We start from the raw sequence: 115343 nt of genomic DNA on the forward strand, positions 1-115343 counted from the left end.
TCCCGCAGGCCGCGGCCGAGGCTCTGGAAAAAATCCGGGAGCCGGTGTCGGACTGGCCGGGCCCCGCTCGTCCTTGGGGCATCGAACAGGCATTATGAAAGGATATGATATGCCCGGCACCGTACGTTTGCACCGTGTTCTCACCACCAGCCCGGAAAAAGTCTATCGCGCCTTCGTCGAAGCCGACGCGCTGGCGAAGTGGCTGCCGCCGAACGGCTTCACCTGCACGGTTCATCACTTCGAGGGCAAGGTGGGCGGCACGTTCAAGATGTCGTTCCGCAACTTCACCACCGGCGACAGCCATGCCTTCGGCGGCGAGTATCTCGAACTCGTTCCCGGTGAGCGCCTGCGCTACACCGACAGGTTCGACGACCCCAATCTGCCGGGCGAAATCCAGGTGACCGTAACCCTGAAAAAAGTCTCTGTCGGCACCGAGCTCGACATCACCCAGGCCGGCATTCCCGATGTCATCCCGGTGGAGGCCTGCTATCTCGGCTGGCAGGAATCGCTCAGGAACCTGGCGAAGCTGGTCGAACCCGAGATCAATCAATAGGCCAGACGGTGGCGGTTTCCGCGGTTTGCCGCTAGCAATTGGTCCGACGCGCCCGGTCGACCGGGCGCGTCGCGAGCGATACAGCGGAGGCCAAAATCATGACTCTCACCAACCGGGACATCGTCGAGCTGACCGAGTGGCGGCGCAAGCTGCACCAGCAGCCGGAAATATCCAACGAGGAGGAAAAGACGGCGAAAGCCGTCGTCGACTTCCTCGCCGACACGGGTCCCGACAAGGTGCTGACCGGATTGGGCGGCCATGGCGTGGCGGCAGTCTACGACAGCGGCAAAAACGGACCAACCGTCCTGTTTCGTTCGGAACTCGACGCCTTGCCCATCGAAGAACTGTCCGGCGTGCCGCATGCCTCGCAAGTGCCCGGCAAGTCGCATATGTGCGGCCATGACGGACACACCGCGATCCTGGCGGCGCTGGGCCGCCAGTTGGGGCGCGAGCGGCCCGCCAGCGGCCGCGTCGTGCTGATGTTCCAGCCGGCGGAGGAAACCGGCAATGGCGCCGCCGGCGTCGTCGCCGATCCCCGTTTCGGCGAGATCGCGCCCGATTTCGCCTTCTCGCTGCACAATCTGCCCGGCGTGCCGTTCGGCGAGGTGCGGCTCAAGCCCGGCGTGGTCAACTGCGCCTCGCGCGGCATGCGCATCGTGCTGGAGGGCAAGACCGCGCATTCCTCCATGCCCGAGACCGGAATCTCGCCGATGCCGGCGATCAGCGAGCTGATGCCTGCCCTGCCCGCGCTCGGGCGCGGAACTTTCGCCGACGACGATTTCGCCATGGTCACCGTCACCCACGCCGAGATGGGCGAAGCCGTGTTCGGCATCGCGCCGGCCCACGCCGAGGTCTGGGCGACGCTGCGCACCCGGCGCGACGAGCGCATGGCGGATCTGTGCGCCGCCGCGCAAGCGCTGGTCACGAAGATCGCCGGCCAGCATCGCCTGTCCGCAAGCTGGGATTATCACGAGATCTTCGTCGCCAGCGTCAACGCGCCCGACGCGGTGGGGCATCTCCAGCGAGCCCTCCAGGAAGAGGGCGTCGCGCACTCGGAGGAAGCGCTGCCGATGCGCGCCTCGGAGGATTTCGGCCTGTTCGGCCACAGCGCGACGTCGGCCATGTTCTTCCTCGGCGCCGGCGAACGCCACCCTGCCCTGCACAATCCGGACTATGATTTCCCCGACGATTTGATCCCCATCGGATCGAGGATCTTCATGCGCACGGCGCGCAATTTGCTGGGATGAGAGCTGCCAAATGGCCGATCGGGGCGCGCCAGACGCTGGGCTGTGGCGGAACGGCTTCGCTAGACGTCCAGAACGACCATTATTCCACGGGCCTCGGCCATCTCGAGCAGCAGGTCCTGCACGCTGTCCTCGGTAAGCGCCTCGCCGGTTCGCGCCACCAGTTCGTCAATGCTTTCCCTCATCGAAATGGCGGCAACCCCGGTTTTTTCGGAGAGCAACCGTCCGATGGCAGCGCGGATCCGGGCAGTCTGGTCAGGCATGATCTCCCTTTCATGCTGGGGTGACGACATACGTTTTCTCTAACGCGTTCCTTTGCCACAACTTCTGCGAGCTTTAGCTTAAGGGTGCAAGTCGTTCGAGAGGGACGATATTCACTATTTGGCGGATAGTTGCCCAACGACGACACCAACGACGCAACTCCTCGTTGCCGGAACCAGCCTGGCCGTTCCCGAACGCAACGATCGATCGGAAGTTGCATAGGTCAGCTGCCTTTTGCCGATCACGATATTTAGATCCACGGCACGCCCAGACGTGCCGGACCACGTCCTGATGGGGTATAGGTCGCCCCTGACCGACCTCGCCGACTCGCGCCGCGACCTGGCGCTGATCGCCGAAATCATCGAGCGGATGAAGGAGACGGGCGCAGGCGTCCGACCCCCGCCAGAAGACGACTGCAACAGCAACACTTCCCACGAGGACCACGGACAATCGCGATTGGCCCTTGCCGAAGCGGGCGGCCTCGCTCATCCATGGCGCGTGCCAATGACAGTCCGAGACCAGCCGATGACCGATGCCAGCTTTCATCTCGTCGAAGCGACGATCGAACAATTGCGCTGTGCCCTCGATGAGGGCACTGTCACCAGCGTCGAACTGGTGGGAGCCTATCTCAGGCGCATTGCGCATTTCGACCGGCACGGCATCAGCCTCAATGCGGTGCCGGTTCTCAATCCTGATATGTTCGAGGAGGCCGCAGCATCGGACCGACGCCGCAGCCAGCGCAAGACGCTCGGCCCGCTCGATGGCATCCCCTACACCGCCAAGGACAGCTACAAGGTATCTGGCTTGACTGTCGCCGCCGGCTCGCCCGCCTTCGAGCATCTCATCGCCAACGAGGACGCCTTCACCGTCGGCCGGCTGCGCGCCGGCGGGGCGGTGCTGATCGGCCTCACCAACATGCCTCCGATGGCCAATGGCGGTATGCAGCGCGGCGTCTATGGCCGCGCCGAAAGCCCTTACAATGCCGATTACCTGACTGCCGCCTTCGCGTCCGGCTCCTCGAACGGCTCGGGCACCGCGACGGCGGCGAGCTTCTGCGCCTTCGGGCTTGGCGAGGAGACCTGGTCGTCCGGCCGTGCGCCGGCCACCAACAACGCGCTGGTCGCCTACACGCCCTCGCGCGGCGTCATTTCGGTGCGCGGCAACTGGCCCCTGGTGCCGACCATGGATGTGGTCGTGCCGCACACGCGCAGCGTGCCCGATATGCTCGAATTGCTGGATGTGATCGTCGCCGACGATCCCGAGACACGGGGCGATTTCTGGCGCGCGCAGCCCTGGGTCGCACTGCCGAAGAGTTCCGAAATCCGGCCGCCGCGCTACACCGATCTGACGCTTGCGGGGTCGTTGAAAGGGATGCGGCTTGGCGTGCCCGGAATGTATATCGGCCGCGACAGCGGCGCCGATCGGCCCATCGAAACCCGCGCCTCCGTGCTTCATCTCTGGGAGCAGGCGGCGGCGGACCTCAGACGGCTTGGGGCCGAAGTGGTGGAGATCGATTTTCCCCTCGTCTCCAACTATGAGCGCGATCGCCCCGGCGCGCGCACCATGGTCGAGCGCGGCCTGGTGCCACGGGAGTTCGCCGACCGTGAAATCTGGGACCTCTGCATTTCAGCTTGGGACGATTTTTTGCGCGCGAACGCCGATCCGAACATCCCCGATCTCGCTTCGGTCGACGGTCCGAAGATTTTTCCGCAGCCACCGGGCACGCTGCCCGACCGCTATGAAGGCGGTTTCGACCTGGCGAAGTATGTCGAGCGCGCGAAATCCGGCGTCACGCCGTTCCGGGACATTCCGACGATGGAGGACGGGCTGAAAGGGCTGGAAACGACACGGCGGCTCGATTTCGAGGACTGGCTGGACGCCAACAGGCTCGACGCCGTCGTGCTGCCCGCCGTCGCCGATGTCGGGCCGGCGAATGCCGACATCAACGAGGCCTCCGCCGCGCTCGCCTGGCGCAACGGCACCTGGGTCGCCAACGGCAATCTGGTGTGGCGGCATTTCGGCATCCCGACCGTCACCGTGCCGATGGGCACGATGGCCGATATCGGCATGCCGGTCGGCCTGACCTTCGCCGGCAAGGCCTATGACGATGTAAAGCTGCTGCGCATGGCCGGCGACTTCGAACGCTCCACGCAGCGCCGCACGCGCCCGCCACGCACGCCGGAACTCGCCGATGATGTGTTTTCGAGCCGGTCCGCCCAACCCGGCAATGGCAAGGCGCCTGCGCCCGCAATCAAGCTAGCGGCCGAGGCGCGCGGCACCGGCGATCAGGACGAGATCGTCATCACGCTCGACCTCCCCGTCGACGCAACCGAGACGGAGCGCGCCAGCATCAAGGTGCACGTCAACGGCGAGGCCATCGCGATGCAGCGGGCCGGCGCGCTTTTGACCGGCCGGGCGTTTGTCCCGGCCGCGGAGCATCAACGGATCCACAGCGTCTGGCGCGGCCCCTACGGCTCGATCGTCACGGCGGTGATGCGGCTGCGGGATGGATGCAGCGCGGGCGTCTATGTGGTCACCGGCGGGATTGGATGACGATGAGCCCGCGCGGGCCAATTTCGCGCCGGGCTCGCTATGTGAACCGGGGAATTATGAGGAGCCAGCCATGATCAAAGTCAAACAACTCGCCCATTTCTGCATCTTCGCCAACGATCTGGACGAGACACGGCGCTTCTACGAAAATGTCCTTGGCATGGATATCCAATTCAATTTCCTGCGCGATCGCGAGATTTTCGGTTTCTACTTCAATTGCGGCGGCCGCAGCCATATCGAGGTTTTTCAGAAAGAGGGCGCGCGGTTCGGCGAGACGAACCAGATCAACCATTTCTGCCTGGAAGTGGAGGATATCGACGCCGCGATCGCGCATATTGCATCCAGGGGTGTGGAGGTCACCGCGAAAAAACTCGCCTGCGACGACACATACCAGGCCTGGCTGCGCGATCCCAACGGCGTGAAGATCGAACTGTTCGAATACACCGGCATGAGCGCGCAATTCACCGGCGGCGACCGCGTCGCCGATTGGTAGGCTGTCGCGGTTTCAGTGGGAACTAGCCCCGCGCGGCCCAGAGCAAACCACGCTCGACAATCAGCGCCATTTCCGGCACCGCGAACTCGTCCGCCGTATGCCCAAGCGAACTGTAGAAGACCTTGCCCGCGCCATGCCGGCGCTTCCAGACGACCGGCATGACGACGCCGCCGATCCCCGGGAAATGCGCGTCGGTGAAGATGGTCGTCGCCAGCACGTCGTTGCTCGGATCGACATGCATGTAATACTGCTCCGACCGGTAGGCGAAATCGCCGACGCCGCTCATGATCGGGTCGTCCGGCTGGGTGATGACGACCTTATAGTCGATAATATCGCCGGGATGCGCGACCCATTGGCCGCCCGTCATGAACTGGTAGTCCGGCTCGTTGCGGAAACTGTCGCCCATCGTGCCGTGGAAGCCGCCGAGCCCGCTTCCCTCGCGAACCGCACGCGTCAGGTTCTGCAGTTCGGCCTTCTCGATCGTCGACATGGTGATGACAGGCACGATGAGATCGAAGGAACCGAGTTCCGGATCGGCGAACATCGCCGTGCCCTCGCCCAGCGTGACGGTGAAGCCATTGCGCTCCAGCATGTCGCGCACGACCTTGGCGCTGCGTTCCGGCGTGTGACCTTCCCAGCCGCCCCAGGCAATCAACGCCTTCTTCGCCATGCCGTGAACCTCCTGAATCGCCCGCTGCGGTCGATGGTTACACGGCGCGGCTTTCAGCGCCAGCCCAGCGCCGGCGCGACATGGGTCAGGATCGCCTCGATGACATGGGCGTTGTAGTCGACGCCGAGCTGGTTGGGCACGGTGAGCAGCAGCGTGTCGGCCTCGGCGATCGCCTCGTCCTCGGCCAACTCCTTGATCAGCACGTCAGGCTCGGCGGCATAGCTGCGCCCGAAGATCGCCCGCGTGTTTTCCTCTATGAAGCCGATCTGGTCGCGGCTCTCATTGCCGCGGCCGAAATAGGCGCGGTCGCGGTGGTCGATCAGCGCGAAGATGCTGCGGCTGACCGAGACGCGCGGCTCGCGCGCGTGGCCGGCGGCCCTCCAGGCCTCGCGATAGATCCGGATCTGCTCGGCCTGCTGGATGTGGAAGGGCTTGCCGCTCTCGTCGAATTTGAGGGTCGAGCTCTGCAAATTCATGCCGAGCTTGGCTGCCCACTCCGAAGTGGCGTTGGTGGCGGCACCCCACCAGATGCGCTCGCGCAGGCCCTCCGAATGCGGCTCGAGCCGAAGCAGGCCGGGCGGGTTGGGAAACATCGGCCGCGGATTGGGTTGGGCGAAGCCTTCGCCGCGCAGCGTGTCGAGGAAGACCTCGGCGTGATGCCGCGCCATGTCGGCGTCGCTTTTGCCTTCCTGCGGCGCGTAGCCGAAATAGCGCCAGCCATCGATGACCTGTTCGGGCGAGCCCCGGCTGATGCCGAGTTGCAAGCGTCCGCCGGCGATGATGTCGGCGGCACCCGCGTCCTCCGCCATGTAGAGCGGATTCTCGTAACGCATGTCGATGACCGCCGTGCCGATCTCGATGCGGCTGGTCTTGGCGCCCACCGCCGCCAAAAGCGGGAATGGCGACGCCAGCTGGCGGGCAAAATGGTGGACGCGGAAATACGCGCCGTCGGCGCCGAGTTGCTCGGCCGCGACGGCGAGATCAATGGATTGCAACAGCGCGTCCGATGCCGAGCGCACCTGCGATTGCGACGAGGGCGTCCAGTGCCCGAATGACAGGAAACCGATTTTTTTCATCGGCATGACGTATATGCGACCAGCACGTGCTTCAATGCCAAAAGAGCAGGGTTACACACCGTCGCCCCTGCGTGACACCAAAAGTGCGCCTTACCGAAAATTTGAATGCCGTGGAGGGTAGGATGCTCAGGGGAATCCGCATCGTCGAGATCGAGGCGTTGGGGCCGGTGCCCTTTGCCGGCATGCTGCTCGCCGATCTCGGCGCCGATGTGATCGTCGTCCACCGCAAGCATGCATCCGTGTCGGGCCTTCCCGAGCGTTCGCTGCTCGATCGCGGCAAGCGCTCTATCGCGCTCGACCTCAGGAATGCCGAGGACGTTGCCGTGCTGATGCGCCTGATCGCCGCCGCCGACGGCCTGATCGAGGGCTTCCGGCCGGGCGTGATGGAGCGTCTCGGGCTTGGTCCAGATGTGTGTCTGGCCGCCAACCCTCGCCTGGCTTATGGCCGCATGACCGGCTGGGGGCAGGAAGGCCCGCTCGCCCGCACCGCCGGCCACGACATGAACTATACCGGCGTGTCGGGCGCACTCTGGTATGCCTCCCTGCCGGGCGAGCCGCCAATGGCGCCGCCGACGCTGGTCGGCGACATAGGCGGCGGCGCGCTCTATCTGGTGATCGGCATGCTGGCCGCCGTCATGAACGCCCGCGCCGGTGGTGAAGGCACGGTCGTCGACGCGGCGATCGTCGACGGCTCGGCCCATATGATGAACCTGTTGATGTCGCTCGCACAATCCGGCGCGCTTGCCGCCGAGCGTGGCCGGAGCCTTCTGGACGGACCGCATTGGTGCCGCGTCTACCGTACGTCAGATGGCGGCTTCATCAGCGTCCAGTGCGTCGAGCCGAAATTCTATGCGCTGTTCCTCGACAGGCTTGGCCTGGGCGGCGATCCGCAGTTCGCCGCTCAGTTCGACCGCAGCCTCTGGCCTGAGCTTGGCAGCCGGCTGGAAACGATCTTTGCCGAAAAATCCCGAGACGAGTGGATGAAATTGTTCGAAGGAACGGATGCCTGCGTCGGGCCTGTGCTCAGCCCGCATGAGGCGGCGCTGCATCCGCACATGGCCGCACGCGGCTCCTGGCTGACGGTGGACGGCGCCCTTCAGGCGGCCGCCGCCCCGCGTTTCTCCGGAAGAACGGAGCGGACACCGGCGAAAAGCCCGGCACGCGGCGAACACGATGCGGAGATTCGCGCCGAACTGGCGAATCCTGCCGCAACCCGTTGAAATCGAGCACTTTTCACTGCTGAGTTCGCCATGATCCGGTTGCCGCGAATAGGCGGCGCTCGTTTGCGCCCGCATGGCACGCGTGTATGGCAGACCTGACGCGACGATCGCCAAGGTCCGCCGCCTACTTTCCGCAATGGTGGTCGTTGATCTTGTTCAACGCATTCGCATCCGGCCCCACCCGGTGGTAGGAGCAGGCGCCGGCGGCCGTCGTAACAAGCTGCCGGTCATAGTAGCGCGGGCCGCCGAACAGTATGTCGATAATATCGCCGTCAGCGGGAACATAGCGTTCGGGTTCGCCTTGGTGGTGGCGGTGCCTGGCCCCGGCGGATGCCGAAGAGACGATGCCGCAGCCCATCACAAGGGCGAGAGCGCAGATCGCAAAGCGTTTCGTCGTCATCGACAACACCTTCCTAGCCAACCGGAGTTCATCTTATACCCAAAAATCGCCGGACAAAGAAAAGTTCCTGAGAATGGGCGCCGGTTGATTTGCAGCCGGCGTGCATGAGCGGCAGCCTGAGAACCGGCGGCGCAGGCCGGCTCGGCTGACAACCGACAAAAGCCTCAGTCGGTCTGGATCCACACCGACTTGGTCTCGAGATATTCGTGCAGATGTTCGATGCCGCCCTCGCGGCCGTAGCCCGACATCTTCATGCCGCCGAACGGCACGGCGGGGTCGATGGCGTGGTACATGTTGACCCAGACGGAACCCGCCTTGACCCGGCGGGCGAGCTTGTGCGCCGTGCCGAGATGGGTGGTGAAGATGCCGGCAGCCAGCCCATAGGGCGTCGTATTCGCGCGGGCGACGGCTTCGTCAAGCGTATCGAAGGGCATTGCCGAGATAACGGGCCCGAATATCTCTTCACGCGCTATGGTCATCGTGTCGGACACCGCGCCGAAGACGGTTGGGGCGATGAAATTGCCGCCGTCATAGAGGTCGCCGGTCAGCCGCGATCCCCCGGCGACCAGTTCCGCGCCCTCCTCGCTGCCGGCCTTGATGTAACCCTCGACCTTGCCGGCCTGCCTCGCATTGATGAGCGGCCCTATTTCGGTTTCGGCCTCGATGCCGTGGCCGATGCGCAACCTGCCGGCGAAATCGGCGAGCCGGCGCACGAACTCGTCATGGATTTCGCGTGCCACGAACAGCCGCGAACCGGCGATGCAGACCTGGCCCGAATGCACGAAGACGGCCATCGCCGCGATCGGAACGGCCTTATCGATATCGGCGTCGCGGCATACGATGAGCGGCGACTTGCCGCCGAGTTCCAATGAAACGCGCTTTAGATTGGCAACACCCGCCCGGGCGATCGCCTGGCCGGTGAGCGTCGAGCCGGTGAAGACGATCTTGTTGACGTCGGGATGTTCGGCAAGCCGCGCGCCGGCTTCGGCCCCGGTTCCGGTGACGACGTTGACGACGCCGTCGGGAACGCCGGCTTCCTGCATCAGCCGCGCGATCAAAAGCGGCGTCAGCGATGCATCCTCGGAGGGTTTCAGCACGATGGTACAGCCGGTGGCGAGCGCCGGCGCGATCTTCCAGATCGAGGCGGCGGTCGGCGCGTTCCAGGGAATGATGGCGCCGACCACGCCCACCGGCTCGCGTCTTGTGAAGGTGACGATCTCGCCCGGGATCGAATTGTCGATTGATTCGCCATGCAGGGCGGTCGCCATGCCGGCATAGAAGCGCAGCATGCCGATGACCCGGCGCCGGTTGGCGAGCGTGCGCGTGATCGGCAGCCCCATGTCGAGCGTGTCGGAGACGCAGAGCTCTTCCCAGTTCTTCTCGAAGAGATCTGCGATCCTGAGCAGCACGCACTGCCGTTCGTAAGGGGAAAATCCGGACCACGGACCTTGGAAAGCGATGCGCGCAGCCGCCACCGCCGCTTCGACGTCGGCGGCGCCTCCGCGCGGCACCGTCGCCAGCAATTCGCCCGTCGCCGGGTTGAGCGCCTGCATCTCCTGCCCGGACTGCGCCGCGACCCACTTACCGCCGATGAACATCGGCCGGAATTCGCCATGATAGAGCGTCGCGGCCTTTGCCCTCGGGTCGAAGTTCAGCGTCATATCCTCCTCCTCGCCATTCCGTCGCGACTATTACTCCGGTGCAGGCACACCTCAAGCGAGGAAGCCGACAAGCCGTCGAAATGACCGAACTGCGTCCCCTGGCTATCGGCCGCTCAACCGCTGGAGGCGAAGCGGTAGCCCTCCAGCGCCTGCTGAACCGCGGCCACCAACACCGCCTCCGGATCGAGCGGCTGTCCGGCAAAGCGGTCGAGCGCGGGCAGATGCTGATGGAACAGCGTCGCCGGCACGGCCTTGCCCGACAAAGCGGTCATCAATTGCTGGACAGCGTCCATCGCCTCCTGATGGTTCCAGTAGTAACGTATGCGGTCCGACAGCGAATAGTGCCGCTGCACGCGCTGTTGCGCCGCAGAGCCGTGGTAGTGGCTGTGCCAGTCCTTGGCATCGGCCGTCATCAGCGCTTCCATGGTCTGATAAAGCGGGCGCGCGCCGTAATCAGGCAACAGATCGGAGGCGATCAGGTCCAGCCCGTAGAGCGCTTCGCGCAGGACGAAGGTCAGTTGCGGCCCCACCTTGAGGATGGCAAAGCCGTCCTCGACCAGTTCGCGCAGGGCCGCTTGCGTCTGATAGTCGGTGGAATGTGCCTCGTAGACCAGGCCGGCTTCCTGTTCGAGCAGCGCGCGCAGATGCAGCGCCTTGGCGCGATCGTAGAAGACCACGTTCTCGTTGCCGAACTCCACGCCCGGCTGCACGACCACGGCGATGACCCGCGAGAAGGCGTCAGCGAGGCCGTTCTCGTGGAAGACCTGCCGATGCACCGCCAATGTGTGCCGGACCGCGGACAGGCTTGTGGGGCTGATTTCGCCAATGAGATGATCCGCTCCGCCTGGCGGCGGAACCTCGGTGCCGATCACGTAAAGCGGCCGGTCGGGGCCGCTGGCGACGTCCTCGGCCTTGCGCGCCAGGCGCGCGGCGCGCCTGGCAATCGTAGCGTCATCCAGCGCCGCCGGCTCGCCCGCACATCCCATGGAGGCATCGAGATGGATCTTGCGGAAACCGGCCCGGACATAGGCGGACACCATGTCCTCGGCCTTCGCCATCGCCGCGCCGGCATCTTCCTTTCGCCATGGATTGGGACCGAGATGATCCCCGCCGAAGATGACCCGCTCGGGCGCAAGGCCTTCGGAGCCGGCAATAGCGGTCACCGCCGCGACGAAGTCAGCGGGCTGCATGCCGGTATAGCCGCCGAACTGGTTGACCTGGTTGCAGGTTGCCTCGATCAGCAGCGGCCGGGAGAACAGCACGGCGTCACGCGCCGCGGCCCGGATCACGACCGGATGGGACGAGCAGACGGAGGTGATGCCTTCCGCCACCCCCTGACGCCGGGACGTAGCAAGTTTCAGCAATGGATCGGTCACGGGCGTCGCCTCGGCGTGTTGGCAATGAACAGATCGAGTTCGGCACGCGTGCCGGCCCCTTCCATCGGACCTTGCCGCGTGACGTTGCGCGCCCCTGCCGCATTCGCATAATCGAGCGCGGTCACGGCAGGCATGCCGAGCCTGCGGCAGGCGATGTAGGCGCCGCCGAAACAGTCGCCCGCGCCGGTCGGATCGATCTCCTCGACCAGGAAGCCGGGCGCCTCGACGCGGCTGCCGTCAGCGCCGAACAGGGACGCGCCGAGCGCGCCGCGCTTGACGACGACCTCGCCGGCACCGCGGGCAAACAGCGAGACGAGCGCGTCGGCTTCATTGTCGTTGCCCGAAGCGGTGTGGAGTTCCTCACCCGACGGCAGGATCAGATCCGCAATGTCGAGAAGCCGCGCGAAGCGCTCGCGCGTCTGGCCATGGCCGAGCAGTTCCTTGCGGAGGTTGGGATCGAGCGAGATGCTTCCGCCACGCGCCTTGACGGCATCGATGGCATGGTCGAGCACCTCCCAAATGGCGGGAATGCTGAGCGCGGTGCCCATGACGTGCAGATGGCCCGAACGCGCCAGCAGCGCCCTGGCCTCGGGGGTCAACCCGACCAGCGCCGCCGCCGATTTGCCGATATTGTAGACGAAGTCGCGCGAACCGTCCTCGCGGTAGCGCACGAAGGCGCTGCCCGTCGGATAGTCTGAACTGACGGCGATGGCCGAGACATCCGCACCGTCCCGGCGCAGGCGCTCAACGTTGATCCTGCCGAAATCATCGTTGCCGACGCAGGCGATGATGCCGGCCCGCCCGCCAAGCCTGGCGCATTGGTCGATGAAGATTGCCGGCGCCCCGCTCGGATAGGGTCCGGTCAGCTCCATGGGCTCGAGGAAGCCGTTGCCACGGCTGGTGGCCATGATCTCCACCAGGATCTCACCGACGGTGACGGTCGGCCCGAGTCCATCGGGCGCCAGTGTCTTCAATGGGGATTTGCTTGGCATAGCGAAAGACCCGGTGTGAAAGGCAAGGGAAATGCGAATTCGAAAAACGGATAGAGCGGTTGCGCGATTCTATCAAACGTTGGACGGCCCTGGCTCCGGCCCCCCGAACGCCCCGGGCGTCGGCGTCGTCACGATGACGGCGTCGCCGGGCTGAAGCACCGTCTGGTCGCAGGCTTTCAGCATCTCGACCGTGCCGTCCTTGCGGCGCACCTTGGTCGAGCCGGCCTCGCCATCGCCACCACCGGCCAGCCCTTGCGGCGGACGGTTGCGATGCGAGGAGAGGATGGCGCATTCCATCTTCTCCAGGAAGCGGATGGTGCGCTTCGTGCCGTCGCCGGCATTCCACCTGCCCTTGCCGCCGGAGCCCTCGCGGATGTGGAAATCCTCCAGCATCACAGGAAAGCGCAGCTCCAGTATTTCCGGGTCGGTGAGGCGCGAATTGGTCATATGGGTGTGAACGCCCGAAGTGCCGGCAAAGCCGCGGCCGGAATTCATCTGGCCGGCGGGCGAACCGGAACAGATCGTTTCGTAATACTGGTACTTGCTGTTGCCGAAGGTCAAATTGTTCATGGTGCCTTGCGCATTGGCCATGGCGCCCATGGCGCCGAACAGCGCGTTGGTGACGTGCTGCGAGGTCTCGACATTGCCGGCGACGACGGCGGCGGGATAAGCGGGTTTCAGCATCGAGCCGTCGGGGATGATGATGTTGATCGGCCTCAGGCAACCGGCATTCATCGGGATCATGTCCTCGACCATGACGCGGAAGGCATAAAGCACCGCTGCCCGGGCGACAGGCTCCGGCGCGTTGAAATTGTTCTTCATCACCGGCGACGTGCCGGTGAAGTCGACCGTCGCCTCGCGCTTTTGCCGGTCGACCGATATCTTCACCCTGATCACCTGGCCGGTGTCGGTGGGATATTCATAGGCCGATGTATCCGGCAGCCGCTCGATCACGCGCCGCACGCTCTCGGCCGCATTGTCCTGCACATGGCCCATATAGGCCTCCACGACATCGAGCCCGAAATGCGCTACCATCTTGCGCAGCTCCGCCACGCCCTTTTCGTTGGCGGCGAGCTGCGCCTTGAGATCGGCGATATTCTGGTGCGGATTGCGGGCGGGATAGCGGTGATCGGTGAGCAGCGCCCCCAGCTCATTTTCGCGGAACTTTCCGCGATCGACGATGCGGAAATTGTCGAACAACACGCCTTCCTCGTCCACCGTGGTGGCAAGTGGGGTCATCGAGCCCGGCGCGGTGCCGCCGATATCCGCGTGGTGCCCGCGCGAGGCTACCCAGAAGAGGATTTTCTGCTGGGGGTCATCGAACACCGGCGTCACGACAGTAATATCAGGCAGATGCGTGCCGCCATTATAGGGGGCGTTGAGCGCAAAGACATCGCCGGGATGGATGTCGCCTGAATTGAGCCGGATGATGGTCTCGACCGAGCGATCCATCGAGCCAAGATGCACTGGCATATGCGGCGCGTTGGCGACCAGCGCGCCATTCCGGTCGAAGACGGCGCAGGAGAAATCCAGCCTTTCCTTGATGTTGACGGAATAGGCGGTGTTCTGCAGCGTCACGCCCATCTGCTCGGCGATCGACATGAACAAATTGTTGAACACTTCCAGCATCACCGGATCGGCCTCGGTGCCAAGTGCCGCCTGCCGGCGTTTCTTGCTGGTGCGTCGCATCAGCACATGGTTCCTGGCCGTGATCTCGGCCTGCCAGCCCGGCTCCACGACGATGGTCTGGTTGGGCTCGATGATCAGTGCGGGGCCGGCGACCCGATCGGACGGCCGCAACGCCTCGCGCCGGCAGACGCCGGCTTCGTGCCATTTTCCTTCCGTGTAGATCCGCCGGGCCTCTTCGGCCCTGGCTTTTGATGGCTGCCCCGCCGGAGCATAGGCTTCGGCAGCCTGCTCGCCGCCTGCCTCCATGCCCTCGACGCTCACCGCCTCGACGATCATCGGCTTGTCCTCATAGACGAAACCGAATTGCGCCTTGTGGGCGGCCTCGAAATCGGCCCTCGCGCGCAGCATCGAGCCATGCTCGAAATGCACCGGAAGTGCGGTGTCGGTGCCGTCATAGCGGATCTGCAGCGCCGGCCTGGCCGCAACCGCGTCCTCGGCGATGCCTTGCGCGGCGAGTTCCGCGACAACGGCGGTTCGCAAGGCCGCGATCAGGCCTTCGATTGCCGGCCTGGATTCTTCTGCCAGCGGTGCAAGCAAGGCCTGCTGGCGTGAGGCAAAGACCGAGGACAGGCCGATGCCGTAGGCCGACAGCAAGCCGGAAAACGGATGGATCAGCACCGCCTCCATGCCGAGAGCGTCGGCGACCAGGCAGGCGTGCTGGCCGCCTGCGCCGCCAAAACAGTTCAGCAGATATTCGGTGACGTCGTAGCCGCGCTGCACCGAGATCTTCTTGATCGCGTTGGCCATGTTTTCGACAGCGATGGTGACGAAACCTTCGGCGACCGCTTCAGCCGAGCGGCCGTCGCCGATCTCGGCGGCGAGCGCGGTGAATTTCTGGCGAACGGTGTCCACATCGAGCGGCTCGTTCTGGCCGGGGCCGAAGATGGCGGGAAAAAAATCCGGCTGCAGCTTGCCGAGCATGACGTTGGCGTCGGTGACGGCGAGCGGGCCGCCGCGCCTGTAGGCGGCGGGGCCTGGATTGGCGCCGGCGGAGTCCGGGCCGGCGCGAAAGCGGCCTGCCTCGTAATGCAGGACCGAGCCGCCGCCGGCCGCCACGGTGTGGATGCGCATCATCGGCGCGCGCACGCGCACGCCTGCGACCTCTGTATCGAAGGCGCGCTCATACTCGCCGTCATAATGGGCCACATCGGTGGAGGTGCCGCCCATGTCGAAACCGATGACCTTTTCGAAGCCGGCGAGCCTGGCCGTCTCGACCATGCCGACGACCCCACCGGCCGGGCCAGACAGCAGCGCATCCTTGCCCTGGAACAGATCGGCGGCGGTCAGCCCGCCGGAAGACATCATGAACATGAGGCGGGGCGATTGGCCGATCTCGTCGCCGGTGGGGGAGATTGGCGCCGTGCCCAACTCCTCCGCTACCCTTTGCACATATCTCGACAGGATCGGCGACAGATAGGCGTCGACCACGGTGGTGTCGCCGCGGCCGACCAGCTTGATCAACGGCGATACCTCGTGGCTGACCGAAACCTGCCCGAAACCGAGCTTGCGGCAAACCTTTGCGACGGCCTTTTCGTGCTCGGGATATTTCCACGCATGCATGAAGACAATAGCGACCGCGTCGATGCCGTCCGCCTTTGCCTGTTCGATCGCCCGGCGACAGGCCGCGATGTCGAGCAGCCGTTCGACGCAGCCGTCGGCAAGCACGCGCTCGTTGACCTCGATGACGCGCTCGTAGAGCTGTTCGGGGAGGATGATCTCCTTGGCGAAGATGTCGGGGCGCGCCTGATAGGCGATCCTCAACGCATCGCGAAATCCCTTGGTGATGAGCAAAAGCACGCGGTCGCCCTTGCGCTCCAGCAGCGCATTGGTGGCGACCGTTGTGCCCATCTTTACGTCGCCTATCAGCCCGGCGGGGATAGGCTCGCCGAGGCGCAGGCCGAGAAGGTCGCGAATGCCCTGGATGGCGGCGTCGGCATAGGCCTCGGGATTTTCGGACAGAAGCTTGCGCGGATGCAGGCCGCCCTCGGGATCACGGCCGATGACATCGGTGAACGTGCCGCCGCGGTCGATCCAGAAATCCCATTTTTGTTGCATTCCGACACCCTCTTTATCGCGAGTATGGCAGCAAAGTCATACTCTTTGATACCCGAGTTCGCGCCGGAACAAGTCGTCGCGCCATTGCCTCTTCGACGAGGATGGCTTTGGAGGTCTGAGGCAATGGCAAGGCACGCGCCGTCGCGGCGCGCCGGCCGGAGCCGTGAGCGCAGCCGGGCTGGCTTGCCGGCCGCTATCTGGATCCAGGGTGGAAGAATGCACGGCAGGCCCGAACCTGCCTGCCGTGCAGGCCGGGCCCTTCCGTCAATCGACCAATGCGGCAACCACCGAGACGCAGTCGCCGGCCTTGACCAGGCCGGGGAAATGTCGCGCCGCCAACATGCCCGACATTTTTGCGCGGATCTCCTGGGGGGCGATGCCGGTTCGGCCAGTGGAATGGATGCGCGCCAGCACCGCGCCCTTCTCGACGGGCTCGCCGAGATCGACCATCGTCTCGACCATGCCGTCGTCCTCGGCGAAGGCAAAGCAATCGCCTGACGGCATGTCGAGCCATCGGGTTGGCGTCTTCTCGACCGCACCGGCGACGATGCCGGCATGCCGCAGCACGTTGAGCATGCCGCGCCGGGCGATCCGCACCGTCTCGGCTCTGGACGTGCCCCCACCGCCGAGCTCGGTGGTGACGAACACCTTGCCCATGTCCTCGGCGGCGGTATCGTACATGCCGACGGCATCGATCTCGATCATGCGCATCGAGAATGGCGCCGCGAAGGCTTCGACCGCCGCGAAGGCCCTTTGTTCCAGGGCCTTGTCGGGCAGCGTATGGGCGGCGCAGAACGGTACGAAGTCCAGCGTCCTGCCGCCGGAATGGAAGTCGAACACGATATCCGCGCGGGGAAGCAGCTCCCGCTGGAAATAATCGGCGATCTTTTCCGTCACCGTACCGTCCGGCCTGCCTGGAAAGCTGCGGTTCATGTTGCCCTTGTCGATCGGCGAGGTGCGTGTGCCGGCGCGGAAGGCGGGATAGTTCATCGCCGGCACGATGATGACCGTGCCGCTGACCTGGGCGGGATCAAGCGTGCGCGCCAGATCATAGAGCGCCAGCGGCCCTTCATATTCGTCGCCATGATTGCCGCCGGTCAGCAAGGCCGTCGGCCCCTTGCCGTTGCGCAGGACGCAGATCGGGATCATCACCGAGCCCCACGCTGAATCGTCGCGGCTGTAGGGCAGGCGCAGGAAACCGTGCTGGGCGCCGTCGCGATCGAAATCGACCGAGGGCGAGACCGGCGACGGTCGAAGATCGGACATCGGTTTCAATTCTTCACCACCAGCTTGCGCGGCACATTGGCCAGGCACTCGACGCCCGTCTCGGTGATCAGGATGGATTCGGTGATTTCCAGCCCCATCGTCTCCAGCCACAGGCCGGTCATGAAATGGAAGGTCATGCCGGGCTTCAGCTCGGTGCGGTCGCCGGGGCGCAGGCTCATCGTGCGTTCGCCCCAGTCCGGCGGATAGGAAAGGCCGATCGGGTAGCCGGTGCGGTTGTCCTTGACGATGCCATATTTCTTCAACACCGCGAAGAAGGCGTTGGCGATGTCTTCGCACGTGTTGCCGGGCTTGGCTGCCGCGAGCCCCGCGTCCATGCCTTCGAGCGTCGCCTTCTCCGCATCGAGGAATTCCTGTGTCGGCTTGCCGAGGAACACTGTTCGCGACAGCGGGCAATGATACCTGTTGTAGCACCCGGCGATTTCGAAGAACGTGCCCTCGCCCGACTTCATCGGCTTGTCGTCCCAGGTCAGGTGCGGCGCCGAGGCGTCGGCGCCCGACGGCAGCAGCGGCACGATCGCTGGATAGTCGCCGCCAATGCCGTCGACGCCGCGCGTGCCGGCATCATAGATCTCGGCGACGAGATCGCATTTGCGCATGCCGACCTCTATCTTGTCGACGATGCGCTGGTGCATCGCCTCGACGATGCGGGCGGCCTTGCGCATATAGTCGATCTCGATAGGACTCTTCACCGCACGCTGCCAGTTGACCAGCGCGGTGGCGTCGACGAAACGGGCATTGGGCAGGTGCTTCTGCAAAGAGGCGAAGGCGGCGGCCGAGAACCAGTAATTGTCCATCTCGACGCCGACGGTCAGCTTGCCCCAGCCGCGATCGGCAAGCACGCTCGACAGGAAATCCATCGGATGGCGCTCGGTCGACTGCACATAGTGATCGGCATAGCCGACGATGTTGTCGTGCGCGAGATAGGCGGTGCGCTTGGCGCCGTTGGCATCCTGGCCGCGGCCATACCAGACCGGCTCGCCCGATGGAGGCACGATGACCGCCTGATGCACATAAAAGGACCAGCCGTCATAACCGGTGAGCCAGGCCATGTTGGAGGGGTCGCTGACAATAAGCAGATCGACGCCTTTCACGGCCATGGCTTTCCGCGTCTTGGCGAGGCGATCCGCATATTCGCTTCGCGAGAATTTCAAGTTCGGTTGCATTTTGTTGGTCCTCGTTTGTTGGGCCCTGGAACCCGCTTCGACTTCCGTTGAATCTGGCTCCAGGTGATTTTTTGTTTGAGCATGATCTCCTCGAAAAACCGGTTCCCACTTTTCCGGATCATGCTCTTGCGGCCAGCATCAACTTTCAAAAATGGTTCCGGCTTTCGCAGTCCGGGCCCGGTCACGGGCGAGCGTGGCGATCGCCGTGTCCTGCACGCCGGTGCCGGTCAGGTCGGCGATGGTGATGTCGTCCGCCGCGCGCCGGCCATGCCGTTCGCCGGCGATGATCTGGCCGAGTTCGGTCACCTCCGCCTCCGCCGCCATCACGCCGGCGGAGATGGCATGGTGCAATTCGCCGAGCCGGCGCGCCTGCCTTGCGCTGTCGGCGACATAGAGATCGGCCATGCGCAGGATTGCCGGCGCGATCTCGTTCTTGTGCTCGGCATCCGAGCCCATGGCGGTGATGTGCTGGCCCGCCGAGACGAAGCCGGCCTTGATCAATGGTTCGGTCGAGGGCGTGGTGGTGACGATGATGTCGGCGCCGGCGACCGCCTTGGCCGCATCCGTTTCTGCGTGCACCACGATGCCCAGTCTTTCGCTCAAGGCGCTGGCCGCGGCTTGCGCCTTGGCCGTGTCGCGCGCCCAGATGCGAGCTTCTTCGATCGGTCGCACCAGGCGCAGCGCCTCGAGCTGCAATCCGGCCTGCACGCCGGCGCCGAAGATCGCGGCAACGGACGAATCCGGCCGCGACAGATGTTTTGCCGCGACTGCCCCGGCTGCGGCGGTGCGGACGTCGGTCAGGTAGCCATTGTCGAGCAGCAACGCCTCGACGAGACCGGTTTTTGCCGACAGCAGCACCATCATGCCGTTGACGCTGGGCAGGCCGAGCTTGGGATTGTCGAAGAAGCCGGGGCTGATCTTGATGGCGAAGCCGTCGATGCCGGGCACATAGGCGGTCTTCACGTCGACCTCGCCGCGATGCTCAGGGATGTCGAGCCGCAGGATCGGCGGCATCGCCACCGGCAGGGTAGCGAGCGCCCGGAAGGCGTTCTCGACACAGGCGACGGCGTCGAGATCGAGAGCTACGATTTCGCGCAGTTGTTTCTCGGTAAGGATGGTCATCCGGCTCATCAGGCGCGCTCCGCAACGACTTCGCCGCAAACGATCTTTCTGTGCAGGCTCATATCGATATTGCGACCCGAAAGCAGAACGACCACCGGTCCGTTTGGCTTCACCTTGCCGGCGACGAGCGCCGCGATACCGACCGCGCCGGCGCCCTCGACAACCTCGCGCTCCTGTTCATAGGCATGGCGGATGCCGGCGGCGATCTCATCCTCGGAAAGCAGCACGACGTCGTCGAGCAGGTCTCGGCACATGGAAAAGGTCAGCCGGTTGTCGAGGCCAATGCCGCCGCCGAGCGAATCCGCCAGCGTCGGCAGTTCCTCCACTTGCACCGGACGCCCCGCATCGAGGCTGGCCTTCATCGCCGCACCGCGCGCCATCGAGATGCCGACGACCTTTGTGCTCGGCCTGACGCCCTTGACCGCCGCGGCAATCCCGGAGGCCAACCCGCCGCCGGAGAGCTGCACCAGCACCAGAGCGGCGTCAGGAACCTGCTCCATGATCTCCAGCCCGAGCGTGCCCTGCCCGGCGATGATGTCGGGATGGTCGAAGGGTGGCAGCATCACCAGACCCTCTTGCGCCGCCAGCCGCTCGACCTCCTGTTGCGCGTCGTCCTGGCTGTCGCCGACAATGCGGATTTCCGCGCCGAGGCGGCGGATGGCATCGAGCTTGTTCCGAGGCACCAGCCGCGACATGCAGATCACCGCGCGCATGCCTTCGAGCCTGGCGGCATGGGCGAGTGCGCGGCCGTGATTGCCGGTCGAAGCCGCGACGACACCGCGTGCCCGCTGCTCGGCATTGAGCGAAGCAATGGCGTTCGAGGCGCCACGCAGCTTAAAGCTGCCCGTGGTCTGGCGGTGTTCCAGCTTGAGGTGAACAGGAAAGCCGTGCCGCTCCGACAGGCTCTCGGACGGCACGACCGGTGTCGGCTCGACCTTGCCGATGATGCGTTGGCGCGCGGCGCGGATGTCTGAAAGGGCGACGGCGTGCGTCATGGGTCGCTCGTGCATGCAGGACATAACCTTACTGTCCAAGCGGCAAGGTCGTCAGCCGCCCGAACTCCGGACGCGGCACATCATCGCCGCACAGTCGCAGGCAATTCCACGCGCTCGCCTGGTTGCTGGTGACGACCGGACGGCCGATAGCCTGTTCCATCGCGGCAACCGCCAGCGCCGAGCGCAGCGCCGTGCAGGACACGAACAACGCCTCGGCCTGCGGGTCAGTCGCCTCGCGCGCCAGCTCGACGAGAGCCGCCGGCGCAATGCGCGCCATCTCGCGGTCGTCCTCGAAGCCGAGACAGGTGAAGCTGGCGATCTCGAAGCCGCGTTCGGCGAAATAGGCCGCCATCGGCCGGCTGGTCTCGACGGTGTAGGGGGTGAGAATGCTGATCCTCTTCGCGCCCAGAGCCCTCAGTCCGCGCACGCCCGCCATCGGCGGCGTGACCACGGGCACGCCAGGCTTGGCCGCCTGGATCGCCGCCTCGATCTCGGCGTCGCCGATCACCACGGAGGCCGACGTGCAGGAGTAGCAGATGGCATCGAGCGGTTCGTCCGGCAGGATCAGCGCCGCGCCTGCCGTCAGTTCGGGCTGCATCTTGCGCAGATTCTGCGGTGTGGTCGGATTCTTATAGGGGATGCGGGCTACATAGATGCCGATCCTCTCACTCGCCACCATGCGGCGGAAGTCCGGCTCGCTGGTGTGGTCGGTGGCCAGGATGATCAGGCCGACGCGCTTTTCCAACGGGCGCGCCTCGAGTGCGGGCCTTGTCGGCATCAGCCTGATTTCGGGAAGCGGCTTCATGGGAACTACCTTTCGATCTTGCCGTAGCGATGTTCCAGCCAGCGCAGCAGCATAACCGAGAAAAGGCTGATGATCAGGAAGAAGGCGCCGACCAGCGTCATCGGCTCGACATAGCGGTAATAGGTGTTGGCGACGCTCTTGGCCTGGTTCATCAGCTCCAGCACAGTGATTGCCGACAGCAGCGGCGTCTCCTTGAACATGGCGATGAAATAATTGGCCAGCGCCGGGATCATCGGCGGGATCGCCTGCGGTATGACGATGTGGGTCCAGGTCTGGCGAGCGCTGAGATTGCAGGCTTTGGCCGCCTCCCACTGGCCGCGCGGCACGTTTTCGATGCCGGCGCGATAGACCTCCGCCGTATAGGTCCCGTAGTGCAGCCCAAGCCCGATGACGCCGGCCACAAGCGGCGGCAGCAGGATGCCGAAATCGGGCAGCACGTAGAAGATGAAGTAGAGCTGCACCAGCAGCGGCGTGCCGCGGATGAATTCGGCCGCCCAGGCGACCGTGCGCGACATCATCTTGTTCGGCGAGCGGCGGGCCAGTGCGATGCCCAGCCCGACGATCGCCGCCAGCACCGAGCCGAGCACCGTCGCCAGGATGGTGATCTTCACCCCCTCGATCAGCGTCGGCAGGATCTGCCGGACGAAATCCCAGTCCCAATCCATTACAGGGCCCCATCCATCAGACGCGCACTCCGTCGAGGCCGCGCGCCATGCGGCGCTCCAGCGACCGCACGCCCCACGAAATGACGAGCGCGAGCACGAAATAGATCACCAGGATGGTGGTGAACGGCATCAGCGTGCTGCCGGTCTGCGAACGCACCACCTGTGCCTGGAAGGTGAGATCGGCGAGTGAAATCAGCGAGACGACGGATGTCGCCTTGAGCAGTTCGATGGCGTTGTTGCCGAAGGTCGGCAGCATCACCAGAAGCGCCTGGGGCAGGATGACATGGCGCATGCCTTGCCAGCGGCCGAGATTGAGCGCCGTGCAGGCTTCATATTGCTCGGCGCCGACCGACTGGATGGCGCCGCGCACCACTTCCGCCGCATAGGCGCCGACATTGAGGCCCAGCGCCAGCACGCCGGCTTGCAGCGGAGTGAGTTCGACGCCGGCCAGGGGCAACACGAAATAGGCCCAGAACAGCTGAACGAAAATCGATGTGCCGCGGAAGAATTCGATATAGGCGGTGGCGAGCGCCCGCAGCGCGAAGAAGCGCGACAGCCGCCCCATGCCGGCCAGGAAGGCCATGACGAGGGCCAGCACCGACCCCATCAGCGTCAGCTCGATGGTGACAAGCGCTCCCTGCAATATCAGGCCGAGATAGCCGGACCACTGGGTCATTTATCAGAGGCTTCCAACATTTGGTTTTAGCATCTTCTCCCCTCTCACGAGGAGAAGATGCAGGTTCACCCTCCTTAGCCGCAGCACAGCTGCCGCGAAGGACGGGCAGGCGGATGAGGCGCGGCTCCAGCTCGCAAAAACGCGCGCTGCTCTCATCCGGCCCTTCGGGCTCCCTTCCCCCGCGGACGGGGGGAAGGGAAAAGGCCTTATTTCGCGGCGCAGAGCTTATCGCGCGTCGTCGACATCGCCGCCGCAGCCGAGAAGCCGTAGGGCTCGATGATCTTGGCGAACTCGCCCGACTTCTTCATCTTGGCGAGCTCGACATCGAAGGCGTCGCGCAGTGCTTCGTCGCCCTTCTTGAAGGCGGCGCCGTCGCAATAGACAGGCGCGCCCTGCACGGGTGCTATGACTTCGAGGCTCGGGTCATTGGCCTTCTTCATCAGATCGTTGATCGACAGGACGGGGAGCGAATAGGCGTCGATGCGGCCGTCCTGCACCATCTTCAGCCCGCTCTGGCCGTCGGGCACGACGATGACGCGGTCACGCGGCACGCCGGCGTTGAGCGCGAGCTTCTCCTCGGTGCCGCCGCCGGGCGCGCCGATGGTGGCGGAGGTGTCCTTGGCGACATCCTCATAGCTCTTGAAGCCCTTCGGATTGCCCTTCTTCACCAGCATCGCCTCGGCGTCGCACAGCACCGGCTCGGAATAGGCTACCGCCGCACAACGCTCCGGCTTCATGAACAGGCCGGCAGTGACGACGTCGAAGCGGCCGGCCTGCAGGCCGGGGATCATGGCGCCATATTCCGAGATCGAGGCGGCGACATCGGCGACGCCCAGCCGCTTGAAGATTTCCCGCGCCACGTCGGGCGCGGCGCCCGAAACCTTGCCGTCGGCAGCGACCGCCGTGTAGGGTGGCTCGTTGGCGATGGCGAGGCGGGCGAAGCCTTGCGCCTTCAACTGCTCGAGCTTGCTGTCGTCGGCCGATCCGATGTTCGAGGCGGCGAGCACCGCGGTCAGCGCAAGACCGGCGACGCCGGCCAGAATGCCAAGTTTTTTCATTGTTCCCAACTCCATGTTTGTGTTCTTGGTTGCAGTGATCTCAGGACGGCAATGCCGCCCTTGCGGACGGTATCGCCGCCTCGGGCATGGCGGTCAGACGCGATGTCCGGCCGCGATGATCTTCTTCAGGAAACCTTGCGTGCGCTCCTGTTTGGGATGGCGGAAAATCTCGTCGGGTTTGCCCTCCTCGACGATGCGGCCGCGGTCGAAGAACAGCACCCGGTCGGCGAAGTCGTGGGCAAAGCCCATTTCATGGGTGACGAGCAGCATCGTCATGTCGGTTTCGGCAGCGAGCTTGCGCATCACATTAAGCACCTCCTCGACCAGTTCGGGATCGAGCGCCGAGGTGACCTCGTCGAACAGCATGATCCGGGGCGACAGTGCCAGCGCGCGGGCAATCGCGACACGCTGCTTCTGGCCGCCCGAAAGCTGCGCCGGCATGGCCTTGGCCTTGTCGGCCATGCCGACCATGTCGAGCAATTCCATCGCCCGCTTCTCGGCGGCGGCGCGCGGCGTGCCCTTGGTCAGCATCGGCGCCAGGGTAACGTTATCGATGACGCATTTGTGCGGGAACAGATTGAACAGCTGGAAGACCATGCCGATCTTCTGGCGCATCCTGGCCAGATGCCGCTCGTCGGCGGCCAGCAGCTGGCCGTTTCGCTCCATGTGATAGAGATGCTCGCCATCGATCTGGATGTGGCCGCCATCGATCCGCTCCAGCGTCATCAGGATGCGCAGGATCGTCGTCTTGCCCGAGCCGGACGGGCCGATCAGCGCCAGCTTCTCGCCGGGCATGACCTGCATGGACAGGCCATCCAGCACCTTGAAGGTGCCGAAGCTTTTCGAAATGCCATCGACCTTGATGATAGGCGCGGATGCGGACAAACGAATTTCCCGTGCTGGAGAAGCCTATGCCCTTAACGATGCGGAACCCGCCAAATCATGTCAATCGGGAAAATAATATCATGACAATTATTCTGATCCCGCACAATTCTTGGGCATTCAGCGCCTAGCAATGTGCCGGGATCGAGATCAAGTCGAGCCGAAATGACGGCACGGGGACGCCTTTGGCGGGTCGGCCAATCGTCTGGATAGCGGCACATCTCGCTAGATTGCGAGCAGCAGATGCTCGGGGTCGCCAAGCAGCAGCTTGGTGACAACGCCGAGGCCGGCGCGCAGTTCCCCTTCGGTGGTTGAGCCCAGCGAGATGCGCACCGCCGGTTGCCAAGGCGCTTGCGAGATACGGAAGGAGGCGCCGGGCGCGATCGCCACGCCTTGCAGGCGCGCCTGGGCGACGAAGCTCTCCTCGGCACGGTCGGCCGGCAACTGCAACCAGACATGCAGTCCGTCGCGCCGGGTGCGATAGTCGACGCCGGCCAGCACCTCGGCGACGATGTCCTGGCGTCGCCGCAATGCTGTGCGCTGCCAGCGCACGAGTTCCATCGCGGTGCCGTCGGTCACCCATTTGGTGGCGATCTCCGCCACCAGCGGCGTCGCCATCCAGTTGGAAACCAGATGGCGGTTGGCAACCGCGGCGACATAGCGGTCGGGCGCGGCGAGATAACCGATGCGCAGGCCCGGCACCACGATCTTGGTGAAAGACGTGACGTAGAGCGTGCGCTCAGGCGCGAAGGCGGCGACCGGCGGCGGCCGGTCCTCGACCAGCGGCCCCAGCACATCGTTCTCGATGATGGCTATGTCGTGCCTGCGGGCAACCGCCGCAATCTGCTCGCGCCGCGCCGCATCCATCAGCGTCGCCGTCGGGTTGATCACCGAAGGCTGCACGAACACGGCCCGGATGTCGGAGATCCGGCAGGCCTCGTCCAGCGCTTCCGGGATCAGGCCATTGCCGTCTATCGGCAGGCCTTCGAGGTTGAAGCCGAGATAGCGGGCGAGCGGCACCAGCGTATGGTGGCCGATCGCCTCGGTAGCGACGGTCGAGCCGGGCGGGGCCACGCTCATCAGCGCCACCGTCATGCCGGCGGTGGCGCCATTGGTCAGGCTGATATTCTGGGGCGAGGCATCGAGGCCGCACAGTTTCAGCCACTCGACCGCCACGGCGCGGTGGCGGGGAAACACCATGTTGGGCCGGAACGACAGCGCCGAGCTCGACGGCAGGTTCTCGGCCAGCCAGCCCAACGCCTGCTTCAGCCGCTCCAGATGCATCGGCTCGCAGACCGGCTTCAGGATCGAGAGATCGATCACCTCGCCCAGTCGCTCCGGCAGATAGGGCGGTTCCGGCTCGCGCCGCTGCGTCTGGACGAAGCTGCCGCGGCCGATCTCGCCCGAGATCAGGCCCCGGCGAATCAGTTCCTCATAGGCGCGACTGACCGTCTGCACCGATAGTTTCAACTCGTCGGCCAGCCGGCGATGCGTCGGCAGCCGCGCGCCGTTGGCGAGCCGCCCGTCATGAATGGCGCGCGCGAACTGGTCGGCCAGCGACTGGTAGGCCGGCCGCCGGATGAGCGCGGGATCGGGTTGCCACAATGTCATGACTTATTAGAGATCGAAATCAGTGCAATTGACAATCGAAATAATGCGCCGTCATGGTACAGCGGACCAAAAAGTGGACACAGATGGCCGCCGCGAAACTCGACCCGATCGACCTCAGAATCCTCGACGCCATCCAGCGTGACGGGCGCATCACCAAGCTGGCGCTGGCCGACAAGGTCGGCCTGTCGCCGACACCGTGCTGGATGCGGCTGCGCAAGCTCGAAAAGGCCGGTATCGTCTCCGGCTATCATGCCTCGATTGCCATGCGCGTTGTCGCACCCGTCGCCACCGTGCTGATGGAGGTGACTTTGGCCAGCCACCGCCAGGCCGATTTCGACCGCTTTGAGCGCGTCATCCGCGACATACCCGAGATTGTGGCCTGCTGGTCGGTGGGCGGCGGCGTCGACTATGTTCTGAAGGTGATGGCGCGCGATATCGATACCTATCAGCGGCTGGTCGATGCCTTGCTCGACCGCGAAATCGGCATCGACCGCTACTTCACCTATATCGTGATCAAGACGGTGAAGGACGAGACCGTACTGCCGCTTGCCGATCTTTTGCCGGTGCAGGCCTGAGAACGAAACGCTCGGAGAATGCGCGAAAGCACCCGCCCCACCCCTGTGGCTAGACAGATCGTCCTGCTCTCCAGCCGAATAGAGAGAATCTCTCTATATAGCTGCACCTAAACAGCCTCATCCTTCGCGCCGACGCCCCTAGTCTTGCGGCATCACCCCAATCGGGAGCAATCGATGATGTCAGCGCATTTTGCCCGTTCGCACCGCCATGAAGCGCTCGACCGCCTCGCCGACCGCCGGCTGCTGCGCGAGCTTGCCTATGTCGACGGGCACTGGACGGCAAGCGAGGCGGCGGAGAGCTTCGAGGTCACCGATCCCGCGACCGGCGCCACGGTGGCCTTCGTCGCCGCGCTCGATGGCCGCCAGACGACAGGAGCGGTCGACGCGGCGGCGCGCGCTTTCCCCGCCTGGCGGGCGCTGTTGCCGCAGGAGCGCTCGAAAATCCTGCGCAAATGGTTCGACCTCATCATCGCCGCGAAAGACGATCTCGCTCTGCTGATGACGCTGGAACAGGGTAAGCCCTTGAAGGAATCGCTCGGCGAGATCGATTATGCCGCTTCCTTCGTCGAATGGTATGCCGAGGAAGCAAAGCGCCTCAATGCCGGAAGCGTAACCAGCCATCTGGCGAACGCGGAAATGACGGTGCGGCGCGAGCCGCTCGGCGTCGTCGGCGTCGTGACGCCGTGGAACTTCCCGTCCGCCATGCTGACCCGCAAGGCGGCCGCGGCCCTTGCCGCCGGTTGCACCATCGTCGCTCACCCCTCTTCGGAAACGCCGCTCTCGGCGCTGGCGCTGGCCGAACTCGGCGAGCGCGCCGGCCTGCCCGCCGGCGTCTTCAACGTCGTCACAGGCAAGGCGTCGATCATTGTCGGGCGAATGTGCGAGGACCCTCGCGTGCGCGCGATGAGCTTCACCGGTTCGACCGAGATCGGCAGGCTGATCGCGGCCCAGAGCGCGCCGACGATGAAGCGGCTGGTTATGGAGCTTGGCGGCCACGCGCCGTTGGTCGTCTTTGCCGACGCCGACCTCGACAAAGCTGTGCGCATCGCCGTCGACGCCAAATTCGCCACGTCCGGCCAGGACTGCCTCGCGGCCAACCGCATCTATGTCCAGCGGCCCATCTACGACCGTTTCTGTGCCGCCTTCGCCAAGCGCATCGAGGCGATGCGGACCGGCAATGGCCTTGCCGGCGAAAGCGACATCGGCCCGCTAATGCATGAGCGCGCCGTCAAGAAGGTCGAGGAGCAGGTCGCCGACGCGCTCGCCCATGGCGCCCGCTGCCTCGTCGGCGGCAGAAGGCACCAGGCCGGCCCGTTGTTCTACCAGCCGACGCTGCTGGCCGACGTATCTGACGAGGCACTGATCATGCGCGAAGAAACGTTTGGTCCGGTCGCAGCCGTGACACCGTTCGACAGCGAGGACGAGGTGACCGCGCGCGCCAACGCCTCCGAATATGGCCTGGTCGCCTATGTCGTGACCGAGAACGGCGCGCGCCAGCAGCGCATGGGCCGAGCGCTGGACTACGGCATGGTCGCCATCAACCGCGTCAAGATCACCGGCGCGCCGATCCCGTTCGGCGGCGTCAAGCAGTCCGGCATCGGCCGCGAGGGTTCGCGTCACGGGCTCGAAGCTTTCACCGATCTGAAGTATCTCTGCCTGGATGTCGCATAGCTTCGTCCGGCCATCCCTCAAGGAGTCAAAAAATGCTCGACCAGTCCAACGAACTCGCCGCTTGGGACCGCGACCACTTCTTCCATCCTTCGACCCATATGGGCACGCATGCGCGCGGTGAATCGCCCACGCGGATCATGGCCGGCGGTGAAGGCGTCACCGTCTGGGACAACAATGGCAAGAAGAGCATCGATGCCTTTGCTGGCCTCTATTGCGTCAATGTCGGCTACGGCCGCCAGAAGATCGCCGATGCCATCGCCGCACAAGCCAAGAACCTCGCCTATTATCACGCCTATGTGGGCCACGGCACCGAAGCCTCGATCACGCTGTCGAAGATGATCATCGACCGTGCGCCGAAGGGCATGTCGAGGGTCTATTTCGGCCTCTCCGGTTCAGATGCCAACGAAACCAACATCAAGCTGATCTGGTATTACAACAACGTCCTTGGTCGCCCGGAGAAGAAGAAGATCATCTCGCGCTGGCGCGGCTATCACGGTTCCGGCATCATGACGGGGTCGCTGACCGGGCTCGATCTTTTCCACAATGCCTTCGACCTGCCGCGCGCGCCGATCCTGCACACCGAAGCGCCCTATTATTTCCGCCGTGCCGACCGCTCGATGAGCGAGGAGCAGTTCTCGCAGCACTGCGCCGACAAGCTGGAAGAAATGATCCTGGCCGAAGGCCCCGAGACCGTCGCCGCCTTTATCGGTGAGCCGATTCTCGGCACCGGCGGCATCGTACCGCCGCCCGCCGGCTATTGGGAGAAAATCCAGGCGGTGCTGAAGAAATACGACGTGCTGCTGGTCGCCGACGAAGTGGTGACGGGCTTTGGCCGGTTGGGCACCATGTTCGGCTCCGACCATTACGGCATCAAGCCGGACCTGATCACCATCGCCAAGGGCCTGACTTCCGCCTACGCGCCGCTGTCGGGCGTCATCGTCGCCGACAAGATGTGGCAGGTGCTGGTGCAGGGCTCCGACAAGCTCGGCTCGCTCGGGCACGGCTGGACCTATTCGGCGCATCCGATCTGCGTCGCCGCGGGTGTGGCCAACCTCGAACTGATCGATGAGATGGATCTGGTGAGGAATGCCGGCGAGACCGGCGCCTATTTCCGCGCCGAATTGGCCAAGGCCGTCAGCGGCCACAAAAACGTCGGCGAGGTGCGCGGTGACGGCATGCTGGCGGCGGTCGAGTTCGTCGCCGACAAGGACGATCGTGTGTTCTTCGATCCGGCGCAGAAGATCGGACCGCAGATCGCCACGGCCCTCGCCGCAAGCGGGATCATCGGCCGCGCCATGCCGCAGGGCGATATTCTGGGCTTCGCGCCGCCGCTCTGCCTGACGCGCGAAGAGGCTGACACCGTGGTGGCCAAGACCGCCGATGCCGTAAGGAGCGTGTTCGCCAGTCTCTAATTGTCGATGATCGGCGCTGCCCCTCATCCGCCTGCACATCCTCGTCGTTCACGGAGAGAGGGTAAAGGTGAGAGGCAGCGCCAACCTACCAAGTATTCGGAAGTGAACGCGATGACCTCTCATCCCACCCTCCCCGCCACCATGGCGGCCGTGCAGCTTACCGGCCACGGCGGCCCGGAAAAGCTTGTCTACCGCACTGATGTGAAAGTGCCTGTGCCCGCCGCCGGCGAAGTGCTGGTCAAGGTCAGCGCCTGCGGCATGAACAACACCGACGTCTGGGTTCGCCAGGGCGCCTATGGCACGGAGGAGGACGCAGGGGCCGTGTCGACATGGCGGCGTCAGGGCAACACGCTGACCTTCCCCCGCATCCAGGGCACCGACACGGTCGGAACCGTCGCTGCCGTTGGCGCAGGGGTCTCGCCTGATCGCATCGGCGAGCGAGTGATGGTCGATTTCTCGATCTACAATCGCGAGGACGATTCGCTCGCCGACATCGACTATATGGGCCACGGCCGCGACGGCGGTTACGCCGAATACCAGGCTGTGCCGGCCGAGAACGCCCATGTCGTCGACACCGACTTGAGCGACGTCGAACTCGCCACCTTCTGCTGCGCCTATCTCACCGGCGAGCAGATGCTGGAACGTGCAGGGCTCAAGGCCGGCGAACGCGTGCTGGTCACCGGCGCCTCGGGCGGCGTCGGCTCCGGCATCGTGCAATTGGCGCGGGCGCGCGGAGCCATTCCCTATGCCGTCGTCGGCAAGGGCAAGGAGCAGGCGGTGCTCGACATCGGCGCCGAGGCCGTCATCACCCGTGGCGTGGCCGACCTGCCGCACGCCGTGGCCAAGGCGACCGGCGGCCAGCCCGTCGACGTCGTGGCCGACCTTGTCGGCGGCGCGATCTTCAATGACTTATTGCGTATCCTGAGGCCCGAGGGCCGCTACACCACCGCCGGCGCGATCGCCGGCCCGGTCGTCCAGCTCGATCTCAGGACCATGTATCTCAAGCAGCTCCAACTCCACGGCTCGAGCCAGGGCACACGTGCGGATTTCCGCCGTATCGTGCGGTATATCGAGGAAGGCAAGATCCGGCCGCTGGTCGGCGGCGTCTACAGGCTTTCCGATTTCCACCACGCCCAAGCCGATTTCATCGCCAAGGACTTCGTCGGCAAGCTGGTGGTGGTGCCTGATGCCGTGGCTGAACGGCGGCACCCCGAATAAAAGGAGGGAGCAGCAGCGCTTCTCGCCGCCGGCATGACAAGCTACGTCACCGTGACAAAGGACGACCGTCAGGTCTTGCCGTCAAATTCATCATATCGGCCGGCATGGCGCATCATGCGCCGAAAGCTCATCGAGATATGGGCTCGCCTGATGTGCCCGATCGATTCCCAATCCCCGATTTCCGCGGCGGCCAGCACTTCCTCCATTTCGCGCCGGAAGGCCGTGAACTCCTCCACCAGGCCGAGCTGCGGCATCATCTTAAGGACTACGCGCGCCACCTGAAAATACAGCCTTTCGCTTATTTCGCGCAGAGGCTGGTTGCCGGTCATGCCGGACAGTTCAGTGAAGAAGTCCATATTCAATTGCAGGAAGGCACGCTGATCCGGGTTGAGCATATCGGAATCGCAGCGCGCGATGAGCGCTCGAATGCGATCGAGGTCGACCGCCGTTCGGGGAATTGGCGAAAGCTTGCCGACCAGCAGCGCGAGTTCCAGTCGCAGATGATAGACCTGTTGCAACTCCTCGATGTCGACGTCCGTGACGAGGGTGCCGACGCCGTGGACCGATTGCACAAGGCCTTCGGCCTCGAGCCGCGCCAGCACGCGTCGGACCGGTGTGCGGCTGATCTCGAATTCCTGGGCGAGTTCTTCCTCGGAGAGCCGGCTTCCCGGCGGGTAGTCGAGCAGGCAGATACGGTCGCGCAGGATCAGGTAGATGCGTTCGAACCGTTCCCGCGCCGAGAGCGGACGCGAAGGCGGCACAGTCTTGGCCGAGGCATCCGTATCAAGCGTCATCCAGCCTCCAGGACAGCGTGCAGGAACTGCCGCGTCCGCTCATTCTTGGGTGCGCCGAAAAGCTCTGCTGGCGGCCCCTGCTCGCAAATTTTGCCCTGGTAGAAGAAGCAGACGCGATCGGAAAATTCCTTGGCGAAGCCCATCTGGTGGGTGACCATGAGCATCGTCAAATCATGCTCGCGGCCGATTTGCCTTATCACTTGCAGCACTTCGCCGACAAGTTCCGGATCGAGCGCGGACGTCACCTCGTCGAACAGCATTATCTTGGGCCGCATCGCCAGCGCCCTGGCAATGGCGACGCGCTGTTGCTGGCCGCCGGAAAGCTGGGAAGGGTAGTGATCCTTCTTTTGCGACAGCCCGACCATGTCGAGAAGCTCGGCCGCCCGTGCCTCGGCATCGGCCCGCTTCATGCCAAGCACGGTCATCGGCGCCTCGATGCAATTGGCCATCGCCGTCATGTGTGGAAACAGGTTGAAGGACTGGAACACCATGCCGATCTTCGCCCGGATGCGGCGGATATGGGCGAGATTGGCGGGCACCAGCTTTCCGCCTTGCTTCATATGCGTCAGTGGCTCGCCTTCCACCCAGATGACGCCGTCATTGATCGTCTCCAGCGTCATCAGCATGCGCAGGACCGTGGTCTTGCCGGAGCCGGACGGCCCGATGACGGAAACCTTCTCGCCGCGCGCGATTTCGAGGTTCAGCCCGTCGAGCACGGTGAGCGCGCCGTAACGCTTCGAGACATTGTCGAAACGGACCATCGGTTGTTCGGTCATCGCGCGGTCCTCCGGTTGAGCAGGCGTTCGAGGGCACGGATGAGCGCGGCCGAAACCAGGCTCATGGCCAGGAAGAACAGGCCGACCAGCGTGATCGGTTCGGTGTAGCGGAAGGTTTCGGAGCCAATGATCTTGGCCGTCTGCATGAGTTCCAGCACGGCGATGGCCGACAGCAGCGGCGTCTCCTTGAACAGCGCGACGAGATAGTTGCCGAGCGCCGGCACGATCGGCGGTATCGCCTGCGGGATGATGATGTCGCGAAAGGTCGTCCAGGAGGAGAGGTTGAGCGCGATCGAGGCTTCCCACTGGCCGCGATGGATGTTGTCGAAGCCCGCGCGGTAGACTTCCGAGCAATAGGCGGCGTAGTGGATGCCGATGGCCAGAACACCGGCCGTGAATGCGTCGAGCACGACGCCGAATTTCGGAAAGACGAAATAGAGAAAGAAGATCTGGATGAGCAGAGGCGTCGAGCGGATCAGTTCGACGAGCACCGAGATCGTCCAGCCGGTCCAGGGCACTGCGATACGGATTACCGCGAGGACCAGGCCGAGCAAAGCCGCGATGACGAAGCCGAGCAGCGTCGCCTCGATCGAGACGACGGCGGCGCGTGCCAGCACCGGGAGGATCTCCGCGGCAAAACTCCAATCCCAGATCATGCCGCCCTCCCCCGCGCCAGGCCGAGCGAGGCCCGCCTTTCGAGAAGCCGCATGCCGATGGAAACAACCAGTGACATGGCGAGATACATCAGCAGCACCAGCGTGAAGATGGGAATGGTCTTGAAGGTGTTCTGGTTCATCTGCTGCGCCTTGAAGGCAAGATCGGAGAGCGTGATCAGCGAAACCAGCGCCGTCGATTTCAAAAGCTCGATGAAAAGATTGCCCCAGGGCGGGATCATGGCGATGAAGGCCTGCGGCAGGATGATCCGGCGCAGCATTTGCGCGCGGCTCATGTTGAGCGCCGTTCCCGCCTCCCATTGGCCGCGCGCGACCGACTGGATGGCGCCGCGCACGCATTCGGATCCGTAGGCGCCAACATTCAGGCCAAGCGCCAGCACCGCGACGGGAAACGCGTCGAGCGTGACGCCGAATTGCGGCAGCACGAAAAACAGCCAGAACAATTGCACGAGCGCCGAGGTGCCGCGAAAGACTTCGACATAGACAGTCGCCAGCCATCTGAGCGGCGCCGGACCATACATGCGCGCCAGCGCGGCGAGCACGCCCATGACGACCGCCAGCAGGCTGCCGAGGACAGCGATCTCGATCGTCAGGACGGCGCCCTGCAATAGTCCCGGTAGGAACAGCCTGTATGTCTCCTGCGTCGCCAGCGCCGCGATCACGGCCAGCGAAACGACCAGCATGGCAACGAGCGTGCGGATACCCATCTGCTTCTCCGAGGAAAAAAGAGGGCGGCGCTTTCACGCCGCCCAGCAGTTGGGAATTTATTCGCCCTTGCAGAGCTCCGCAGTCGTCTTGTTCGGCAGATAGTCCTTGCCGAAGCCGAGCGGCTCGACCAGCGCGATATGCTCCGGCGTACCGAGAAATTTCTTCAGTTCGGCATTGAACGCTTCCTGCAGGTCGGTGTCCTCCTTGCGGAAGCCGAAGCCGCCATGGCCCTTCACCGACTTGCCGGCAACTTCACCGAAGGGCTTGGTCGATTCGACGCCATCGGCCTTCTTGGCCATATCGGCGATCGAGAGCGCGGTTAGCGCGGCAGCATCGGCACGGCCAGACTGGACGGCCGCGACCAGGCTGGATTGGTCGGGCAAGGAAACGACTTGTCCTTGGGCAACGCCGGCGTCCTTCGCATATCCCCCCTCGACGGCGCCCGCCATCACGGCGAGCTTGAGATCGGGATTGTCCTTGATGCTCGAATAGTCCTTCACGCCTTTCGGATTGCCCTTCGCGACCAGCATGGCCTGGCCAATGCCGTAGGACGGTTCGGAAAAATTGATCTCGGCGCAGCGCTTGGGATTGATGAACATGCCGGCGGCGATGATGTCGAAGCGGCCGGCCTTGAGACCCGGAATGAGCGAGCCGAATTCGGTCAGCACGCCGTCGACCTGCGCAATGCCCATCTTGGCGAGCACCGCCTTGGCGACTTCCGGCGCTTCGCCGGTCAATTTGCCGTCAGGCGTGGCGAAACCGAACGGCGCCTCATTGGCGAAGCCGACGCGGATATAGCCGTCCTTCTTGGCGCGTTCGAGCGTCGTTTCGGCATGGGCCGGCAGTGACGTGAATGCGGTCGAGGCGAGCGCAAGACAGGCGGCGGCCTTCACGAGCGCGCGGCGGGATATCTGTGACGTGAACATGCATTCCCCTTTTCTTCTTCGATAATTTCCGGCTCCAACGACGTTTCTCCACCATCGTGTCAAGCACACTAAGAGGTATACAACTCATCTGGACATATCGCAAGACGCACTGTACGAATCTCGAAAAATCGCCGTAGATCTCGATTTGGCGGCTTGGCGATGCGCAAGTTGTGCACAATTAAGGTGTACTTTCTCGATGCAGATACGAACCGTATTTGGATGAGACAGGAAGGAAAACGGCTTTGGACGTGTCGGGCGGGTTCAGCAAGGCGGAATACGTGCAGCGACTGGCCGACGTGAGGCAAACGCATGGCAAAGGCCGGCTTCGATCTCACCATCTGCCAGGATCCCAGCGTCACCGAAGGCGGCGGCGAGCGGCTCTGCGACGTGGCCCGCGATCCCATCGTCATTGACTGACCATCAGCCCAGGACCGGCAACTCAAGGACACCTCAATGGACCGCAATCCCTTTTCCGAAGCCGAGATCGCCGGCCGCTTGTCGAAAGTTCGCACGGCATTGGTAGAGCGCGAGCTCGATGCCGCCGTCTTCGCCTCGCCGGAGACTGCTTTCTACCTCACCGGCCTCGACCATTGGGGTTATTTCGCGCCGCACCTCCTGATCGTCACGCTCGACCGGCGCCCCATCCTGGTCACCCGGTCGATGGAGAAAGTGACGATCGAGAACCAGGTGAAGGCAGCGGAATTCCGTGGCCATTCCGACAGCGAGACCGCGGCCGACCTCGCCGCGCGCATCATTTCCGAACTCGGCTTGGCAGGCAAACGAATAGGCCTCGAACACTGGACCTCCGGCCTCAGCCACGGCCTCGCCCTGAAGCTCGAGGCGCGGGCCGACGCCAAATGGAGCGACGTCTCGGGACTGGTCGACAAGATGCGGCTGGTGAAGAGCGCCGAGGAACAGGTGTTGATGCGCCGCGCCGCCAAGGTCACGGATGCCGCGGCAGGTGCCGCGATCGCTGCCATCTCCGATGGCGCCGCCGAGCAGGAGGTTGCCGCTCAATGCGTGGCGGCGATGGTGCGCGCCGGCGGCCACGCGCCGGGCTTCGGCCCGTTCATCCGGCCCGCCGCCCGGCTCGGCGAGGAGCACACGACCTGGGGCGACGGCATCTATCGCAGCGGCGAGCCGGTCTTCGTCGAACTGTCGGGCTGCGTCTCGCGCTATCACGCACCGCTTGGCCGGCTGATCCGCATCGGCAACATCAAGGACGAAGACGCAGCCATGGCCGAGGTCACTGCCAAGGCATTCGATGCCGTCGTCAAGGCGCTCGAGCCCGGCGCCAGGGCGCGCGATGTCTACGCCGCCTGGCAAGGTGTCGCCGACGAGGCCGGCCTCTCCCATTATCGTCGCCATCATTGCGGCTATCTCGTCGGCATTGGCCAGCCGCCCTCATGGACCGGCGGCAATTCGGTGACGGGCCTCAGGCACGATTCCGATCTCGAAATCGAGACCGGGATGAGCTTCCACATCCTGTCCTGGCTGATGGGAACCGGCCGCGGCGACCATTTCATCTCCAACACCGTGCTGCTGACCGATGTGGGGGCCGAAGTGCTGACCCGCACCCCAGCCGGCCTGATCGTCCGCTAGACCATGAAGATGGCGCGCTATTCGGCGTTTTCGATTTTCCGCAATGCCCTTTCCGGCCAGAAGAATTGGCAACGCGCCTGGCGCGCGGCCGAGCCGAAGCCCGCCTATGACGTGATTGTCGTGGGCGGCGGCGGGCATGGCCTCGCGACGGCTTTCTACCTCGCCGAGAACCACGGCATCCGCAATGTCGCCGTTCTGGAGAAGGGCTATGTCGGCGGCGGCAATGTCGGCCGCAACACCACGGTCATCCGCTCCAACTACCTGCTCGACGGCAACACCCAGTTCTACGAATTCTCGGTCAAGCTGTGGGAAGGCCTGTCGCGGGCGCTGAACTTCAATGTGATGTTTTCGCAGCGCGGCCAGATCGTCACCGCCCATTCGGCCGATCAGCTCGACACATTCAGCCATCGCGCCAATATCATGCGCCTGAACGGCATCGACGCCGACATTCTCGACCGCGACGCGGTGCGCCGGATGGTGCCCTATCTCGATTTCTCCGAAACCGCGCGATTTCCGATCCATGGTGCGATCCTGCAGGGCCGCGCTGGCACCGCCCGACATGATGCCGTCGCCTGGGGCTATGCGCGCGCTGCCGACGGCCACGGCGTCGACATCATCCAGAACTGCGAGGTGACCGGCTTTGTCCGCGACGGCGAAAGGATCGTCGGCGTCGAGACCAGCAAGGGCCGGATCGGCGCCGGCAAGGTCGGCCTCGCGGTTGCCGGCCATACTTCGCTCCTTGCCGCCAAGGCCGGCCTGGAACTGCCAATCGAAAGCCACGTGCTCCAGGCTTTCGTCACCGAGCCGCTCAAGCCGCTGGTCGATCACGTCGTCGCTTATGGCGCAGATCATTTCTATGTCAGCCAGTCCGACAAGGGCGGGCTGGTCTTCGGCGGCAATCTCGACGGCTACAATTCCTACGCCCAGCGCGGCAATCTCGGCGTCGTACGCGAAGTGGCGGAGGCCGCGATAGCCCTGATGCCCTGCATCTCGCGTGTCAGGCTGCTGCGCCACTGGGGCGGCGTCATGGACATGACGCCGGACGCCAGTCCGATCATCTGCCCGACCCCGATAGAAGGGCTCTATCTCAATGGCGGCTGGTGCTATGGCGGCTTCAAGGCGACGCCGGCTTCCGGCTGGTGCTTTGCCCATATGCTTGCCACCGGCAAGCCGCATCCGCTGACCGCCGCCTACGCGCTCGACCGTTTCCGGACCGGCCACACGCTCGACGAGGCCGGCGCCGGCCCCTCGGCCTGGCTGCAATAGAGAGCGAGAGAAATGCTTCGTATCGACTGCCCATGCTGCGGCCCGCGCGACCATGACGAGTTCCGCTATGGCGGCGACGCTTCCGCGGTGCGTCCGGCGCATGACGATCCCGATCCGGAGGCGTGGTACCGCTATGTCTATGTGCGCAAGAACGCGGCGGGGCTGCACCGGGAATTCTGGCAGCATGTGACCGGCTGCCGGCAATGGCTGGTCATCGAGCGCGACACGAGAAACCACGCTATCGCATCGGTCGGCTTCGCCAGGAAAATGCCAGCATGAAAATGATTGGAAATCGTCTGGCCGCCGGCGGCCGCATCGACCTCACGCAGCCGCTCCGCTTCACATTCGACGGCCGCGAGCTGGGCGGCTATCGAGGTGATACGCTTGCTTCCGCGCTGCTTGCCAATCGGGTCATGCTGACAGGCCGCAGCTTCAAATACCATCGCCCGCGCGGCATCTTCTCGGCCGGCCCGGAAGAACCCAACGCGCTAGTCACGCTCGGAAGCGGCGGACGGCGCGAACCGAACTTGCCCGCCACGACACTGGAACTGGCTGAAGGTATGGCTGCCGAAAGCCAGAACCGCTGGCCGTCGCTTGCCTTCGACATGCAGAGCGTCAACGGCCTGTTTGCGCCCCTCCTTTCCGCCGGCTTCTACTACAAGACCTTCATGGGTCCGACCCGCCGCGCCTGGATGTTTTACGAGCATTTCATCCGCAAAGCCGCGGGATTGGGCCGGGCCGGCACCGAACCCGATCCCGACCGTTACGAGACCCGGCATGCATTTGCCGATATTGCAGTCGTCGGCGGCGGCCCTGCCGGCCTGTCGGCGGCGCGCGCCGCGGCAGCCAGCGGCGCCAGGGTCGTCCTCGTCGAGCGGGATTTTCTGCTCGGTGGCCAGCTTCTTGCCGAGCGCCCCGATGGTGAGGCGGCAGCTTGGCTGACAAAGATCGAGACGGAACTTGCAGGCCAGCCCAACGTCACCGTGATGCGCAAGACGACGGCGTTCGGCACCTATGACGGCAACACGCTGGGGCTGATCGAGAGGCATGACGGCCAAGTCGCGCAAGACGCTGCTCGGCAGGTCTTCACCATGCTGCGCGCCCGCTCGATCGTCTTTGCAGCCGGAGCCATCGAGCGGCCGCTGGTGTTCTCCAACAACGATCGGCCGGGCGTCATGCTGGCGTCCGCCACCCGGACCTATCTCAACCGCTTTGCCGTGCTGCCGGGGAAAAACATCCTCGTTGCAACGATGAATGACGGCGCCTATCGCGCTGCTTTCGACCTCGCCGCCGCCGGCGCGCAAGTGACGATCGCGGACCAGCGCGGCGCTCCGCCCGCCGGTCTGGCGGCGGAAGCCGGACGCCTGAACGTAGAGATCCGCTCCGGAACCCGGATCGCCGACCTGCGCGGCAGCCATGCGGTGAAGGCAGCACAGCTTGCCGGGCCGAACGGCAAATCGGAAATCGCCTGCGATTTCGTCTGCGTCTCCGGCGGCTGGTCGCCGACCGTGCATCTCACCTCGCATCTTGGCGTCAGGCCCGTCTATCGCGACGACATCGACGGCTTCGTTCCGGGCGGCTTTCCGGCAGGCCAGTTCGGCGCCGGCGCGATGATGGGGCGCTTCTCGATCGCCGGCGCAATCGAGGACGGCCACCGCGCCGGCGTCGAAGCGGCATGCTTCTGCGGAAAGTCAACGGCGTCGCCGGCGCCGTATGAACTCGATCTCGAAGAGGCCCCGGCCGCTCCCTTTCGTGCGATCTCTTTCGCGGGGCGCGGCAAGGCCTTCGTCGATCTCCAGATGGATGTGACCACGAAGGACATCGAGCTCGCCCATCGCGAGGGCTACGAATCGGTCGAACACCTGAAGCGCTACACCACGCTCGGCATGGGAACCGACCAGGGCAAGACCAGCAATTTCGCCGCGCTTTCGGCCATGGCGGCGTTGCGCCGGGCGACGATCCCGCAAACCGGAACCACGACCTTTCGCCCGCCCTATGCGGCGGTCGCGATCGGCGCGCTGGCCGGCCGTGCCGTCGGTCGTCATTTCAAGCCGGTCCGCCGCACGCCGATGCACGACTGGCACCTGGCAAACGATGCCGAGATGCTCGAGGTCGGCCTCTGGATGCGGCCCTATTTCTACCGCGGCGCCGGATGCGATGTGAATGAAGCCTATGTCGCGGAGATGCGCATGGTGCGAGGCGGCGCCGGGCTGATGGACATTTCCACCCTCGGCAAGATCGACGTGCAGGGACCGGACGCGGCCATCTTCCTCGACCGCGTCTACGCCAACGGTTTCGCCAAGCTTCCCGTTGGCCGCGCGCGCTACGGCGTCATGCTGCGCGACGACGGCATCGTCTTCGACGACGGCACCACCACGCGCTTGTCGCAAAATCGCTTCTTCATGACCACCTCTACCGCAAGGGCCGCCGATGTCCTGTCACGGCTGGAATTCCTGCTCGACACCGCCTGGCCAGATTTGCGTGTCGCGGTCTCATCGGTAAGCGACGAGTGGGCGGCGATGTCGGTCGCCGGGCCAGGAAGCCGCGATGTCCTCGCCGCCGCCTTTCCCGCGCTCGATGTCTCCAACGAGACGCTGCCGCATATGGGCGTCATCGAAGCCGGGTTCGAGGGACGGGCCCTGCGCATCATCCGCCTCAGCTATTCCGGCGAGCGCGCCTACGAAATCTATGTCGGCGCCAGCGCCGGCGAGCAGGCCTGGAGCCGTCTCATCGAAGCAGGCGCGCCGTTCGGCCTCAAGCCCTATGGCGTCGAGGCGCTTGGTGCGCTGCGCATCGAAAAAGGCCACGTTGCCGGGCCCGAGATCGATGGCCGCACCACGCTCGACGATCTCGGCCTCGGCCGCATGGTCGGCAAACGCGGCGGATTCGTCGGCGACGTCCTGCGTCGCCGCCCGGCGTTTCAGGCGCCCGACCGCCAGCGCCTCATCGGGCTGGAATGCATCGAGGACGGCAAGCGCCTGCGCGGAGGCGCCATATTGTTCCTGCCTGGCGATGCGGTCACCGGCCACGGGCGCGGCCGGATCACCTCGGTCACCTTCAGCCCGGAACTCGGCCACTATGTCGGACTGGCGCTGTTCGCGGGCAATGCCGCGGCCGAAGGGGACGAAGTCATCGCGGCCTATCCGATGCGGACAGAGACCGTTCGCGCCCGCATCGTGCCCTCCGTCTTCCTCGATCCCAAGGGAGAGCGCATGCATGGTTGAACCTGTGCTTTCGAAGGACTTCAATCTGTACTCGTCGGATTGTCCGATCGTGCAAATCGAGAGCTGGGAAGGAACGCTGGCGAGATTCGAAGCGAGCGTCTCGCAGGCCTTGGGCGCGACGCTTCCTGCCAGCGTCGGCGAGACGGTTCGGCATGCCGGCGCTCTCATCGTCAGGATCGCCCCCCGCCGTCTTTGGCTGATCGTCGAGAGCGGTGCGGAACCGCCCGCCATTGCAATCGATCCGGAATTGGGCTGCTCGGTTCCGCTCGGCGAAGGCCGGCTGCGGTTCAGGATGGAGGGTGCGCGTCTTCGGGACATTCTCTCTGCCTGCATGCCGGTCGACTGGTCGTCCGCCGCTTCGGCCGCCGGCCGTGCCGTACAGACGTCCGTCCATCATGTGCCGGCGCTCTATCTGCGAACCGGCGAGAGCAGCTGCGACCTGATCGTGCCGCGAAGCTTCGCCCGCAGCCTTGCCGACTGGATTGCCGCCGCGCGTTAAAGCAATTCCAGGAAAGGTGCGTAACGTTTTCCGCTCGCGATTGCGTAAGGAAAAAGCGGGACCTGTTCGGCGATCCTGTCGGCCGCTGAGCCCACACTGTCCGTCGCGTGAATTCGACAATGCCTCCTGGCATGGCGAAAGCCGATCACCCTGCCGCGGGTGATGCGGCTCAACCGTCAATTATTCGCCGCCGGCACGACAGACATGATGATCTCCGTCCTGCCCGCAGCCCCGCCTCTCCTCAATATCAGGACTTCTGATACAGTCCAGATAATGCGTTGACATGACCTATGGTCTAATCGAAGATGCCTGACCTAGCGGCATGCCCTTGAGAGCAGCCGCAACGGGAGGATACGGCATGTTATCGAGGAGAACTTTCATTCTGCTCGCAGGGACGGCCCTCGCCAGCAGGAAAGCCTACGCGCAGGCGCAAATACCGACTTCGGACATTCCACGCGACCAGCTTCTGATACTCGAAAACCCGGAAGGCACGATCAAGAACGCGGGATGGTTCAACATCTGGGCCATCAACGCCGGCGGTCAGTCGACGGGTCTGCACCAGCAGGCGATGGATACGTTCTGGTATATCGATGCCGACCATGGGATCGACGGTGTCTGGGACAACTCCCTTGCTTCGGACAAGCCCCGGTACAATTCGGATTTCACTGAAATGACCGTGAAGCTGCGGTCCGGCATCTTCTGGAGCGACGGCGTCGAATTCACAGCCGACGACGTGATCTACACGGTGGAAACCCACATGAGGACCAGGGGTCTACGGTGGAGCGCGCCCATCCAGATCAATGTCGCCTCAGTCGAGAAGAAAAGTCCGACCGAGATTCTCTTCAAACTGAAAAAGCCGAACTCACGCTTCCATGCGCTGTTTACGGTCCGCTGGAACGCGATGTGGATGATGCCGAAGCACGTCTTCGAAAAGGCCGGCGACGTGCTCAAATTCGACTTCAACCCACCAGTGTCGCTCGGCGCCTACAAGCTGAGGAACTACGACCAGGGCGGCAAATGGTTCATCTGGCAAAAGCGCGATGACTGGAAACGCACCAGCGTCGCCCGTTTCGGCGAACCCGGCCCGACATATCTGGCCTATATCGATCCGGGGCCACCGGAAAAGCGGGTGATCGAGCAGCGCAACCATCAGTTGGATGTCATCCACGACACTTCGCCGGAAGGCATGTTCACGCTGGCCAAGGAATCCCCGTCCTCGACCAGCTGGTTCAAGGGCTTCCCTTACGCTCATCCGGACCCGACACTGCCGGCCGTCATTTTCAATCACCAGATCGAGAAGTTCCAGAACAAGGACGTGCGCTGGGCGTTGGCCTTGCTGATCGACATCAAGGCCCTCGACATGGCCTCGTATCGTGGCGCGGCAACGATCTCGGCGATCGGTGTTCCACCGACGGGACTTTATCCAAAATACTATTTCGAGCCCATGGAAGAATGGCTGACCAGCTTCGAGGTCGATACCGGCAAGCGAAAGATCAAGCCTTACGACCCGACAATGGGCCAGCAGATCGCGGAGATGCTGCGGCCCTCGATGGGAGACAAGGTGCCATCGAAACCTGAAGACATCGCGACCGCCATCGGGCGCGGCTGGTGGAAGCGCGACCAGCAGGCTGCCGCCGAGCTGCTGGAGAAGGCAGGCTTCACCAAAAAAGGCGACGAATGGTACCAACCCGACGGCAAGCGCTTCTCGGTCAAAGTCATGGTCGAGGGCGACCTTCGCCCGGTCATGACGCGGGCGGGCTCGCTGATCGTGCAGTTGTGGCGGCAGTTCGGCATCGACGCCCAGATCGACGTCGCGCAAGGCACTTTGATCGACCGTCGCGGCGTCGGCGACTTCGAAACCTTCATCGGGTGGAGCGTGGAGACCTGGGGCGGCCACCCCGATCTCTCCTTCTTCCTCGACAGCTGGCACTCGCAGTTCGTGGCAGAGCCCGGCAAGGTGCAGCCGCCGCGCAACTGGCAACGGTGGAAGGAGCCGCGTCTCGACAAGATCATCGAGGAGATCAGGACGATCGACTTCGATGCCCCCCGGGGCGTGGAGCTCGGTCTTGAATATCTGAAGCTCGCGACCGAAGAGATGCCCACGATACCTCTGATGTCCTACAATGTGTTCACCGTGATGGACACGACCTACTGGACCGGTTTCCCCAACGCAGAGAACGCGCCCTACACCGACCCGGTGCCGAACTGGGCCAATACCAAGTACATGATGGTGAAGCTCAAATCCACCAAGGCAGGCTAGCAGCAGACCCATCATCCTCAGGGCGGGCGGAGGCGCACGCATGGTGCGCCCCCCACCGCAGGGCAAGCCGCCAAACCGACCAGAGCGACCGATGCAAGCCTACGCCATCCATGTTCTCAAGCGTCTCGGGCAATTCATCCTGGTTGTCTACATCGGCATCACGATCACTTTCTTCATCACGCATCTGACCCCAGTCGACCCGGTCGAGCATGCGGTGGCGCAGGTTAGTTCGTTCGGCTTCTCCAGTCCTGAATCGATCGAACTCCTGCGCACCTCCCTGCGCGAGATGTACGGCGTGGGCGACGATCTCGGGCTGCAATATCTCAACTTCCTGAAACGAGTTGCGGTACTGGATTTCGGACCGTCCCTTTCGGCCTTTCCCACTCCTGTCGGCGTGCTGATCGGGCGCGCGCTTCCGTGGACGATCGGCCTGCTCGCGATCTCGACTCTGTTGAGCTGGTTCCTCGGCAACCTGCTGGGCGGCCTCGCCGGCTATTACCGGAAGAACCGGCTGCTCAAGGCGATCGGGGTGATCGCGATGGGGATGCACCCGGTACCCTATTACATCGTTGCCTTCGTCCTGCTCATTGTCTTCACCTTCCTCTTGCCGATCCTGCCCAGTGGCGGCGGATATGAGATGAATCTCACGCCCGGCTTCACGCCCCGCTTCATCGGCAGCGTCTTCATGCACTCAATTCTCCCAGCACTCTCACTGATCCTCGTCGGCATCGGCGGCTGGTTCATGGGCATGCGCGCACTCGTTTCCAACATCGTCACGGACGACTACGTCGTCTATGCGGAACTGGCGGGCGTGCCGCGAGGCCGCATCCTCGCTTCCTACGTGATGCGCAACGCCTTCATGCCCCAGATCACTGGTTTGGCGATCTCTATCGGATCGATCTTCAACGGCGCCATCATCACTGAGCAGGTGTTCGGCTACCCCGGTATCGGGCGGCTGCTGGTCGATGCCGTTCACGCGGCCGACTACTCACTTGTCCTCGGCATCGCCTCGATTTCGATTATCTCGGTGTCGGCCGCCGTTTTCCTGATCGACATCATTTACCCGCTGATCGATCCGCGCGTGCAGGTGAAGGCATGATCCAGACCGTAAGGGATCTGTTCCGCTACAATGGCGAGTTCGCGATCGGCGCCATCATCATGCTGGCGGTGGTGGCGATGTCTCTCGCGTCTTTTTTCTCGCCCTACTCACCAATCGATTCCTACCTCGTCCCAATGGATGTGCCACCATCGGAACCCTATTGGTTCGGCACAAATTCGCGCGGCCAGGATGTCTTCTGGCAGCTCACTTTCGCCCTCCGCAACACGCTGGCCTTTGGCTTTGTGGTGGCTTTCATCAGCCGCGTGCTTTCTCTCATCGTCGGCCTCCTTTCGGGCTATCTCGGCGGCATGGTCGATCGCGTGCTCATGTCGATCAACGATACCTTTATCGTCATCCCGCTCTTTCCGCTTCTTGTCCTGCTCTACTTCGTCCTGCGTGACGAAATGACATGGATCATGCTGGCGCTGGTGATGTCTTGCCTCGGCTGGGCCTATGACGCCCGGCTGATACGCTCCGTGATGATCAGCCTGAAAACCCGCGAGTTCACCAATGCCGCCGTCTTCTCGGGCATGTCGACGCCGCGCATCGTCGCCGAAGAACATCTGCCCTATGTGCTGCCGATCGTATTCTCGACTTTCATGAACAACATGAACTGGTCCATCGGCCTCGAGGTCACGCTGGCCGTGCTCGGCTTCACCGACGTGGACACCCCTACCATCGGCAGCATGATCTTCTGGGCCAACCAGCATAGCGCCATGGTTTCGGGCACATGGTGGTGGTACCTGTTCCCGACCTTCTTCATCACCCTGACATTCATCGGCCTGTTCCTGCTGTCGATCTCGATGAACGAGTATATCGACCCACGCAGCCGGCTGAGCCGGATGGGGAACGGCTGATGTCGGACCGGGGTCTCGCGGATGGCGACGCCAGGGACGCGGTGCTGCGCACCAAGAACCTGCGGGCCTATTACCAAATGAGCTATTTCGGTATCGACCGCGAAGTCCGCGCCGTCGATTCGATCACCATGCATGTCCGCCGCAACGAGATCTATGGGCTGGCGGGCGAGTCCAGTTGCGGCAAGACGACGTTCATCAAGACCATCGCCGCCGCGATCCAGCCGCCTCTCAACGTGATCGGCGGCTCCATCCGCTACAGCTTTCTCGACCGCGACATCTATGCGCTGGCGCCCGAGCAACGCGACGCCATTCGCTGGCGGCATCTGTCATACATCATGCAGGGCTCGATGAGCGTCCTCAATCCTGTTCGCCGGGTCCGGCGGACCTTCGAGGACTTTGCCTTCCGGCATATGGGCCTGCAAAAAGATGCATTCCTGGAGGCGGTGAAAACCCATCTTGCACGCCTCCGCCTATCCCCCGATATCCTCCAGGCCTATCCGCATGAACTTTCGGGCGGCATGCGCCAGCGCGTCTGCATTGCACTGGCGACGGTCTGTCGGCCCGATTTCATCATCGCCGACGAGCCCACCACCGCACTCGATGTCGTCGTCCAGAAGGACGTCCTGACCATGATCCGGGAAACGCAGCGTCAGTTCGGATCTTCGATGATCTTCGTGACGCACGATTTGACCGTGCATGCCAACATCGCCGATCGGCTTGGCATCATGTATGCCGGGCGCCTCGTCGAGGAGGGCCCGACGGCGGCCGTCTTTGCCAATCCGCTGCACCCCTATACCGCACATCTGGTGGCAAGCCTTCCCAGGATCGGCGACGCCACCGCGCGGCCGGCGCTGCCAGGAGCGCCTCCCAACCTGGCCGAGCCGCCGGCCGGATGCCGGTTTCATCCCCGTTGCCCCTTGGCGATGGACATATGCCGGCGCGAGGTTCCCGCCCTGACCCGGCTCGCGCCGGACCACCGCGTTGCCTGCTTTGCAGCCAGCACCGAGGTTCGCCCGGATACGGCCGACACGGAGACTGCCGAAGAGATCGCAGAGGAAGGCGCATGACCGGGACCAGCCTTCTCGAGGTCAGCCACCTCACCAAGTCCTACGCTCGCGGTGGCATCCTTGGGAGGCAGAGCTTCGACGCCGTAAGCGACGTGAGTTTCACGCTGCCAGCCGGGCGACCAGAGGTGTTCGCCATCATCGGCGAGTCGGGAAGCGGCAAGACGACCCTCGCCCGCATGATCCTGAACATGATTACGCCGACGGCCGGCAGCATACGATTCAAGGACAGGGATCTAACGGCGCTACGAAGGCGTTCGGCGCGACTTGCCTTCATGAAGCAGGTCCAGCCCATCTTCCAGAATCCGTTCGAAGCGTTCAATCCGTTGAAGCGCGTGGATCGATATCTGCTGATATCGGCAAAGAACTTCATGGGGGCCAGGTCACGTGCCCGGCGTGAGGAGTCCGCCAACACCGCCCTAGAAAAAGTTGGGCTCTCCCTGGCGGAAATCCGCGGGCGCTTCCCGCACGAATTGTCCGGGGGACAACTTCAGCGCGTCGCGATCGCCCGCGCGCTCGTTTCCGAGCCCTCGCTGATCGTCGCAGACGAACCCGTGTCGATGGTCGATGCGTCGCTGCGCATGTCGATCGTCAACCTGTTCAGGACACTGCGCGACGATCTCGGCGTGTCGATCATCTACATCACGCACGATCTGGCCACCGCCTATCAAATCAGCGACCGGATCATCATCATGCGCAAGGGCGAGATTGTCGAGAGCGGCCCTGCAAAGGAGATCCTCGACCATCCGCAGCACCCATATTCGCAGCTTCTCAAGGACTCCCTTCTGTCGCCGGATCCCTCGGGAACGGGCGTGCTTACCGGTTCCGGCGTGGCCGCGCAGCAGGTACGCGCCGATGCCGGCAATCCCAAACCGGAGGCAGGCGCTGTCCGGATCGAGTGAATTTCGTACGCATTCATCCACCAGGAAACAGAGCGGTAGGACCATGCAAAAGGCACAAGTGCGCTTCGACAGAGACTTCATCATCGGCGAGACGGACAAACGTCTGTTCGGCGCTTTTGTCGAGCATCTCGGGCGATGCGTCTATGGCGGCATCTTCGAGCCCGGCCATCCCACGGCGGACAAGAACGGCTTCCGCCGCGACGTCCTCGAGCTGGTGAAGGAACTGGCACCCACAATCATGCGCTATCCCGGCGGCAATTTTGTCTCGGGATACGATTGGGAAGATGGCGTCGGCCCTGTCGAAAAGCGCCCTCGCAGAATGGATCTCGCCTGGAAATCGATCGAGACCAACCAGTTCGGGACCAATGAATTCATCGACTGGTGCCGGCTTGCCGACATCGAACCGATGCTGGCCGTGAATCTCGGCACGCGCGGGCCGGACGAGGCAAGGCACTATCTCGAATACTGCAATCACCCCTCCGGCACCACGCTTTCCGACCTTCGCCGGTCGCACGGCTGGGACAAGCCGCATGACGTTAAATTCTGGTGCCTCGGCAACGAAATGGACGGTACCTGGCAAATGGGCGCCAAGACCGCCCAGGAATATGGGCGGATTGCAGCCGAAGCGGCGAAGATGATGAAGCTGACGGACCCGTCGATCGAACTTGCCGCCTGCGGTTCGTCGGGACGTAAGATGTCGACCTACGGGGAATGGGAAAGGGTCGTTCTGGAACACACGCTCGATCATGTCGAGTACATCTCGCTCCACACCTATCTCAACAACTATGCCGACGACACGCCCTCCTTCCTCGCCAGCCCCGACCTGATGGACAGTTTCATCGAGGAGGTCGTCGCTATCGCCGATTCCGTGGCGGCACGGCGCAGGTCATCGAAGCGCATCATGCTGAGCTTTGACGAATGGAACGTCTGGTATCGGACGCGGCGCGGCGACGACAACCGCATTCAGACCGGATGGCCGGTCGCGCCGGCCATCCTCGAGGAGAAATACAACATGCAGGACGCACTGGCCTTCGGAGGCGCCTGCATCTCACTGCTCAATCATGCCGACAGGGTCAAGGCTGGATGTCTGGCCCAACTCGTCAACGCTATCGCCCCTATCATGACCGAAACGGGCGGACCAGCTTGGCGCCAGACGATCTTCTGGCCCTTTGCCGACTTCAGCAATCTGGGCCGCGGACGCGTGCTGCGCACATATGTGGATGTGCCGACCTATTCCGCTCGCTACTACGACCCGACGCGGACCGAAGAGCTTTACGACAAGATCGAAGCCGTGCCGTTTCTCAAGCTTTCCGTGGTTCACTCCGAGGCTGACCGCACGGTGACGCTGTTCATGCTTAACCGCAACCTTTCCGATGGCATCGACGTGAGCATCGAGGCAACCGGCTTCGGCACGTTGACGAAGCGCCTGGCCCATGAACTGCGACACAACGATCTCCTCGCCCTCAACACGAAGGAGAGGTCGGACGAGGTCAAACCGACTGAATTCAGTTCCATCGAAGCGACGAAAGATCGAATTAGCATCAAGCTTGAGCCGGCGTCCTGGACCGTCGTGCGGTTCGACACATCGAAATGACGGAATAGGTCGGGAAGACGAGCCTTACCGGGCAAGGTGAAGGCGCATGACGATGTCCTGGTCGTAATTGCCGAAGCCACGGCCAAAGATGTTCACGCCGCCGGGATGTCGGGCATTGTCGTCGATGCCGATCCTCATCCTTATTGAGTGATGCTCCGCAAGGCCGATATCGGCTACGGTCACGCCGGAGATCGAGATGCCGTCAATGAAGGAGCCGGATTTGTTGATACGCCAGGTCTTGAGCTTGCCGTATTGCGAGCCTTCGAGCTTCCACCAGTTCGGCGTATAGACGCCGCGCTTGTCACCGAAATCGCCGGGCGAAGTCCATGTGCCGATGCGGTGGTCGTTCACCCAGAGCGTGATGTCGGAGGGCCAATCGAGATTGGTCCCCGGCACCTCGGATGAGAGCTCCATCGAGAATTCCAAGGCCTCGACACGTGAGTTCACAAGTTTGGCGTTGTTGGGAAACTTGTATTCGACAAAACCACGCCCAAACCAGACAAGGGCAGCCTGGACGCGTCCTGGATCGAGGAAGAAGTCCGGTACATCGAGCAGACCGATCACTCCTTCGGTCGAACAAAGACCACACGGAGCGTTGACCTCGCAGCCCGTGAACAGTCCGAGGGGCATCGCAACCTCGATCTGATTGTCCTTGCGGCGCTCTTCTCCTGAATCGAAGCGGAGGATGATCTCGTCGTATTTGGGTGCGCAGATCTTCTGGTGACCTTTCTTGGCCTTGATCGGGTAGGTATCGACCAGGCCGGCCTCTTCCAGCATCTGAATATTCGTGGCGACGGTGGATTGAGGGAGTCCGAGCTCCTTGCTGATCTCGTTCACATTCAACTTTCCCGACTTGTGGAGAAGCTGGAGAATGCGCATGCGGACCGGGGATGCCAGTCCTTTGAGGACCGGGACACCGTTATCCGGCGTCACGTTCAGGAAACTGCGTCTCATGCAAACTGCTCATATGCGCTATATATCAGAAAGTCTGATCGCAAGCATACATGAGCGGGCGCTCAAAGCGCTATAGCGTGTTTTGGCCTGTCCGCCGCATCTGGCGCGCCCGGCGACGACGGTCGATATCATCGTCCGCATCGGCGAAGCACGCGGCATGACTGGTGGAGACCGACACGCCAGCGCGCCGGCCTCCGCCTTGGTTCGTGGCTCAGTTGTGGCGGATTTCCGTGCCGAGCACCTTCAGGCACTCACGGATGAAGGCGGCCAGCGCCGTCCATCCCTTGGCCGACACCATCGTACCATCGACATAGGCTTCCGTCGGCGAGAGGTCGATATAGGTTCCGCCCGCGAGAGTGACTTCCGGCTCGCAAGCGCCCAGCGCACCGACCTTCTTGCCGCGCACGACACCGTCGACCGCGATCAGGATCTGCACGCCATGGCAGATCGTGAAGATCGGCTTCTTGGTCTCGTGAAAGTGTCGAACGATCGTCTGCACACGCTTGTCGGTGCGGATGTATTCCGGTCCGCGTCCGCCCGCGCAGTAGACCGCGTGGTACTGGTCGAGTTGCTTTTCCGCATCCGAGAACGTCTTGTTGATCAGCGCGTAGTGCCCGAGCTTTTCGGTGTAGGTCTGGTCGCCCTCGAAATCGTGCAGCGAGGTCTTGATCAGGTCGCCCGCATTCTTGTCGGGGCAGACGACGTGGACCGTGTGACCGACGGCTTCCATCGCTTGCTGGTAAACAAAAATCTCGTATTCCTCGGTGAACTCACCGGTCAGCATCAGTATCTTCTTGCCTGGCATAGCTCTTCCTCTCTGTTGTTGGCAGGCAAGGCGCGTCACGCGCCTTGCCTCGTTCGGATTGCGGCCTCAGAACGGGGAGTCGGGGAAGTAATATTCCTTGGCGTTGGCCTGGGTTATGAGCGGCGCATCAAGTTTGACGGCACCGCGAACCGGAGCCTGGCCGATCAAGTTGGCCACGGTCATGTAGATCGCGGTCTTGATCATCGCCGGCGGATACGGCGTTTCGACCGGTGTCATCGCATCCCCGTCTATCACCTTCTTCACGATGTCCTTCATGCCGTTGCCGCCGAGCGCCAGCTTGATGTCGGTTCGGCCGGACTGCTTGACGGCCTCGAGCACACCGAGAAGCATGTCGTCGTCATTGGCCCAGACCGCATCGATGTGCGGGTGCTTGGCCAGGTAATCCTGCATGAGCTTGAAGGCCTCGTCGCTGTTCCAGTGGGCATACTGCATGTCGAGCACCTTCAGGCCGGTGCCCTTGATGGTGTCCTCGAAGCCCTTGATGCGCTCGTCGTCGATGACAGTGGGAATGCCGCGCAGCACGACGACGTCACCTTTGCCGTCCAGTTTGTCGATCATGAATTTTGCCGTATTGGTGCCAACCGCGATGTTGTCGCCGGCAAGATACAGGTCCTGGACGGAAGGATCGGTCAATCCCCTGTCGACGACGGTGATGAACGTGCCCATGTCCTTGATGGCCTTCACCGGCTGGGTCAATTCCTCCGAGGTGTAGGGCAGGATCACCAGCGCATCCAGCTTGCGGCTGGCCGACAGATCCTCAAGCGCGCTTACCTGGTCGGCCGCCGAGGGCGACGTCTTCACGACCACTTCCACATCCGGGAAGGCCGCGTTGATTTCCTTTGCGGCGGCCTGCGCGTGATAGACGATGCCGGCCGTCCAGCCATGATCCGCCGCCGGGATCGACACCGCGACCACCTTCTTGTCGGCTGCAAGCGCCTGGCCGGCCACCATCAGTGCGCCGGCTGCCGCGACGGCAACCCATTTTCTGCTCAACATAAATACCTCCCAGAGATATGGACCACACAACAGGCGCCCGTCCGGTCCGACGACGGGCTATTTCGAAAACCTTTGCACGAGCATGGCGATGATGATGATGACGCCCTGCACCGCGGCGACGAGGTATTCGGAAACGAAATCCGACAGCACCATCAGGTTGGCGATCAGCTCCAGGATCACCGCACCGGCGATGGTGCCCCAGATGCGGCCCTTGCCGCCGCGCAGCGCCGTTCCGCCAATGACGACGGCCGTTATCACCTGCAGCTCCCACAGCTGTCCGGTGGTCGGGGTGGCGGCTCCGAGACGAGGCACGTAACAGATGGCGGCGACCGCCACGCATGCGCCCTGGATCACATAGGCAATGGTGCGCGTCTTGACGACGGAGATGCCCGAATAGCGGGCGACGTCCTCATTGGCGCCCACCGCCGCGCATTTGCGGCCATATTTGGTCTTGTAAAGGACAAATGCGCCGACCACCGCAACGAGCGCCGACAGCAGGATCGGCACCGGAATGCCCGCGACGGTGCCGAAATAGACCGGCCGGTACGCGTCCCGCAGCGAGCGATCGATCGGGATCGTGCCGCCATCGGTCATGTAGGTGATCAGTGCGCGGAAGATACCCATCGTCCCGAGCGTGGCAATGAACGGCTCGATCCTTCCGACCGTGACGATGAGACCGTTCGCGAGGCCGCATAGAAGCCCCGCGACGACCGCTATCACCATGCCTGCCGGAATGGCCCAAAGACCGAGGCTGGGGGCCATCATGTTCATGAACATGATCGTGACGCCGGCGATGAAGGCGACCATCGAGCCGACCGAAAGGTCGAGCCCGCCCGATGAGATCACGAATGTGGCGCCGACGGCTATGATGGCGACATAAGCGCTGCGCGTGATCACGTTGCCCAGGTTTGTCGCGGAAAGAAAATCCGGATTGATGAGGAATCCCGCCACCAGCAGTGCGAACAGTGCAAGGAAAGGGCCGGCATCCGTCCACGAGAAATGGTGCTGCCTGCCACTTCGGGCAGACATGGAATGGGTAAGCGCCGTCACTGTCTTCCTCCTTGGGCCGCGCCATGGCCTTTGTCGCTGGTCGCCAGCAGCGCGATGTTGCTTTCGATCATCGTATCGCCCGAGACCTCGCCGCTGATCCTGCCTTCGCGCATGACCAGGATGCGGTCGCAGATGCCGACAAGTTCCTGCATCTCCGAGGAGATGACGATGCAGGCTTTGCCTTGGCCCACGAGTTCCTGGATGAAGGCGTAGATCTGCGCCTTGTTGGCGATGTCGATCCCGCGCGTCGGCTCATCGATGATCACGACCGAAGGATTGGTCAGAAGCACCTTGGCCAGCAGAAGTTTCTGCTGGTTTCCGCCCGAAAGCTGTCCCGCCCTGGCGTTCGGGCTCTTCACCCGGATGTCGTAGCTGGAGACGGCCCGGGCGAGCGCCTCGGATTCGCGACCGCGCAGAACCAGCAGTCCCGGATGCAGAAGGCCAAGCGACGAGAGGGTCAGGTTCGGCGCCAGCCGCTCCTGCAAAAGCAGGCCCTTGCCCTTGCGATCTTCCGTCAGATAGCCGATGCCCGCCTCTATGGCCTCGCGCTGCGAGCGTATCTGTATCGGCGACCCGTTGAGCTCGATCGTCGCCGTCGCCGGCCTGAGCCCCACAATGCCTTCGAACAACTCGGTTCGCCCCGCCCCGATCATGCCGGCGAAGCCGAGAATCTCGCCTTTGTGGACGGTAAAGGACACGTCCCGTGCATAACCTGGAACAGTCGCGTTTCGGACGGTCAGCATGGGCCGGCTCGTCCGGACCTCGCGCTTGTGAGGGTAGAGCGCGGCGAGTTCGCGCCCGACCATAAGCCGCGCCATGTCGGCCTGGCTCAATGCATGGCCGGGATAGGTGCCAATCATCTTGCCGTCGCGCAGGACCGTGACCTTGTCCGCCAGCCGCTGCACCTCGTCGAGTCGATGGCTGATGTAGAGAACGGCGATACCGCGCGCCCTGAGCCCGAATATGATGGCGAGCAAACGCTCGACCTCCTCGCCGGTCAGCACCGCCGTCGGCTCGTCGAAGATGACGACCCGGTGGTCGTCGAGCAACGCGCGGGCGATCTGCACCAGCTGGCGATCCGCCAGCGAGATGTCGCGGACGAGCGCGGTCGGCGACACCTCGCACCCGATCTCGGCCAGTTTCGCGGCCGCGATGCGGCGCATGGCGCCATCATCGACGATCCCGCGCCTGGAGAGCTCGCGGCCGAGAAAAAGATTGTCGGTCACCGTAAGCGCTTCGGCCAGGAGGATTTCCTGATGCACCAGCGCGATGCCGGCCGCCTGCGCCTGGTGCGGCGTCTTGAAACTCACGCGGTCACCGGCCATGGACAAGCCGCCGGCTGTCGGTTCGATGTAACCGGAAAGCAAGCGCATGAACGTCGACTTGCCGGCGCCATTCTCGCCGATGACGGCATGGATTTCGCCAGGGAAAATATCCAGCGTGATGTCCGACAACACGGTCACGGGGCCGTATTGTTTGCAAAGGCCTTCCGCGCGCAGCACCGGGGCCACAGCCGGTTGGGGCTCCGGCGGCAAGGTGGTGACGCTTCCGTCGATGCGATTGGCAACGGACATCGCGGCCTACTCGAATGCAGGCAGGAGCCTGTCCCGCGAATTCTCTATGTGCACGCGCATCGCCTTTTCGGCGGCAACGGGATCGCCGGCGGCGAAAGCGGCAAGTATGGCCTCGTGCTCGTCGAGTGCCTCCTCGGTGACCCGCGAGTGATACATCAGCCGGAAGATGTGGAAGTGGGTGTGCTGGTGGTTCAGCGTCTCGCGGATGAGCTCGTTCTGCGCGAACTCCATGACCTTGTCGTGGAAGATGGCATCCTGGCGGGCGAAGTTCGAATAACGCAGGCGTTCGTCCTTGCCCACCCGCCTGGCCATCACGCCAGCCGCCTCCTGCAAAATCATCAGCCGGGCTTCATCCAGCGCAGCGGCTGCCTTGGCGGCGGCTGCGGGTTCAAGCAGCAGGCGCAGTTCATAGAGCTCGTCGAAACGGCGCCGTGTGATCTGGGGGGCGGCCCGGTACCCGATCAGATGGGTTTTCACCACCAGGCCCTCGCCTTCCAGCCGCCCAAGAGCTTCGCGGATGGGCGTATGCGAGACGTTGAACTCCTTGACCAAGTTGTCGACGGTGATCCGCGAGCCCGGAGCTATCTTCAGCGACATCAACTGCTGGAAGATCGCCTCGTAGACATCGCCCGACAGGCTGTTGGCGCGCTGGATGCGGCCCGTCAACCGGGCGTCGTTGTCGGCGGTAAGGTCTGGATTCTGCATGTTTTGCCTCTTGACAGGAGCGACCTCTAACACGATGCTTTGCTCAATTCAATCCTATATCCTATACGATTTTATAGAGGATATTTCGTGAGGCAGGAAAACTCGACGACGGCTCTGGCCCGTGCCTTGCCCGAACCACGCCACGCACGCTGGGCAAGCGATGATCTCCGATCCCCCGCTCGCCAATCCATATTCGAAGGACACAGTTCATGACGCTATTTGCAGCAGCCCGGTTGCCGCGTGAGATTCTTTTCGGCAAAGGCCAGCGCCACGCGCTGCCTGATGTTGCCGCCAAATATGGCCGGCGCGCATTCATCTGCACGGATGAGCGTTTCGCCGGAACGCCAATGTTCGCGCAAATCAGCGCGGCACTGAGAGCAGGCTCGATCGAAACGCTCGTCTACGATCGCATCCTCCCGGATGTCCCCCGTGACAGCGTTGCCGTCTGCGCCGCCCATGCGAAGGACTTCAAGCCGGACATGGTGATCGGGATCGGTGGCGGCAGTTGCCTGGACATGGCCAAAAGCGCCGCGCTGCTGATCAGTCACGGCGGGCGGCTTCAGGACTACTACGGGGAATTCAAGGTGCCCGGCCCTACGCTCCCGGTAATCGCGGTGCCGACCACCGCCGGCACCGGCTCGGAAGTGACGCCGGTGGCGGTGATCTCCGATCCGGAGCGAACCCTGAAGGTCGGCATTTCCAGTCCCCATCTCATTGCCGCGGTCGCGCTCTGCGATCCGGAACTCACCGCGACATGCCCGCCCTCCCTCACGGCGATTGCCGGAGCCGACGCGCTCACCCACGCGATCGAAGCTTTCACGTCCGCCAAACGCGGTACCGATCCGCAATTGCCGCAGCGGCATGTCTTTGTCGGCAAGAGCGCCCTGACCGATCATTTCGCGCTGCTGGCCATTCAGCTCCTGGGCCGCAGTCTCGAAAAAGCCTACCGGGACGGCTCGGACGAAGACGCACGCGCCGATGTCATGATGGGGGCGCTGGCGGCCGGCTGCGCTTTCGGCACGGCCGGAACGGCGGCTGCCCACGCCGTGCAATATCCCGTCGGTGCGCTTACCCACACGCCGCACGGATTGGGCGTGGCGACGATGCTTCCCTACGTGATGAGCTACAACCTGCCCGCCGCGACCAACGAAATCGCGGCGGTCGGCGCCGCTCTGGGGGTGACGGAGACAAAGAGCGCCGAGGCGACCGCGCGCGCCACCATCGATGAAGTGGCCCGGCTGTTCGGGGCGATCGGCATCACCCGCACGCTGGCCGATCTGGGTCTTCCACACGACAAGATCGACTGGACCGCCGAGCAGGCGCTCGGCATCGATCGGCTGATCAAGAACAACCCTCGTCCTTTCGACATCGCCGGGATGCGGCGGCTGGTGAGCGCCGCCTATGACGGCGACATGGCCGCAAGCTCAGTCTGACCAGAGGTGATGAGATGAACGTACCCCAAGGGCAACTCAACGAAGATCCGGACATGTTCGACTACACCACATTCTCGCACGGCCTCTACATCGACGGACACTGGCGACAGGCGTCCGACGGCCGCCTCATTGAGGTGATCGATCCCTCCACGGAAGCTGTGATTGCGGCTGTCCCGGACGCAACGATTGCCGATGCCGCCGCTGCCGTCGAGGCAGCCGCGAAGGCGGCTGCGGGCTGGCGCGCAACCGCGCCGCGCAAGCGTTCGGAAATCCTGCGGCGTTGTTTCGAATTGATGGTCGAGCGGTCCGATACGCTGGCGGCGCTGATCTCGCTGGAGAACGGCAAGGCGCTGCGCGACGCACGCGGCGAGGTCGCCTACGCGGCTGAATTCTTCCGCTGGAATGCCGAGGAAGCAGTCCGCATCAGCGGCGAGTTCGGCATGGCGCCGTCAGGCGCCAACCGGATCGTCGTCGATTATCATCCGATCGGCATCTGCGTGCTCATAACGCCCTGGAATTTCCCCGCCGCCATGGCCACACGCAAGATCGCGCCGGCGCTGGCCGCCGGCTGCACCGTCATCCTGAAGCCCGCCAGCGAGACGCCCTTGACCGCCTACGCGCTCGCCGCGCTGTACGAGGAGGCGGGCGTGCCCCCCGGCGTCGTCAACGTGCTCACCACCTCGAACCCCGGACCGGTGACCGCCGCCATGCTCGCCGACCCGCGCGTCCGCAAGCTATCCTTCACCGGTTCGACCGGCGTGGGTCGCGTTCTGCTGGCCGAAGCGGCCAAGCACGTCATCTCATGCTCGATGGAACTCGGCGGCAACGCCCCGTTCATCGTCTTCGATGACGCCGATCTGGACGCGGCCCTCGACGGCGCCATGGTCGCCAAGATGCGAAACGCCGGCGAGGCCTGCACGGCAGCCAACCGCATCTACGCACAGGCCGGCATCCACGACGCGTTTGCCGAAGGTCTGCGCGAACGCATGGCCGCGCTCAAGCTCGGTTCAGGCACCGACCCGGACACCGAATGCGGTCCGATGATTACCAGGAAGGCCGTCGACAAGATCGATCGGTTGGTCAAGGACGCGGTCGCCCGCGGCGCCAGGATCCTGTGCGGCGGCGTGGTCGCCGACGACAAGGGCTATTTCTATCCGCCGACCGTCCTTCGGGACGTGCCCGCCAATGCCGAAATGGCCCAAGAGGAGATATTCGGTCCGGTGGCCCCGATCAGCCGCTTCGAGAACGAGGACGAAGTCATCGCGCGCGCCAACGACACCGAATACGGTCTTGCCGCCTATATCTATACGCGGGATCTCGCCAGGGGCATGCACGTGGCGTCGAAAATCGAAACGGGTATGGTCGCGCTCAATCGCGGCCTGATGTCGGATCCGGCGGCACCTTTCGGCGGCGTCAAGCAGAGCGGCCTTGGCCGCGAAGGCGGACAGAAGCACGGCATTGCCGAGTTCATGGAGGCGAAGTACATCGCCGTGACCATGTGAACGGGCAGCCAATGCAGGATGATCCTTTCCGCATCCGCGACCACGTCGCCGAGTTCGACGATATCGTCGCCGAGATCGTTCGTCGCAGCGCGGAGGTGCGCGCGACAATACCGATGGTTGCCGATGTCGCCTATGGAGCGCATGCCACCGAGACCATCGACCTGTTCTTTCCGGAGGGCAAACGCGACCGCTTGCCGGTCCATATGTTCATCCATGGCGGCTACTGGCGCATGTTCTCCAAGCGCGACTATTCCTATGTCGCCGAGACGGTGACGCGCGCCGGCGCGATCGCGGTCATCGTCGATTATGCCCTGATGCCGGCAGTGAGGATGGCCACGATCGTCGACCAGGTGCGCCGCGCCAAAGGCTGGGTGCTCGACCATATCGGCAATCGCGGCGGCGATACCGAGCGCCTGACCGTGAGCGGACATTCAGCCGGCGCCCAGCTTGCGACGATGCTTTTCAATGACGGCGGCCGGACATCGACAATCAAAGGTGCGTTGCTGCTTGGCGGGCTCTACGACTTGAAGCCGCTTCAGACCTCCTTCCTTGCCGCCGAGATCGCGATAACCGACGAGGACGCAGCCAGGTTCTCGCCGCTCACCCGCCGTTTCGATCCGTCAGTGTCGGTCGAGATCGCTGTCGGAGCCGATGAGACGCCGCCATTCCACAGCCAGGCCGAGGCGTTTGCGCGGCATCTGAAGGAGCAGGGACTACAGGTCTCGCAGACCACCCTTCCTGCAACCAATCACATGAGCAGCGTTCGCGACCTCGGCTTGGCCGGCACCGAGGCGGCAACCCTGCTGACAAACCTGGTTTCCGGCTGAGGCCATTGGCGTTCCGTCAAAAGCTGTCACTTTAGCCAGGGACATCCAGCCGCCACACTGTGCGAGCCTGTGGTCTTGGCCCCCTGCAGATCATGCCCCTCGGGCGGGGCATTTTGTTGTCGTGGGCTTGCTCGATCCTGAAACCGGTTGTTTGGCGCCGCAGATATTGCGAGGTGGGCATCCGGCAGCAAGCTCTCTGCGAAAACTCAGCCGGATATGGCCCTCACCTCTGCGGCCTTGTCGGCGCGCAGCAGCATGCCGAAGAGGTCGCGTGGTTCGTCCGGGTCCGCCAGCAGATCGAGCTCCTCGTAGAGGCCGGTGCGCTGAAGCTGGTCGCGGACGTAGCGCAGCGCGGAAAAGTCCTCGATCGCAAAGCCGACGGAATCGAACAAGGTTATCTGGCTGGCATCCCGGCGGCCAGCGGCCTTGCCGGTCATCACTTGCCACAACTCTGTCACGGGATGGTCCGGCTCGAGTTGCTGGACTTCACCTTCGATGCGCGATTGCGGCGGGTATTCGACGAAGATGTCGGAGCGCAGCAGTATGTCGCGATGCAGCTCCGTCTTGCCGGGGCAATCGCCGCCGACGGCATTTATGTGCACACCCGATCCGACCATGTTGTCCGTCAGGATGGTCGCGGAGCGTTTGTCGGCGGTGACCGTCGTGATGATGTGGGCCCCTTCCACCGCCTCCTGCGCCGAAGCGCAGATCGCGATGTCGAAACCGAACCCGGCAAGGTTTTTCGCGCATTTCAAGGATGCCGATCGATCGATGTCGTAGAGGCGAAGCCTGTCGATGCCGAGCAGGGCCTTGAAGGCGATGGCCTGGAATTCCGACTGGGCGCCATTGCCGATGATTGCCATGCAGTCCGCCGCATCGGGGGCGAGGTATTTGGCCGCGACGGCCGACGTCGCCGCCGTGCGCAATGCGGTCAGGATGGTCATTTCCGAAAGCAGCATCGGATAGCCATTGCCGACATCGGCCATCACGCCGAACGCCGTCACGGTCTGGCGCCCGTCGCGCGTGTTTTTTGGATGACCGTTGACGTATTTGAAGCCGTAGAGCTGTCCGTCGCTCGTCGGCATCAGTTCGATGACGCCGTCGATGCTGTGCGAGGCGATGCGCGGGGTCTTGTCGAACAATTCCCAGCGTCGGAAATCCTCTTCGATGTAGGCGGCGAGATCGATGAGAAAACGATCGATGCCGACGGCAAGGACCAGCTTCATCATGTGATCGACGCTGACGAAGGGCACGATATTCAGATTGGGGGTCACAGCTCAATAACTCCGTGTGGGACGGTCCATGATCCGCCGGCCCATCAGGCTCGCGGTCAGGTCCACCAGAAGGGTCGCGGTGCGGTTGCGTTCGTCGAGTGCGGGATTGAGCTCGACCAGGTCGAGGCTGGTGACGAGACGGCTGTCATGCAACATCTCCATCACCAGATGAGCCTCGCGGAAGGTAGCGCCGCCGGGCACGGTAGTGCCCACGGCCGGCGCGATGGACGGGTCGAGAAAATCGACATCGAGGCTGACATGCAGCATGCCGTTTTCAGCGCTGACCCGCTCGAGAAAGGCGCGAAGCAGCGGGGCCATGCCATATTCGTCGATCGTGCGCATATCGTGCACGGTGACGCCCGCCTTGCGAAGCGCTTCGCGCTCCGCCGGATCGACGCTGCGGATGCCCAGTGTGCAGATACGGGCCGGATCCACGCAAGCCGCCAGGCTGGGGAAGTAGCCCTCGAAGCCTGGTTGCCCGCTGGCATAAGCCAACGGCACGCCATGCAAATTGCCGCTGGTCGTGGTGTCGAGCGTGTGAAAATCAGGATGCGCGTCGAGCCACAGCACGAACAGCGGGCGGCCGGCTTCCGCCGCCCGGCGGGCGATGCCGGCCAGCGTGCCGGCGGAAATGCTGTGATCGCCACCAAGGAAGATCGGCATGGCGCCGGCGCTGGCGGCATAGGCCGCCTCGGTGATCGCCGCCGTCCATGCGACGATTTCCGGCAGCGCCTTCAAGGCGGCATTGCCGTGGCTGATCGGGCGCAGGTCGGCAGAGGCGACGGTTCCAAGATCGGCCAGCGTATGCCCGAGTTCCGTGAGCGCGGCCGCCAGGCCTGCGGTACGGAGCGCGCTGGGGCCCATCTCGCAACCCATCCGGCCCGAGCCGACCTGGATCGGTGCCCCGACGATCGTGCAATGCATTCCTATGTCCCCGCGCGCGTTTTCGATCCCCTATTGGAGCGCGGATAGCTGGCAGGATGAACATATCAAATTGGCATATTTGTCGAAATGGCCTATCAAAATGGAATGATTTGATTGCATTCTGAGCCATGGATCAGCTTGACGAACAGCTCATCACGCTTTTGCGGCATGACGCGCGGCGCAGCATCTCGGACCTTGCCATGGACGTCGGCGTCTCGCGGGCAACGGTCAGGTCCCGCATGGAGCGTCTTGAAAAAGCCGGCGCGATCATCGGGTATACCGTCATCCTGCGAGCCGATGCCGTCGACCAGCGAGTACGCGGCATCATGATGGTGGAAATCGAAGGGCATGCCGCCGATCGTGTGATCCGCGCCCTTGGCGGCTTCTCGGAGGTTTCGACGATCCATACCACCAACGGCCGCTGGGACCTGGTGATAGAACTGGGGACACAGACACTGACCGAATTCGACGCCGTGCTGCGGCGCATCCGCCTGATCCCCGGCATTACCGGCAGCGAGACCAGCCTGTTGTTGGCGACACCCCGGAGCACCAAGGCGCGGCTTTGATCGCTGTCTGTGAATAGGTTGGCTGGCCAAACCGGCAGTGCTGTCCCTGCATCGTTGTGCGCGACCCTTGAAAGGCGGAATGTTCCCTGCCTTTCGAGGTTCAGCCTCGCCTCGAACTCGTGCGGCGACATCGCCCTGACGCTGCGCGCCGCATCGACTGCGGACGCACTCAAAACCCTATGCGGCAAAGGTTTTCGAGATCCGTTTTTGCTATTCCCTCGAGGCCGAGCGCGGGAAGAATATCGTTATCCCCCCTGAGATCGCGACCGTAGGCCGCCGATAGTATCGAAACTCCAGACTCGTGGAGCATCGCCGGTTTCTCGGCGATCTTCCCCAACAATACGGTCGGCAGCAGTCCGAACGGAACATCCTCGAGAATGTAGCGGCTTTCGATTGTTGTCGGACCAAAGCCGCCACGGCCCTGACGATCCATCTCCTGGTTCATCTCCGAAACGGTTCCCTTCGGAACATGAAACGACAATGAAAAATGCTCCTGGACGGTGCGAACCGCGATACCAAAATGGGCGGCGATGGCTAGCCGTTCGGCATCCAGAGCCTCGATAAGGCGGCCAGCGGCAGGGGTGACGTTTCCCCCCTGGCTCCATTGCTCGGCTTTTTCCATGCGTGTCAGATTGAGAAGGGCGATTCCCAAGTGGTTTTGCGGATTGAGGTTGCTGAGCGCGATCGCAAGCATGCCGTCGCGCTTGACGAAACGATCACCGAATAAGCTCGTGCAAAGTCCGTATCCTTCATCCTCAGCCTTGAAAGGCAGCGTCGCGACGTCAAGCTTCTGGCGAATGGTGGTGACATGAACCTCGGTTGGTCCGAGTTGTCGCCCGGTCAACAGTGTTGTGCCCCAAAGGACGATCGGCAAGCGAACCTTGCGCTCCGCCAACCGCTTGGAGAGATACAGTGCCCCGAACGAACAATGCGAACTGATGATGACCGGGATTCCATCGATCAGATGGGGGGCGGCAGCATCCATCACCATCCTGTGGCCGTAAGCCGGAAGCGCAATCACCACCACGTCCGCGTTGGCGATGGCATCCTTGCAATCCTTGGCAATGCGCACCGGTACCTTCGCCGCGATATCTCCCGTCGCTTTCAACAATTCGCCGGTAGCCAACGCCCTGGTGCGCTGTCCCGACGGTGACCAAAGCATTGGCGAATGCCCCGATCCTGCCAAATAGGCAGCAAGACCGTAAGCGATTGCTCCTGCGCCCAGAATACTCACACGCATGACATTCCTCCTGTCGCAGGCTTTGCGGTTCGAAAATCCTTGCCGCCTTCACCTGAAGCCGGAGCCGCGTCTGGCGTCCCTGTCCGCCTCCGATCCCGGATTCTGGCGCTGAAGCCGGCATATGCACAAAGCCCGTAACGAACATTCGTTTCCGCTTGACATATATCAAAAACGAATGAGACGATGTCAATCATACGGATTACGCATGTAGGAGGAACATGGAAACCCGGGACCTTCAGACCTTCCTTGCGGTTGCTGCCAGCGGCAGCATCACCAGGGCGGCTGACATGCTCGGGCGCTCCCAGCCTGCGGTGACGCGCACCATTCAGGAGCTCGAGGCCGAACTTGGCTTCGAATTGCTGCATCGGATCGGTCGACGAGTGCAGTTGTCTGAAGAAGGAGTCGCGTTCGAGGAGGAAGCACGACGCCTGCTGATGTCCTTCACCGAACTCGCGGCGCGGGCCAAGATGATCGCCGCCGGCAGAGGGCGAATCCTGCAGATCGTCACCACCTCCGCGATCGGCACGGGCTTGATCCCGACGGCCTTGGCTGAACTCCAAGGTGCCGAGCTTCCGCACGAGACGCATCTCGGGCAGTTTCTTCCCTCGACCGTCGCTCAGGAAGTGCGCAGCGGACGTGCCGAGGTCGGGTTTTCAAGCCTACCGCTCGATACGCCCGGTCTGGATGTCCTGCGGCTCTATTCGGCGCCTGATGTTGCTGCCGTGCGGGAGGATGATCCGCTGGCCGAACTAGATGTCATACCGCTTTCCGCTTTTGCCGGCCGCCGCGTCGCCACGTTGCTCAACCCGCTGCGTTTCCAGTTGCATGTCTCCAAGGCATTGGCGGCCAGGGGCATCGACACCGGGCCAGTAATCCGCACGAATACCGCCTATGGAGCGCTGCAGATCGTACGCCGGACTGGTGTTGCGGCTGTCATCGATCCCCTCACCGCCTATGGCGTGGGATTGCCTGGGGTCGTCATCCGCCCGATCGACGTAACCGTCCTCTTTTATTGGGGTGTTGTGGCTGCCGAAAAACGCCCCCTTCGTCCAGTCGCGCAGGCGTTGGTGGATGCGGTCGAGGCGGTGGCTGAACGGTCGATCGTTGGCTTCAAGAAACTCGATCCGACCCTGGCCGGCCAATTGGTGACCGATCCTGCCTCCGGCACAAATCACGGAACGGGAATATGAAGCACACCCCCAGTTCGGTCCCCCCGAGAGGTCTAGCCGCGCTCGAAGCACAACTTGCTCAGGACCTCGATTTTCTCGAACTGCCGGCCAAGCCATGGGTTCCCGCGCGTTCGCGCGACGGCGTGTCGGTCCGTGACGTCGTTGTGATCGGCGCCGGCATGTGCGGACTTGCTGCCACCGCAAAGCTGGTGCTGACGGGGATAACCAATGTCGTTGCCTATGACGCGGCTCCGGCCGGCTTCGAAGGGCCATGGATAACGTTTGCCCGCATGCAAACTCTCCGGTCGCCGAAAACGCTGCACGGTCCGTCGCTCGGCCTGCCGCAGCTGACATTCCGCGCCTGGTTCACGGCACAATGGGGCGTTGAGGCATGGCGGTCGCTGGACAAAATCCCCAAAGGCCAGTGGATGGACTACCTGGTCTGGTACCGGAACGTTCTTGGTCTGCCAGTGCGCAACAGCGTGCGCATGACAGGCGTTGCAGCCGTCGGCGATCTGATTGCGATCGATGTCGAGGGCGCGGAAACCGGCCGGGTTCTCACCCGTCGTCTCGTTCTCGCCACCGGTCGGTCCGGCCTCGGCGGTTTTGCCGTGCCCGATTTCCTCAGGGGCATCGATCGCTCCTATTGGGCCCATTCTGCCGACGACATCGATTTTGATGCACTGAAGGGCAAGCGTGTGGCGGTTATCGGCGCCGGCGCCTCTTCGATGGACAATGCCGCGACGGCGCTCGAGGCGGGCGCCGGTTCAGTCGACATGTTGATCCGGCGCAAGGAAATGCCGCGCATCAACAAGCTGACCGGGATCGGCAGCCAGGGTGTCATCCTCGGCATGTATCATTTGCCTGACGCCTGGAAGTGGAGATTCTTCGACTACACCGCCTCGACCCAGACGCCGCCGCCGCGTTCATCGACGCTTCGCGTGTCTCATCATGCGAATGCCCGCTTCTTTCTCGACTGTGGCGTAGTCGCGGTAAAGGAAGATGCCGGAGGCCTTCTGGTCGAAACCACGCAAGGGCCGATGCGCTACGATTTCATGATCGCTGCGACCGGCTTTTCAAATGACTTCAGTGGTCGCCCGGAACTCGCTGCCCTTGCCCCACACATTCGCACCTGGTCGGATGGTCGATATACGCCGGACATGGGGCCGCCGCGCGCAGGCATGTTGGAGGCACCTGATCTCGGCCCCGCCTTCGAATTTCGCGAGCGCGTCCCCGGTTCCTGCCCGATGCTGGCGCATGTCCACTGCTTCAACGACGCCGCCATGCTGACCCATGGCAAGGTCTCCGGCGATATCCCGGCCGTCAGCGCCGGTGCCGACCGTCTGGTCCGCGGCATTGCCGCGTCGCTGTTCGCCGAAGATGTCGAAACCCACTTCGCCAATCTGATCGCCTACGACACCCCGGAACTTCTGGGCGACGAATGGGTCGATTCAACACCCTTGCTGCATAAGGAGGCCGCGCTGTGATCGACGCAATGGACAAGGCTGCAGGTCTTTCACCGGACGATGCCCTTTTCGTTGCACGGCGGTTTCAGCCCGAATTCGTGCGAGGGGCCGAGGAATGTCGCCTCTCCGTCCTGCAGCCGGAAAACGATCAGGGGCTGGCGCCGAATTTGCGGGTCGCTCTGGCCCGTCGCATGGCAGCTCTGAACGCCGATCCCGTCCTGGTGGCCGAATATGATGCGCAACTGGCTCAGCTTGGTCCCACGGAGCAGCTTCTGTCCTTGGCCCGGGGGGAAACGGATTTGAATGAACCCCTGGCGATCATCGCCCGACATGTTGACCTGATCACCCTGACGCCGAAAAAGGCGGAAGCAAGCCACATTGCCCTGCTCGCCCAAGCCGGATTGAACAATCCCCAGATTGTTGCGCTCTCCGAATTGATTGCCTTCATCAACTTCCAGACCCGGGTCGCGACCGGCTTGCGATTGATGAGGCGGGCATGATTTCCTCGGTGCGCCTGAAGCCGCTGAATTGGCATCCCTATATCGCACCGGTCGAGCTATCGGAGGCAACGCCGGAACAGCTCGAAGCGATGAAGGTTACGCCATCGGCCAAGAAAGTTTCGGAATATGTGCGCACCCTTGTGCATGATCCCGAGAGCTATCTTGCCCGCACTGTGTTGTTCAACGCGATCATGTACGTCGAGGGCGGGCTTGCCCGTCCCGACCGCGAGCTTGGCGCATTGGGTGCCTCGATCGTCAATGGCTGCAAATTCTGTGCCGTCGTTCACGCCCGCCGGCATGCAGAGCTGACCAAGAGCGATGAAGTGGTCACCGCGCTGTATCTCGACAAACCTGAAAAGCTTGGGTCGCGCGATGCGGCAATCTACAACTTTGCCCGCCGCCTGTCGGCGGCGCCGTCGGAAGCGACGGCAGACGACGTCGCCTCGCTGCGATCAGTCGGCATGAATGATGCCGAAATCATCGACCTTGTCCACGCCATAGCGATCTTCGGCTGGGCAAACCGGCTGATGCACGTGCTGGGCCATGCGGAGAGCGGGTGATGACGTCGCATACGGTCAAGCCAGTCCGTCCCACACTTTCCGAAGGGCCAACCAGCAATGCTTGAACTCAAAGATATAAAGCTGTCTTACGGAAGCACGCAGGTCCTGAACGGCGTCAATCTCTCGGTAAAGCGGGGTGACGTGGTGTCGATCATCGGCCCCAGTGGCACCGGCAAGACCACGCTGCTGAAATGCATCAACTATCTGGCCAAGCCGTCGTCAGGAACCATCGCGTTCGATCAGGTTCGGATGGATTACCAGCGTGCCGACAAGGCCGCTGTCCAGGCGATCCGGTTGCGGACCGCGATGGTCTTTCAGCAGTTCAACGTCTTCAAGAACATGACCGTCCTTCAAAACGTGATGGATCCGCTCGTTGTGGTGCAGCGCAAATCCAGGGAAGAGGCGCGGGAAATCGCGCTCAGAGAGCTCGATCGGGTCGGTCTCTCGTCGAAGCGAGACAGCTATCCATCCCAGCTCTCGGGCGGCCAGCTCCAGCGCACCGGCATCGCACGCGCGCTAGCGGTGCGTCCTGACGTCATGCTCTTCGATGAGCCCACGTCATCGCTGGATCCTGAACTCGTCGGTGAAGTTTTGAAGGTGATCAAGGATGTCACGTCGTCAGGGATCACGTCGCTGCTTGTGACCCACGAGATGCAATTCGCAAAGAACATCTCGAACCGGATCGTCTTCATGGACCGTGGCGTGGTTGCCGCCGACGGCAGTCCGGCTGAAATCTTCGACGCGCCTTCCAGTCCACGACTGGCTCAATTCCTGCAGTCAGAACTCGCTTTTCAATAGCTCAACAAGAAGGGAACCCAAGAAATGTCTGCAATCACATCCGGTTTTTCCCGCCGCCAGGTCCTGGCCGTCGCTGGTGGCATCGCAATTGCCCTCGCAACCGCAGGGATCGGCTATGGTCAGACCGTCCGGACGATCAAGATCGCGACGTCTGCCGAATCCAAGCCGCTGGCCTGGGGCGCGATCGGCGTCGAGCCGCAAGGCTATGAGCCCGATCTTCTGAGGGCGATCAATGCGAAGCTGCCGCAGTACAAGTTCGAAATGGAAGGTGTCTCTGACATCGCCCAGGAAACCGGCCTTGCCACCGGGAAGTACGACATCGCCGTAGGTGGCTACTACAAGTCGCCCGAGCGAGAGAAGCAATTCATCATTCCAGAGAACCCGATGGGCGCCAGTCTGATGAAAATCTATAGCAAGAAAGACAGCGGCATAAAGGAAATGAAGGACTTGGTCGGCAAGAGGATCGTTCCGACCACGGCCGGTGGCGGAACCTACAAGTTCATCATGAACTGGCAGAAAGAGAATCCGCAATACAAGCTCGAGGTCACGGCATCGAGCGCCGGGATCCCCTACCCGAACCGCCTGGATGAAGTTCAGAACGGCAAGTTCGACGCATTGGTTCTACCGTCTAACCTCGGTGAGCAGACGGTCATCGACAATAAGAAGCTCGATATCGTCGCATCCGATCCGGTCTACAGCAACAACACCTACATGCTGATTCACCGATCAGCGGAAAACAAGGTCCTGGCCGAGGACGTCAACAAGGTGCTCAAGGAACTGAAGGACGACGGCACGATCGACAAGCTCTCACGGAAGTGGTTCGGCGAGGACATCGTGAAATACATGAAGTAACAAGCGTCCTCAACTGCGTTTGGATGTTAGCGGCAAGGCCGAACTGCAAGAAGGAGTGTTCAAGGTGGATGTGTCTGCTATGATTCCCGAGTTGCTCTCAGCGTTGCCGCTGACGCTGGCCATCACTTTTACGGCCCTCATTGCTGGGTTCTGCCTCGCTCTCCTCGCGACAACTCTCCGGGTCCGCAGGGTAGCTGTGATCAGTCACCTGGCGGACCTCTACGTATCCTATGCCCGGAGTGTTCCCGTCGTCCTCCAATTGTTCGTTGCGTTTTACGGGCTTCCCTTGTTGGTAATCCTGTTCGGCTCAGAAGATTTTTTCTCGCCGACGATCGCTGCGATGGTGGCATTGAGCTTTTATCACGGTGGCTACCTGTCAGAAGTCCTGCGACCTGCATATCTGGCCGTCGATCGCGGCCAGCATGATGCGGCAGACAGTCTCGGATATACCTTTCGCCAGAAAATCACGCGGGTCATCGGGCCACAAGCAGTGCACTTCGCGTTGCCGGGCTACGGGAACTCCGTCATTTACCTGATCCATAACGTTGCGCTGGTGATGTACATCGGGGCGGCGGATGTCATGGCGACCGCGCATTTGATCATGGAGCGCGACTATAATCAGTACCAGTTCGAAACCTATCTCGTGCTGGCGGTCATCTATTCGGTGATGTGCCTGATCGCATGGCTCATCGTCCGCTTCTTCGAGCTTCGTTCCCCGATGCAGGCACCAGAGGCTACGACATCTGCTCAGATCAAGAACACACTGATCGCGAGCGTGTGACCTAACAAGGGTATTTGACCATGTTTGATACCGATATCCTGCTCCAGGACTCGCGGGAAATTCTGGGCGCCGTACCCGTAACGCTTGCAATGGCCCTTACGATCTTCCTGCTCTCGACGATGGTCGGCAGCCTGTTTGCGTTCGTGGAATATAGACGGATTCCCGCACTGCGAGAGCTCGTCATGGCCTACAAGGTCATCTTCAAGGGCGTTCCGATGGTGATCGTGATCTTCCTCGCCTATTTCGGTCTTCCCCCCGCGCTCCAGTTTCCGTTGGCATTGGTTGGCATAGACTTCAACGCCCACCAAACGCCCAATTGGGTTATCCTTGTCATTGCGGTGACCGGCTGTGTCGCCGCGTTCCAGGCGGAGATTATCAAAGGAGCCCTCAACGCCTTTGACACCGGTCAGGCAGACGCAGCCTATTCGCTTGGCTATACAAGGGGCCAACTGTTTCGACGGGTGCTGTTTCCCCAGGTCGCCCTGACAGCAATTCCCGATCTGACAACCTCGATGATGGTTATCATGAAGGCGCTTTCACTCGGATTCGCCATCGAGGTTGTCGATATCTTCGCGCAGTCACAGCTGACCGCCGCGTTGAATTTCTACTATCTCGAAGCCTTCGTGATTGCCGTCGTGATCTACATGGTGATTGCCTATATCGTCACACAGATCGCCGACAGGCTGGAGCAAGCCCTCAGGGTACGGACGTGAGGATGTGGAATAGAATCTTCAGGCTTCGAATATCAGGCCACACCTGGGAGGCAGTTCTTTTGGGTATGAAAGCCTGAGGAGAAGCACAAGTAGTCGATATATGTATCGGTGATTTTGATCCGATTTGCCTCGATCCGCGCAGCGCCAGGTCCGCGAACCGCCGCGGCGACCGACCTTATCTGGCGCGGCACTGGTGGCCAGCGCCGGAGCCGCGGATTGGGCGTGCCTTCATTCCGAACATCGAACGGATCGCGATTTTGGTCGACAGCTTGCTGATCAAAGATAAAGTGCCGATATCGATGTTGGCGGAGTGCAGGCGTGAGAGTTCTTCAGCTATTGGCATCCCTCCGTTCCAAAGGACATGCTGCTGCTTTCGATATGGACGACCTGGCGCAGGGGCGCATGACTTCTCGTCGGATAGCAGGCGGACCTGAATCCGAGATGCGGAGGGCCGTATTGGTTGCGACCACGTTGTTGGCGGCCCTCGTGGCTTTCGTCCAACCCGTGCAAGCAGAAAACCGGATGTGGGTCGCTGGCGAAAATGCCAAGCGGCGCAGTTGTCCATCGATGGAATGCGGCATCGTCGGGATGCTGTTTTATCGCGAGACGGTCATCGTCTACGAGACGGACCACGAATGGTCGCGCATAACCGGCTATTCCAATGCCGGCTGCTACAAGGGAGTGTCCACCTTCGTGGAATCGGGACGCAATGACTGCAGCAAGGAGAACGGCATCTCAAACGGCAAATTCGCCGAATGGGTGAGATCGGATTTCCTCGCTCCGGCAAAGCCACCATACGAGCCCGAGATCGAGGGGTAGAGCCGCGACAATTTGCGGCCTCTCGTTAAGAATGCGATAACCAATTGGTAACGGTGCCTGCCTAGCTTCGTGATCCGATGGCCGGATCGCTCGGCCACATTTTACAACGGAGCGGCGACGGGCGGGCGGATGTATCTGGTATTGGAGAAGCTTGTCGCCTTCCCGGCGTCATTGTTGAAATTCGCCTTGAGGATCTCGGTCGTCATCGTGTTTTGCGCCGCCTCTGCTTCCGCCGTGCAGGCCAATTCCAGATTTTCAGCCATTGTCATCGATGCCAAGACCGGCAAGACCCTCTACAGGGATCATGCGGACGCTCCGCGCTATCCAGCGTCTCTCACCAAGATGATGACGCTCTACCTCGTCTTCGACGCGCTGGAGAGCGGCAGGATCTCTAAAGGCACGGCAATACCGGTGTCGGCTAATGCCGCCAACGAGGCCCCCTCCAAGCTCGGACTGAAGCAAGGTCAAACGATCACCGTCGAACAGGTCATATTGGCGCTGGTAACGAAGTCCGCCAACGATGCCGCGACGGCCATTGGCGAGTTCCTCGGCGGGTCGGAGGCCGGCTTTGCACGTCTCATGACGCAAAAAGCACGACAGTTGGGAATGACCTCCACCACGTTCAGGAACGCCAACGGACTGCCCGATACAGCCCAGAAGACCACGGCGCGCGACATGGCACGTCTGGGCCTGGCGCTTAGGGACCATCATCCTGGCTACTATTCCTACTTCAACACCCGATCCTTCAAATACAAAGGTCGGCGCTTCGGCAACCACAACCATCTGCTCGGCCGGGTGAAGGGCGTGGATGGGATCAAAACGGGATACACGAATGCCTCGGGCTTCAATCTGGTTTCTTCCGTCGAGGCGCAGGGCCGCAGCATCGTCGCGGTGGTGATGGGCGGGCAGACGGCCAGGAGCCGAGATGCGCGCATGAAGCGTCTCATCAGCCGCTATTTGGCCAAGGCTTCCAACGGTCCCGACCGGTTCAGGATCGATCGTGGCGGAGAAAGCGCATTGGTGGCCTCCGCGGCTTCGAGCGCACCGGTGCCCACTCCGACGTGGAAGCCGGCTCAGGTGACCGATTCCCGAGCCGCTTTCGTCGCTGAGGCGATGGGCGATGTACCCAGGGAGCAGGCCTTGTCTGCCGATGCCATCGATCCGATGAGCACCGCTTCCACCCACGAAGGTCAATGGATCATCCAGATTGGATCGATGCCAAGCAAGGCCGCGGCTCGTGAAATTCTTTCACTAGCGGCTCGCAAGGCGCCCAAGTTGCTCGCGAATACTCCTGCTTTTACCGAGGCCTTCGAAAAAGACGGCGATGTGTACTACCGCGCCAGACATGCCGGCTTCGACAACAAGTCGGAAGCGTGGCGCGCTTGCGGGCGACTGGCGCTCAAAAACATCGATTGCTACGCGCTCACTCGGTAGGTGGGACCGAACGCCCATGCAAACGCTGCAACTCGCTTCTCCCGAGGTCGTCTCACCAGGACCATGCGGCAATATCGAAAGATGTCCTCGAGCCCTCTTCGATCCTTCGCGTGGGGCTTCCCTGTGAAACGCCGCGGTCGTGCGCCTCGGAGCAACGTCGTCTCGTCAACTTATCAAGACACCGGTTGCGGCTTTTTCGTCACGGGTAGCCTCCTTCGTTGTTGCCTCATCGCTGCACTATGTGTTGCAACCGTCACAAAGGCCGGCCCTCAAGCCGCCGCCAATGGGATTGCCTTGCCCCGCTTCGCGTCGTTGAAGAGTTCTCCTGTGAATATGCGGGTCGGACCGGGCACCCAATATGACGTCGAATGGGTTTATGTCCGGCCCAGGATTCCGCTTGAAATCTACCAGGAATATGGAAACTGGCGGCGCGTGCGAGACTGGCAGGGAACATCCGGCTGGGTCTTCGGTCCGCTTCTTTCGGGGCGAAGGACCGCTGTAACCGCCCCATGGGGCAAGGACAAGATCGCGCTGCGCCGGAAGCCTTCGGTCTCCAGCTTCGTCACCGCCTGGCTGGCGCCGGAAGTAATTGTCGAACTGGTGCGCTGCGACGGGCAATGGTGCAGGGTCGCGGTCAATTCGCTGGCAGGCTTCGTCAGGCAAACCCGCCTTTGGGGCATCTATCCTGACGATACACTCTAACAGCAGCACTCGTCGGAAGGCTGCTGCTGGTTGGCCGGTGATGGCGTCTCGCGTCGCCTTCAGCCAAATCAAACCTCGCGAGAAGAACGCCGAGTTGAGGGCGTTCCGCACAACCGTGGCTCACATCTGGCCGGCGACAGAGCCCCACCCATCTGTCGCGAGCCTTCGCAACGGCCTGCCCGACTATTCCGGCGGCCGTCGAGCAATGGACTTCCTCAAGTCAGTCGTCGCCCAACACTATCTCCGCGGGCAGTTTCCAAACATCATTCGGCAGCTTCGACCGATCTCGATGCCGGCACGATCCGTGCGGCACAATATTTGAACTCCGGGATCTTGCCGTAAGGATCGAGCATAGGGTTGGTAAGCATGTTGGCCGGGCTCTCGGCAAAGCAGAACGGCATGAAAACCATGCCATCGGCGACCTCTCGATCGGCCCGCAGAATGGCTTCGACGATGCCGCGCCGCGTCTCCACGTTGATAACGTCTCCCTGCGCCAGGCCGCGGCGCTTGATCTCGTAGGGATTCATCGCAGCAATGCCGTAGGGCTCGATGGCGTTGAGCACCCCGGCGCGGCGCGTCATGGCGCCCGTGTGCCAGTGTTCCAGCAGGCGCCCGGTGGTTAGCACCAGCGGATATTCGTCATCGGGCACCTCGTCGGGAGGCAGGAGGTCGGCGGGCACGATGCGCCCGCGGCCATCCGCGGTCGGGAACCCGGTGGTGAAGACGATCTCGTTGCCAGGAACATCAGGACCATCGGCAGGATAGACGACGGACTCCTCGCGTTCGATGCGCTCCCAGGAAATGTGCTTCAGCGACGGCATTACTTGCGCCATTTCGGCGAAGACATCCGAAACGTGCCCGTAGTTCCAGCCCAGCCCCATGCGTCTGGCAAGCTCGATGATGAGATCGAGGTCCTGCCGCGCCTCTCCCGGCAGGTTGACGGCCGGTCGGCCGATCTGCACCTGCCGATTGGTATTGGTGTAAGTGCCGAGCTTCTCCGCATGCGCGGAGGCAGGGAGCACCACGTCGGCATGCCACGCTGTTTCGGTCAGGAAGATGTCCTGAACAACCAGATGCTCCAGTTTGGCGAGCGCGGCGCGCGCATGGCTCTGGTCGGGATCGGACATGGCCGGGTTCTCGCCCATGATGTACATGCCCCGGATCTCGCCGTCATGGATCGCGTCGACGATCTCGACGACGGTCAAGCCGCGCTTGGGATCGAGCGTTTGGCCCCAGAAATTCTCGTACTGGCCGCGGATGTCGGCATTCTCCACCGATTTGTAGTCGGGGAAATACATCGGGATGAGGCCCGCGTCCGAGGCGCCCTGGACATTGTTCTGGCCGCGCAGCGGATGCAGCCCTGTGCCGGCGCGCCCGACATGGCCGGTGATCAGCGCCAGCGCGATCAGGCAGCGCGAATTGTCCGTGCCGTGGGTGTGCTGCGAAATGCCCATACCCCAAAAAATCATCGAGCGTTCCGCCTTGGCATAGGTGCGCGCCACCTCGCGCAGCACACCGGCCTCGATACCGCAGACGGGAGCCATCGCCTCGGGCGAGAAATCCTTGACCTTTGCCTTCAGCGCCTCGAAGCCGGAGACATTGGCCTGGATGTACTGCTCGTCATAGAGCCTCTCTTCTATGATGACGTGCAGCAGCGCGTTGAGCATCGCCACGTCGCTGCCCGGCTTGAAGCGCAGCGCATAGCTGGAGTGGCGCATCAGTTCCTGGCCGCGCGGATCCATCACGATCAGCTTGGTGCCGCGCTTTGCCGCTTGCTTGAAATAGGTGGCCGCCACTGGATGGTTTGTCGCCGGCCGCGCCCCGATAATGATCACGCATTCGGCCTTCATGGCGTCCATGAAAGGCGCTGAGACCGCGCCAGAGCCAACGCCCTCCATCAGAGCGGCCACGGAAGAGGCATGGCAGAGCCGGGTGCAGTGGTCGATATTGTTGGTACCGAAACCCTGCCGAACGAATTTCTGGAAGAGATAGGCCTCCTCGTTCGACCCCTTTGCCGAGCCGAAGCCAGCCAGCGCCTTGCCACCATGCTGGTCGCGGATGCGCTTCAGCCCGCTGGCGGCGCGCTCCAGCGCCTCTTCCCAACTGGCCTCGCGGAACACTGTCAGCGGGTCGACACTGCGCAGATCAATGTCGCCGGCTTTCGGCGCGTCGTCGCGCCGGATCAGCGGCTTCGTCAGCCGTTCGGGCGACATCACATAGTCGAAGCCAAAGCGGCCCTTGACGCAGAGCCGGTTCTCGTTCGCCGGGCCGTTGCGGCCGTCGACCTGGACGATTTTATTGTCCTTGACGGCGACCTGCGTCTGGCAGCCGACGCCGCAAAACGGGCAAACCGTGTCGACCACCTTGTCGAACGCCTGGACGACACGTGTCTTGCCGGTCTCGTCCATCAGCGATTTCTCGTAGAGCGCACCAGTCGGGCAAGCCTGGACGCATTCGCCGCAGGTGACACAGGTCGACAGGCCCATCGGGTCGTGCATATCGAAGACAGGAACCGAGTGATTGCCGCGCTCGGCCATGCCGATCACGTCGTTGACCTGCACCTCGCGGCAGGCGCGCACGCAAGCGCCGCAGGTGATGCAGGCGTCGAGATTGACTGCAATGGCCGGATTGGTGATGTCGAATTCCGGCTCCACGCCATCCCCGGCGAACTTCGAATTGAAGCGGCTGCCCGAAATCCCCATCGAACCGGCCCATTGCCAGAACGCCGACTGGTTGTCCGGACCGTCGCTCGCCGGTCGCATGTTGCTTGCGAGGAGCTCGAATACCATCTCGCGCGACTTGCGGGCGCGTTCGGTATCGGTTTTCACGACCATGCCGGCGGAAGGCTGGCGAACGCAGGAGGCAGCCAGCACGCGCTCGCCTTCGACGTCGACCATGCAGGCGCGGCAATTGCCGTCGGGGCGATAGCCCGGCATATCGACATGGCACAGATGCGGAAGCTTTGTGCCCTGGCGCTTGGCGACGTCCCAGATAGTCTCGCCAGGGGCGGCGCTCACGGTTTGCCCATCGAGGGTGAATACCACGCTATCGGCCATCAGAGGTCACTCCGGAAATGCGTCAGCAGATGATTGATCGGATTGGGCGCCGCCTGGCCCAGGCCGCAGATCGACGAATCGCGCATCACCGCTTCGAGGTCGCGAATCTTGTCTTCTGGCATGGGGCCCTGCTCCTGCAAGATAGCCACCAATTTCTCGGTTCCCTCGCGACACGGCGTGCACTTCCCGCAGCTCTCATGCTTGAAGAATTTCATGAGGTTGAGCGTGACCTGCTTTATATTGTCGGCCCGCGAGAACACGACTATAGCATGGGAGCCGACGAAGGCCCCCTGCTTGGCCAGATCGCCGCCGAAATCGAGCGGAATGTCCCCCAGTGCCGCTGGCAGGATGCCGCCTGAGGCGCCACCCGGCAAATAGGCCTTGAACTCATGACCGTCGGCCATGCCGCCGCAATAGTCGTCGATCAATTCGCGCACCGTGACGCCGGCCGGCGCCAGCTTGACACCGGGACTTTTCACCCGGCCGGACACGGACCATGAGCGGATGCCGGGGTGGCCGGGCCTGCCCTGCGCAGCGAACCATTGCGCGCCCTTTTCAACGATGTCGCGGATCCACCAGAGCGTCTCGACATTATGGTTGAGCGTCGGCCGTCCAAACAGGCCGACCTCGGCGATGTAGGGGGGGCGATGGCGCGGCATGCCGCGCTTGCCCTCGATGCTTTCCAGCATCGCACTCTCCTCGCCGCAGATATACGCGCCAGCGCCGCGGCGGAGTTCGATGAAGCCGGGCTTGACGATGCCGGTGGCCTCGAGCGCGGCGATCTCCTCGCGAAGAATGGCGAGCACCGCAGGGTATTCGTCACGCATGTAGAGATAGATCCGTTCCGCCTCGACGGCGTGCGCCGCGATCAATGCACCCTCAAAGGCACGGTGCGGATCTCGCTCGAGATAGATGCGGTCCTTGAAGGTGCCGGGCTCACCCTCGTCGCCATTGATCGACATCAGACGCGGGCCCGGATAGGAGCGTACGAACTGCCACTTCTTGCCAGCCGGAAAACCCGCACCGCCCAGACCCCTCAAGCCTGCATCGCCCAGGGTGGCGATGAGCTCGTCCGTGGTCAGCGCCCCAATCCGTACCCGCTGCAAAAGCTGGTAGCCGCCCGCCTGCCGATACGCCTCCAGCCCGACATAATCGGGCACGCTCACACCGGTCTCCGCTGCCGCGGCCATGCGCCTCAGGCCTTCGGCGGTTGCCTGGTCGACCTCGCGATCGCCGATACGCGCGGCAGGCGCGCCAGCGCAACGGCCCATGCAGGGCGCGCGCATGACCCTGATCGCCGCTGGATCGGCGCCCGCTTGCAATTCGGCCAGGAGGGTGTCGGCGCCCGCCAGCATGCAACTCACCGAATCGCACACGCGGATTGTCAACGGCGCGGGCGGCGTCTCGCCTTCCTTCACAACGTCGAAATGGTCGTAGAAGGTCGCCACCTCGTAGACCTCGGCCTGGGACAAGCGCATATCTTGCGCCAGCGCCCGCAAATGCCGCGCCGACAGGCAGCCATATCGGTCCTGGATCAGATGGAGGAATTCGATCAGCAAGTCGCGCCGTCGCTGGCGCGCGCCGAGAATCGCCTGGACCTCGGCGAGCGCGGCGTCATCCAGCGGCCTGCCCTTTGGTCCGCGATCACGCGGCCGTCGTTCCTGGATCGTCATGTGCTCACCTCCCCGAGTGAAACGCTCTTACCTCTTAACGATATCCCGCGGACCAGGATGTCGACTATGAGGCACGACATGTCCCCTGCACGACCAGCGCAAGCATTGCCTCGCAAATCTTGGGGCCGCCGCCGACGGGGTGCAACTCGTCACATCGTCGCGGGCTGCGTCTTTTCGATCATGAACACGACGCGATCGCCGTCGCGTTCCGTCGCTTCAAGTCGCTCGCCCATCTCGTTGAGCAGATTGGGGATATCGATGACCGCCAGCGGGTCCGTGCAGTGAACCTCGAGCCGCTCGCCTGGCTTCAAGGCTTTCAGTGCCTTACGAGTCTTCAGTGCTGGCAAAGGGCACTTAAGCCCGGTCAGATCCAACTTCGTCGTGGTTATCATGGTCGGCATGATGCCCGACAGGGCCTGGCTCCGTCAATCGAGCCCGGGTTGCGGCTCTCGTTTCGAGGACGCGGTCCGACGGCTCTCACATAAGACTGGAATAGGGGAGGAACTGGACCGTGTGACCGGGCTCGACACGGACTATCTCCTCTCCCAATTCGACGAGACCGTCGGTCGCGACCAGCGATGACAACAGTCCTGCGCCTTCCCTGGGAAACTTCGTCGCTTCGTAGCTACCATCCGCGGCCGTGCGTACGCTTGCTCGCACATATTCGCGCCGTCCCTGCTTTTTGCTATAGGAAAAGGCGGCCCGCATCGCGATCGGAGTCGGCGTTTGCTGGAGGGCCCCCGCAAGGGCGAGGATTGCCGGGCGGGCAATATGCGCGAAGGTGACGAAGCTCGCCACCGGATTGCCAGGAAGTCCGATCAGCGGGGTTCCATCGATCACCCCCATGGCGACCGGCCGGCCCGGCTTGATCGCGACGCGCCAGAACACCAGGGTTCCGGCACTCTCGACGGCGGCCTTCACGCAATCTGCCTCGCCCGTCGACACACCGCCCGAAGTCAGGATCAGGTCATGGCTCAATGCCGCTTCGCTCAGCTTTTCAGCGATCAGGCTACTGTCATCCACGAGGATACCGAGATCGGTGGTGTCGCAGCAGAGTCGAGCGAGCATCGCCGTCAGCATGAAACGGTTGGAGTCGAAAAGCTGCGCCGGTCCGCGCATGTCTCCCGGCGCGACGATTTCGTCCCCGGTCGAGAACACTGCCACGCGTATCCTGCGCCTGACCTGGAGTTCGGTGAGCCCCAATGCGGCGGCGAGCGCGATATCCTGCGGCCGCATCCGGTGGCCCGCCGGGAGGACGGCCTCGCCCAATGCGACATCTTCACCCGCAGGGCGTACATTGGCACCCTTTTTCAGGCCGGGCGGGAGAAGGATCCTGCCCGAGCCGTCGATGCTCACGTCTTCCTGCATGAACACCGTATCGACCCCGTCGGGCATTGGAGCGCCAGTGAAGATGCGTACCGTCTGGCCCGGCGGCACAGGTTCATTTGCCGCCATGCCGGCCTGAACCCTCCCGGCAACGGCGAACGCCGTCTCGACAGCCTGCGGCAGGTCTGCCCCTCGCACGGCGTAGCCGTCGACCGCGGAATTCGTGAAGGGCGGCAGCGGCAGCGAGGCTACCATCTTTTTTGCCAGGACGCGCCCATCCGCCAGCAAGAGCGGGACCGTCTCTACCTCCTTTACGGCGCTGAGTTTCGAGGCGATCAGCGCGGCAGTCTCGTCGATGGGCCGCATCTGTCCGCCGAAAGCGAAGCAATCATCCGAGATCTGCGCCATTTATATTCTCACTCTACGAGCGTGCCGGCTTCTTCGTAATCGCATCAATCCGGCTTTTTTTAATCAGCTTCGGTTGAACAGCCTGTAAGATACGGCAAGCTAGCGCAGGCGCGAGCCAGAATACGACGTCAGGAGACTGCCATGCATTTGATGCTACGCCAACCGGAACACGCCATCATCACACCCGATCCGCAAGACCAACGGCTGACGGAGTTGGTTGCGGGCGTCGACCATACAGGCGCGACGGTGGAGGTCCGCGTACCGATCGAACGTGCCCTGACGCTCTATCTCAACGCTCAGGAGATCGTCACGATGATGACGGTCAACGACTACCCTGAATATCTTGCGCTCGGCTATCTGCTGAACCAGAACATGCTTCTGCCCACCGATGTGGTGACGGACGTCGAGTATGACGAGGACCTCCAGGTCGTGGTCGTTCGCACCGAGCGCAACACCGACTACGAGCAGAAGCTCCGAAAGCGAACGCAGACCTCGGGTTGCGCCCAAGGCACCGCCTTCGGCGACGTGCTGGAGGCGATCGAGGACATCACGCTCCCGCCCGCTGAGCTTCGCACCTCCTGGCTCTACGAGCTGACGCGCAAGATCAACACCACGCCGTCGCTCTATCTGGAAGCAGGCGCCATCCATGGCTGCGTCCTTTGCAGGGAGGGCACGCCGATCTGCTATATGGAAGACGTCGGCCGCCATAACGCCGTCGATAAGATCGCCGGCTGGATGTACCGCCACGCCATCGATCCGGGGGACAAGATCATCTACACGACTGGGCGGCTGACCTCCGAGATGACGATCAAGACGGTTCGGATGGGCATTCCCATACTGGTTTCGCGCTCCGGCTTCACCGCCTGGGGCGTGGCGCTGGCCCGCCAGGTGGGGCTGACGCTGGTCGGCCGGGCGCGCGGCAAGCGCTTCATCGCACTTTCAGGCCAGGAGCGGATCGTCTTCGACCAGGATATCGCTTCGGTCGATGAGGAAGCGCCGCACCACCGCCGCAAGGGTGCCGAGCATGACGACTGAGCGGCCCATGACGCTGGGCGTCGTGCTCGCCGGCGGTCTGGGTCGGCGCATGGGCGGCGGCGACAAGCCGACGCGCGTGATCGGCGGACGCACGATGCTCGAGCATGTCATCGAACGGCTGGGACCGCAGTGCGACGGGCTCGTTCTCAATGCCAATGGCGACCCCGTTCGCTTCGCCCGTTTTGGCCTGCCCGTCGTTGCCGACACGATCGAGGGTTATCCGGGGCCGCTCGCCGGCATGCTCGCCGCGCTCGACTGGACGGCGGACAGCAGGCCCGACGTCGAGTGGGTGGTCAGCGCCGCCGGTGATTGTCCTTTCCTGCCGCGCGACCTCGTTGCACGGCTCCAGCGGGCGCGCATGACCGAGCGGGCGGATTTGGCGGTGGCGGCATCCGGCGGTCAGGCGCATCCTGTCATCGGGCTCTGGAAAGTCGCCTTGCGGGATGAATTGCGGCATGCGTTGACCAAAGAGGGCCTGCGCAAGATCGACCGGTGGACCACCCGCTACGGCCTTGCCACCGTGTCCTGGCCGGCAGAGCCGGTGGACCCGTTCTTCAACGCCAACACGGTCGACGACCTCGCCGAAGCCGAGCGGCTGGCCGCGCTGCTTGCCGCTAACCCGGCCGGCTGAATCCCGCGCGCTCCAGCGCCGAATGCACCTCGTCGGTCTGGAGAACTTCGAGGAACGCGTGCACTGCGGGCCGATCCTTTCGCGCGCAAACCAGCGCGAAGTCGTAGTGCTCTTCGGTCAACGGGATAAGACCGAGCCCAGCCGCACGCGCGACCGGCGCGATGGTGACGCCCCAGTCGGCGCGCTTCTGCGCCACTGCCGCGGCCACGGCATTATGTGTGCGCGGCTGGTTCCAGTAGCCGTCCGGGCGTGCCGCGCCGAGGAGTTGGTCGATCAGTATACGCGTTCCCGAGCCTTGGTTGCGGTTGACCATCATGCAATCGGGATCGGCGAGCGCGGCACGGACCGCGTCCTCCGCGCCGAGGCCCTCGAAGCGCTCGTCCTCTCGGCGGAACACCAAGCCTTGCATGCGCCGCCAGCCTGGCACGAGTTCGAGACCGTCACCGAGGAAAGGCGCGTTGTAGTTCCGCGTCTTCGGGTCGAAGAGATGGATGGGGGCGAGATCGCACTCGCCACGCTTGGCCGCCGCAAGACCGCCCAGGCTTCCCACAGACAGCGAGCGCACCGAAATCCCGCGGCGCGAAAGTTCGCCAACGACCAGATCGAGGCCGACACAATGACTGCCGATGACGACGAGGTCGGGAACGCGGACCCGCGGTGTGAACAGCGTCACCGGCACGTCGGCACCGGCAGGCACGTGATCGGCCAGGGCCTCGATGCGGATGAAGCCGTCGGCCTGGGTAAAGGATGTTATCGCTCCCGAGCCCTTGCCAGTCGGATAGGCCGTCAATCCTCTCTGCCCTTGCACAAGGGAGACCATCGCGAATTCGGTCCGTCCGAGTTCGGAAGGAACCCGCAACGGAAGGCTTGCGGCGACCTGAGCATCGACGCGCGGCGGCAGCCCCGCCATGCGCCGCAGGGCGGGTACCACCATGTCATGGAAGGTGAACATGGCCGAGGTCGGAAATCCCGGCAGGACGATGACCGGCTTGCCCCCGCACACCGCCAGGCAAAGCGGCTTTCCGGGCTTCAGCGCCACGCCGTGGGCGATGATGCCGGGCTTGCCCAGTCGGCCGATAATGCGATGCGTGACATCCCCTGCCCCTTTGGACGTGCCGCCCGACAGGATCAGTACGTCGTGGGCGGCGAGCGCCTCGCGCATAGCCGTCTCAAGCGTTGCCTCGTCGTCTGGGAAGGCGCCGAGAAAATGCGCTTCGCCGCCATTTTCAGTGACCGCCGCAGCGATGATCGGTCCGTTGGCATCATAGATGCCGGCCGCCCGCAGCGGCTCGCCCGGCTGGACGAGTTCATCGCCAGTGGAGAGCACGGCCACGCGTGGCCTGCGCGCCACGGCCACTTGTGCGATTCCGCACGCGGCGAGCATGCCGATTTCGCGCGAGCCGATTTGCGTTCCGGTGCGCAGCACGACCTCTCCTCGCGCCATGTCAGATCCTGCATTGGAGACAAACTGGCCGGGCGAGATGCCGCGCCCCACCTCGATGGCACTCAACCCCACCGGATGGGTATGCTCCACCATGATGATCGCGTCCGCGCCACGCGGCAGCGGCCCGCCGGTTGCGATGGGCGTGGCGGTTCCGGTCAGAACGGGGAGTTGCGGAACCGTGCCGCAGGCAATCGCTTCCGCATTCACCTCAAGCCGAACGGGACGGGTTTCAGAGGCGGCGGCCAGGTCGGCCGCACGTACCGCGAAGCCATCGACATTGGAGCGGTCAAAGGGCGGCACGTCGACCGGCGCCGCCACATCTTCGGCAAGAACCAGCCCGAGCACGTCGGCCAGCGTCCGCGTCTCGGTCGGTAACGGGCGGGGAAACAACGCTGCCTCGAAGCCCGCCAGCGCAGCTTCGCGCGATAATATCGTCAGGAACTGCTCCTGCCCGCTATTCTGATGGGCCGATGATGGAGAATTCGTCATAGCGGCTCACTGATCAAAAGTTGCGGAGCGGAAAGGCGGAGACGGGCGTGCCGACGGCATACCCCTCGCTATCGCCCGGGACCGCAAGCCAGGCGTCGGCAAGCCGCATGGCGTCCAGCGAAAAGTCGCCGACGGCGAGCGGCGTCCACATATCCCGTTCCTTCCCGAGCAGAACGAGCTCGTAAAGTCCCACCGCGGATGAGATTTTCCGCGAGAGCGGCAAGATGATGCCGGGCCGTTCAGATCTGCCCGAGAGGCGGTCCAGGACTGGCTGGACAAGCGCAAGGAACCCGGCGAAAGCGTGGAGCGGCGATCCGGCCAATGCGACCACCGGTGTCTTGCCGAGCCGGCCTATTGCCGTTGTCCCTCCGGGTCGTAAGGCCATGCGGTGCCTAATCAACACCCCGCACCGCGCAAGAGCTTCGGCGGTCACGTCGGCGTGGCCGTCACCAGTACCGCCGATCAGGAACAGAAAATCGCAGGCCTCGCCATCAAGAGCGGCAATGATCGATGCCGCGTCGCGCTTTACGGTCTCTATATCGGCAACCGAAGCGCCCGAGGCACTCAGGCTCTCGACCACGAGCCGCATGGAGAATGTCTCGTTGCTGTCGGCGGCGACGTCGATCGCGCGCACGCGCGGGCTCCTTACGGCAAGCTGGCTCAGTCCCACTTTGCGGGCGACCAGCAGGTCGGCGACGCCGATCGCCTTTCCCTCAAGCATTGGCGGGCGGGCCGCCGCCATATCCTCGCCCGCCCGGCGCACACCCTGACCGGGCACGGCTTCAGCTACCGCTTGGATCATCGGTCCACTGCAATCGACGAGGCCGGCCGGCAGCACACAGTCGCGATTTTCAGGCATTGCCTCACCCGTCTCGACCCAGATCGGCGCGACCGGCAAAACTAAGGGCGAATAGGCTGATGCCCCCACGAGGTCGAGGGCGCGACACGCCCAGCCGTCGATGGCAGCGATGTCTCGCGCAGGCTGAGTTGGCACGACAGCCGGCATTCCGGCAGCGACATAGCCTAGGGCTTGTTCAAGCGGCACCAAGCGGGGAGTGACGGGCATTACACCATCGAGCAGCGCATCGAGCGCCGCTTCCAGGGGAGTCAGCGGGCCCGTCGAAGAAAACGTTCTCGTCATGGCGCGATATTGAAGCAGACGCGAGCCTGTTTGCAACCAGCTTCAGGAACGCTCGCGCTGCGCGTTCGGGAAGAAGAGCTGCTGCCCGTCGATCTTGTACTCCCCGATCGCCTTCTGGCCCTCCGGAGAAACCAGCCAATCGATGAAGCGCTGGCCGGCCTCCACTTTGACGCTTGGATGTTTGTGAGGATTCACCAGCATCACGCCATACTGGTTGAACAGCCGCTTGTCGCCCTCGACGGCGATGTCCAACACGCCACGATTCTTGAACGACAGCCATGTGCCACGATCGGAAAGCGTATAGGCGTTCATCGCTGCCGCGGCGTTGAGCGCCGCCCCCATGCCCTGCCCGATCTCCTTGTACCACGGCCCCTTGGCCGCCTCGATGTCGATGCCGGCCGTCTTCCACAGACCCAATTCGGCCGAATGGGTGCCGGACCTGTCACCGCGCGACACGAAGGCCGCTTTCTTGGCTTCGATGGCTATCAGCGCGGCTGCGATGTCCTTGGTCCCGCTGATGCCCGCCGGATCGCTCTTGGGGCCCACGAGGACGAAGTCGTTGTACATCACGTCGAAGCGCTTCACCCCGAAGCCTTCCTTTATGAACTTCTCCTCCTGCGCCTTGGCATGGACGAAGACCACGTCGGCATCGCCGCGCCGACCGGTGTCGAGCGCCTGACCGGTGCCCTGAGCGACGACCTTCACGCTGATGCCGGTTTTCTTCTCGAACAGCGGCAGGATGTAATCAAACAGGCCAGAATCCTGGGTCGAGGTCGTCGACGCCACGACGATCGACTGGTCCTGGGCAGGTGCGCCGCCCGCTAGCATCAGAAGCACCATAAGCGCAGAGAACATTCGGCGGATCAGCATCTCAATCTCGGTCCAGTTGATCAAAGCACGAGCTCGCCGCGCACGAAGGCAGCGGCTTGCGGGGTCGCGGGGCGGTCAAGGAAGTCGTCGGCGTCGGCGTGCTCGCAAACGCGCCCCCGGAGCAGAAAGACGACGTCTCCCGCGATCCTGCGTACCTGGCCGAGGTGGTGCGATGCCATGATGATCTTCGTGCCCGACTGGGCAGCCGTGATGATGATCTGCTCGACAAAACGCGTCGCCGCCGGATCGAGACTGGCTGTCGGCTCGTCGAGCAACAGGATTTCGGGCTGGCGCGCCAGGGCGCGCGCGAGGGCCAGCCGCTGCTGCTCGCCACCGGAGAGATGCCGTGCCGGACGTGCCGCGAGATCGAGAAGACCGACGCGCTCGAGCAGTTCCTCCGCGCGCGGAGCCCGGAGCCGGCGCGGACAGCCGGCTTGAGCCAGTGCATAGGTGACGTTCGCGGCCGCCGAGCGGCGCAGCATCACCGGCTTCTGGAACAGGATCGCACGCCGTGTCGGCGGGGAAAACGTTCGTCCTCCCCAAGTCAGGGTTCCAGCAGAAGGTGCAACAAGCCCCATGCAGAGCCTCAGCAGGGAGGTTTTGCCCGATCCGTTCGGGCCGACGACCAGAGTCGGCGCGCGCGGCCCGATCGTCAGGTTCACCCGGTCCAGGATGGTCGTCGCACCGGCGACCAGCGACACGTCATCGAAGACAAGTGGAAGATCGCTCTGAGCAGCCCGCATCCCTAGCCCGCCCGTTGCTCGGACCAAACCCGCACGCCCCAGGCGGCGGCGTTGATCAGCAGGATGAGGAAAATCAGCATCAGGCCGAGTCCCATGGCGAGCGGCAGGTCTCCCTTCGAGGTCTCAAGTGCGATTGCCGTCGTCATGGTGCGGGTGAAGCCATCAATGTTGCCGCCGACGATCATCACGGTGCCGACCTCGGCCGCCGCCCTGCCGAAACCCGCGAGCAGAGCAGTGACGAGGCTGAAGCGGCCGTCCCACAAAAGCGTGGCGACCAGGCCCGCCGGCCCGACCTGCATCGCAGTCAGTTCCTCACGATACTCGCGCCACAGATCCTCGACAGTCTGGCGAGTCAGCGCGGCAATGATGGGCAGCACCAATAGCGCCTGCGCGATGACCATGGCGGCGGGTGTGAACAAAAGGCCGAACTCGCCAAGCGGCCCGGATCGCGATAGCAGCAGATAGACCGTCAGCCCGACCACCACCGGCGGCAGGCCCATGAAACCGTTCAGCAGCACGACGATCGCCGAACGACCGGGAAAGCGTGCCAGCGCGATAATTGCGCCCAGCGGCAGGCCTGCGACCATGGCGATCGCGACAGCCGAAAGGCTCACGGCGAGCGACAGGCGCACGATGGCAAACAGCGTGGCGTCGCCGCCCGCGATCAGTTGCCATGCACCCAGCCCTTCCGACATTGCTCCTCGCAGTCCTGTCCGGCGTCAATGTCCTGCAACTCCTCCGTCAGAGTCAAATCCTTGAACCTATTCAGGAATATGCATATCAATGCAGGATGAATTTGCTGACGACGTCCGAAGCCGCCGATTATCTGCGCATTGGCGAGCGCAAGCTTTATGACCTAATCGCGGAGGAGCGTATCCCGTGCAGCAAGGTGGCGGGCAAGTGGCTGTTTCCGCGGCACGAACTCGACCGTTGGGTCATGTCGGGGTTGGTCCGGCCCGCAGGAATGACCCAAACCGAGCCGCCGCCGATCGTCGGTGGCAGCCAGGACGACCTGCTCGAATGGGCTTTGCGCCAATCCGGCTCCGGCCTGGCCTTTCTGACGGAAGGCACGGAAGCCGGCGTGACACGCCTGCTGCGCGGCGAGGTGTCTGCCGCCGCGATCCATTTCCACAGCCGCGACCCGGACCCGAATGTCGCCGCGATTGCGACCAGGCCGCGGCTTTACGATGCGGTGCTGGTCGGATTCGCCCGCCGCGAGCAAGGCCTGCTGCTGGCGCCAGGCAATCCAAAATCGCTCCACAACCTGACCGACGTACTTGCGACCGGCGCACGCATCGCGGTTCGCCAACACGGCGCAGGCGCGGACATGCTGCTCACGCAATTGCTGGCGGACTCCGGCGCGAAACAAGACGACATCAACCGGTTGGAGCCGCCCTGTCTGACTGGACCCGATCTCGCGGCTGCCGTGCGCATTGGTAGGGCCGATTGCGGAATAGCCACGCGCGCGGCCGCACGCGCCGCTGGCCTCGATTTCGTTCCATTGGCCTGGGAGAGCTTCGATCTCCTGATGCGGCAGCGGACCTACTTCCAACAACCGATCCAGGCGCTCCTGCGTTTGCTAGGGCAGGAGATCTTCGCCAGCCACGCGGCCGAGCTTGCCGGATACGATCCATCGCCCGCCGGGCAGATACGGTTCTTCAAATAGCAGCCGACCCCGATCAAGCCGCAGCTCTCATCCCAGATCGATCTCGCCCTCGACGACATGGCGCAGGCCTGCCGGCTCCGAGGTGATGACGGCCCTCACGGTCAGTCGGCCCTGTCCTTTCAGGCCCTTCTCCGCCACGGCTTTCTCGATTGCCTGCTGCGAAGTCACGCCGACCTGCTTGAGGAACTTGCGCATGGAGACGTTGAAGGGATCGGTTTCCATATTCTGGGTCATATGATTGCCTCGAACGGTGTGAACGATATGGCCGGTCCGGCAAGCTTGGTGCCCGCAACGGCGGCGCTGCGCCAACGGAGCACGGAATGGCCCGGGGTGCAATGAGGACGACGCTCGCACTATGTCTGACGGCCGTTGGTCCGTTCCTCTGCGGCGTAGAAACGCGTGGTGCCGAGCTTCGCGGTCATGGCGGAGCGATGCGGGCGATTGCCGTGACGGCCGATGGGCAAACAGCGATCACCGGTGGTTTCGACGCCAAGGCGATCATCTGGCCGGTCAGGACCGGCCAAGCGAGGGAGGTGCTGTTTCACGATAGCCAGTCGGCGACGTCCGCAAGGCCGTTTCGCGGGCACGGTCAGACGGCCCTCTTTGGCGGAAACCAGGCAGCAAGTGGCAATTGACGAAGAGCATGATGCATAGGGCGTTTTTCGCCTGTCGGCGCGCCTTAAGCAATCCTGGTGCCGCTACGAGCATCGAACAGATGCACCTTGGATATCATGATCTCCAACCCAACCTCTTGATCAAGTTTGAAGGGCGGCTGATCCCGCACCTCGGCCACGAGGTCGACTCCACCTGCACTTAATGTAAGCTCCTGGGCCTCACCGGTCGGCTCGACCACTTGCACCCTCGCCTGAGAGTGGCGGCCGCCAACCGAAATGTGCTGCGGACGAATCCCGTAAACTACCCCATCCCTGTCGCCCATCCGAGAAGCCGCCGGCAAGGGTAAGCGCAAGCCCTGATCGGCGACGAATGCGCCGTTGTCGATGCGGCCCTCGATCAGGTTCATTTCCGGCGAGCCGATAAAGCTTGCGACGAACAGATTAGCCGGGTTCTCGTAGAGCTCGGAAGGGCTGCCGATCTGTTCGATCCGGCCTTTGTTCAACACCACGATGCGGTCGGCGAGCGTCATCGCCTCGGTCTGGTCATGCGTGACATAGATGCTTGTTCGGCCGAGCCGTTGATGAAGCTTCTTGATTTCGGCGCGCATCTTGACGCGCAACTTGGCATCGAGGTTGCTGAGCGGCTCATCAAACAGGAAAGCGGCTGGATCGCGCACGATGGCGCGGCCCATGGCGACACGTTGGCGCTGGCCGCCGGACAACTGCCGCGGCATGCGGCCAAGCAGGTCCTGCAGGCCAAGGATTTCGGCAGCCGCCTTGACTCTCGAGACAATCTCTTCCCTGGGGACCTTCGCCAGTCGAAGCGCGAAGCTCATATTGTCGGCCACGCTCATATGCGGATAGAGCGCGTAGCTCTGGAAGACCATGGCTATGTCGCGCGACTTGGCCGGCATCTCGTCGACGACACGCCCGCCGATGCGGATCTCGCCGGTCGTCTGCTCTTCCAGCCCGGCGATCATGCGTAGCAGCGTTGACTTGCCGCAGCCTGACGGACCGACCAGCACCACGAACTCGCCGCTGGCGATCTCGATATTGACGTCGCGCAAAACTTCCACTGCGCCGAAGCTCTTGCCGAGCTGTTCTATCTCAATTGCAGACACCTATTGTCCTCCCGTCCGGCACCACTCATTTTTGTTGAGCATGCCGCCATGCTCGGTATTCGGCCTCGCCCTCGGGGCTCAACGGGTAGTATTTCCGCAGGTCTCCCCCTTGCGCCAAGCGCGAGCGCGAAAACTCTTCCCACTCAATATGCGCGCCGGCGAGCTCGACCAATTTTGGAGCAAGGGCGACCGGCACGACGACCACGCCGTCGTCGTCGGCGACGATGATATCGCCAGGGATGACCAGCACGTTCGAGCAGGCGATGGGAACGTTGACGGCGAACGGCACGATGTTGGTTTGGGCGTGGAAATTCGGCGTGACGTCCCTCACCCAGATGCCGATGTCCAAAGCCGCCGCGTGGGCGGAATCGCGGATGCAGCCGTCGACAACCACGCCGGCCCCGCCGCGCCCGGCGAAATAGGTCAGCATCATCTCGCCGAAGATGCCGCTTCCCAGATCGCCGCGCGCATCGACCACCACCATGTCGCCCGGCTGCGTGGGATAGAGCACGTGACGGTGCAACTGCCGCTCCGGCTCCTCATATTCGGTCTCGTTGTAGAGATCCTCGCGCTTCGGCATGCACTGGAGCGTGAGAGCAGGCCCCGCCGCCGTGCGGCCCAGCCTCAACGGACGCGGGCCCCGTATCTGCGGGTCGCGAATGCCCATCTTATGGTAGAGTTCGCTGGCCAGCGTCGCCGAGCCGATCGCCGCAAGCGCATCGACCAATTGTCTCGGCGGCCGCGAAATGTCCGATATCGCCGGTATCCGATCAGCTGCCATTCCGTATCCTCCGATTGCGCGGCGAGGTCCCTGACCTCACCGATCGTCACTCAGTTGCGTATCCCGTCGTCGAAGCCGTCGAGCGTTTTGGGTGCATGTCCGCCATTCAGCCGCGGACGGCACCGGTGGTGAGACCCTTGACCAGCAGCCCCTGGGCGAACCAGACAAACACCAGGGTCGGGATGACCATCAGGACGCCGGCTGCCGACATGGCGCCCCAGTCGATGCCGAATTGCGAGACGAAGTTGGTGAGCCCGACCGGCAGAGTCTGAGCGGCCTTGCTGGAGGTCAGGGTCAGGGCAAGCAGCAGGTCGTTCCAGGTGAAGAGAAAGGTGATGACCGCGCTGGCGCCAATACCAGGAGCAATCAGCGGCGCCACGATCTGGACCAGCGTGCGCACCGTGCCGGCGCCGTCCGACTGGGCAGCCTCCTCGATCTCTTTCGGCACGTCCTGGATGAAGCCCAGAAGCAGCCAGATGGCGACAGGCAGTTTGGCCGCCGTATGGCTCAGGATCAGCGCCCAGATGGTGTCGAGCATGCCCATGGCGGCAAACACGGCAAAGAGCGGAATGGCAAGCGCGATGACCGGGATCATGCGCATGATCAAAAGCAGCCCGAAAATCAGCGTCGCGCCCGGCATCCTGAAACGCGACAAGGCATAGGCGCAAGGAATGGCCAGCAGATGGACGAGGATGACCGTCGCCACCGAGACGAAGACGGTGTTCCAGACATAGTCCATCGTGTCGTACTCCGCGAAAACGGAGACGTATTGTGTTAGCGTCGCGGTCTCGGGGATGATGTGCACCGGCACCGAGAAGATGTCGGCCGAACTGCGGATCGACGTCAGGAATAGCCATACCAGCGGAAAGACGGTGAACGCGACGGTCAGGGCCAGCGCCATATACTGGCCGGCGGTCCCCACCGTAAACCGACGGCGCCGGCGCTTTGGCCTGGGACGTGCGCTAACGATTGCGGCTTCGCTCATATCGCCCTCCGTTTCGCAATCAGCCACGGTATTCCGTAGAGGAGCCCGAGCACGAACAGCGACATCCCCAAAGCGATGTAGGAGACGGCCGCCGCATGTCCGAAATCCACCGCCTGAAACGCCAGCAGGTAGGAATAGACGGTGAGCAGGTTGGTGGCGCCGCCCGGCCCGCCCTGCGTCATCAGCCAGACGACGTCGAAGGTCCGGAACGTGTCGATGATGCGAAGCATCAGGGCGATCATGATGATCGGACGCATCAGCGGCAGCACGATATGCCAGAAGCGCTGCCATGGCGTCGCGCCGTCCACGGTGGCCGCCTCGAGCGGTTCCTGCGGCAAGGACTGCAGGCCGGCAAGGAACAGTAGCACCATCAACGGCGTGTTCTGCCAGACATCGGCGACGATCACGGAGACGAGCGCCCAGGTCGGATGGTTGAGCCATGGAATGTCGGGCAGATTGAACATGCGCAACAGCGCGTCGACCAGGCCGTACTGGGTGTTGAACAGCCACCGGAAATTCAGGCCCACCACTGCGGGCGCGATCATCGGAGGCACCAGGAGCAAGGTGCGCGCGAGCCGCATGCCGCGCAATTTGCCATTGACGAGCACGGCGATAGCCATTCCAGCCACCACTTCAATCGTGATCGAAATGATGCTGAATATCGTCTGATTTCGCAGTGCCTGGTTGAACTGGCGGCCGAAGAGTTCGTCGGTGTAATTTGCCATTCCGATGAAGGGCGCCGAACCGCTCAGATCCCAGCGGAAGAAACTCATGGTGAAAGAGTATCCGAGCGGATAGAGCAGGATAGCCAGCATGACGAGGAGCGCCGGGCTGGCCAGAAGGTATCCTCTCGGCCAGGTGTAGGGCAGCGGCGAACGTCGCCGACGCCCCGACACCGTATGCTGCGCGACGGACGGCATCGTCAATCGTAAGCTCCGGCCCGGCGCATGATCTCCTCAGCCTCCGTCGCCGCCTGGTTGAGCGAGTCCGCGGGAGAGACCTGGTCGGTCAAGGCCTGTTCGATGGCCGAAAACATCAGCGTGCAGACTTTCGAGAAGCCGGCCAGCTTCGGCCATTCCTTGCCGTTGGCTATCGTCGTCTCGAGCTGCTGCAGCCACACGGCCTGAGGCCCCTTTGCCGCTGATATCACTTCCTTGGCGATCGCCTGGCTGCTGGGGAAGTTGGTGAATTGGTCGAACTGCAACCGCTGCGCCTCGGGACCGACCGTATACTTGATGAATTCGACGGCGGCGTCCTTGCGTCCGGATTGTCCGTTGAGCGCCATGGCATGCGAAATGGCGCATGAAATCGCGGCCTTGTCCTTGACGTAGGGCGCAGTCGACCACTTGCCGACGACGCGTGAGGTCTCCGGATTCGACAGGGTCGCGAATGCGCCCGGCCAATCGAAATTCGCGTAGACGGTGCCGGACGAGAATTCGGTCGAATTCTCGTTCCACTGATAGCCGACCGCATCGGGTGGCACGATTTTGTGCTTCTGGATGAGATCGCGATAGAAGGTCAGGGCCTTGATGCCGGCTTCGGAATTGAAGGCCGGCTTATTGGCCTGGTCCACCCAATCGCCGCCGGCTTGCCAGAGCAGATCGCTGAAGGTGCGTTGTGCTGGATCGCCCTGCCCCGGCACGACCAGCCCATAATGGCCATTGCCGGTCAGTTTCAGCCCGACATCGACGAGCTCCTCCCAGGTCTCAGCCGGCTTCAGGCCTTTTTCCTGATAGATGTCGCTGCGGTAGTACTGGACGCGCGAATCCATGTTGCGCGGAATGGCCGCCAGGTTTCCGGTCTTGGGATCGCGCAGATACTTGACCGCGACCGGGTAGAATTCCGCGAGTTCGCTGTCGCTGAAATAGCTGTTCAGCGGCGCAAAATGATTGAAGTAGGAATCGATCTGCGCCGTATGGGTGCTATAGACGTCGTATTGGCTCGATCGCGCCGCGCTCAACGTGACCACCTTCGCCGTCAGCGGGGTGAATTCCAGCAAGTCGTAGCGAACCTTGATACCGGTCTTGGCGGTGAAATCCTGAACGATCTTTTCCCAGTATTTGGGATAGAGCGGGCCGCCGGTGATCAGCAGTGCGGTGATCTCGTTCGCGTCTGCCCTGGCGATCCATGGCGCGGCGAGCGAGCCGGCTGTCACTGCCGCACTCGCGGCCAGGAATTTGCGTCTCGACAGGTTTGCGGACATCATAATCTCCTCCTTGGTTTTGATTGGTCGGCCCATCCAAGGGTCGGCCGATGACTTCAACCTTTCCGGCAAATCCGCGGCGGCTTGCTCCTCCCGCAGCGAGATTGCCTGGATTACGTCCCGAACGACGCTTGCGAGCCCGCCGGGCGATCAGGCACCTTGTTCCAACGCGGCTGGGGCGTTCGCGAAGGCGTCTCGATCCTGATCTCGGACGACGGGAACCGGGATGGGACGACCTCCACCGTTCGATCCTCCCTTCACGCAGGCCGAGTTATAGGCTAGTGAGCACCATGAGATAAGTTGACTGCATATCTAGCTATCAGCCTATAAGCTTATCAGACAAGTGGATGTTAATGATGGATGCCATGGAGGTCAAGCTTCAAACTTTGCCCAAGCAGGTGGCCGGCGTGCTCGCGCGCCGCATCGCCAGCGGCGGCGTCGCCGGCGGCCAGGGACCGTCGGAGCAGCAGATCCTTCAGGAGTTCGGGGTTTCGCGCGCGGTGGCGCGGGAAGCGCTCAAGATCCTGGCGTCTCTCGACATGATCGAAATCGCGCAGGGACGGCGCGTGGTGCTGCGTCCCGCAGACGAATGGGACTACCTCAGTCCATTGCTTATCGACTGGCTGCCGCCCGAGCAGACCCGCGAGATCTTGGCGGAAGCGCACGCGACGCGGATAATCATCGAACCGGCCATCACCGCCATCGCAGCCAAGCATATGACCAAAGAAAACCTTGAGCGTCTTGGCACCCTGCTGGCAGCGATGTCGGCCAGCGAAGACAATGCGGACGCCTATCTGAAACTGGATCTGGATTTCCACATGGAGATTTGCCGGGCAGCCAAGAATAGGATCCTCGACCGCTTCATGTACTCGTCCCGGTGGTGGCAGATGGCAAGCAGGCGCATCAGCAACCAGGTGCCTCATGCCCTGCCCTCGGCGACTGAGATGCACAGAGCGATCTACGAGGCCCTCGTGGCGCGTGATGCAAAACGGGCGGAAGAGGCGATGCGCCGGCACCTGAAGATCACCACGGCCGTTGGCCTGCCCCCATAAGAAATCGCCAGCCGACGCTCCCGAGCGGCGCAGCCAGCAATCGGGCTGGCCGCGCCGCTGCGCGCCGGGAGGACGCGGCCGATATCAGGCGCTTTTTGCTTGCTGTTCCTGGCGCTGGCGCGCGCGAAAACCGAACATGTCGCCCTTGTCTTTGATTTCCGCCCATACCGGTCCGGTAATCTTGTCGATGGCCGCGATGTCCGCGTCGGAAATCGCCCAGCCTGCGCTCTCGGTATTTTCCTCGAGTTCCTTGACCGTGCGCGCTCCGACCAGCGGCGAACTCACGCCCGGCCTGCTGGTAAGCCACTGGATCGCAAGTTGTGGAACCGTCTTGCCGTAGCGCGCCGCAATCGGCTTCAGGGCGTCGACGGCGTCAACCGCGCGCTCGTAGGTGCCCGGCTGGAACAGAACGGTGGTGCGGCGCTCATCGCCTTCGACGAATTTGGTGTCCGGCGACAACAGCCCGGTAAGCAAACCCTGGGCGAGACCACTATAGGGCATCACGCCGATATTATGCTTGCGGCAATAGGGCAGCGTCTCAGCCTCAACCTCGCGCCACAGCATGTTGTAGGGTGGTTGGAGGACGTCGATCACGCCATGTTGACGAGCGTTGTCCATGTCGGCGGTGCTGAAATTCGAGACGCCGACTGCCTTGATACGTCCGGACGACCGCAGCCGCTCCATCATCTCCATGGTCGGGCCGATCGGAAAATCCGAGTTCGGCCAGTGGACAAAATAGACATCGACATAGTCCGTCTGCATCCGCTTCAGCGAACCGTCGAGCGCCGCCTCAATCATGGCGGGTTCGAGATGATTGGGCGCGACCTTGGTCGCGATAACGGCCTTGTCGCGGCGGCCGGCCAGCGCCTTTCCGACGACCTCCTCGGCATGGCCATGTCCATAGGCTTCGGCGGTGTCGATCAGCGTGATGCCAAGTTCCGCGGCGCGTCGGATCACCCGGATCGATTCCTCATCGTCGGCCGCGCCCCAAAAGGCGCCGGACATACCCCAAGTGCCCAGACCGATCTCCGATACCTTGACCGGCGACGATCCCAACTGTCGCTGTTGCATCCTGTTCCTCCTGATTGGCAGCATGTATGGGCGTTACCCTGCTGGCATCCAATTTATACGCTTATATACTCGTCTAACAAGTAGGTTCCGGCGTATTTATGTCGCTTGGCGCGGAACCACGAATTTCCCAAATTTTTCAACGATGCCCTCCGCTGCGAGGTGCATTTGCGCAAAATCGTTCAAAGGGGGTTTACGCCTCGTCTTCTCATCTTGTATGCTTATTGGACAAGTTGACCTAGGTTGACGATATGCGTTTGAAGGCGCCGCGCGCCGTCACGGGGAGGAGGTTTCGATGAAGATCACGGACATCAAGACAGCGGTCGTCGCCTATCACGGCAAGGCGACCCTGATCCGCATCGATACGGACGCCGGCATCTGCGGTTATGGCGAAGCAAATCCCGATGCAGGCGCCGCCGCAATCGTCGGGCTGATTTCGGAACTGAAGTCGGAGCTGATCGGTCAGGATCCGCGCAATGTCGAATATTGCTGGGACAAGATTCGCCGTGACCATGTGTTTTCCGGTGCGCAGGCCGGCATCTTTCTGATCGCGCTGACCGGGCTGGAGATGGCGCTGTGGGACGTCGCGGCGAAAGCCGCCGGCCAGCCGCTTTATCGCATGTTCGGCGGCAAGTTCCGCGACCGGATGAGACTTTATGCCGACTGCGGCGACGGCGATGAGGAATCGGGATCGCCGCAGGGATGCGCGGCACGCGCGCGCCGCATGGTGGCGGAAGGCTTCACGGCGCTGAAATTCGACATCGACAATCTGCGCCATCCGGCGAAGTTCGACGCGGTGAACCATACCATCAACGGCGCCGAACTGCGCTTCATGGTCGAGCGTGTCGCAGCGGTCCGCGATGCGATCGGCCCCGACGTCGATCTCTGCATCGACCTGCACGCGCGCTACGACGTGCTCAGCGCCAGCCGCATAGCGGCCGAGATGGAACGCTTCAACCTTCTCTGGCTGGAAGAGCCGATCCCGGCGGAAAATGTCGAGGCCCTGAAGCAGATCCGCATGCGGACCAAGACGCCGATCTGCGTCGGCGAAAATCTCTACCTGCGCTGGGGCTTCCGCGAACTGTTCCAGAACTATGGCGCCGACGTCATCATGCCCGACGTGCCGAAATGCGGCGGCCTTGCGGAAAGCCGCAAGATCGCGAATCTCGCCGAGATGTACTATGTGCCGTTCGCGCCGCATCTGGTGTCGACGCCGCTGGGCACGATGGCGACATGCCATGTGTGCGCCAGCGTTCCGAACTTCCTCGTTCTGGAGTGGCACGCGCTTGAAGAGCGGGAGGCGTGGGACAGTTATGTGCGCCTTCCGGACGGCGCGAAGTCGATCGTCGAGGACGGCCACATCGTGGTGTCTGACGTACCTGGCATCGGCGTCGAGCTCGACATGGAAGGCGTTCGCAAGCACGCCGTGCCAGGCTTCGGCATCTTTGAATAGCTGACGACCGGACCGGGCGGACTGCGCTGCCCGATCAAACAAATCCGTTGTGAGGGACCCATGGGCAAGCGGATCATCTTCACCGGCGGCAGCGGCAAGATCGGCCGGCACGTCATACCCTATCTGCTCGAGCGCGGGCATCAGGTTCTGAATCTCGACCTGACACCGCTCGATGTGCTGGGCGTCGACACCGTCATCACCAATCTTGCGGACGCTGGCGAGACCTACAATGCACTGACGCTGCATTTCGGGTTCGACGAATATTTCGGCGGAAGGAGCCGCGGCCCGGTCGACGCGGTGGTCCATTTCGCGGCGATCCCGCGGATATTCCTGCGACCGGACAACGCCATGTTCGCCGCCAATGTGCAGTCGACCTACAATGTGATCGAAGCCGCCACCAAGCTTGGTATCCGCAAAATCGTCACCGCTTCCAGCGAAACGGTGTACGGCGTGTGCTTTGCCGAAGGCGACCGCGAGTTCACATCGTTTCCGGTGGACGAGGATTATGACGTCGATCCGACCGACAGCTATGGTCTCTCCAAAGTGCTAGGCGAGAAGATTGCGCGCTCTTTCGCCTCCCGTACTGGAGCCGACGTCTATGCCCTGCGGATCGGCGGCGTCGTCGAACCGCGCGACTATGCCCGCTTCCCGGAATTCCTTGCCGACGCCTCGAAACGGCGGCGCGACGGCTGGACCTACATGGACGTGCGCGATCTCGGCCAGATCGTCGATCTGTGCATCGAGAAGGACGGCTTGGGGTTCCAGATATTCAACGCAGTCAACGACAACATCGTGGCCGAGATGCCGACGGCGGAATTTCTCGACAAGCACGCACCCAACATACCAGTCACAGGCCCCATGGACGTATTCGAGGGACCGATCTCAAATCGGAAGCTGCGCGACATCCTTGGGTTCCGGCAAGAGTATGACTGGCGCACACAGCCTGCGGATTCTTGACTGGTGGCGGAGAAGGCTGCGGTAGATGGGGATGTTCCTGAGGCCAAGGTTGGCGCAGAGACCAGATTTTCCCGAACTCAAGCAGCGCGCCGGGTAAACGTAGCACTCGGTTCACGAATATTGCCGGCGCTGCGGTGCCACATGGCTTCAGGGCCTTTGGCCGGGCTAGTCCAACGTCTGCTCCCTAGCTCACGCAGTTTGGAGCTAAACGGCGGGTTGGAGGCGCAAAGCTGCCATCCGCAGAGGATGCGATCGGCGAGTGTCTAGACCATCGCATCGGCGAACCGCTTCGTAGCCTAATGGCAAATAACGACGATGGTGGGCCCGGAGGGCAGACGTCTTCTACTGGAAAGTCAACAGATTAGCGGACGGTCGCAACCCGTTTCCTTCATATTCTCTGGTATGGTCTGGCGAACCTAAAGACCGGGGCGAGCACTAGTTTTTAATACGCGTGGTATCTCTGTCTTATCGCGCAAAGGGTCGATGCATGTTGACCCAGGGCATGAGCTGACTGCTTAGGCCAATAGCGGACGGGCGACTCCGAAGATATAAAAACCATAGGCCGACTTTATCCTGCGGTCCAACTCGAGGCGTAACACCCAAGTGACAACTAATCGTTTCCTTAGTATCTGGCGATCGCTCTCCGGTGCCGGCATGGCCCTCGGCATGCTGTTCTTCGCGGCTGCCCTGACGCCGACGCTCGTTCCCCGCACCGACCTGACGCAAGGCGTACTGGCGGGCGCGTGCTTCGCCATCGGCTACAGCCTTGGCGTCGCCTTGCGGTGGCTGTGGAAATATCTCGAGATTCCGGAACTGCCGCCACGGCCGCGTTTGCTGTCCAAGGCGATCATCCTGGTCCCGTGCCTGGGCCTTGCCCTTGTGGCACTGTGGCGATCCGGCGCGTGGCAGAACTCCATCCGCGCGGTGATGGGCATGCCGGCTGTCGATGGCGCCCATCCCGTCAATGTCTGCGCCCTGGCCATTTGCACCTTCATCGTCGTGCTGGCGCTGGCGCGCCTTGTCGCTTGGCTGGTGCGCGCCATCGCCGGGGCACTGAGACGCTACATACCCCGGCGCCTGGCGAATGTCGCCGGCGCCGCTGTCGCCGTGCTGCTCATCTGGTTGCTGGTGAGCGACGTTGCGATCCGCGCGATCTTCGGCGCGCTCGACTCCTCGTTCGCCAAGTTCGACGCACTCATGGAACCGGAGCGCCAGCAGCCGAGCGAAGCCTCCAGGACCGGAAGCCCCGCCTCGCTGGTCAGGTGGGACGAGCTCGGCCGCGCCGGCCGCGAGTTCATCGCGGACGGCCCCGCCGCCGCCGAGATAGGGACCTTCACCGGCCGGCCGGCGCAACAGCCGGTCCGGGTCTATGTCGGACTAGGAGCGGCGAACAGTCCGCAAGCCCGCGCGAAACTCGCGCTGGAGGAGCTGAAGCGGGCGGGCGGCTTCAGCAAATCTACGCTTGTGGTCATCACGCCGACCGGTACCGGGTGGGTCGATCCGGCCTCGATGGATGCGCTCGAATATCTATGCCGCGGCGATGTCGCCAGCGTCGCCGCGCAATATTCCTATCTGAGCAGTCCGCTTTCGCTGCTGGCGCAGCCGGAATACGGCGCTGAGACGGCCCGCGCGCTGTTCCTCGAAATCTACGGCTACTGGACCACCCTGCCGAAGCAATCGCGGCCGAGGCTTTACCTACACGGGCTCAGCCTTGGCGCGATGAACTCCGAAAGATCGGCCGGGCTGTTCGAGATATTCAGCGACCCGATCAGCGGCGCGCTCTGGAGCGGCCCGCCCTTCGAGAGCCGGACCTGGCGCTCGGTCAGCGATACGCGCAACAACGGCTCGCCGCAGTGGCTGCCAATCTTCCGCGACAGCAGCCTGGTCCGGTTCATGAACCAGAACGGCCCGGCGGTGGCGCCGGACACGCCCTGGGGGCCGCTGAGGATCGTCTACCTGCAATATGCCAGCGACCCGATCGTGTTCTTCGACTATCGCGACGCCTACCGGCAGCCGGATTGGATGAAGGCGCCGCGCGGGCCGGACGTCTCGCCGCAACTGAGCTGGTATCCCGTGGTGACCATGCTGCAGCTCGGTCTCGATATGGCCGTGGCGACAACCACGCCGATCGGCTACGGCCATGTCTACGCGCCGCAGGACTATGTGGAAGCTTGGAGCGCAGTGTTGGGCGTGAAGGACTGGTCGCGGCAGGACCTCGCCGCCCTCAAAACCCATCTTGCCACCAAGGTTGCAGCACAGGCCGACAGAGGCGGCTAGCTGAGGCTTCAGGGCACGGCCGAAATCAGCAGGAACACTCCCTGAAGTCTCGTCGTGCGGCCCGTGCCGAGCGTGAGCATGCTGACGAACATGGTGAGCAAAAGAATCACCGCGAGCCCCGACATCCGTTTAGGCTCACGATGCAGTCGATTTGCTACTGACGTAAATGGCGAAAACGGCAGCGGGCGTAGGGAGCCCGCTGCCGCCAGGAGCGAGGCACGACGACTGATTGACGTGCGCGGCTCCTTGTTCCCGCAGCGGCTTGGCGGCAGACATCGCCGCGGGAAATTGCTGGATGTGCCGCGGCTATCGCGGCGGCAGCATTTGGGGCGGGCGCCCCGAACCAATAGGCTCCAGACCGCCTTCTGTCAGGCCTTGCCCACGGGCACCGCGACGAACCGGCTCGAGTCGTCGCGGGTGATCTGCATCAGTACGGCCTTGCGGCCGGCCTTGGCTGCATCGGCCATGGCCTTGGTGACGTCATCAGTGGTGTTCACCTTGGCCGAACTGACGGCGGTGATGACATCGCCCGGCTGGATGCCACGATCGGCCGCATCGCTGTTGGGATCCACATCGGTGACGACCAGTCCTTTGCCATCGTCTGACTTGGCGATGGTCAGGCCAAGATCGGCCAATGCGTCGGCCTTGGCAGGCGCGACTTGCGTGCCGTCGTCGCCGGAGGCCTGCTTGTCCCTGGCCGGCAGTGTGCCGAGATCGACCTTGATCGTCCGGCTTTTGCCATCACGCAATACGGTAAGATCGACCGACTTGCCCGGCGCATAGGCGCCGATCGTGCGGGCGAGGTCCTTGGGCGAATCGACATCCTTGCCGTCGACCTGGGTGATGACGTCACCGGCGGCAATGCCTGCCTTGTTGCCAGGACCAGCGTCCTGAGCGTTCGAAACCAGTGTGCCCTTGTCGGATTTGAGACCAAGCGATTCAGCAATTTCAGTCGTGACCGGCTGGATCTGGACGCCGAGCCAACCTCGCTTGATGGAGCCTTCCTTCATCAGGTCTTCCACGACCTGCTTGGCGGTCGAGGCCGGGATATCGAAGCCAATGCCGACACTGCCGCCCGACGGCGAGAAGATGGCTGTGTTGATACCGATCACCTGGCCATTGAGATTGAAAGTCGGGCCCCCCGAATTGCCATGATTGACCGGAGCATCGATCTGGATGAAGTCGTCATAGGGGCCGGCGCCGATATCGCGGCCCCGAGCGGATATGATGCCGGAAGTGACGGTGCCGCCGAGGCCGAACGGGTTGCCGACTGCCACCACCCAATCACCGATGCGGATCTTGGAGTCGTCGGCGAAGTCGACATAGGTGAACTTGCCGCCGCCATCGACCTTCAGCACAGCCAAGTCCGTCCGCGGATCGGTGCCGACCAGCTTGGCATCGAGTTCCTTGCCGTCACTGGTGACGACGGTGAAGGACGAGCCTTCCGAGACGACGTGATTGTTGGTGACGAGATATCCGTCCTCCGAGATGAAGAAGCCTGAACCCTGCGCCACCGGGCGCGGCTTGCCGTCGCCATGATTGAAGCCGCGCTGCTGCCGGTTGTCGGGCAGGCTCTCGAAACCATCCTGATCGTCGGAACCGTCGTCGGCGACCGGCTGGACCGTGGACTTGACCTTGACGCTGACGACCGCCGGCGAAACCTGATCGACGACATCGGCGAAGCTCGGCATCTGCGGCGCCTGGACATGCACTGCGTCGGCCAGCGTGGGGACAGTGCCGGAGACAACAGCGCCGATGCCGATAGCGGTCATTGACGCTACAGCCGCCCCCAAGCGCCGACGAGTTCTGGAATACGAATTGGGAAAAATATTCATGGCCTATCCTTTTGAGTGGGGTGCACTGAGCATCCTTGCCAGGATGGCTAGAAGAAGCCACATTACGGAATCATTTCCATTTCATGAAAGTTTTGTCATTTTCTCTCGTAATATTTATATAAGACTACATACTTCCATCTTTTGAAAATTGCGAATTTGTAACTTGCATATTGAAGCATTTTTTATTCGGTGCCATCGAACCCAGCGGATTTGCGATGTCACGAAAATCGAAATCGAGACCAGAAAAGGTGAATGTCCCGTCGGATCTATTTGGAGTGTACGCGACGCTGAGTCGAGGATTGCACCGCCGCGATTTCAGGTCGAATTTCATGGCGAGCTGTTTATATAACGATTGCATGGCAGCTCACTTGAAGGTGGCGCGCATGTCATTGGGCGCTCCTTTGTCACCTGAACGCCAAGAGGCCGCCCCGGCCTGTGATTCTCAGCAGCGTGAAGGCCCCAGGGGATGATCATCGCCTGAGGAGAAGCGTCGAGAGGTCTGTCGCGGGCTCGCCATAGACCCGCACACGGCCGCCACACCAATGGCCCTCCCATCTCCCGCGTCACCACCGGCATTCAAGGAACATTGGTGGCGCCCGTCGCGACAGGCGTCCTCGGCGGAAAGACATACTGTTCGACTGGTCTCATTCATTCCGGAAGCAAGAAATAAACGCTCGATCCACGTTTGGGATTTACAGCATATTCCAAGAAAACGAGGTGCTGGCCTAGAGTTATCTGGATTTGATCTCATCCGCAGCGGCGGGGCGTACGGCGGGAGATGAAGTTTACGGGAGAAGCATATGAAGCGCATCATCGTCGCCGCGATCATCGCAAGCTTGGCAGCCCCCACCTGGGCAATGCCCGTCGGAGCGCTAAGGCCGTCGGTTTCCGATACGGTCACGAACATTGACCTAAGGAGGCCTTCCCGCCATCGACCGGGACATGGAGTACGGCCACCGCACCACAGGCCACCCCATTATCGGCCCTCCCGTCCGCCACGCCATCACCGGCATTCGAGGAACAATAATGGCGCCGTCGCCGCGGGCCTCATTGGCGGAATGCTGCTCGGCGGGATGGCGGTTTCGGCTGCCCGCCAGCACAATCACAGCGCTTGGAACAACCATGTGAACTGGTGCTCACAGCGCTACCGCTCTTTTCGGGTCTCGGACAACAGCTGGCAGCCGTATAATGGTCCACGCCGGCAGTGCATATCGCCCTTCTAAGCGTCCTCTGGACTCCTTGGTCTGACGAGCCCGCGGGATTTGCTGCAACGGCTGAATTCAAGCTTGCACGAGAGTGCAGGCCGACCTGGCAGAGGCCGGCAAAGCCATTGGCGTGAGCTAGCCGGAAATGTCCCGCCCGTTCCAAGCGCATTTCCCGAAGGCGTTTGCCGATCAGTTGATACAGCTTCTCTGTTTGATCCACGCCGATGCGCCAGTTGGGAGGACTATTGTGCAAAAAAATCTATCGGTCGCGGCAATTGGCGCGGTGATGATTGTGAGCTTCAATTATTCCGCGTTCGCCACGTCGATCGGGGTAGGCAATCCCTATCCCGTCAGCAATTACAAGTGCGAGGACGGCACGCGTCTGGCAGTGCGTCTTCTGGGGGATCGCGCTTCTGTATCCGTCAACGACGCAGCCGAGGTCGACCTGCCCTCCAAAGGACCGGAAGGAACGACGTACTCGAACGGTCAGTGGACGCTGACCATCGTACAGGGACGCCTGTCGTGGGGCGTTGGTCGAGCTGTGCCGTCTTCATGCGTCGGCGGATGAGCGTCTCACCTCCGGAAAACTGACGAAGATTATTCAGTTCGGTCGCGCACTTCATCAGCTTTCGAGATCTCGCGTCGGCTCCTCGTGCATTTCAGTGTTTCTGAACGCCAACGGTTAATCGCAAGACATACACCTTCGCAATAAAACCGAAGACTGAGGCGCTCAGCCAAAAGTGCTAAATGCAAGGAATCCAAAAACTAGGCATTGTGTCTCCAAATATCCAAGCCACCATGCAGAATTATTGACAACGTGTTCGCATGCGCGTGATGTCGGCTTAATTCACCAAAGAGGACGAAAGATATGCGGAGATATGCACTAGCTGCCCTGTTAAGTGCCGCACTCGGCTTTGGTATTCCTCTTGCCACTGTGTTCCCAGCGGGAGCTGTGACCGTAAATATAAATATCGGATCAAACCTTAATAACGGCCGCGCGATTACTTGCGTCCAAGGCCAGCGATTGATTCAGAGTAGAGGCTTCAGGGACGTGCGTCGCGTGGACTGCAGGGGACGCAATTTTGTTTATCACGCGCGTCGTATTGGCGGCAGCACTTTCGAGATAGTTCTGAATGCCCGTACTGGCCGCGTGGTGGATTTCCATCGCATTCGTAGATGACTCCGGGAGGAGGTGCGGGAATGGCACAGTTGTCGGAGGCTCAGCAACCGAGACAGTCTGCATGGGCGAACTCGGCGATCGGAATCGTCTTTATTCTCGCCGGCGTCTTCGTGTGGGCGACCTGGCGCTGGCCACCACCATCAGCGCGCTCGTCCTGGGCATTGCGATCGTATGCGCCGGCTTTCTCGAGATTGCGCTTGCCGTCTGGGCCGGCGGGTGGCGTGGTTTTCTCTGGCAGACGATGCTCGGCATCCTCTACGTCGTTTTTGGCTGCCTGCTCATCAGCTTGCCGGTGCTGGGATCTATTATCCTCACATGGGTGCTCGGTGTCGTGCTCGTGATATCTGGGCTCGGAAGAATGTCTTTGAGCCTGCGCTATCTGTCCACCGACCGATGGATGATGCTTGTTTCCGGCCTGTTCGGTCTCGCGGCTGGCTTCTTGATACTCATCGGATGGCCATCGACCGGGGTTTGGGTGATCGGGGCGTTCGTGGGTATCGACCTGGTCCTTCACGGCCTGGGCTGGCTCGTTACAGGCTTGCGGCCAACGGATACGCCCCGGTGATCCAGCCATTTTCACCGTGAGCGGTGCCGCGACCGCCTTCGACGGCGGCCGCTTTTCGTGGGGTTCATTTTGTCCTGGACCATGGCGAACGGCCGCATGACGCGGACCAGCCACCCTTCAAGACGGCGCGGCCTCGCTGATCGTATGGAAAAAGCTCGGACGGCCCGGACCAGAATTCGTCGCGATGGGCCGAGCGCAACCGGCGAAGCGGTCGACGTTCAATGTCGAACCGGGAGATTGCCGGTCCGACAGGCGAGCAAAATGAGACGTGCTGCACACTATTCGGATTTCCGGCTCAATCTTTCACTTTCGAGGATGTGTATTACGTGGCCTTGAAGAAGTCTTAGCCTAGGAGTTCCCATGTCCGATCTGATCGCCATCGTCTATCCGAACGAGGCCAAGGCTGAAGAGGTACGTCAACGCCTCATAGGGCTTCAAAAGGAATACATCATTAAGCTTGGCGACGCGGTTATTGCCACCAAGACCGAAGCGGGCGCGATAAAGCTCAATCAACTCGTGAATACGACAGCTGCAGGTGCCGTATCCGGTAGTTTCTGGGGCTTGCTCATCGGTGTTCTCTTCCTGAATCCGCTCATCGGGCTTGCGGTGGGCGCCACTTCCGGGGCGCTTGGCGGCGCCTTGACGGACGTAGGTATCAACGATGCGTTCATGCGCGATCTGTCAGCCAGCATCCAGCCTGGGGACGCTGCCCTGTTCGTGCTTGCGCACGAAATGACGGCGGACAAGGTGCTCAAGGAAATCAAGGCCTTTGGCGGTGTGGTGCTTAAGACGTCGCTGGATGAGACGAAGGAACAGGTCCTGCGCGATGCGTTGCAACGCGCGACGGCCACAGCCGGCCAAGGCGCCACCGCGACCGCCTGAGCGCGGTCGCCGAAACATCCAGAACCGGAAATCTGCTGGTCGGCAAGGGCGATGGATGGCCGGATAGCAAGTGGGCGATGCAAGCATGTCCGGCCTTGAGACAGCGGTCCTGCTTTTGATCGAAGCCATCTGCGGCGCGGGCGGAGCTTTCGCTACGGCCCGGTTTTGGCGCATGGCTGCACTGAGCTGGAAATCTGTCGCGGCGGCTGGCGTCGTGGGTGGGCTGGCCCTGACATTGCTGGCTGGTCGGATTCCCGCCTTGGCAAACTTCGTCGGCAACGTCGAAAATGCTGTCGATGCCACCGCTCGTGGTGTCGGCACCCTCACGCCCGGCGTGCTGATCGGCGTCGGCATTGCGGGCCTTCTTGGCGGCATCCTGTCGGTGTGTGTCATCGGCCTCGTCCGGGGCGCGGAATCCGGACGTCGCTAGGGGCGCGGCCAATCGAGTTTCCCAGCGGCTATCACGCGTTCCGCCGATCGGCGGACCCAAGCAATTGAGCGATCCAGAGGGTCGCCGACGATTGCGAGCAAAAAGTAACCAGCGCGATGGTGATGGGCACACCTATGAACGCGCCGAACACCCCCCAAAGAAACGACCAGAAGAAGACCGAAAACAGCACCACAAAAGGCGACATCGCCAACACGTAACCGGCAACCCGCGGTTCTATGTAGCTGCCGATGACGAACTGAATGATGTTGAGGCCCGCAAAAATCGAGACGGCGGCCTGTGGCGATCCGAACTGCGCGAGCGCGTAAAGCGTCGGCAAGAATGTCGCGACGAACGGCCCGATAAACGGAATATAGTTCAAGGTGAAGGCGATAACGCCCCACTCGGCGGCAAACCGCAATCCGAAAGCCGCCGAAAGCGCCCAGACCATCGAGCCCGTTGCAAGGCTCATCAATGTCCGAACCAGCATGTAACGCCGCCATTTCGAGGCCGTCTGACTGCTGCCATTGATCAGTGCGTCCGCCGCCTGGGCGCTCAGCGCTACACGAGCATTGCGAGCCGCCGCTTCAGCGTCGAGAAGACCCAGAAGCACGTAAACGACCACAACGATCCAGAACGAGATCACGGTATTCAGCCTTGCGGTCACACCCTGAGCTATCCGCACGAACCAGCCGACATTGAAATGCTCGGCCCAGGCGCCGGCCATCACGACACCGTGCCCTTCCAACCACTCGGCGAGTTGACTGTAGAGCCCTTGAAAGCGGGCGCTGTCGGCGAGGACCGATCGGCCAATGCGGCCAAACCCCCAACTGGCGATCGATGCAAAGGCGAAGAATGCCAGGACGACGACACAGACGACTATCGCCAGTGCGATCAGCTTTGGAAGAAGCCGCTGCAGGTTGCGCTGCAATGGCCACACTAGCGCGATGAGGAAAAGAGCGCACACGACTGGCGCGAAAATGGAGGCAGCGGCCTGCAGCGCCCATATGACGGCGATAACCGCCAGAATATACGTAGGCGCAAAGAGCGTTCGCTTTGCCATAGTCTGTTCCCGGCCGGCTGGATGGCGTTACAGACAACTCCGAAATTGGTCCGGAAGCTTACTCAGCGCCCAGACCAATGTTCATCGACATCGCTCCACCAGCTCGATTCATGCTGAATAAAGCTGATCTTACGCATCGCGCCTAGCAACGTTCTGTGATGGGTCGACCCTGACGATCGCGAACCGTGTGGCCCCAGCGATCACGAACCCAGCATTCGCGATGATGCGCGCGCGGTGCCGTCGCGGCGCCGACCACAGCCCCTGTGCCGCCACCGACCGCCGCGCCTACAAGGGCACCTCGACTGCCGTTTGCAAGGCCGCCGATGACCGCACCCGTTCCGGCTCCTGCCAACGCCGTGCCTGCCGTTCGCTGTTCCGTGGCAGTACAACCCGCAGCCATCAGAGCCAAAGCAGAAACGAATATGACACTTTTCATGTCTTTATCTCCTGGTACATTTACATTTTCTCGCCAACAACGAGCATTCCGTCCAAACACGATTGTTCCTAAAGGATTGGAAGCGACTCCAACGCTCCAGAAGCAATTCTGGGCAAACGGTCTTTATGTGCTGGAGGCCGTCCGACTGCGTATGGCCTTCAGACTATTTGGGAGCCGACCGGCCGCCTGTATCGAGCCTGGCCGGATTGCTATCAATAGTCGACTGCATCACGGATGATGGGGCAGGTCATGCAATGACCCCCGCCCCGGCCGCGGCCGAGCTCCGCGCCTGTGATAGTGATGACTTCTATGCCTTCCTTGCGCAGCAGCGTATTTGTGTACGTGTTGCGATCGTAGGCAAAAACGACACCAGGCGAGGCGCAAACCAGGTTGGCGCCGCTGTCCCACTGGGTGCGCTCGCGCATGTAGTCGTTGCCGCCGGTTTCAACGACGCGCATCTTCTTGAGACCAAGCGAGTCACGCACCGTCTCAATGAAACTGCCTTTGTCCTTGTGGAGTTCGACGCCGCCCTTGCCGTCAGGGCGATAGGAGAATGCGTCAATGCCGTTGACGATGTCCGGATACATCAGCACGCAGTCACGATCGGCAAACGTGAATACCGTGTCGAGATGCATCGCCGCGCGCAGCTTAGGCATTGCGGCGACGATCACACGTTCGGCAGCTCCTTTCTCAAACAGGGCCGCCGCCACCTGGCTGATAGCCTGGCGCGAAGTGCGCTCGCTCATGCCGATAAGGACATTGCCCTTGCCGATCGGCATGACGTCCCCACCCTCGAATGTGGCGAGCCCCCAATCCTTGGTCGGGTCACCCCACCAGACATTCACCTTGCCGGCGAAGTCCGGATGGAACTTGTATATCGACGTGGTGAGGATGGTCTCCTCGTGGCGCGCGGGCCAATAAAGGGCGTTCAGCGTCACGCCGCCATAGATCCAGCAGGTGGTGTCGCGGGTATAGAGCGTATTGGGCAAAGGCGGCAGCAGATATTCGTTGACGCCGGCCGCGTCACGAATCAGCGCCAGTTGTTCGCCGCCGATGTTTTCCGGGAATTCGAAGGTCGACAGCCCGCCGATCAGTGTCTCAGCGAGGTCGCGATTGGAGAGGCCGTCGAGATAGGAGCGGACCTCGTCGATCAGGCCGAGGCCGACCTGGTTCGGCACGATCTGCTGGTCGAGGATCCACTTCTTGGCTTCCGGAATCGCGACCGTCTCGGCGAGCAGATTGTGCATCTCGACCACCTCGACGCCCCTGTCGCGCATCTTGGTCATGAAGTCGAAATGATCGCGCTTGGCATTGTCTACCCAGAGCACGTCATCGAAGAGGAGTGCGTCACAATTGCTGGGTGTCAGCCGCTGGTGGGCCCGGCCGGGCGCGCATACCATGACCTTGCGCAACTGACCAACCTCGGAATGAACGCCGAACGAAGTATTGTTTGTCATGACCTTCCTGCCTTCTGTTCAAGGTGCGATGGTGCCCGTCAGCAGCCCGTAGGCTCCGATCAGGCCAGCGACGAGCGTGACGGCGAACACGAAGAGTTCAGTGAGCGTGAACAGCTGCAATTTCTGCTCTCGCCGCGCCCAGACGTAGAGGATGGTTCCGGGCACGAAGAGGACGGCGACCAGCAGCACGTATTTGAGCCCGGCGGCGACGAACATGAAGATCGTGTAGATCGCCGCGACCCAGGCGAAGAGCTGGTCACGACCGCGTTGATCCGGCGTCTCTTCATAGCCAACGCCGCTGCGGGCGAGCAAGATGCCGTAGCCGGCCACCAGCAGGTAGGGCAGCAGCGCGGTGACGCTCGTCATGTCGAGCATGAAGTTGAACGCGTCCCTGGACCAGTAGGTGGAGATCACGAAGAGCGACACCACGATGTTGGTGAGCCAGAGTGCGTTGGCGGGGACCCTGTTGCCATTCTGAGCTGCGAAGAGCTTTGGCATGTCCTGCGACTTCGCCGCCGCGAACAGCACCTCGGCGCAGATGAGGGACCAAGCGAGATAGGCGCCGAGCACCGAGATTAGAACGCCGATCGAGATGAAGACCGCACCCCAGTGACCGACGACCGCTTCGAGAACGCCGGCCATCGACGGCTGCTGGACACCGGCGACAGCCGATTGTGGCAGAGCCGCGTAGGGCAACAGCGTGACCGCTACCATCAGGCCTGTGACGCCGACGAAGCCGAGGATCGTGGCCGTACCGACGTCGGAACGCACCTTGGCAAAGCGGGAATAGACGCTGGCGCCCTCGATGCCGAGGAAGACGAAGACCGTGATCAGCATTGTGTCACGCACCTGGGCGATCAGGGACTTCGGCGGCATGTCCACGCCGCCGAAGAAATTCTCGCGGAACTGCCCGAAATGGAAGAAGAAGATCAGGAGCAGGATGAAGACCAGGATCGGCACGATCTTGGCGATCGTCACGACAGTGTTGATGAAGGTCGCCTGCTCGACGCCGCGCAGGATCATGAAGTGGAAAGCCCAGATGCCGATCAGCGAGACGATGATGGCGATGGCGCTGCTGCCGTCCCCAAAGATCCCGGGAAAGAACCGCCCCAGCGTCGAGCCGATGAGCACCCAATAGAAGACGTTGCCCAGGCAACTACCGAGCCAGTAGCCGAAGGCGGACAGGAAGCCCATGTAGTTGCCGAAGCCGGCCTTGGCATAGGCGAAGACGCCTGAGTCGATGTCTGGCCTCTTCTCGGCCAACGCCTGGAAGACCCGCGCCAGCATGTACATGCCGATTCCCGCAATTGCCCAGGCGATGATCGCGCCGAACGGACCTGTCGCAGTCGCGAACCGGCCAGGCAGATTGAAGATGCCCGCGCCGACCATCGATCCCACAACCATGCTGGTCAGCGCAAACAGCGAAAGCTTCTGATTTTCGTTTGAAGTCATAAACCGCTCTCCTGGCTGCGCGAACCAGAGTTCGCGATCAGACGCCTCGCCGACACGTCTCGGTCCAGCAAGGTTAGGTCTGATCAGAAGCAGTAAATGCGAATGTCGGCAACCGGTTAAACGAACCAAGGCAAAGGTTTTGGACGTCAGGTATACTAGTGGGATTTTATGCCAATCACGTGGGCGCTAGATTCGAGCTAGGTTGCAGGCGTAACAAAGAGGCCGCTGGACCGCCGTCCGCCAAAGGAATTGTTGATCCAATTCAATGAACTCGACCGTCCAGCAAAAATTCTCGATATGGACCCTAACGGCTATGGTCGTCGGTTCGATGGTCGGCGCGGGCATCTTCTCGTTGCCGCAGGCCTTTGGTCGCGAAACCGGTCCGTTCGGGGCCATGATCGCCTGGACCATCGCCGGCGTCGGAATGCTGATGTTGGCCTTCGTCTTCCAGACTTTGTCGGTTCGCAAGCCGGACCTCGATGCGGGCGTGTATGCCTATGCCAAGGCTGGCTTTGGCAACTATCTCGGCTTCCTCTCGGCCCTCGGTTACTGGTCTGCCGCCGTTCTCGGTAACGTTTCCTATTTCGTGCTGATAAAGTCGACGCTGGGGCTTTTCTTTCCTGTGTTCGGCGATGGCAATACCATCACGGCGATCGTCATTTCCTCGATGCTTCTGTGGATCGTACATTCGCTGGTCCTGCGGGGCGTCAAGGAAGCGGCGGCGATCAACACCATTGTCACCTACGCCAAGATCATTCCGATTTTTCTCTTTATCATCTTCGTTATCCACGGCTTCAGCGCCGATATCTTCACGGCCAATTTCTGGGGCGGGGAAGAAGTCAGCGTTGGCAGCATCGCGAGCCAGGTTCGCGGCACCATGTTGGTGACCGTGTTCGTCTTTGTCGGAATCGAAGGTGCGAGCGTCTATTCGCGTTATGCACGCAACCGCGGGGATGTCGGGGTCGCGACGCTCCTTGGTTTTCTCGGCGTGCTCTGTCTGCTTGTGCTGGTCACCATTCCCTCCTACGGGATCATGCTTCGTCCCGAGCTGACAGCGCTGCGCAATCCTTCCATGGCCGGCGTATTGGAAGCGGTGGTCGGGCCATGGGGCGCCAAGTTCATCAGCTTCGGCCTGCTGATCTCCGTTGCCGGCGCCTATCTGTCCTGGGTGCTGCTGGCCGCTGAAATCCTGTTCACCGCATCACATCACCAGACCATGCCGCGTTTTCTTGCGCATAAAAACAAGCATGGCGTGCCGTCGCGGGCGCTCTGGCTGACCAATACGGTCGTGCAGGTCTTTCTGGTCCTGACGCTCTTTGCTCAACAGGCCTTCAGGCTTGCGCTCGAGCTGACCAGTTCCATGATCCTCATCCCCTATCTTCTTGTCGCCGCTTACGGGTTCAAGCTCGCATGGGGCGGTGAGAGCTACGAGAACGATCCCGCAGCGCGGCGTGTCGATTTCGCAAGGGCAGCGATAGCATTGATCTATACGGCCGGTCTCATCTACGCCGCCAGCGCCAAGCACCTGCTGCTCTCGGCCGTCATCTATGGACCGGGCACGATCCTCTTCGTCATGGCTCGGAAGGAGCGGGGGCAGAGGGTGTTTACTCCCGCCGAGATGGGGATGTTCGTCGTCGCCGCACTTGGCGCGGTCGCGGCAATCTACGGCATCCTTGCCGGCGCCATCGCAGTCTAGGGCCCAAAGCTGTTTCGCAGCAGAAGACCACTCAGCGTGTGCGCCCTGCTGTCAGCCTGCATGATCTGCTGCGAGCTCGAGGCCTGGGCGCCTTGCCAGCCTTCCACGCGGGCCTCCTTTGGCGTAATGCCGAATTCCTTCCTGAACATCCGGCTATACGCCGACGGATCCGTGAAGCCCCAATCCCCGGCAATGGCGGAGATCGGTCGCCCATCCAGGCTGTTGGAAAGTATATCGCGTGTCTTGAGCAGGCGTTTGTGGCGAATATAATTCGAAACACCTCCAGCCGGTTCAAATATCCGGTAGAGGCGAGAGCGGGACACACCGAGTTCGCGGCAAAGCCTGTCGGATGCCAAGGACTGATCATTCAAACTTTGTGCAATGATTTTGGCAGCGCGCTCGGCGATCACGGCGTCGATCACACGCTTCGCCTCGGTGATGCGGTCATGCGAGGGAGACACGCACGCAGCCAGCAGATTGGTGGTGGCAGTGGCAATGTGCGATACATCCACGGCCCTCAAATCGGAAAGGGAACGGTGCAGCAGAAGCATGTAGTCTGCCAGGAGTCTTTTCGACTCCTCACGTATTTCAATCCTGGATGATTGGATGAAAGGCAGGTCGCGTGGCAGGAAAACGGCAAGGAGGGCATCGTTCTCCGTCACGCACTCATAGGGCTCTGCAAAAGATTGCAGCGTCGTTTTCACGACCTGCCAATTTCCAGGATGCCTGCCCTTGGACAAGGGCAGGCTCAAATACCAATTGTCTACCGAAGGGTTTTTCAAATGCCGCCAACGGCAGCGGTAGCCACTGCCAGGCAATTCGAGGAACATGACCGTCAACGTTCCCAAATCCCACACTGTTTCATGCGCTGGAAACGAATGGCTCTGTTTTTGCAGAAGTTCAGTATCGGCAACACCCTGATACCAGCTTCGAAACAGGTCGAATTGCTCGGCAGGTGGTGCCGTGGAGGTATCGATGTCGACGGCGCATTGCAGCGCCTTCTCGGCACCTGCTCCTCTGGATAGCCCAGCGGCATGAACTATAGCATCCATAGCAATTATCCGTCTTTTGTTGGCGCAATACGGACTATCGCAAGTACATTAGTTCGTTCTAAAATAGACGATCCAAGCAGCAGTGTCGGGACGGATGTACTGCCTGTCTACCGTCAGCATGAAATCATGTTAACAAATCGTCAACGTGCCATCTAGCCCACTTGATGTAATCAGTAGCGGACTGGTCTGAATTGCGCCCGACGGCAGTCGCGAAGGTGGCTTGAGTCATATCGAACGCTTTTTCACACGGGTTGTTGTGGTGGCTCTCAACTCAGTATGCAAAGCATCCCAATCATAGACTACCGGTCCATTTTTCTTCTTGGAGGCTGTACTCCCTGAAACGTCTTGTGGACTAATGCCCGGAGACCACGTGCTCAACGGGGATCGGTGAGGATGATCCAGCGCCCTCGCAGGCATCACGAGATCCAACATGATCCTCATCCGGCAGGGACCACAGCCATGGCGAATGAAACCAGCGAGGGCCTCGGACGTCGCGACTTCATGATCGCATCGGTCGCTACGATCGGCGCTGCCGCTGCGCTCATCGCCGGGCCGGCGCAGGCGCAAACGGGCTCGGCAGCTGCAAGTGCGTCTCCCGCAGGGATGTCGGGGACCATCTATACCGGCGATGTCATCGACGGAAAGAAAGTCATCAGTTCGCTTGACATCGCGGATCTGGAACCAGGCAAGCACAGCTTTTATTTCCAGGGCGTACAGATGCCGACGGGCCAGCACTGGTACGTCTCGGTGATGGTCGCCAAGGGGGCAGCCCCGGGCAAACGGCTGGGGCTGACGAGCGGGGTGCATGGCGACGAAATGAGCCCCATTCACACGGTGCAATCCGTAATGCGTGAGCTCGATCCGGCCGCGATGTCCGGATCCGTGATGGCCGTATTCGACATTTCACGCCCCGCAATGGAGGGCATGGAACGGCGATGGCCGAATTCTGGGCGCGGGATCGACCTGATCGACATCAATCGGTTGTTCCCTGGCAATGAGGGCGCTCCCGACGCCCCGACGCGCCACGCCGGCCTGATATTCAATCGGCTTTTGCGGTCAAACCTCGACTACGCGATCGATTTTCATACGGCCGCCACAGGTATGGACGCGACGGCGTTCCACCTCGCGCGCATGGATCTCCCCGAAGTGCGCGCGATGGCGGAACTCTATCCGGTCGATCAGATTTTCGACAACTTTGGCGAGCCGGGCCTTCTTGCCAATGCCCTCATCGATGCGGGCATTCCAGCCTTCACGCCCGAGATCGGCAAGCCGCGGATCTTCGATCACGCGATGATCACCCTGTTCATCGAAGGGACGATGAACGTCATCAAGCATCACGGAATAATTTCAGGTCCTGTCGGCAGAACCAGCAAGGATTCGAACGTTTTCGTCGCGGACGGCATGTTCCCCGTCATCGCAACGCATGGCGGCTTCGTCGAATTGCTGGTCGAGCTCAATGAAACTGTGCAGCCCGGCCGGAAGGTTGCCATCCAGAGGAACACGTTCGGTGAAGTCGTGGCGGAATATCCCGTGACCCTCGGCGGCAAAGTTGGCGCCAGGCGGACCGATGCGACAGCCGAACCCGGAACTCCGATCGTATTCCTCATCTTTGACAGCGCCAATCCTGTCGGCGGCGATGTGTTGGTCGAGTAACGGGACCTGAAACGACAAGAACCGCGACACGAAGCCGCCGTCGGCAACGTGCAGTGTCGCTCAACCGGAGGCAAAAGAGACATGCTGCGGCTAGGCTCGAAGTACGGTCACCTTGTTCACAGTTCCGGTTGCGGCTGTTTCAATCCCGATCTTCAAA

The 115343-nt window shown here is 62.6% G+C and carries 103 protein-coding genes (1 of these 103 running past the window's edge); 50 read left to right on the forward strand and 53 right to left on the reverse strand.

Annotated elements, in window-relative coordinates; all coding sequences use genetic code 11:
* Positions 1-109: 109 nt before the first annotated feature.
* Together FJ964_RS20315 and FJ964_RS20320 are read left to right on the forward strand one after the other, a co-directional pair.
* Positions 110-553 carry an SRPBCC family protein gene (locus FJ964_RS20315; RefSeq protein WP_140552048.1) on the forward strand — a complete coding sequence of 148 codons (444 nt, stop codon included), beginning with the start codon at positions 110-112 and terminating at the stop codon, positions 551-553.
* A gap of 98 nt (positions 554-651) precedes the next feature.
* A complete protein-coding gene (locus FJ964_RS20320) occupies positions 652-1800 on the forward strand; it encodes an amidohydrolase (RefSeq protein WP_140552049.1) in 1149 nt (382 codons plus the stop codon).
* Between the two features lie 59 nt (positions 1801-1859).
* Here the strand turns inward: FJ964_RS20320 and FJ964_RS20325 are convergent, their stop codons facing one another.
* Positions 1860-2060, reverse strand: a complete 201-nt coding sequence (locus tag FJ964_RS20325) for a hypothetical protein (protein ID WP_140552050.1) — start codon at positions 2058-2060, stop codon at positions 1860-1862.
* Between the two features lie 523 nt (positions 2061-2583).
* Here FJ964_RS20325 and FJ964_RS20330 point away from each other — a divergent pair.
* The gene (locus tag FJ964_RS20330) at positions 2584-4611 is read left to right on the forward strand and encodes an amidase (protein WP_140552176.1); all 2028 of its coding nucleotides are present in this window, start codon (positions 2584-2586) and stop codon (positions 4609-4611) included.
* A 70-nt stretch (positions 4612-4681) separates the two neighbouring features.
* A complete protein-coding gene (locus tag FJ964_RS20335) occupies positions 4682-5101 on the forward strand; it encodes a VOC family protein (protein WP_140552051.1) in 420 nt (139 codons plus the stop codon).
* A 22-nt stretch (positions 5102-5123) separates the two neighbouring features.
* Here FJ964_RS20335 and FJ964_RS20340 read toward each other — a convergent pair whose 3' ends face one another.
* Positions 5124-5771 (reverse strand): ThuA domain-containing protein, encoded by a 648-nt coding sequence (locus tag FJ964_RS20340; RefSeq protein WP_140552052.1) that lies wholly within the window; start codon positions 5769-5771, stop codon positions 5124-5126.
* A 53-nt stretch (positions 5772-5824) separates the two neighbouring features.
* The gene (locus FJ964_RS20345) at positions 5825-6847 is read right to left on the reverse strand and encodes an LLM class flavin-dependent oxidoreductase (protein WP_181172559.1); all 1023 of its coding nucleotides are present in this window, start codon (positions 6845-6847) and stop codon (positions 5825-5827) included.
* Between the two features lie 122 nt (positions 6848-6969).
* On the opposite strand from FJ964_RS20345, the gene FJ964_RS20350 reads away from it, so the two are divergent.
* Positions 6970-8067 (forward strand): CaiB/BaiF CoA-transferase family protein, encoded by a 1098-nt coding sequence (locus FJ964_RS20350; RefSeq protein WP_140552054.1) that lies wholly within the window; start codon positions 6970-6972, stop codon positions 8065-8067.
* Between the two features lie 124 nt (positions 8068-8191).
* On the opposite strand, the gene FJ964_RS20355 is transcribed toward FJ964_RS20350, so the two are convergent.
* The 15 genes from FJ964_RS20355 to FJ964_RS20425 form a co-directional block, all read right to left on the reverse strand.
* Positions 8192-8467 (reverse strand): hypothetical protein, encoded by a 276-nt coding sequence (locus FJ964_RS20355; RefSeq protein ID WP_140517323.1) that lies wholly within the window; start codon positions 8465-8467, stop codon positions 8192-8194.
* Between the two features lie 164 nt (positions 8468-8631).
* Positions 8632-10128 (reverse strand): aldehyde dehydrogenase family protein, encoded by a 1497-nt coding sequence (locus tag FJ964_RS20360; RefSeq protein ID WP_140552055.1) that lies wholly within the window; start codon positions 10126-10128, stop codon positions 8632-8634.
* A gap of 113 nt (positions 10129-10241) precedes the next feature.
* Entirely contained in the window at positions 10242-11504 is a 1263-nt protein-coding gene (locus FJ964_RS20365) for a D-tagatose-bisphosphate aldolase, class II, non-catalytic subunit (RefSeq protein ID WP_140552056.1), read from the reverse strand.
* Positions 11501-12496 (reverse strand): sugar kinase, encoded by a 996-nt coding sequence (locus FJ964_RS20370; RefSeq protein ID WP_140552057.1) that lies wholly within the window; start codon positions 12494-12496, stop codon positions 11501-11503. The genes FJ964_RS20365 and FJ964_RS20370 overlap by 4 nt, the downstream gene beginning before the upstream one ends.
* Positions 12497-12568: 72 nt before the next feature.
* On the reverse strand, positions 12569-16240 hold the full coding sequence (locus FJ964_RS20375) for a hydantoinase B/oxoprolinase family protein (protein ID WP_140552058.1): 3672 nt from the start codon (positions 16238-16240) through the stop codon (positions 12569-12571).
* A gap of 264 nt (positions 16241-16504) precedes the next feature.
* Positions 16505-17506: a N(2)-acetyl-L-2,4-diaminobutanoate deacetylase DoeB gene (doeB, locus tag FJ964_RS20380; protein ID WP_140552059.1), complete on the reverse strand. Its 1002-nt coding sequence runs from the start codon at positions 17504-17506 to the stop codon at positions 16505-16507.
* Between the two features lie 5 nt (positions 17507-17511).
* Positions 17512-18690, reverse strand: a complete 1179-nt coding sequence (gene doeA / locus FJ964_RS20385; protein ID WP_140552060.1) for an ectoine hydrolase DoeA — start codon at positions 18688-18690, stop codon at positions 17512-17514.
* 138 nt (positions 18691-18828) lie between these two features.
* Complete coding sequence (gene eutC, locus FJ964_RS20390; protein ID WP_140552061.1) at positions 18829-19821, reverse strand: ectoine utilization protein EutC; 993 nt, start codon at positions 19819-19821, stop codon at positions 18829-18831.
* Complete coding sequence (eutB, locus tag FJ964_RS20395; RefSeq protein ID WP_140552062.1) at positions 19821-20807, reverse strand: hydroxyectoine utilization dehydratase EutB; 987 nt, start codon at positions 20805-20807, stop codon at positions 19821-19823. The genes eutC and eutB overlap by 1 nt, the downstream gene beginning before the upstream one ends.
* A gap of 28 nt (positions 20808-20835) precedes the next feature.
* Positions 20836-21612, reverse strand: coding sequence for an ectoine utilization protein EutA (gene eutA, locus FJ964_RS20400; protein ID WP_140552063.1), 777 nt, complete (start codon positions 21610-21612; stop codon positions 20836-20838).
* A 5-nt stretch (positions 21613-21617) separates the two neighbouring features.
* A complete protein-coding gene (ehuD, locus tag FJ964_RS20405) occupies positions 21618-22277 on the reverse strand; it encodes an ectoine/hydroxyectoine ABC transporter permease subunit EhuD (RefSeq protein WP_140552064.1) in 660 nt (219 codons plus the stop codon).
* Positions 22278-22293: 16 nt separating this feature from the next.
* A complete protein-coding gene (gene ehuC, locus FJ964_RS20410) occupies positions 22294-22953 on the reverse strand; it encodes an ectoine/hydroxyectoine ABC transporter permease subunit EhuC (protein WP_140552065.1) in 660 nt (219 codons plus the stop codon).
* Positions 22954-23159: 206 nt separating this feature from the next.
* Positions 23160-24011: an ectoine/hydroxyectoine ABC transporter substrate-binding protein EhuB gene (gene ehuB, locus FJ964_RS20415; RefSeq protein ID WP_140499273.1), complete on the reverse strand. Its 852-nt coding sequence runs from the start codon at positions 24009-24011 to the stop codon at positions 23160-23162.
* A 93-nt stretch (positions 24012-24104) separates the two neighbouring features.
* Positions 24105-24896 (reverse strand): ectoine/hydroxyectoine ABC transporter ATP-binding protein EhuA, encoded by a 792-nt coding sequence (gene ehuA / locus FJ964_RS20420; RefSeq protein WP_140499274.1) that lies wholly within the window; start codon positions 24894-24896, stop codon positions 24105-24107.
* 222 nt (positions 24897-25118) lie between these two features.
* The gene (locus tag FJ964_RS20425; RefSeq protein ID WP_140552066.1) at positions 25119-26504 is read right to left on the reverse strand and encodes a PLP-dependent aminotransferase family protein; all 1386 of its coding nucleotides are present in this window, start codon (positions 26502-26504) and stop codon (positions 25119-25121) included.
* Positions 26505-26587: 83 nt separating this feature from the next.
* On the opposite strand from FJ964_RS20425, the gene FJ964_RS20430 reads away from it, so the two are divergent.
* The 4 genes from FJ964_RS20430 to FJ964_RS20445 all read left to right on the forward strand — a co-directional run bounded on the left by FJ964_RS20430 (position 26588) and on the right by FJ964_RS20445 (position 31380).
* The gene (locus tag FJ964_RS20430) at positions 26588-27079 is read left to right on the forward strand and encodes an Lrp/AsnC family transcriptional regulator (RefSeq protein WP_140552067.1); all 492 of its coding nucleotides are present in this window, start codon (positions 26588-26590) and stop codon (positions 27077-27079) included.
* Between the two features lie 177 nt (positions 27080-27256).
* Positions 27257-28750, forward strand: a complete 1494-nt coding sequence (locus FJ964_RS20435) for an NAD-dependent succinate-semialdehyde dehydrogenase (protein ID WP_140552177.1) — start codon at positions 27257-27259, stop codon at positions 28748-28750.
* Between the two features lie 32 nt (positions 28751-28782).
* Complete coding sequence (locus FJ964_RS20440) at positions 28783-30162, forward strand: aspartate aminotransferase family protein (protein ID WP_140552068.1); 1380 nt, start codon at positions 28783-28785, stop codon at positions 30160-30162.
* A 102-nt stretch (positions 30163-30264) separates the two neighbouring features.
* Positions 30265-31380 (forward strand): alcohol dehydrogenase family protein, encoded by a 1116-nt coding sequence (locus FJ964_RS20445; protein ID WP_140552069.1) that lies wholly within the window; start codon positions 30265-30267, stop codon positions 31378-31380.
* A gap of 68 nt (positions 31381-31448) precedes the next feature.
* Here the strand turns inward: FJ964_RS20445 and FJ964_RS20450 are convergent, their stop codons facing one another.
* The 5 genes from FJ964_RS20450 to ehuB (FJ964_RS20470) are packed head-to-tail and all read right to left on the reverse strand — an operon-like array spanning position 31449 to position 35258.
* The gene (locus FJ964_RS20450; protein ID WP_140552070.1) at positions 31449-32174 is read right to left on the reverse strand and encodes a GntR family transcriptional regulator; all 726 of its coding nucleotides are present in this window, start codon (positions 32172-32174) and stop codon (positions 31449-31451) included.
* A complete protein-coding gene (ehuA, locus tag FJ964_RS20455) occupies positions 32171-32950 on the reverse strand; it encodes an ectoine/hydroxyectoine ABC transporter ATP-binding protein EhuA (protein ID WP_140499280.1) in 780 nt (259 codons plus the stop codon). The genes FJ964_RS20450 and ehuA (FJ964_RS20455) overlap by 4 nt, the downstream gene beginning before the upstream one ends.
* The gene (ehuD, locus tag FJ964_RS20460; RefSeq protein ID WP_140499281.1) at positions 32947-33606 is read right to left on the reverse strand and encodes an ectoine/hydroxyectoine ABC transporter permease subunit EhuD; all 660 of its coding nucleotides are present in this window, start codon (positions 33604-33606) and stop codon (positions 32947-32949) included. The genes ehuA (FJ964_RS20455) and ehuD (FJ964_RS20460) overlap by 4 nt, the downstream gene beginning before the upstream one ends.
* The gene (gene ehuC / locus FJ964_RS20465) at positions 33603-34331 is read right to left on the reverse strand and encodes an ectoine/hydroxyectoine ABC transporter permease subunit EhuC (protein ID WP_140552071.1); all 729 of its coding nucleotides are present in this window, start codon (positions 34329-34331) and stop codon (positions 33603-33605) included. The genes ehuD (FJ964_RS20460) and ehuC (FJ964_RS20465) overlap by 4 nt, the downstream gene beginning before the upstream one ends.
* A gap of 57 nt (positions 34332-34388) precedes the next feature.
* Positions 34389-35258 carry an ectoine/hydroxyectoine ABC transporter substrate-binding protein EhuB gene (ehuB, locus tag FJ964_RS20470; RefSeq protein ID WP_140552072.1) on the reverse strand — a complete coding sequence of 290 codons (870 nt, stop codon included), beginning with the start codon at positions 35256-35258 and terminating at the stop codon, positions 34389-34391.
* 453 nt (positions 35259-35711) lie between these two features.
* Between ehuB (FJ964_RS20470) and FJ964_RS20475 the strand changes: the two genes are divergently transcribed.
* The 11 genes from FJ964_RS20475 to FJ964_RS20525 all read left to right on the forward strand — a co-directional run bounded on the left by FJ964_RS20475 (position 35712) and on the right by FJ964_RS20525 (position 49625).
* Complete coding sequence (locus FJ964_RS20475) at positions 35712-36860, forward strand: Xaa-Pro peptidase family protein (protein WP_140552073.1); 1149 nt, start codon at positions 35712-35714, stop codon at positions 36858-36860.
* Between the two features lie 9 nt (positions 36861-36869).
* Positions 36870-38126, forward strand: coding sequence for a sarcosine oxidase subunit beta family protein (locus FJ964_RS20480; protein WP_140552074.1), 1257 nt, complete (start codon positions 36870-36872; stop codon positions 38124-38126).
* Between the two features lie 12 nt (positions 38127-38138).
* Positions 38139-38405, forward strand: a complete 267-nt coding sequence (locus FJ964_RS20485; RefSeq protein WP_140552075.1) for a sarcosine oxidase subunit delta — start codon at positions 38139-38141, stop codon at positions 38403-38405.
* On the forward strand, positions 38402-41350 hold the full coding sequence (locus tag FJ964_RS20490; RefSeq protein ID WP_224713306.1) for a sarcosine oxidase subunit alpha family protein: 2949 nt from the start codon (positions 38402-38404) through the stop codon (positions 41348-41350). The genes FJ964_RS20485 and FJ964_RS20490 overlap by 4 nt, the downstream gene beginning before the upstream one ends.
* Positions 41343-41849, forward strand: coding sequence for a sarcosine oxidase subunit gamma family protein (locus FJ964_RS20495; RefSeq protein ID WP_224713305.1), 507 nt, complete (start codon positions 41343-41345; stop codon positions 41847-41849). The genes FJ964_RS20490 and FJ964_RS20495 overlap by 8 nt, the downstream gene beginning before the upstream one ends.
* 358 nt (positions 41850-42207) lie before the next feature.
* Complete coding sequence (locus tag FJ964_RS20500) at positions 42208-44109, forward strand: ABC transporter substrate-binding protein (protein ID WP_140552076.1); 1902 nt, start codon at positions 42208-42210, stop codon at positions 44107-44109.
* A 91-nt stretch (positions 44110-44200) separates the two neighbouring features.
* Positions 44201-45208, forward strand: a complete 1008-nt coding sequence (locus FJ964_RS20505; protein WP_140552077.1) for an ABC transporter permease — start codon at positions 44201-44203, stop codon at positions 45206-45208.
* Positions 45205-46065: an ABC transporter permease gene (locus FJ964_RS20510; protein ID WP_140552078.1), complete on the forward strand. Its 861-nt coding sequence runs from the start codon at positions 45205-45207 to the stop codon at positions 46063-46065. The genes FJ964_RS20505 and FJ964_RS20510 overlap by 4 nt, the downstream gene beginning before the upstream one ends.
* Positions 46065-47132 (forward strand): ABC transporter ATP-binding protein, encoded by a 1068-nt coding sequence (locus tag FJ964_RS20515; RefSeq protein ID WP_140552079.1) that lies wholly within the window; start codon positions 46065-46067, stop codon positions 47130-47132. The genes FJ964_RS20510 and FJ964_RS20515 overlap by 1 nt, the downstream gene beginning before the upstream one ends.
* On the forward strand, positions 47129-48031 hold the full coding sequence (locus tag FJ964_RS20520) for an ATP-binding cassette domain-containing protein (RefSeq protein ID WP_140552080.1): 903 nt from the start codon (positions 47129-47131) through the stop codon (positions 48029-48031). Before FJ964_RS20515 ends, FJ964_RS20520 begins: the two co-directional genes overlap by 4 nt.
* Positions 48032-48074: 43 nt before the next feature.
* Positions 48075-49625 carry an alpha-N-arabinofuranosidase gene (locus tag FJ964_RS20525; protein WP_140552081.1) on the forward strand — a complete coding sequence of 517 codons (1551 nt, stop codon included), beginning with the start codon at positions 48075-48077 and terminating at the stop codon, positions 49623-49625.
* A 24-nt stretch (positions 49626-49649) separates the two neighbouring features.
* Here FJ964_RS20525 and FJ964_RS20530 read toward each other — a convergent pair whose 3' ends face one another.
* The 6 genes from FJ964_RS20530 to FJ964_RS20555 all read right to left on the reverse strand — a co-directional run bounded on the left by FJ964_RS20530 (position 49650) and on the right by FJ964_RS20555 (position 55730).
* Positions 49650-50579 (reverse strand): helix-turn-helix domain-containing protein, encoded by a 930-nt coding sequence (locus FJ964_RS20530; protein WP_140552082.1) that lies wholly within the window; start codon positions 50577-50579, stop codon positions 49650-49652.
* Between the two features lie 211 nt (positions 50580-50790).
* Positions 50791-51384, reverse strand: coding sequence for a DJ-1/PfpI family protein (locus FJ964_RS20535; RefSeq protein WP_140499290.1), 594 nt, complete (start codon positions 51382-51384; stop codon positions 50791-50793).
* A gap of 66 nt (positions 51385-51450) precedes the next feature.
* Positions 51451-52401: a substrate-binding domain-containing protein gene (locus FJ964_RS20540; RefSeq protein WP_140552083.1), complete on the reverse strand. Its 951-nt coding sequence runs from the start codon at positions 52399-52401 to the stop codon at positions 51451-51453.
* Positions 52402-52458: 57 nt separating this feature from the next.
* Complete coding sequence (locus FJ964_RS20545; RefSeq protein WP_140552180.1) at positions 52459-53430, reverse strand: ABC transporter permease; 972 nt, start codon at positions 53428-53430, stop codon at positions 52459-52461.
* Positions 53431-53447: 17 nt separating this feature from the next.
* Positions 53448-55025, reverse strand: a complete 1578-nt coding sequence (locus FJ964_RS20550) for a sugar ABC transporter ATP-binding protein (RefSeq protein WP_140552084.1) — start codon at positions 55023-55025, stop codon at positions 53448-53450.
* Positions 55026-55031: 6 nt separating this feature from the next.
* A complete protein-coding gene (locus FJ964_RS20555; RefSeq protein ID WP_140552085.1) occupies positions 55032-55730 on the reverse strand; it encodes a GntR family transcriptional regulator in 699 nt (232 codons plus the stop codon).
* Between the two features lie 209 nt (positions 55731-55939).
* Here FJ964_RS20555 and FJ964_RS20560 point away from each other — a divergent pair, with 209 nt between their 5' ends.
* From FJ964_RS20560 to FJ964_RS20570, 3 genes are read left to right on the forward strand one after another with little or no spacing between them, the layout of a single operon-like run.
* The gene (locus FJ964_RS20560) at positions 55940-57163 is read left to right on the forward strand and encodes an iron-containing alcohol dehydrogenase (RefSeq protein ID WP_140552086.1); all 1224 of its coding nucleotides are present in this window, start codon (positions 55940-55942) and stop codon (positions 57161-57163) included.
* A 14-nt stretch (positions 57164-57177) separates the two neighbouring features.
* Entirely contained in the window at positions 57178-58665 is a 1488-nt protein-coding gene (locus tag FJ964_RS20565; protein WP_140552087.1) for an NAD-dependent succinate-semialdehyde dehydrogenase, read from the forward strand.
* A gap of 11 nt (positions 58666-58676) precedes the next feature.
* On the forward strand, positions 58677-59492 hold the full coding sequence (locus FJ964_RS20570; protein ID WP_140552088.1) for an alpha/beta hydrolase: 816 nt from the start codon (positions 58677-58679) through the stop codon (positions 59490-59492).
* A gap of 206 nt (positions 59493-59698) precedes the next feature.
* Here the strand turns inward: FJ964_RS20570 and FJ964_RS20575 are convergent, their stop codons facing one another.
* Together FJ964_RS20575 and rocF are read right to left on the reverse strand one after the other, a co-directional pair.
* Positions 59699-60766: an ornithine cyclodeaminase gene (locus FJ964_RS20575; RefSeq protein WP_140552089.1), complete on the reverse strand. Its 1068-nt coding sequence runs from the start codon at positions 60764-60766 to the stop codon at positions 59699-59701.
* A gap of 3 nt (positions 60767-60769) precedes the next feature.
* Positions 60770-61690 carry an arginase gene (gene rocF, locus FJ964_RS20580; protein ID WP_140552090.1) on the reverse strand — a complete coding sequence of 307 codons (921 nt, stop codon included), beginning with the start codon at positions 61688-61690 and terminating at the stop codon, positions 60770-60772.
* Between the two features lie 128 nt (positions 61691-61818).
* Between rocF and FJ964_RS20585 the strand changes: the two genes are divergently transcribed.
* The gene (locus tag FJ964_RS20585; protein ID WP_140552091.1) at positions 61819-62256 is read left to right on the forward strand and encodes an Lrp/AsnC family transcriptional regulator; all 438 of its coding nucleotides are present in this window, start codon (positions 61819-61821) and stop codon (positions 62254-62256) included.
* 169 nt (positions 62257-62425) lie between these two features.
* On the opposite strand, the gene FJ964_RS20590 is transcribed toward FJ964_RS20585, so the two are convergent.
* Complete coding sequence (locus FJ964_RS20590) at positions 62426-63496, reverse strand: NAD/NADP-dependent octopine/nopaline dehydrogenase family protein (protein ID WP_140552092.1); 1071 nt, start codon at positions 63494-63496, stop codon at positions 62426-62428.
* 218 nt (positions 63497-63714) lie between these two features.
* Here FJ964_RS20590 and FJ964_RS20595 point away from each other — a divergent pair, with 218 nt between their 5' ends.
* The 11 genes from FJ964_RS20595 (at position 63715) to FJ964_RS31390 (ending at position 73290) form a co-directional block, all read left to right on the forward strand.
* Positions 63715-64686 (forward strand): LysR family transcriptional regulator, encoded by a 972-nt coding sequence (locus FJ964_RS20595; RefSeq protein WP_140552093.1) that lies wholly within the window; start codon positions 63715-63717, stop codon positions 64684-64686.
* Positions 64683-66152, forward strand: coding sequence for an NAD(P)/FAD-dependent oxidoreductase (locus FJ964_RS20600; protein WP_140552094.1), 1470 nt, complete (start codon positions 64683-64685; stop codon positions 66150-66152). Before FJ964_RS20595 ends, FJ964_RS20600 begins: the two co-directional genes overlap by 4 nt.
* A complete protein-coding gene (locus tag FJ964_RS20605; protein ID WP_140552095.1) occupies positions 66149-66631 on the forward strand; it encodes a hypothetical protein in 483 nt (160 codons plus the stop codon). The genes FJ964_RS20600 and FJ964_RS20605 overlap by 4 nt, the downstream gene beginning before the upstream one ends.
* On the forward strand, positions 66628-67191 hold the full coding sequence (locus FJ964_RS20610) for a peroxidase-related enzyme (RefSeq protein ID WP_140517387.1): 564 nt from the start codon (positions 66628-66630) through the stop codon (positions 67189-67191). The genes FJ964_RS20605 and FJ964_RS20610 overlap by 4 nt, the downstream gene beginning before the upstream one ends.
* 57 nt (positions 67192-67248) lie before the next feature.
* The gene (locus FJ964_RS20615; protein WP_140552096.1) at positions 67249-67989 is read left to right on the forward strand and encodes an amino acid ABC transporter ATP-binding protein; all 741 of its coding nucleotides are present in this window, start codon (positions 67249-67251) and stop codon (positions 67987-67989) included.
* A 24-nt stretch (positions 67990-68013) separates the two neighbouring features.
* Positions 68014-68841: a transporter substrate-binding domain-containing protein gene (locus tag FJ964_RS20620; protein WP_140552097.1), complete on the forward strand. Its 828-nt coding sequence runs from the start codon at positions 68014-68016 to the stop codon at positions 68839-68841.
* A 64-nt stretch (positions 68842-68905) separates the two neighbouring features.
* Positions 68906-69622 (forward strand): amino acid ABC transporter permease, encoded by a 717-nt coding sequence (locus tag FJ964_RS20625; RefSeq protein WP_140552181.1) that lies wholly within the window; start codon positions 68906-68908, stop codon positions 69620-69622.
* A 20-nt stretch (positions 69623-69642) separates the two neighbouring features.
* Positions 69643-70335, forward strand: coding sequence for an amino acid ABC transporter permease (locus tag FJ964_RS20630; protein WP_140552098.1), 693 nt, complete (start codon positions 69643-69645; stop codon positions 70333-70335).
* Positions 70336-70653: 318 nt separating this feature from the next.
* On the forward strand, positions 70654-71154 hold the full coding sequence (locus FJ964_RS20635; protein WP_140552099.1) for a hypothetical protein: 501 nt from the start codon (positions 70654-70656) through the stop codon (positions 71152-71154).
* Positions 71155-71283: 129 nt separating this feature from the next.
* On the forward strand, positions 71284-72588 hold the full coding sequence (locus FJ964_RS20640) for a D-alanyl-D-alanine carboxypeptidase (protein ID WP_140552100.1): 1305 nt from the start codon (positions 71284-71286) through the stop codon (positions 72586-72588).
* 327 nt (positions 72589-72915) lie between these two features.
* A complete protein-coding gene (locus FJ964_RS31390) occupies positions 72916-73290 on the forward strand; it encodes an SH3 domain-containing protein (protein WP_281408267.1) in 375 nt (124 codons plus the stop codon).
* 263 nt (positions 73291-73553) lie between these two features.
* Here FJ964_RS31390 and fdhF read toward each other — a convergent pair whose 3' ends face one another.
* The 4 genes from fdhF to glp all read right to left on the reverse strand — a co-directional run bounded on the left by fdhF (position 73554) and on the right by glp (position 79753).
* Positions 73554-76346 (reverse strand): formate dehydrogenase subunit alpha, encoded by a 2793-nt coding sequence (fdhF, locus tag FJ964_RS20650; protein WP_140552102.1) that lies wholly within the window; start codon positions 76344-76346, stop codon positions 73554-73556.
* Positions 76346-78019 (reverse strand): NAD(P)H-dependent oxidoreductase subunit E, encoded by a 1674-nt coding sequence (locus FJ964_RS20655; RefSeq protein WP_140552103.1) that lies wholly within the window; start codon positions 78017-78019, stop codon positions 76346-76348. The genes fdhF and FJ964_RS20655 overlap by 1 nt, the downstream gene beginning before the upstream one ends.
* A gap of 149 nt (positions 78020-78168) precedes the next feature.
* Positions 78169-78420 (reverse strand): sulfurtransferase TusA family protein, encoded by a 252-nt coding sequence (locus FJ964_RS20660; protein ID WP_224624179.1) that lies wholly within the window; start codon positions 78418-78420, stop codon positions 78169-78171.
* A gap of 76 nt (positions 78421-78496) precedes the next feature.
* The gene (glp, locus tag FJ964_RS20665; RefSeq protein WP_140552104.1) at positions 78497-79753 is read right to left on the reverse strand and encodes a gephyrin-like molybdotransferase Glp; all 1257 of its coding nucleotides are present in this window, start codon (positions 79751-79753) and stop codon (positions 78497-78499) included.
* Positions 79754-79894: 141 nt separating this feature from the next.
* Between glp and FJ964_RS20670 the strand changes: the two genes are divergently transcribed.
* Positions 79895-80788, forward strand: a complete 894-nt coding sequence (locus FJ964_RS20670) for a formate dehydrogenase accessory sulfurtransferase FdhD (protein ID WP_140552105.1) — start codon at positions 79895-79897, stop codon at positions 80786-80788.
* Positions 80778-81419, forward strand: coding sequence for a molybdenum cofactor guanylyltransferase MobA (gene mobA / locus FJ964_RS20675; RefSeq protein ID WP_181172561.1), 642 nt, complete (start codon positions 80778-80780; stop codon positions 81417-81419). Before FJ964_RS20670 ends, mobA begins: the two co-directional genes overlap by 11 nt.
* Here the strand turns inward: mobA and FJ964_RS20680 are convergent.
* From FJ964_RS20680 to FJ964_RS20700, 5 genes are read right to left on the reverse strand one after another with little or no spacing between them, the layout of a single operon-like run.
* Entirely contained in the window at positions 81403-83352 is a 1950-nt protein-coding gene (locus tag FJ964_RS20680) for a molybdopterin biosynthesis protein (protein ID WP_140552106.1), read from the reverse strand. The genes mobA and FJ964_RS20680 overlap by 17 nt on opposite strands.
* Before the next feature lie 13 nt (positions 83353-83365).
* Positions 83366-84493 carry a molybdopterin-binding protein gene (locus FJ964_RS20685; RefSeq protein ID WP_140552107.1) on the reverse strand — a complete coding sequence of 376 codons (1128 nt, stop codon included), beginning with the start codon at positions 84491-84493 and terminating at the stop codon, positions 83366-83368.
* Positions 84494-84535: 42 nt separating this feature from the next.
* Complete coding sequence (locus tag FJ964_RS20690) at positions 84536-85348, reverse strand: extracellular solute-binding protein (RefSeq protein ID WP_224713304.1); 813 nt, start codon at positions 85346-85348, stop codon at positions 84536-84538.
* 35 nt (positions 85349-85383) lie between these two features.
* Positions 85384-86106 carry an ATP-binding cassette domain-containing protein gene (locus FJ964_RS20695; protein ID WP_140552109.1) on the reverse strand — a complete coding sequence of 241 codons (723 nt, stop codon included), beginning with the start codon at positions 86104-86106 and terminating at the stop codon, positions 85384-85386.
* A gap of 2 nt (positions 86107-86108) precedes the next feature.
* Entirely contained in the window at positions 86109-86801 is a 693-nt protein-coding gene (locus FJ964_RS20700) for an ABC transporter permease (protein WP_140552110.1), read from the reverse strand.
* Positions 86802-86896: 95 nt separating this feature from the next.
* Here FJ964_RS20700 and FJ964_RS20705 point away from each other — a divergent pair, with 95 nt between their 5' ends.
* Entirely contained in the window at positions 86897-87772 is an 876-nt protein-coding gene (locus FJ964_RS20705) for a helix-turn-helix transcriptional regulator (protein WP_140552183.1), read from the forward strand.
* A gap of 27 nt (positions 87773-87799) precedes the next feature.
* Here FJ964_RS20705 and FJ964_RS20710 read toward each other — a convergent pair whose 3' ends face one another.
* The 6 genes from FJ964_RS20710 to FJ964_RS20735 form a co-directional block, all read right to left on the reverse strand.
* Positions 87800-88006 carry a DUF6494 family protein gene (locus FJ964_RS20710; protein WP_140499366.1) on the reverse strand — a complete coding sequence of 69 codons (207 nt, stop codon included), beginning with the start codon at positions 88004-88006 and terminating at the stop codon, positions 87800-87802.
* Between the two features lie 445 nt (positions 88007-88451).
* Positions 88452-89507, reverse strand: coding sequence for a sn-glycerol-3-phosphate ABC transporter ATP-binding protein UgpC (gene ugpC / locus FJ964_RS20715; protein ID WP_140552111.1), 1056 nt, complete (start codon positions 89505-89507; stop codon positions 88452-88454).
* Positions 89508-89532: 25 nt separating this feature from the next.
* On the reverse strand, positions 89533-90288 hold the full coding sequence (locus FJ964_RS20720) for a ribonuclease activity regulator RraA (RefSeq protein ID WP_140552112.1): 756 nt from the start codon (positions 90286-90288) through the stop codon (positions 89533-89535).
* A 106-nt stretch (positions 90289-90394) separates the two neighbouring features.
* Positions 90395-91273: a carbohydrate ABC transporter permease gene (locus FJ964_RS20725; protein ID WP_140552113.1), complete on the reverse strand. Its 879-nt coding sequence runs from the start codon at positions 91271-91273 to the stop codon at positions 90395-90397.
* Positions 91270-92193 (reverse strand): sugar ABC transporter permease, encoded by a 924-nt coding sequence (locus FJ964_RS20730; protein ID WP_224713313.1) that lies wholly within the window; start codon positions 92191-92193, stop codon positions 91270-91272. The genes FJ964_RS20725 and FJ964_RS20730 overlap by 4 nt, the downstream gene beginning before the upstream one ends.
* Before the next feature lie 2 nt (positions 92194-92195).
* Positions 92196-93479 carry a sugar ABC transporter substrate-binding protein gene (locus FJ964_RS20735; protein ID WP_140499374.1) on the reverse strand — a complete coding sequence of 428 codons (1284 nt, stop codon included), beginning with the start codon at positions 93477-93479 and terminating at the stop codon, positions 92196-92198.
* A gap of 353 nt (positions 93480-93832) precedes the next feature.
* Between FJ964_RS20735 and FJ964_RS20740 the strand changes: the two genes are divergently transcribed.
* On the forward strand, positions 93833-94528 hold the full coding sequence (locus FJ964_RS20740; RefSeq protein WP_224624169.1) for an FCD domain-containing protein: 696 nt from the start codon (positions 93833-93835) through the stop codon (positions 94526-94528).
* A gap of 84 nt (positions 94529-94612) precedes the next feature.
* Here the strand turns inward: FJ964_RS20740 and FJ964_RS20745 are convergent, their stop codons facing one another.
* The gene (locus tag FJ964_RS20745; protein WP_181172548.1) at positions 94613-95599 is read right to left on the reverse strand and encodes an aldo/keto reductase; all 987 of its coding nucleotides are present in this window, start codon (positions 95597-95599) and stop codon (positions 94613-94615) included.
* 292 nt (positions 95600-95891) lie between these two features.
* On the opposite strand from FJ964_RS20745, the gene FJ964_RS20750 reads away from it, so the two are divergent.
* The 3 genes from FJ964_RS20750 (at position 95892) to FJ964_RS20760 (ending at position 100283) form a co-directional block, all read left to right on the forward strand.
* The gene (locus tag FJ964_RS20750; protein WP_140552118.1) at positions 95892-97049 is read left to right on the forward strand and encodes a mandelate racemase/muconate lactonizing enzyme family protein; all 1158 of its coding nucleotides are present in this window, start codon (positions 95892-95894) and stop codon (positions 97047-97049) included.
* Positions 97050-97109: 60 nt separating this feature from the next.
* Positions 97110-98006, forward strand: coding sequence for an NAD(P)-dependent oxidoreductase (locus FJ964_RS20755; protein WP_140552119.1), 897 nt, complete (start codon positions 97110-97112; stop codon positions 98004-98006).
* A gap of 654 nt (positions 98007-98660) precedes the next feature.
* A complete protein-coding gene (locus FJ964_RS20760) occupies positions 98661-100283 on the forward strand; it encodes an alpha/beta-hydrolase family protein (protein WP_140552120.1) in 1623 nt (540 codons plus the stop codon).
* 368 nt (positions 100284-100651) lie between these two features.
* On the opposite strand, the gene FJ964_RS20765 is transcribed toward FJ964_RS20760, so the two are convergent.
* The gene (locus tag FJ964_RS20765; RefSeq protein WP_140552121.1) at positions 100652-102118 is read right to left on the reverse strand and encodes a Do family serine endopeptidase; all 1467 of its coding nucleotides are present in this window, start codon (positions 102116-102118) and stop codon (positions 100652-100654) included.
* Between the two features lie 1073 nt (positions 102119-103191).
* On the opposite strand from FJ964_RS20765, the gene FJ964_RS31395 reads away from it, so the two are divergent.
* The 5 genes from FJ964_RS31395 to FJ964_RS20795 all read left to right on the forward strand — a co-directional run bounded on the left by FJ964_RS31395 (position 103192) and on the right by FJ964_RS20795 (position 106380).
* On the forward strand, positions 103192-103341 hold the full coding sequence (locus FJ964_RS31395; RefSeq protein WP_224557512.1) for a BA14K family protein: 150 nt from the start codon (positions 103192-103194) through the stop codon (positions 103339-103341).
* Between the two features lie 127 nt (positions 103342-103468).
* Positions 103469-103891, forward strand: a complete 423-nt coding sequence (locus FJ964_RS20775) for a hypothetical protein (RefSeq protein ID WP_224713303.1) — start codon at positions 103469-103471, stop codon at positions 103889-103891.
* Positions 103892-104564: 673 nt separating this feature from the next.
* A complete protein-coding gene (locus FJ964_RS20785) occupies positions 104565-105068 on the forward strand; it encodes a DUF308 domain-containing protein (RefSeq protein ID WP_181172549.1) in 504 nt (167 codons plus the stop codon).
* Positions 105069-105428: 360 nt separating this feature from the next.
* Positions 105429-105950 (forward strand): DUF1269 domain-containing protein, encoded by a 522-nt coding sequence (locus tag FJ964_RS20790; protein WP_140552125.1) that lies wholly within the window; start codon positions 105429-105431, stop codon positions 105948-105950.
* Positions 105951-106035: 85 nt separating this feature from the next.
* Positions 106036-106380 (forward strand): hypothetical protein, encoded by a 345-nt coding sequence (locus FJ964_RS20795; RefSeq protein WP_140552126.1) that lies wholly within the window; start codon positions 106036-106038, stop codon positions 106378-106380.
* Between the two features lie 31 nt (positions 106381-106411).
* Here FJ964_RS20795 and FJ964_RS20800 read toward each other — a convergent pair whose 3' ends face one another.
* The 3 genes from FJ964_RS20800 to FJ964_RS20815 all read right to left on the reverse strand — a co-directional run bounded on the left by FJ964_RS20800 (position 106412) and on the right by FJ964_RS20815 (position 110785).
* On the reverse strand, positions 106412-107440 hold the full coding sequence (locus FJ964_RS20800) for an AI-2E family transporter (protein WP_140552127.1): 1029 nt from the start codon (positions 107438-107440) through the stop codon (positions 106412-106414).
* Between the two features lie 648 nt (positions 107441-108088).
* Positions 108089-109333 (reverse strand): arginine deiminase, encoded by a 1245-nt coding sequence (locus tag FJ964_RS20810; RefSeq protein ID WP_140552129.1) that lies wholly within the window; start codon positions 109331-109333, stop codon positions 108089-108091.
* An 18-nt stretch (positions 109334-109351) separates the two neighbouring features.
* A complete protein-coding gene (locus FJ964_RS20815) occupies positions 109352-110785 on the reverse strand; it encodes a basic amino acid/polyamine antiporter (RefSeq protein ID WP_140552130.1) in 1434 nt (477 codons plus the stop codon).
* 265 nt (positions 110786-111050) lie between these two features.
* Here FJ964_RS20815 and FJ964_RS20820 point away from each other — a divergent pair, with 265 nt between their 5' ends.
* Positions 111051-112481, forward strand: coding sequence for a basic amino acid/polyamine antiporter (locus FJ964_RS20820; protein ID WP_140552131.1), 1431 nt, complete (start codon positions 111051-111053; stop codon positions 112479-112481).
* On the opposite strand, the gene FJ964_RS20825 is transcribed toward FJ964_RS20820, so the two are convergent.
* Positions 112478-113533 carry a helix-turn-helix domain-containing protein gene (locus FJ964_RS20825; RefSeq protein ID WP_140552132.1) on the reverse strand — a complete coding sequence of 352 codons (1056 nt, stop codon included), beginning with the start codon at positions 113531-113533 and terminating at the stop codon, positions 112478-112480. The genes FJ964_RS20820 and FJ964_RS20825 overlap by 4 nt on opposite strands.
* A gap of 459 nt (positions 113534-113992) precedes the next feature.
* Between FJ964_RS20825 and FJ964_RS20830 the strand changes: the two genes are divergently transcribed.
* Entirely contained in the window at positions 113993-115186 is a 1194-nt protein-coding gene (locus FJ964_RS20830; RefSeq protein WP_140552133.1) for a succinylglutamate desuccinylase/aspartoacylase family protein, read from the forward strand.
* A gap of 81 nt (positions 115187-115267) precedes the next feature.
* Positions 115268-115343, forward strand: partial view of an amidohydrolase family protein gene (locus tag FJ964_RS20835; RefSeq protein WP_140552134.1) — the start only. It continues 1367 nt past the right edge of the window; 76 of the gene's 1443 nt are visible here — the first part of the coding sequence; it begins with the start codon at positions 115268-115270; the stop codon falls past the right edge of the window.

Origin of the sequence: Mesorhizobium sp. B2-3-2, assembly GCF_006442295.1 — a bacterium.
Lineage (GTDB): Bacteria > Pseudomonadota > Alphaproteobacteria > Rhizobiales > Rhizobiaceae > Mesorhizobium.

Excerpts from the sequence above, each read along its gene's own strand:
- FJ964_RS20315 (WP_140552048.1), top strand. The coding sequence starts at position 110 with ATGCCCGGCACCGTACGTTTGCACCGTGTTCTCACCACCAGCCCGGAA.
- FJ964_RS20320 (WP_140552049.1), top strand. The coding sequence starts at position 652 with ATGACTCTCACCAACCGGGACATCGTCGAGCTGACCGAGTGGCGGCGC.
- FJ964_RS20325 (WP_140552050.1), bottom strand. The coding sequence starts at position 2,060 with ATGCCTGACCAGACTGCCCGGATCCGCGCTGCCATCGGACGGTTGCTC.
- FJ964_RS20330 (WP_140552176.1), top strand. The coding sequence starts at position 2,584 with ATGACCGATGCCAGCTTTCATCTCGTCGAAGCGACGATCGAACAATTG.
- FJ964_RS20335 (WP_140552051.1), top strand. The coding sequence starts at position 4,682 with ATGATCAAAGTCAAACAACTCGCCCATTTCTGCATCTTCGCCAACGAT.
- FJ964_RS20340 (WP_140552052.1), bottom strand. The coding sequence starts at position 5,771 with ATGGCGAAGAAGGCGTTGATTGCCTGGGGCGGCTGGGAAGGTCACACG.
- FJ964_RS20345 (WP_181172559.1), bottom strand. The coding sequence starts at position 6,847 with ATGAAAAAAATCGGTTTCCTGTCATTCGGGCACTGGACGCCCTCGTCG.
- FJ964_RS20350 (WP_140552054.1), top strand. The coding sequence starts at position 6,970 with ATGCTCAGGGGAATCCGCATCGTCGAGATCGAGGCGTTGGGGCCGGTG.
- FJ964_RS20355 (WP_140517323.1), bottom strand. The coding sequence starts at position 8,467 with ATGACGACGAAACGCTTTGCGATCTGCGCTCTCGCCCTTGTGATGGGC.
- FJ964_RS20360 (WP_140552055.1), bottom strand. The coding sequence starts at position 10,128 with ATGACGCTGAACTTCGACCCGAGGGCAAAGGCCGCGACGCTCTATCAT.
- FJ964_RS20370 (WP_140552057.1), bottom strand. The coding sequence starts at position 12,496 with ATGCCAAGCAAATCCCCATTGAAGACACTGGCGCCCGATGGACTCGGG.
- FJ964_RS20375 (WP_140552058.1), bottom strand. The coding sequence starts at position 16,240 with ATGCAACAAAAATGGGATTTCTGGATCGACCGCGGCGGCACGTTCACC.
- doeB (WP_140552059.1), bottom strand. The coding sequence starts at position 17,506 with ATGTCCGATCTTCGACCGTCGCCGGTCTCGCCCTCGGTCGATTTCGAT.
- doeA (WP_140552060.1), bottom strand. The coding sequence starts at position 18,690 with ATGCAACCGAACTTGAAATTCTCGCGAAGCGAATATGCGGATCGCCTC.
- eutC (WP_140552061.1), bottom strand. The coding sequence starts at position 19,821 with ATGAGCCGGATGACCATCCTTACCGAGAAACAACTGCGCGAAATCGTA.
- eutB (WP_140552062.1), bottom strand. The coding sequence starts at position 20,807 with ATGACGCACGCCGTCGCCCTTTCAGACATCCGCGCCGCGCGCCAACGC.
- eutA (WP_140552063.1), bottom strand. The coding sequence starts at position 21,612 with ATGAAGCCGCTTCCCGAAATCAGGCTGATGCCGACAAGGCCCGCACTC.
- ehuD (WP_140552064.1), bottom strand. The coding sequence starts at position 22,277 with ATGGATTGGGACTGGGATTTCGTCCGGCAGATCCTGCCGACGCTGATC.
- ehuC (WP_140552065.1), bottom strand. The coding sequence starts at position 22,953 with ATGACCCAGTGGTCCGGCTATCTCGGCCTGATATTGCAGGGAGCGCTT.
- ehuB (WP_140499273.1), bottom strand. The coding sequence starts at position 24,011 with ATGAAAAAACTTGGCATTCTGGCCGGCGTCGCCGGTCTTGCGCTGACC.
- FJ964_RS20425 (WP_140552066.1), bottom strand. The coding sequence starts at position 26,504 with ATGACATTGTGGCAACCCGATCCCGCGCTCATCCGGCGGCCGGCCTAC.
- FJ964_RS20430 (WP_140552067.1), top strand. The coding sequence starts at position 26,588 with ATGGCCGCCGCGAAACTCGACCCGATCGACCTCAGAATCCTCGACGCC.
- FJ964_RS20435 (WP_140552177.1), top strand. The coding sequence starts at position 27,257 with ATGTCAGCGCATTTTGCCCGTTCGCACCGCCATGAAGCGCTCGACCGC.
- FJ964_RS20440 (WP_140552068.1), top strand. The coding sequence starts at position 28,783 with ATGCTCGACCAGTCCAACGAACTCGCCGCTTGGGACCGCGACCACTTC.
- FJ964_RS20450 (WP_140552070.1), bottom strand. The coding sequence starts at position 32,174 with ATGACGCTTGATACGGATGCCTCGGCCAAGACTGTGCCGCCTTCGCGT.
- ehuA (WP_140499280.1), bottom strand. The coding sequence starts at position 32,950 with ATGACCGAACAACCGATGGTCCGTTTCGACAATGTCTCGAAGCGTTAC.
- ehuD (WP_140499281.1), bottom strand. The coding sequence starts at position 33,606 with ATGATCTGGGATTGGAGTTTTGCCGCGGAGATCCTCCCGGTGCTGGCA.
- ehuC (WP_140552071.1), bottom strand. The coding sequence starts at position 34,331 with ATGGGTATCCGCACGCTCGTTGCCATGCTGGTCGTTTCGCTGGCCGTG.
- ehuB (WP_140552072.1), bottom strand. The coding sequence starts at position 35,258 with ATGTTCACGTCACAGATATCCCGCCGCGCGCTCGTGAAGGCCGCCGCC.
- FJ964_RS20475 (WP_140552073.1), top strand. The coding sequence starts at position 35,712 with ATGGACCGCAATCCCTTTTCCGAAGCCGAGATCGCCGGCCGCTTGTCG.
- FJ964_RS20480 (WP_140552074.1), top strand. The coding sequence starts at position 36,870 with ATGGCGCGCTATTCGGCGTTTTCGATTTTCCGCAATGCCCTTTCCGGC.
- FJ964_RS20485 (WP_140552075.1), top strand. The coding sequence starts at position 38,139 with ATGCTTCGTATCGACTGCCCATGCTGCGGCCCGCGCGACCATGACGAG.
- FJ964_RS20490 (WP_224713306.1), top strand. The coding sequence starts at position 38,402 with ATGAAAATGATTGGAAATCGTCTGGCCGCCGGCGGCCGCATCGACCTC.
- FJ964_RS20495 (WP_224713305.1), top strand. The coding sequence starts at position 41,343 with ATGGTTGAACCTGTGCTTTCGAAGGACTTCAATCTGTACTCGTCGGAT.
- FJ964_RS20500 (WP_140552076.1), top strand. The coding sequence starts at position 42,208 with ATGTTATCGAGGAGAACTTTCATTCTGCTCGCAGGGACGGCCCTCGCC.
- FJ964_RS20505 (WP_140552077.1), top strand. The coding sequence starts at position 44,201 with ATGCAAGCCTACGCCATCCATGTTCTCAAGCGTCTCGGGCAATTCATC.
- FJ964_RS20510 (WP_140552078.1), top strand. The coding sequence starts at position 45,205 with ATGATCCAGACCGTAAGGGATCTGTTCCGCTACAATGGCGAGTTCGCG.
- FJ964_RS20515 (WP_140552079.1), top strand. The coding sequence starts at position 46,065 with ATGTCGGACCGGGGTCTCGCGGATGGCGACGCCAGGGACGCGGTGCTG.
- FJ964_RS20520 (WP_140552080.1), top strand. The coding sequence starts at position 47,129 with ATGACCGGGACCAGCCTTCTCGAGGTCAGCCACCTCACCAAGTCCTAC.
- FJ964_RS20525 (WP_140552081.1), top strand. The coding sequence starts at position 48,075 with ATGCAAAAGGCACAAGTGCGCTTCGACAGAGACTTCATCATCGGCGAG.
- FJ964_RS20530 (WP_140552082.1), bottom strand. The coding sequence starts at position 50,579 with ATGAGACGCAGTTTCCTGAACGTGACGCCGGATAACGGTGTCCCGGTC.
- FJ964_RS20535 (WP_140499290.1), bottom strand. The coding sequence starts at position 51,384 with ATGCCAGGCAAGAAGATACTGATGCTGACCGGTGAGTTCACCGAGGAA.
- FJ964_RS20540 (WP_140552083.1), bottom strand. The coding sequence starts at position 52,401 with ATGTTGAGCAGAAAATGGGTTGCCGTCGCGGCAGCCGGCGCACTGATG.
- FJ964_RS20545 (WP_140552180.1), bottom strand. The coding sequence starts at position 53,430 with ATGTCTGCCCGAAGTGGCAGGCAGCACCATTTCTCGTGGACGGATGCC.
- FJ964_RS20550 (WP_140552084.1), bottom strand. The coding sequence starts at position 55,025 with ATGTCCGTTGCCAATCGCATCGACGGAAGCGTCACCACCTTGCCGCCG.
- FJ964_RS20555 (WP_140552085.1), bottom strand. The coding sequence starts at position 55,730 with ATGCAGAATCCAGACCTTACCGCCGACAACGACGCCCGGTTGACGGGC.
- FJ964_RS20560 (WP_140552086.1), top strand. The coding sequence starts at position 55,940 with ATGACGCTATTTGCAGCAGCCCGGTTGCCGCGTGAGATTCTTTTCGGC.
- FJ964_RS20565 (WP_140552087.1), top strand. The coding sequence starts at position 57,178 with ATGAACGTACCCCAAGGGCAACTCAACGAAGATCCGGACATGTTCGAC.
- FJ964_RS20570 (WP_140552088.1), top strand. The coding sequence starts at position 58,677 with ATGCAGGATGATCCTTTCCGCATCCGCGACCACGTCGCCGAGTTCGAC.
- rocF (WP_140552090.1), bottom strand. The coding sequence starts at position 61,690 with ATGCATTGCACGATCGTCGGGGCACCGATCCAGGTCGGCTCGGGCCGG.
- FJ964_RS20585 (WP_140552091.1), top strand. The coding sequence starts at position 61,819 with ATGGATCAGCTTGACGAACAGCTCATCACGCTTTTGCGGCATGACGCG.
- FJ964_RS20590 (WP_140552092.1), bottom strand. The coding sequence starts at position 63,496 with ATGCGTGTGAGTATTCTGGGCGCAGGAGCAATCGCTTACGGTCTTGCT.
- FJ964_RS20595 (WP_140552093.1), top strand. The coding sequence starts at position 63,715 with ATGGAAACCCGGGACCTTCAGACCTTCCTTGCGGTTGCTGCCAGCGGC.
- FJ964_RS20600 (WP_140552094.1), top strand. The coding sequence starts at position 64,683 with ATGAAGCACACCCCCAGTTCGGTCCCCCCGAGAGGTCTAGCCGCGCTC.
- FJ964_RS20610 (WP_140517387.1), top strand. The coding sequence starts at position 66,628 with ATGATTTCCTCGGTGCGCCTGAAGCCGCTGAATTGGCATCCCTATATC.
- FJ964_RS20615 (WP_140552096.1), top strand. The coding sequence starts at position 67,249 with ATGCTTGAACTCAAAGATATAAAGCTGTCTTACGGAAGCACGCAGGTC.
- FJ964_RS20620 (WP_140552097.1), top strand. The coding sequence starts at position 68,014 with ATGTCTGCAATCACATCCGGTTTTTCCCGCCGCCAGGTCCTGGCCGTC.
- FJ964_RS20630 (WP_140552098.1), top strand. The coding sequence starts at position 69,643 with ATGTTTGATACCGATATCCTGCTCCAGGACTCGCGGGAAATTCTGGGC.
- FJ964_RS20640 (WP_140552100.1), top strand. The coding sequence starts at position 71,284 with ATGTATCTGGTATTGGAGAAGCTTGTCGCCTTCCCGGCGTCATTGTTG.
- fdhF (WP_140552102.1), bottom strand. The coding sequence starts at position 76,346 with ATGGCCGATAGCGTGGTATTCACCCTCGATGGGCAAACCGTGAGCGCC.
- FJ964_RS20655 (WP_140552103.1), bottom strand. The coding sequence starts at position 78,019 with ATGACGATCCAGGAACGACGGCCGCGTGATCGCGGACCAAAGGGCAGG.
- FJ964_RS20660 (WP_224624179.1), bottom strand. The coding sequence starts at position 78,420 with ATGCCGACCATGATAACCACGACGAAGTTGGATCTGACCGGGCTTAAG.
- glp (WP_140552104.1), bottom strand. The coding sequence starts at position 79,753 with ATGGCGCAGATCTCGGATGATTGCTTCGCTTTCGGCGGACAGATGCGG.
- FJ964_RS20670 (WP_140552105.1), top strand. The coding sequence starts at position 79,895 with ATGCATTTGATGCTACGCCAACCGGAACACGCCATCATCACACCCGAT.
- mobA (WP_181172561.1), top strand. The coding sequence starts at position 80,778 with ATGACGACTGAGCGGCCCATGACGCTGGGCGTCGTGCTCGCCGGCGGT.
- FJ964_RS20680 (WP_140552106.1), bottom strand. The coding sequence starts at position 83,352 with ATGACGAATTCTCCATCATCGGCCCATCAGAATAGCGGGCAGGAGCAG.
- FJ964_RS20685 (WP_140552107.1), bottom strand. The coding sequence starts at position 84,493 with ATGACGAGAACGTTTTCTTCGACGGGCCCGCTGACTCCCCTGGAAGCG.
- FJ964_RS20690 (WP_224713304.1), bottom strand. The coding sequence starts at position 85,348 with ATGTTCTCTGCGCTTATGGTGCTTCTGATGCTAGCGGGCGGCGCACCT.
- FJ964_RS20695 (WP_140552109.1), bottom strand. The coding sequence starts at position 86,106 with ATGCGGGCTGCTCAGAGCGATCTTCCACTTGTCTTCGATGACGTGTCG.
- FJ964_RS20700 (WP_140552110.1), bottom strand. The coding sequence starts at position 86,801 with ATGTCGGAAGGGCTGGGTGCATGGCAACTGATCGCGGGCGGCGACGCC.
- FJ964_RS20705 (WP_140552183.1), top strand. The coding sequence starts at position 86,897 with ATGAATTTGCTGACGACGTCCGAAGCCGCCGATTATCTGCGCATTGGC.
- FJ964_RS20710 (WP_140499366.1), bottom strand. The coding sequence starts at position 88,006 with ATGACCCAGAATATGGAAACCGATCCCTTCAACGTCTCCATGCGCAAG.
- FJ964_RS20720 (WP_140552112.1), bottom strand. The coding sequence starts at position 90,288 with ATGGCAGCTGATCGGATACCGGCGATATCGGACATTTCGCGGCCGCCG.
- FJ964_RS20725 (WP_140552113.1), bottom strand. The coding sequence starts at position 91,273 with ATGAGCGAAGCCGCAATCGTTAGCGCACGTCCCAGGCCAAAGCGCCGG.
- FJ964_RS20730 (WP_224713313.1), bottom strand. The coding sequence starts at position 92,193 with ATGCCGTCCGTCGCGCAGCATACGGTGTCGGGGCGTCGGCGACGTTCG.
- FJ964_RS20735 (WP_140499374.1), bottom strand. The coding sequence starts at position 93,479 with ATGATGTCCGCAAACCTGTCGAGACGCAAATTCCTGGCCGCGAGTGCG.
- FJ964_RS20740 (WP_224624169.1), top strand. The coding sequence starts at position 93,833 with ATGGATGCCATGGAGGTCAAGCTTCAAACTTTGCCCAAGCAGGTGGCC.
- FJ964_RS20745 (WP_181172548.1), bottom strand. The coding sequence starts at position 95,599 with ATGCAACAGCGACAGTTGGGATCGTCGCCGGTCAAGGTATCGGAGATC.
- FJ964_RS20750 (WP_140552118.1), top strand. The coding sequence starts at position 95,892 with ATGAAGATCACGGACATCAAGACAGCGGTCGTCGCCTATCACGGCAAG.
- FJ964_RS20755 (WP_140552119.1), top strand. The coding sequence starts at position 97,110 with ATGGGCAAGCGGATCATCTTCACCGGCGGCAGCGGCAAGATCGGCCGG.
- FJ964_RS20760 (WP_140552120.1), top strand. The coding sequence starts at position 98,661 with ATGGCCCTCGGCATGCTGTTCTTCGCGGCTGCCCTGACGCCGACGCTC.
- FJ964_RS20765 (WP_140552121.1), bottom strand. The coding sequence starts at position 102,118 with ATGAATATTTTTCCCAATTCGTATTCCAGAACTCGTCGGCGCTTGGGG.
- FJ964_RS31395 (WP_224557512.1), top strand. The coding sequence starts at position 103,192 with ATGGCGGTTTCGGCTGCCCGCCAGCACAATCACAGCGCTTGGAACAAC.
- FJ964_RS20775 (WP_224713303.1), top strand. The coding sequence starts at position 103,469 with ATGTCCCGCCCGTTCCAAGCGCATTTCCCGAAGGCGTTTGCCGATCAG.
- FJ964_RS20785 (WP_181172549.1), top strand. The coding sequence starts at position 104,565 with ATGGGCGAACTCGGCGATCGGAATCGTCTTTATTCTCGCCGGCGTCTT.
- FJ964_RS20790 (WP_140552125.1), top strand. The coding sequence starts at position 105,429 with ATGTCCGATCTGATCGCCATCGTCTATCCGAACGAGGCCAAGGCTGAA.
- FJ964_RS20795 (WP_140552126.1), top strand. The coding sequence starts at position 106,036 with ATGTCCGGCCTTGAGACAGCGGTCCTGCTTTTGATCGAAGCCATCTGC.
- FJ964_RS20800 (WP_140552127.1), bottom strand. The coding sequence starts at position 107,440 with ATGGCAAAGCGAACGCTCTTTGCGCCTACGTATATTCTGGCGGTTATC.
- FJ964_RS20810 (WP_140552129.1), bottom strand. The coding sequence starts at position 109,333 with ATGACAAACAATACTTCGTTCGGCGTTCATTCCGAGGTTGGTCAGTTG.
- FJ964_RS20815 (WP_140552130.1), bottom strand. The coding sequence starts at position 110,785 with ATGACTTCAAACGAAAATCAGAAGCTTTCGCTGTTTGCGCTGACCAGC.
- FJ964_RS20820 (WP_140552131.1), top strand. The coding sequence starts at position 111,051 with ATGAACTCGACCGTCCAGCAAAAATTCTCGATATGGACCCTAACGGCT.
- FJ964_RS20825 (WP_140552132.1), bottom strand. The coding sequence starts at position 113,533 with ATGGATGCTATAGTTCATGCCGCTGGGCTATCCAGAGGAGCAGGTGCC.
- FJ964_RS20830 (WP_140552133.1), top strand. The coding sequence starts at position 113,993 with ATGGCGAATGAAACCAGCGAGGGCCTCGGACGTCGCGACTTCATGATC.